Genomic DNA, 113,449 nt, shown 5'->3' with positions numbered 1-113,449 from the left:
ACCGTCGTGACGCCGACGATCTGCGAAATCTGCTTCAGGATCGAATCGCGCTGGTCGAGAGCATCGGGAAGCGCCGTGGATGTGGAACTGGGCGTCGCGGTCGCGCTCGTGACAGCGTCATTCGCCGTCTGGAACTGTTTCAGCAGACTGTTCAGCGTGTCGACATCCGACGCAATCTGCTTGTCCGCGCCGGCGCGGACGCTCTGAACCGCCGTGGTGGCATCGTTCAGCGAGGTCGCGAGGCTCTGTGCCGCATTGACGGCGGATTGCGCCGCCGTCGTGCTGGATGGCGAACTCGCATAGGTCTGCATCGCCGTCTGCAAATTGGACAGGTAGGTCGCCGGCGCAACCTCGTTGTCGTTGCCGCCGAGCGTTGCCGACTGGAGGCTGGTATAGGCCTTCAGGAGACTTTGCTGTGCCGCGTCGCCCGACGTGCTGGAGAGGAACGCCTTCTGCAGGGCCGGCTCGTTGGCGCGGGCGATCGTCACGACCTGCGCGCCAGACATGTCGGTCGTCAGCATCGCCTGGCGACGGGAATAATCCGTATTCCCGGCATTGGCGATATTGTTCGACACGACACTGCTTTGCGTGCCGCTATTGTTGAATATCGCTTGCGCGTTGTTGAGAGCTGTAGTGAGCGACATGACTGACCCGGTACCCTATCGTGTTTAACGCTGCAGGTTGACGAGAACGTCCAGAAGGTCGGAACCGGCCTGGAACACCTTGGAATTTGCGGTGTAGCTCTTCTGCGCAGTGATCATGTTCGTCAGCTCGGTGGCGAGGTCGACGTTGGATTCTTCCAGCGCGCCGGACTGAATGTAGCCCAAGCCTCCGCTCTGCGGCCAACCAGTGACCGTCACGCCAGACTCGCCATTGGCCGAGTAGACGTTGCCGCTTTCCAGCGTCAGGCTGTCGGGGCTTGCCACCGTGGCCAGCGGAACGCGATAGAGTTCCTTGTTGGAGCCGTCCTTGTAGATCGCGCTGACCGTGCCATCCTTGGCGATCGTCACGTTGGTCACCGGGTTCGGTGCCTGGCCATTCATCTTGCCCGTGGCGGTAAAGTCGGTCGCGACCTGGCTGAAGCCCGAGAAATCCATCGCAATGCTCTGTTGCGGCGTATCGGATCCAAACGGGACGTCGAGCGCTCCGGTGGACGTCATGGCGCCCTTCTGATCGAAAGTCAGGGTCGTGCTGCCGAGCAGACCGTCGCCACCATAGGGGAACGGCGTATCGCCCGATGCAGCGTCTGCATGATTGTAGACCGCGACTTCCCAGTTATCGTCCGAGGTTTTGGTGTAGTAGACGTCGAAGACAACCTTATTGCCCTGGTTGTCGTAGCCGGTAATCGAGCTCTTGCTGGTGTCGGTGGTCACCGGCGACTGATTATCCGAAGGCAGGAACCCGGTGCTGCTGCTTGTCACGGCAGTGGCATTGGAGTTGAGGTTACCAGACATGCTACCAGCCGACGTCGCGACGGTGTTCGTGCCGCTCGGTGTGACATTGACCGGCACCATGCCCTCAAAGCCGTTGACGACCACCGAAGGGGCGCCGGAAGCGCTGGAATAGCCCATCAGCGTGAAGCCGGCGGCATTGACGAGGTTGCCTGAAGAGTCGGCGGAGAAGTCGCCGGCACGGGTCAGAAACGTTTGTCCGGACGAGCTCTGAACGACGAAGAAGCCGTTGCCCTGAATTGCGAGGTCGGTGCTGGACGTGGTGGCGGTGACGTTGCCCTGCTGCGAGATCGCATAGCGAACCGTCGTCTCGACGCCACCGGAATTGTAGTTACCGCTGGAAGACGGCAGCACGAGGGACGAGAAGCTCGTCGACGCTTGCTTGTAGCCAGTCGTGCTGGAGTTGGCGATATTGTCAGAAACGGTCCCCAGACGGTTCGCCTGGGCATTCATCCCTGAGATCGCGGTTTTCATGCTGCCGAAAATGCTCATCTGGAATCCTCGTTATTCCTTATAGGGCTGAGAGTAGGGACCGGGCCTTGCGTGAAGCTGTCTGAAAAGAGGAAAAGCCAATCGTCGTGAAACAGCGTCTAAAATTTCGCCGTACGCGTCGCCGGAATGCTTGAAGAGTGCGGCAATGGTAAGCATTAACGCACATTCTGGCGGACGCGTTATGAGCGAAGCTCGAGGGCGTGAAAAAGCCCGAGAATCGGGAGATCCTCGGGCTCGTTAATTCGTTTCAAGGCGCCATCGCGCCAAGTCTCGGTGGACGCATCAAGTCCAATCGATGCAGTAGCCGAGGAAGCGCTTGGAATCGACCGGATCGAAACCGAGCCTCTTGCGCAGCTTCTTGCGCAGCTTGGAGATGTGGCTTTCGACGACGTTCTCTTCGACCTCTTCGTCGAAGATGCCGTAGATCGCATTGAAGATCTGCGTCTTGGTCACGCGCCGACCACGGTTGGAAATCAGATATTCCAGGATGCGCCGCTCGCGCCGCGGCAATGCGAAGACCTCGCCATTGACCTCCGGGTCGCGGCCATCCGAGAAGACCCTGATAGGACCGACATCGGTGTAGTTGGAGATTGCCTTCAGCCGGCGACGGATCGCAGCCGCACGGGCCAGGATCTCTCTTGGATGCACCGGCTTGCGCACGACATCGTCGACGCCGCAGTCAAAAAGTGCCAGCGTCGATTCAAGCGAGGGTTGATCGCTGACAGCGATGACCGGCGCGGCCGAACGGTCACGGATTGCCCGAGGCAAGTCGTGTACGTGCTGGCCTTGCCCGATCAGGAACGCTTCGACCGCGGCAATATCGCCATCCGCGGCCGTCACAACCCATTCGCCAAATTCCCGGGGATCAAACCCCGTCGACGGGATTCCTTCCCGCCCAAATAAAGAAGTATAGCCGTCCTTAACGAGCTCGCGCTCATCAACCACTACGATCATTCGTCCGCCTCCGAATCAGTGTGGTGTTTCGATGACCTATGGGTACGAATCGGGCGAATCACGAACAACTGTCGGAAATGAGTGACGGGAATTAATAATTGATTAAGATTTAGGGCGCGATTTGCACTAGATGTAGTGGGTAATTTCGATTTAACACCTAAAAAAATTTGTTAGTTAGTACATTATGAATATACGCTATTCATCTCATCCGGCCGCTGTCAACCATGGGAAGGCGGATAGCTGCGGCGACAGTATGGCCGGATGCAATCTATAGGTTGCTCAATCGTGACAAAAGTTTGCTGCGTTGGGTGTCCATTTTCCGTAACCGGTGGCCACCAGATTGGCGATGACGCGGCAAACATAGACCTTCTGGGCAGGGTTGTTATTCGGCCCGGCATGGTATCGTGCTACCGCCATCGTCCAGGTCTCATGCCGGTCGTGAAGGTCGCGGAGGAACTTCGCGGCGTATTCGACATTGCTATGCGGATCGAACATGGCGGCGACGGACGTGAAATTCTCTCCATGAAAATACTGATTGATCTGCATGCAGCCGATGTCGATCAGCTTTGCGCCGTTCTGTTTTGCCGCCGCGAAGGTCAGCAAGGCAGCATTTTGAGACGCCGGGAAATATGGCTTGCCTTCAATGTTGAGTGCGTAAGGATAGAGTGATCCCTTGCGCCCCGTCTCCGTCAGGCCGACCGAATAGAGGATCCCTTCCGGTATCCCATACTTTGCCGCCGCCGACTGGATCTCGCGTTCGCAGAGGCCGGCCGCGCCGTTGTCTGGGGATGCCACACTCCCAGACGCAAGGACATCAAAGGTAGACGTCGCCAGAGCGCAGACGCTGAGCGTAGCCAGCAGTACCGTCTTCCACGCTACGTTCACCCGAGCTGCGATTGCCGTCATTGCCATTTGCCTGCTGCCCCGAGTAATTCTGTCCCTTCGGCCGTGCGTCTCCACCCTGCCCCTGATTCATCAGGGACTGCTGTTGGGGCTGCCCCTGGGAGCCGGATTGCCTGCTGCCATCCGACGACTGGTCGCTGCTCGCGGCCATGCTGACAGTGATGCTGTCCACCTGATAGCCTTGGGCGCGCAAAGCATCGACCATGTGGCTCTGATCGGCGTGGAGTTGCCGATAGGCCTCGCCGGTCTGCACCTTCAGATCGACGCTCAACTGATCGCCCGAAAGCCGCATGGTCGCGGTGACTTGGCCAAGATTGTTGGGATTCAGCTGAATCTTCAGTGTGTTGACAACCTTGCCGGTGCTCGACAAGCTCGCCGCATTGGCGAGCGCCGAACCTGGCTGCATCGCCCCTGACCAATCCTTGTTTCCGCTAAGGACGGAGGTAACGAGCGCCGAATTGGAATTGGCCGCAAGACCAAGATATCGGCGGGAATCGAGTACCGTAACGGTCTGCGCATTGCCGCCGCCGCCGGATACCGTGATGTCGGCCTGTGCCGTATCATCGCTGCCCTTGCTCACCGACATGTCGAGCGAGCCGCCACGCCCATCGGCACGCACCAGTCGGAAGGTCTGTGCCGCCGCCGTGTCGTCGCTGGCGCGCGGAAGGGCCGGCATGGCATCCTCCGCGTCCACCGACGCATCCTTCGTGGCAACGTTGGCGATCTTCGACAAAGATTGATCCGGCGTCACTTGCGTTTTCACGCCGGTATCGGTGAAGACAGCCGCCGCGCTCTGCGGCGCGACCGCCGTCTGCGGCGCATTCAAAAGCGACAACACGTCCGATACAGCACTGCTCGCTTGAGCACTCTGCGTCGGCAATGACTTACCATCATCCGTAACCGGCGGAGTTTTGCCGGCCTTGACGGGCGTCGTCTTGCCGTCGCCGTCACTCCGTACCGGCTGATCGCCGACGATCACATTCGCCAATTGCTGGGCGATATCACCGAGTTGATCTGGGGCCTGAGGCTGAATTTGGATCTGGGTCTGAGGCGTATCCGCTTCGCCGATCGTCGTGGTCGTGTCGGCAGCCGTGGCATCGCTCGGAACTGCCTGTTGAAGATCCATCAGCGACTTCGAGAGATTTGCCGCACCTGTCTCCTGCGGAAACTTGGAGCCAACCGGCGGCTTGGCGCCCTTGGTCAATGTTGCGGGATCGGCGAGGTTCGCTGCGGACGGATCGATCATCCCGGCTCCGGCATCAAGGATATCACCCATGGCAGAGGTGATTGTCGCGAGACCACCAGCTTGGGCCTGGGGCCGAGCCGGGACCGAAACCGTCTCCCCATCCGCATTGATATCTGTCTCGATATCGGCGCCGGTGGCGCCCACATCACCGTTGGCGTTCGCGCTGGACTTGCTTCCGTTGCCGAGCGAGCTGGTCAGCGCATCCTGGAACCCCTTGCCGGCACCGTCATCCTGCTTCGCCGAACGTCCACCTTTGGCGGCAGCAATGAGATCGGCCCCGGATGAGGCACTGGAGATACCGATGTCCTGCATGATTAACTACTTTCCTGCTTTCAACAGGCCGTCGATGGCATCAAGCTTCGAGCGGCTCGTCGTGACGAACGCTTTGAACGAGGGATCGGCCTCCTGCCTTCCTTCGTCCGGGGTGTGAGCCGCATTCACCGCGGCTCCCGCCTCAACACCCGCCGTGCCAGGGGACTGGGCCCCGGGTTGGTTCGTCACAGCAGCATCGTGTTCAGTATGTTCTTGATTAGGCAGAGTAAGTGGTGAGCCTTGCTTCAGGCTTGCCGGGTCGGGCGCGCGCAGAATCTCGTCCGCCACCATCCTGGCTGCTTCACGCAAAGCGCGGTCCTGCTGGTTCAATTCACCAGCCGGCATCTGGTCCATCTTGCGGATCGCCGCTCCCATATCGGACGTCGATACCCCGGCCACGCCACCGTAAAAGCCCGCCAGCGCGCTGAACGCATCGCTGCCGTCATTGACGATGGCCTGGGCGCGGCCGGAGGCCAGTGCGGCAAGATCGGCCTTTCCGGCAATAGCGGCGCGGCGCGCCATGCGCAGATAGACTTCCCGCTGCCGGGGGGGGATCCATGAAGGACAGGATATCGATGATGTCCTGCTGCTTGACGTCCGCATCATGATCGACGACGAGCTGGACAAAGAGATCGGCGAATTGGCTGGCATAGGGCGAGTGCAGGAAGCGCCGCGTGTAGCGCGCCGCATAGCCAAGCCCCTGCGGCACCATGCCGGCATCGGCGCTCAGCGCCAGGGAGCGGCGCAGCGCCGATTCCTCGACAATGGTGCCCGGCGACGTCAGACGCGCCCAGTCGTAGAGCTTCAGGGCTTCCTTCGGATTCTTGGCAGACATGACATTGGCGGCGACCAGCGAGAGATAGGGACCGATCTTCTTGTCGCGATATTCCCTGGCGATATCGGCAAGTGTGTTGACCACGAGCAGTCCCTTGCCGTTCAGATATTTCCTGAGGACATCGGCGACACGATTGTCGAAATTGCCGTTGACGTCGCGCGACATCAGATATTCCAGCGTATCCGGATTGCCGCCGCTCATCGCATAGATCAGCGCGGCATCGACATTGCGGCTATCATCGAACACGGACTTATCTGCGTTGCGCAGGCGCTCGTCGATGGTCGACAGCATGAAACGCTGCATCTCACCGGCCGAACTATCGCCCGCCACCACGGAATCCTGGATGAATTCGAGCGAGCGCAATATCTTGTAGGGCGGCAGGCCATCCTGGTTCTCGGCGCGAAGCCCCCCGGCATGAGCATGCCGAGGGTGAACGCGAGCGCGAGGCGATGACGATGCTGAATGCGCGCCATGAACTATCCCTGTTTGCCCTGGGTTTGCTTGCCCTGGCCCGGCTTGCCGGCACCCGGCGTCGTCGGGGCCTGGCCACCTGACTGGTCCTTGGCGTCCTCGATCAGAATCTCGATGCGGCGGTTGGCGTCGTTGAAGGGATCGTTGGGCAGCTTCAGGCGGCGGTCCGCGAAGCCGGAAACCTGCTCGATCCGCTTCTCATCCAGCCCGGAACTGGTGAGCATGTAATAAGCGCTTTGGGCGCGATCGAGCGACAGGCGCCAATTGTCGTTGTGGCCGCCGACCATGTAGGGGCGGCCATCGGTATGGCCGCGGATCAGGATCACGCCCTTGCGGTCGGACAGGAGCTTGCCGATCTTTGCCATCGCCAGCACCATTTCCCGGCGCGGCACGGCCGATCCGATGTTGAACATCGGATCGTTGGACTGATCGGAAATCGTCACGAGAAGTCCGCCCTCGGCCGAGGCCACCTGAACGCCCTCGGCCAGTTGGCCGGCGACGCCGCCAATCTCAGCCTGGATCGCCTGCTGCAGTTCTTTGGCGCTCTGCTGCTGGTCCTTGATCGATGCGACATCCTTACCCGACGCGGCATCCTTGCCTTGCGTCGCCGAAGCGCTGGTTTCACCGGCACCCTGCCCACTCTGTCGCTGGTCGCTCAACGTCGGCTGGTCTTCCGGCGTCTGAGGCTTGTCGGTCGGTTGACCGGAATCGGCCGCAGTCGCCTTGGAGAGGGCGGCCACTTCACCCTTCGTCGACTGATCGGATTTGGCTGCCTGCGCTTCATTCGCCTTCTTCGAGGCGCTGGAAACCTGCACCTGCTTGGTCCAGAAATCGGGATCGAACGGATCGCGATAGGCCTGGCCGCCATCGGCGCCGGTGGCTGGACCCGACTGAGCGGCGCCGCCCTCGCCCTTGGCGCTGACATTGGCCTGCTGGCCGACCTGTTGGGCGATCTCGGCCAGGACCGAATAGGGATTTTCGAAGAAATCGGCTTCGGAATAGCTGGTCTGGTCGCCCGAGGTCGAGGTCTGATCCTCGCCGGTCTTGGCGGACTTGCCGTTGTTCGGATTGGTTTCCTCGTTCTGCGATTTCGCCTCGTTCTTTTTCCCGTCAGCCTGATCGACAGGCTTCTTCAGCCCCTTCTCGGTCGGCTTTTCGTCGGCAAGCTTGATCGGATTGAAATAGGAAGCGACCGAGGCCTTGGTCTCCTCGTTTGCGGCATTCACCAGCCACATCACAAGGAAGAAGGCCATCATCGCCGTCATGAAGTCGGCGTAGGCGATCTTCCAGGCCCCACCATGACCACCTTCATGCTCGTGGCCGCCATGGCGCTTGACGATGATGATCTCGTGCTTGCCTTGATTTTGATCACCGTCACTCATTTCAGAATCTCTCTCAGACTAGCGGCCCAGGCGGACATGCGGGTCACGAGGACGCTCTCGCCGATCGTCACCGTCAGATCGACATCGTCAGCTTCGACATGGCGCAACAAGGCGCCGTGATCGTCGAGACGGGCATGGAGGATATCGAAGAGATGACGAGGACCGCTGACGGTAATCGGGCCAACGGCGCCATCAAGAATGGAGGCTGCCACCAGCTCCGCAAGATCCGCTACAGCCTTGGCCGTCAGCGCTTCCGTCATGATCGGCGCGAGCACGGCTGCGGCTTCGATGCTGACCGTCTGTCCAAGCATGGTGGCGATCTGCGTCATATCGGCGGCGATTCTCTCCGCCGCCTGTTCCTCATATCGAGCACGGAGCGCGTCGATCTCGCCTCGGTGATCTGCGGCCATCGCCTCGAGCGCCTGCTGATGCTTCAACGACGATTCCTGCGTCGCAGCCTCATGGCCCTGCGCATAGGCGTCGCGGCGCTCGGCTTCGATATCGAGCGGCGGCTCCATTGGGCTGTCGAGAAAGGCAGGTGTCTCTTCGAAGAGCAAGTCCGGCAGAGCGGCGGACGGAGGCAATTCTGCACTGAAATCCTTGAGATAGCGGGATAGCGTTGGGCTCATGAGAACATTCCCTCGCCTTTGTCGGCAGAAGGCCGCGAGTGGATGCCTCGACAGGCCCGTTGAATTCCCATGCTCAAAACGTCGATCATCACGCTTCCGGTTTCCGTCCTGCGGCCGCACCCTCCCACCGTGACACCGAACGTCTCCGGGAAAGAATGCAACCCTGCCATTGCGAGGGACCGTAGGGGGTCAAACTTGTGCGAGGATGAATGCGGCAGGCGCGGCGACCCTGGCCGCGCCTCTCGCGGAAATCATTTTCCCTGAAGAAGAATCAGCACCTTGCTCGCCATGGTGTTGGCAATCGACAGCGACTGGATGCCCATCTGCTGCGCCGTCTGCAATGCGCTTTGGCGCGCCGACGCCTCTTCCATATTGGTATCGACAAGATCGCCGACGCTGGTCTTGATGCCATCGCTGAGCTTGGAGATGTAGTCCGACTGGTCGTCGACACGCGACTTCATCACGCCCAGCGTCGAATCAGCCGATGTCACCGACGTCAGAAGCGAATTGGTGACATTGATCATGTCGGTCAGCTCTGCATCCGTCGTGCTGTCGGAAATGGAGATTTCGGTGCCATCAGCCGGCGGCGTGCCGGAATCGGCAGCCAGGAGATAGTAGTTGCGGGCGGTGGAGGTGCCATCCGATGTGCCGAGCGTGTTGGCGTCGATATTCTTCGTCAGCAGTCCGCGGCTCGCATCGGCGGTGTCGATCATCAGGGTTTGCGAACTGTCGTAGTTGATCGACACCAGGCTGATCTGGCCGCTCGCGCCGCGCGTGAAATTGCTGATCACCGATTTCTGGGTATCGGCCTGCGTGCTGGTATTATAAAGCCAGTTCTCGCCGGAAAACGATGCGGATTGCGTCACCGATTGCAACTGATCCTTGAGTTGTTGAATATCGGTGTTGACCGCGCTCTTTTGCGTGCCGGATTCCTGTGCAGACACCAGCTTGGCGCGGATCTGGCTTACGATGCTGACAACCGTGTCCATGGCGGTCGAGGCCGTGTCGACCTTAGAGGCGCCAAGACCGAGCGCGTCGGTGATGGTGGAAAGGCTGCTCTGGTCCGACCGCATGGTTGTCGCCATCGACCAATAGGTCGGGTCGTCGCTTGCGCTTCCCACGCGAAGCCCGGATGTCACCTGCTGCTGCACGACGCCAAGATCTTGGTTGACTCCACGCAACACAGTCAGCGCTGCCGAGGTGGCGCGGTTCGTCGTCACATTGCTCATCTGAAAACCCGTAATTCCATTGGGACTGGCAAACCGGACCAAACCGGCAGCAACGATCGGCCTCATGCCCGCCAGCGGGAATGATCCCCACGCGGCCCGTCGCTCAAGCAGTGCCTTGAAACGGTTCCGACCAAATCGATCGGACACCAGGCTCTGCGTAAATATTTCAAATCAGTTGCCAGTAGGGTTAGCAAAAGCTTATGGGCGGCGGCAAGAAAGAAATGCCGCCGCCGGATCGCGACGTAAGCTTCGGTCAAGGCTTACTTAAAGAGCGCCAGAACGTTCTGTGCGCTGCTATTGGCGATCTGCAGCGACTGGATGGCCAATTGCTGCTGCGTTTGCAATGCTGTCAGTTTGCTCGATTCTTCTTCCATATTGGCATCGACAAGCTTGCCGACGCCGGAATCGATCGTATCGCTGAGCGCCGAGACGAAGCTCGTCTGCAGGTCGATGCGGGTCGACAGGGAGCCGAGCTGCGAAGCGGTGCTCGTCATGGTGTTGAGAGCCGATTGCACCAGGTTCATCGCCTGGGCGATATCGCCGCTCGTCATATCGGTGATGTCGAGGCTGAAGACGGAGTATGATGTGCCGTTGATGTCCTGCTTCGTGCCGAGGATGCCGGACGTCGTGTCGATCGTGCCGCTGGCGCCGGCACCGAACATGACGTTGCCCGCCGATCCCGTATCGAACGCGTAGCTGGTGCTGTTAACCGCGACCGAACCATCATTGTTGCGGACAAAGGACGATACGACCGACGCGGACGCGCCGTCGGCGGCGATCATCCAGTTCTGTCCGGAGAAGGATGCGGACTGCGCAATGCTCTCGAGCTGCTGCTGAAGCTGCGAGACTTCCTCCTGGACGTCGGCCTTGTCGACACTGTTTTCCGTCGCCGCGACAAGCTTGTCCTTGATCTGCTGGACGATGGTGATGGAATTGTCCATGGCCGTATAGGCGGTATCGACCTTGGCGGCGCCGAGACCCAGCGCGTCGGAGACGGCCGAGAGCGCGCTGTTGTCGGAGCGCATCGTGGTCGCGATCGACCAATAGGCGGCGTTGTCCGAGGCTTTGGCGACACGATAACCTGAGGAAACCCGGTTTTGGGTATCTTCCAGGTTGGTGCTGATCGAGCGCAGAGTCTGGAGGGCGGACATTGCCGCGTCATTGGTCAGGATGCTGGTCATCGAAGGGTGCCCCTTGTGGCTAAAATGGGAAGGGACATTCCGGTCTGCGGCCGGGAACGGCAATCAGCGTCATGCCTGTTAACCGGCTCTTAGGAGAGGTTAACCAACCGTTGCGTTAGTCGCAAATGACAGCATCAGGCTTAATAAAAAGTTAACAGCCGGCCGAAAAGTTAACAAAGCTTACCGCATATGCGCTTGCCGTCGGGAGGCCGTCCAGGGTCGGGCAAGCGGATTGCCGCCGGCGCAAGCCCTTCAGGTCAGCTTCGCGCCATCTTGGACGGCGTAAGATTACAGGCATAGTCAGTAAGGCGCGGAGTCGAAATGTTAGATTTGCAGGGCGGCGGATTGTCGGGGAATGAGCCTCGCCAACGAACCAGCCTCGACCCCGATGACTGGCAGGCCCTGCGCCGGCAAGGCCACCGGATGCTTGATGACATGCTCGACTATCTGGAAATGCTCCCTGAAAAGCCCGTCTGGCAACCGGCGCCACAGTCGGCGCGCGCACTCTTCGATGCGCCCCTGCCCATCGAGCCTACAGAACTCACCGATGTCCACGCCACATTCCGCGATAATGTCCTGCCCTATGGAAGCGGCAACATCCATTCGGGGTTCATGGGCTGGGTGCAGGGCGGCGGGACGGTTGCCGGCATGCTGGCGGAAATGCTGGCGGGGGGCCTGAACGCCAATCTCGGCGGACGCGACCACATGCCCATCGAGGTCGAGCGCCAGATCATCCGGTGGACACAGCAGATATTCTCGTTTCCGGACACCGCCGGCGGGGTGTTTTTGACCGGCGCCTCCCAGGCCAATTTTGTCGCCCTGCTGCTCGCAAAGACGAGAAAGCTCGGCACTGGCGTCCGCGCGACGGGGCTTCCCGGCGAACCGCGACTCACGGGCTACGCGTCGAGCGAAGTGCATGGCTGCGTGCCGCGCGCCTTCGAAATGTCGGGCATCGGCAGCGATCACCTCAGACGCATCCCGGTCAATGCCGCCGGTCAGATCGACATCGAAGCCCTCGAACGCACCATCATTCGCGACAAGCGGGACGGACATGCGCCCTTTTTGCTCGTCGGAACGGCGGGAACGGTGAATACCGGCGCTGTCGACGATCTTGTCGGCTTGCGGCGCATCGCCGACACCTATGATCTGCATTTCCACGTCGACGGCGCATTGGGGGCGCTGGGTATCCTCTGCGATGATCTCGCGCATCTGTTCACAGGCATCGAGTCCTGCGATTCGCTTGCATTCGATTTCCACAAATGGGGGCAGGTGCCCTACGACGCCGGCTTCCTTCTCGTGCGCGACAGCACTTGGCAGCGCCAGACATTCGCCTCGGAGGCTGCCTATCTCAGCCGCGCGGCCTCTGGCCTGGCGGGCGGCGACTGGTGGCCCTGTGACTATGGACCCGACCTGTCACGCGGTTTTCGCGCGCTCAAGACATGGTTCACCCTGAAGACCTACGGCATCAAGGCGCTGGGGGATTCTATGGCCGCCAACTGCGCCCTGGCGCGTGCTCTGGCGCATGAGGTCGAGCGGCAAGCTGCCCTACGGCTCCTCGCGCCCGTTGCCCTCAATATCGTCTGCTTCGCCTATGTGGGACCGACCGGCGATGCGTCTCCCGAGATCAACGCGCGGATCGTCGAACACCTCCACGCCGAAGGGCGCGTCGCACCATCGCTCACCCATATCAACGGACAACCGGCTATCCGCGCGGCAATCGTGAACCACCGCACGCGGCAGACGGATATCGACGCGCTGATCCAGGGCGTCTTGAAGCTCGGTTCCCGACAGGATTTATTCCCATGCTGATGACCCACGGCCTTGCTGCCGACCATGCCCCCGAGATCACCGAGACCTCCGACCGAATCATCGGGATGCAGAAGATCGTCTCGCTCATCTATGCCGCCGGCGACGTGGCGCCGCTGTGGAATGAACTGACGCAACGCATCCGCGCTGACGCCACCGATGCCGCTGCCTTGTTCGACCTGGCAACCATCCTGCAAACCATGGGCCGCGCCGATGAAGCGCGCCAGATGTTCCGGAGCGCGGTGGATGTGAGGCGGGATTTCTGCGTGGTCCATGGCAATGGACAGGGGCCGCGATTGCTGGCCTTTGTGACGCCGGGCGATTTCATGGCGAACACGCCGCTGGATTTCCTGCTGGTCGACAGCGACTGCGTTCTTTGGCTGCATTATGTGGATGCCGAGACGGCCGAGCTTGGGGATCTGCCGGCACACGATGTCGCCTTCATGGCGATTGGCGAATCCACCGAGAATGCCCCCGTGCTTGCGCGGATGCAGACGCTGCTGGCCGATTTCAACGGCCCGATCATGAACAACGATCCGGAACTTGTCAGCCGGCTGACGCGCGACGGCGTGAGCGCCATGCTGGCCGACGAGCCCTCCATTCTGTCGCCCAGCACCCATCGCGTGCCGCGCGAGGATCTTGTCGCCGTCGGCTCGGGCACGAAACAACTCTACAAATGTGCACCAGGACTTACCTTCCCGCTTGTCGTTCGGCCGATTAGCACCCATGCCGGCCATGGAATGGACCGCATTGCCGACCCTTCGGGATTGTCGGCCTGGCTCGAAACACAACAGGCTCCGGAGATCTACGTCGCGCCCTTCATCGATTTCCGCGGCGCGGACGGCTTGTACAACAAGCAGCGCATCGTGTTCATCCAGGGCAAAGCTTTCGCCAGCCACATGGCGCTGTCCGAGCATTGGATCGTGCACTATCTCAGCGCCGGCATGGCAGAGAGCCCGGCAAAGCGGGCGGTGGAGCAGGCGTGGATGGAGGATTTCGACACCGATTTCGCGATCCGCCACAAAGACAGTTTCGACGCGCTTTGCCGTCGCATAGGGCTCGATTATTTCGGCATCGACTGCGCGGAACTCCCCGACGGACGCCTGCTGGTGTTCGAACTGGACGTGGCGATGGTGGTGCACAACATGGATAGCCCCACCGTCTACCCCTACAAGCAGGTGGCCATGCGCAAGCTGTTCGACGCCTTCGTCGCCGCTCTGCGAAATACGGCCGCAGAATAAGCCTCTGCCAAAAAAAAAAAACCGCGCCTCCAGTGAAGGCGCGGTAAACTTTTGTTCGGCTGTTGCCACCGGCGCGGAGCGCCGGCTCTTCCTATTAACGGAAGAGCGACAGGATCGACTGGCTCGAAGAGTTAGCGATCGAGAGCGACTGGACGGCCAGCTGCTGCTGGGTCTGGAGAGCCGAAAGCTTGCTGGACTCTTCTTCCATGTTTGCATCGACCAGCTTGCCAACGCCCGATTCGATCGAGTCGGAGAGCGAGGAAGCAAAGGTCGTCTGCAGGTCGATACGGGTCGAAATCGAGCCAAGGCGCGAGCCCATGCTGGTCATGGAGTTCAGAGCAGTCTGAACCATGTCCAGGGCGCTGGAGATCTGGCCGCCGGTCATGCCGGTGATATCCAGGCTGAACACCGAGTAGGAACCGGTCTTGGTGCCGAGAATACCGGAAGCAGTATCGATCGTGCCGGAGTTCGAGCCGAACAGAACGTTGCCGGTTGCGGTGGCATCGAACTTGTAGGACGTGGTGCTGACCGAGACGGTGCCGTTGGTGCCGCGGATGAACGAGGAAACGACCGAAGCGGAGTCGCCGCTGGCAGCCATGACCCAGTTTTCGCCGTTGAACGAAGCGGACTGCGCAACGCTCTGCAGCTGTGCCTGGAGCTGGCCGATTTCTTCCTGAACCGAGCCCTTGTCGACCGAGCCTTCCATGGCGGTGACGAGTTTGGACTTGATCTGGCTGACGATATCGAGAGCGCTGGTGACGGCGGTGGTTGCCGTATCGACCTTGGCAGCGCCGAGGCCGAGGGCGTCGGAAACGGCGCCGATGGCGCTGTTGTCAGACTTCATCGAGGTAGAGATCGACCAATAGGCGGCGTTGTCGGAAGCCTTGGAGATACGCAGGCCGGACGAAACGGCGCTCTGCGTGTCCTGCAGGTTGCTGCTGATGCCACGCAACGTCTGGAGGGCGCCCATAGCGGCGTTGTTGGTAAGAATGCTCGTCATGATATTTTGCCCCTTTGGCAGTGGTTAAATAAGGGACATTCCGGGTCTAAAAACCGGAAACGGCATTCAGCATCATGCCTGTTAACCCCAGTTGGTTATGGTTAACTCGCCGTTTCAATGACCCTAGAAAACAACAATATAGTTAAGAAAATCTGAACCACGAAACAGCAAAAAATATAAAAAAAACCGCGCCTTAGAGAGGCGCGGTTAACTTATTGTTTAGGAATTTCGGCTGGCGCTAAACGCCAGTCCTGCTTCTTAACGGAAGAGCGACAGGATAGACTGTGTCGAAGAGTTGGCAATCGAGAGCGACTGGATGGCCAGCTGCTGCTGGGTCTGGAGAGCCGAAAGCTTGCTGGACTCTTCTTCCATGTTTGCATCGACCAGCTTGCCAACGCCCGACTGGATCGAGTCGGAGAGCGAGGAAGCAAACGTCGTCTGCAGGTCGATACGGCTGGAGATCGAGCCGAGCTTCGAACCCATGCTGGTCAACGAGTTCAGAGCGGTCTGAACCATGTTGAGGGCGCTGGAGATCTGGCCCGTGGTCATGCTCGAGATATCCAGGCTGAACACCGAGTAGGAACCGGTCTTGGTGCCGAGAATACCGGAAGCAGTATCGATCGTGCCGGAGTTCGAGCCGAACAGAACGTTGCCGGTTGCGGTGGCGTCGAACTTGTAGGACGTGGTGCTGACCGAGACGGTGCCGTTGGTGCCGCGGATGAACGAGGAAACGACCGAAGCGGAGTCGCCGCTGGCAGCCATGACCCAGTTTTCGCCGTTGAACGAAGCCGACTGAGCGACGCTCTGCAGCTGCTGCTGGAGCTGGCCGATTTCTTCCTGGACAGCGCCCTTGTCAACCGAGCCTTCCATGGCGGTGACGAGCTTGTCCTTGATCTGGCCGACGACGTCGATGGCGCTGCTGACAGCGGTGGATGCCGTATCGACCTTGGCAGCGCCGAGGCCGAGGGCGTCGGAAACGGCGCCAATGGCGCTGTTGTCAGACTTCATCGAGGTGGAAATCGACCAATAGGCGGCGTTGTCGGAAGCCTTGGAGATACGCAGGCCGGACGAAACGGCGCTCTGCGTGTCCTGCAGGCTGCTGCTGATGCCACGCAGCGTCTGCAGTGCGGCCATAGCGGAGTTATTGGTGTTAATGCTTGTCATGAGTGTGTCCCCGAAAACTGAATACAAAAAGGAGGACATACCGGACTTCAAATACCGGCGATGACGGAGCGGCTTCATGCTCCTCGGCCCATTTTCCTAGGGGGCCAAACCCGTCATGTGAGGAGCAAATTCGCATCCATTGCTTGCGAATTCCTTAAATTTGGGGGGCGCGGCAAGGGATGTCCTCAACGTAGCTAATAGTGCGTAAATGAGTGATTCAACCGCCGCTTCGGTTTCAGGCAAGCTACGCGCGCGATGATCCGGCGAATCCATGATGACGGTCCTCGGCCTCCAGCCGGTGCCTGTTCAACGTTTCGCTCGGAGTTCTCGCTCGTGACTATCAAAAACACCTTTGTGACAGCCTCCAATCTCTACCAGAAGGGGCAGTATACGCGCGCACTCGAAACATTGAACGAGCTGCTCAACAGCGATACATCACCGAAGACCTACGCGCTGCTGGCAAAGACGTTGCTCAAACTCGGCTTCAAATCGGATGCCGCGACGGCCTACGAACTGGCGGGCAGGCAAAAGCCGCATCGCGAGGACTATCTGCGCGAAGCCTTGCTGCTGCATGCCGATTGCGGCGATGAGGACAAGGCGCTATCGATCGGCAGCCTGATCCTGCCGTTGGCCTTCAAGGATCCGGAGTTGGCCTATGTCCTCGTCCGCATTTTCCTGGGCCGCCAGCAGAAGGAGCTTTTGACCGGCTTCAAGACCGTGCTGGTCGATGGACCGGAGCTCAGGCACCGGCTGCTGGCCGCGAAACTCCTGACCGACGACCTTTACGACGAAGGCAACCGGCATATCGTTGCCACGCTGTTCAAGAATCATCCCGACAACATCGTCTTCCGCACGCTTTACCTGATCTTCGCACGCGAAGTGTCGGATCTCGCGCTGGTCGACAAACATATGGCCCAGATCAAGACGGCGCTCGCCGCGGGCAATCTCGACTATGTCACGCCGGACAATCCCTTCTTCCATCTGCATTGGTGCGGCGACGAAGCGATCAACAAATTCGCCATCCACGACACGCTACCGCTGCCCGCCGGACATGCCGAGGCTCGCCGCAAGGCGCCGCATGCATGGGCAGACAAGATCCGCATCGGCTATCTCTCGGCGGACTTCTGGCCAGGCCACGCGACCATGAAGCTCCTGCAGCGGATATTGGAACTGCACGACCGGAACCGCTTCGAGATCACCCTCTTCGACCATTCGCCATTAGCGTCGCAGCGGGAGGAAGAGTTCGATTATTCGAGATGGGGGACCATGGTCGATATCCGCAGCCTCTCCGATCAGGCTGTGGCCGAGGTCATTCGCGCGCGGGGCATCGATATTCTCATCGACCTCAAGGGGCACACGAAGGATAGCCGCGCACGTATCCTCAACCATATGGCCGCGCCGATCCAGGCATCATGGCTCGGCTTCCCCGGTTCCACCGTCAATGTCGATCTCGACTACATCATCGGCGACCCCTACGTGCTGCCGGAACAGTCCAAGCCGCATTTTCACGAGAAGTTCTGCCGCTTGCCCGAAAGCTATCAGGCTAACGACCCGATCTATCGTCCGAAGCCGCAACCGACGACCCGCGCTCAGCATGGGCTGCCGGAAGACGCCTTCGTCTTTGCCTCCTTCAACGGCAACCGCAAGATCACCCCGCAGATGGTTGATGTCTGGTGCAACATCCTGAAGCGCACCAAGAACAGCGTGCTCTGGCTGCTGTGCAACGGCCCACGCGCCGAAGCCAATCTGTGGGCGCGACTCGAGGCGCGCGGCGTCAATCGCAAGCGCGTCGTCTTCACGACCCGTATTCGCTACGAGGACCATATCGATCGCCAGCAGCTTGCCGATCTCGGTCTCGACACCTTCCCGGTCAACGGCCATACGACGACCTCTGAGCAGCTCTGGGGCGGCCTGCCGGTGTTGACGATGAAGGGCACGAACTTCGCCTCGCGCGTCAGCGAAAGCCTGCTCAACGCCATCGGCGTACCGGAACTGGTCGCCGCCGATGTCCAGGCCTATGAGGACATGGCCGTGGAGTTTGCCGAGCAGCCCGAGCGCGCAGCTGGGCTCAAGGACGTGCTGGCCGCCAACCGCTATATCAAGCCGCTCTTCGACGCCGAACGCTTCACCAGTCACCTGGAGACGGCTTACGGGATGATGGTCGAGCGCGCCAGGCTGGGCCTTGCTCCGGATCACATGGATGTGCCGGCACTGCCCGTACGCACCGAACCGTTCCTGGTCGAAGACGGGAATGCGGCGGCAATCGCCGCCGAATAGAAATGTGAGGTCGTCGGGCATTGCCCGATGACCACTCCTGCGGCTTTAGGCTGTCAGTGGAAAGAGCGCACGAGACTGCCGACCAGCAGATTCCAGCCATCGATCAGCACGAAAAACAGAATCTTGAAGGGCAGTGAGATCGATGTCGGCGGCAGCATCATCATGCCCATCGCCATGACGATAGTCGAGACGATCAGGTCGATGACCAGAAACGGCAGCACGACCAAAAAGCCAATTTCAAAGCCGCGACGGATTTCCGAGATCATGAAGGCCGGGATCAGGACGCGATAGTCGATCTTGTTGTCGACCACCACCGTCTGCCCGCGCTCCCGCGCCAGATCGACAAAGAGCTTGATGTCCTTGTCGCGCGTGTTGTTCGCCATGAAGGTGCGGAAAGGCTCGGCGATGCGCATAACGGCATCCGCCTCCGAGATCTGATTGGCAAGCAGCGGCTGCGCCCCATCTTTCCAGGCCTGATCGAAGGTCGGCGACATGACGTAGAAAGTCATGAACAGCGCCAGGCTGAGCAGGATCATGTTCGAGGGGGTGGTTGCAAGACCCATGCCCGAACGCAGGATCGAAAACGCAATGATGAAGCGCGGAAAGCTCGTCACCATGATGAGGATGCCGGGCGCGATCGACAGGATGGTCAGCAGCCCGAAGGTGCGGATGATCCAGGCCGCGACCGACCCGTTCACCGGGGCGTTCAGAAGATCCGTCGGAATCTGTTGCGACAATTGCTGCGCCATCGCCAGTTCAGGCGACAATATAGCAAATACTAATGTAGATAAAATAAGTAATAATCGAATCATTCGATCACGAAAGTCCTGAACATGACTTTCGATACGCGTCCTTCGGAGCGCAGGTCAACACGTTCCTGAAGGTCATCCCGAAGATATTGCAGGCCACGCGGACCTTCGATCTGTTGCAGCGACACCGTGCGGACATAGGCCAGGATATCTTCATGGATGGATTGGGCGAGTTGTGGGTCCGGCTTGTCCTTGAACACGAGCGCGATTTCCAGCCTGATCCAGTTCTGCGAGGGATAGCCGAGATTGGTGATGATCGGATCGAGCTGGACGATATTGCTCGATTCCACGGGGGCTATCGCCTGCTTTTCGTCGCCGGTCGTCTGTGTGGCGGCCTGCACGGCTGATGTCGCCGCCTTGATCTTCGGCGCAACTATGGTGCCGAGGAACCACCCGCCGCCGCCGCCGAGGACGGTCAGGGCGAGCAGTCCGACGATGGTCATGACCAGCGGCGATCCCTTGCTGTTTGCCGATGCGTCTGCGGCTTCTGCCATGTCTGTTACTCGCCTGTTGCAAAAATGCCGTGTGCTGTCCGACCGTCAGAGCGGCGACAGCAGATCGACCGCCTGTTGACCGACCGGCGGCTGCTGAATTTCCGTCAGGCGACCACGGCCGCCATAGGAAATGCGCGCCTCGGCGATCTTGCTGTAGGAAATCGTATTATCCGCCATGACGTCCTGCGGCCGCACAATACCGGCGACATTGAGAATGCGGATTTCCTGGTTCATGCGAACTTCCTGCGAGCCACTGATCATCAGGTTGCCGTTCTCGAGAATGCCGGTAACGACGGCAGCCACAAGCAGGTTGATCTGCTCGGAGCGCTGCATCTTGCCCTTGCTGTCGGTGCTGGTATCGGAGCCCGAGGTCGCGTCTGCCCTGGTGGCAGGCGTCCAGCCGAAGATCTTGGCGGCAATGTCCCAGTTCATATCGCTTTTGTTCGTGCGATTGCGATTGGTCTCGTTGTCCCAGTTCGCCTTGTCGTTGATCTGGATCGTGACGGTCAGAATATCGCCGACGTTGAGCGCGCGGGCGTCCTTGAAAAGGGCCGCCTGCGAATCGTTCCAGAGCGAATAGCCTTGCGCGACCTGGTGCGGGCGCTTCGGATACTGCGACATCTGCGGTGTCTGCGCATATTGCAGGCCGCTGCCGATGGGGCTCATGGCGGGTGCCCTGCCGATTTCCTTCATAGCCTGCGGCGTCTGGCAGCCCGCGAGAAAGACGACAATTGCGCACGTGGCCGTAAGACGCATGTTCATGAAGGGTCCTTCGACTTCGATGTATTCGGATCAGACGCGCTGGCCATGATGTTGGTGACGGCTGCCGCCTTCTGCACATCCATCTCCGCCAAAACGAGACTCGCCTGGCGCGGCGAGAGTTTCATGATGATCGCCGCCGCTATGGTGACCTTGACGCCGTCAAGGCTCGCCGCCGCCGCATCGGGCTTCATGTTCTTGTAGACGTCGATCAGACCGGCATCGGCGCTTTTCAGAAAGTCGTCGCGGCGCTTCAGCCAGTCTTCATATTCCGCCTTGCGCTGATCCATGGTGGCGATGCGCTGATTGACGTCGGCCTGCAGCTTTTCAAGCTCCTGCTTTTGCAGAAGGTAGCGCTGGTCGCGGGCCGGATCGGCAATATTGGTGCAGAACTGCCTGATCTCGTCCTGGCTGGATGCCGGATCAACGACCGGTTTCGGCGCTTCCTGTGCCGCCGCAGCGCAGACGGACAGCAGCAGGGCGACCATGGCCGCAGAGCAGGAATTCAGAATTTTTCGGGCGATAGCGATCGAGATCATTGCAGCACGAGCTCCGCTTGCAGGGCGCCAGCCGATTTGATGCCTTGCAGGATGGCAATGATGCCGTCCGGCTTGACGCCGATATTGTTCAGGCCGGAGACGAGTGTCTTCAGGTCAGGCCCCTGGAGCATGGCGACGCCGCCGCCGCTCTTGGTCGCTGTGATATCCGTCTGGTCCTGGATGGCAGTCTGGCCGTCAGAGAAGGGTTCCGGCTGGATGACCTGCGGATTTTCGCTGACCTGAACCGTCAGGGTGCCGTAGCTGACGGCGACCGGCGAGACGCGGACGTCGGCGCCGATGACGATCGTTCCTGTGCGCTCGTTGATGACGACCTTGGCTGGCGTATCGGTCTGGACGGCAAGATTTTCGATGTCCGCCATTAGCCGCGTCAGGTCCGCCATCTTCGGCTTGCTGATCGCAACCTCCTGCGAATCCTTCGCCTCGGCGATCGGCGCGCCGAAGCGCGAGGTCGCCCAGGCATTGACCGTATCGGTAATACGAACCGAGGTGGAAAAGTCCGGATTACGCAACTGCAGGACGAGATTGACGGAGTCCTTGAAGCGCGACGGCAGCTCACGCTCGATGATGGCGCCGCCCGGCACGCGGCCGGCGGTCGTGGTGCCTTCGGTGACGCTGGCAGCGGCCCCTTGCGCCTGGAAACCCGAGACGATGACCGAGCCCTGCGCCACGGCATAGATCTGCCCGTCGGCGCCGCTGAGCGAGGTCATGATCAACGTGCCGCCGCGAAGCGAGGTCGCGTCGCCGAGCGAACTGACGGTGACGTCGATACGGCTGCCGGGACTGGCAAAGGGCGGCAGGTTGGCCGTCACCATCACGGCGGCGGTATTCTTGGCGGCGGACTGGCCGCCCTGCGTCGAAATGCCGAGATTCTGCAGCATCGCGCGCATGGACTGCTCAGTAAACGGCGAAGACCGCAAGCCGTCGCCTGATCCTTGCAGACCGACGATCAGGCCGTAGCCGATCAACTGGTTGTCACGGCCGGCCTGCAACGAGGCGATATCCTTGATGCGCGATTGTATCGCCAGCGCCGGATCGGAGACGATCAGGCTGGGCAATGCCATCAGAATCGCAAGAAAATAACGAAGGCTTCTCATTTCGAGACCACGCGAATCGTGCCGTTTTCGAGGACGGTACCGTTGACGATGATACCGGAATCCAGATTACGGGCCCGCACGCTGTCGCCGACAGCGCCGTCGTCCAGGGGCGTCCCGGCCGCGGTGATCGTCATGCTGCCCATACTCATTACCAATCGTGCGTTCGAACCGCGTATCACCGCAAAGGGCTGGCGCAAGGAGGAAATCGAGATTGTCCTGCCGGGCAGAAGCGTGCGCTTCGATACCCTGCCCGTCACGTCCCGGATCGCCCTGGCGTAGTCGCCGGTCAAGTTGGGATTGGTGACGTCAACCTCCTCGAGCTGGCCGCTGCCGATGATATCGCCGGGATAGATCACCTCGGTCGGTACCACGGCGGTGCCCATGCTGGTTCCGTCGACACCCGTTGCGCCGGCGGAAAAAACCGGCACGAACATGACGGATAGGCCTGCTGCGGCGAGCCAGGCCATTGCTAAGCTTTTCATCCGGCGAAACCTCATGTTCGGCCCGTCCCTCTGTTACTTCAGGTTTTTGCTGACGATCTGCGCCATGTCGTCGGCGGTGGTGATGACCTTGGAATTCATCTCGTAGGCACGCTGCGCCGTGATCAGGTCGGTGATTTCCTTGACCGGATCGACGTTCGACGATTCCAGATAGCCCTGCTTCATATAGGCGAAGCCGTTTTCGTTCGGGTCGGAGACGACGGGATCGCCGGATGCCGGCGTCTGGGTGAAGAGGTTACTGCCCATCGGCTGCAGACCGGCCTCGTTGACGAAGTTGGCGATCTGCAACTGACCGAGAACGGTCGGCGTGGTCGCCGTGCCGATTGTCGCCGAGACCTGGCCGGATTGGTTGATAACGACGTTGCTGGCATTGCTCGGGATGGTGATCCCAGGCTGCAGCACGTTGCCGTCGGGCGTGACCATCTGGCCGGTATCGCTCTTGTTGAAGGAGCCGGCGCGCGTATAGGCCGTCGTACCGTCAGGCATCTGGATCTGGAACCAGCCGCGGCCGACAAGTGCGACGTCGAGATCGTTCGACGTCTGCGACAGCTCGCCCTGGATCTGGATGTTGCGCACGGCCGTCGTCTGCACGCCGAGACCGATATTGGCGCCTTCCGGGACCACTGCCTGGTTCGGCCTGTTGGCGATGCCCTTGGCGCGCTCGGTCTGGTACAGAAGGTCCGAGAACTCGGCGCGGGAACGCTTGTAGCCCGTCGTGTTGATGTTCGCGATGTTGTTCGCGATCACTTCGAGATTGGTCTGCTGGGCGTCCATGCCCGTCGCGGCAATAGCGAGCGCTCTCATGTTTTAGTCCTTCGATCTGGAGCGCGATCCTGAAAGCCGCCAAGCGGCTTTGGAACAGGAACACGCCAAGTCACATAGTTTGAGCGGAGCAATCCGCCCTAGATCTGCATTTTCGTAATATCGAGGAAGGCGGAGACCATCTTGTCGCGCAGCGCGATCGCCGTCTGCAGCGTCTGATCCGCCTGCATGACCTTGTCGACCACTTCGCGGGTGCTCATCGTGCCCTTGATGCCGGCAAAGGAGGCATTTTCGGCGTCCTTCAGCGTGCTGACCGTATTCTTCGCCACATCGGACATGACCGAGGCGAAGCTGCCGACCGCGGAGCTTCCGATTGCCGTTTCCGGCGTCGATGCGATCGCGTTGGATGCGACGGAACTCAGATCCGTGGCGATGCTGCCGAGACCGCGGGTTGCCGAGAGGGAGGAGACATTCTTGATAGCGTCAATCATTATGAATTCTTCAACAGATCGATGGTGGAGGAGATGAGGTCGCGTGCCTGCCGGACCGTTTGCAGATTGGCCTCGTAGGAACGATTTGCCTCGCGCATGTCGGCCATTTCGACAAGGATGTTGACGTTGGGCATCTTGACGTAGCCCTTCTGGTCCGCCGCCGGATTGTCCGGGTCGTATTGCTCGACGAACTTGCCGGTGTCCTCGCCCATCTTCTTCACCCCGACCGTCGTCACACCGTTGGCTCTATCGAGCTCGGCACCGAAGGTCACCGTCTTGCGGCGATAGGGATCGGCACCGGGTGTGTCGCCTGTCGAACGGGCGTTGGCGATATTTTCGGAGACGACGCGCAGGCGGGTCGATTGAGCCTCCAGGCCGGAGCCCGCAATCTTCAATGCGGCAGATAAGGGATCCATGACATCTTCACTTCATCTATTGTTTTACGGTCATCAACATCATGCGATGAAAGGAGCTGACGAGTGCGGTGTTCAAGCTGTACTGCCGCTTGATCTCACCCGATTTGGCGAGCTCGTCTTCCAGGCCCACGGTATTACCCGACTCCTGGACACCAATTTCCTGGTTGAGCGACGCTTCCTCGACGTTGATGTCGCCGCTCTGACTGAATTCGCTGCCGGAGAGATGCGCCGGATTGGTCTTCGCCATGCCGACATTCTGGTTGTCGAGGACAGCCTGGAACGGCGTCACGTCCTTGGCGCGGAACTTCGGGGTATTGGCATTGGCGATGTTGCCGGCAACAACCTCCTGGCGCGTCTGAAGCCACTCGGCTTGCCGCGAGGCCAGGTCAAAGAGTTGAATGGGTTGCATGGGCTTCTCTCCGTTCTTACACCAGGGACATTAGAGGGATAATCTTGCGTGGGACTTGCGGGGAATGCGTTCTTGCGGAAGTCTTCAAAACGCCCGGTATGCGGACGATTTCGAGCATTTATTCATGGCCGTAGACATCGCCTGTGGAGGTGACGATCACCCATTTTCCGTCCCGTTGCTCGATGGTCGCCAGGCGGCTGTTATCAGGCAGGAGAGACCCGATGCGCACGACGAACATGCCGTTGTCATCCTCGATCAGCGCCCGGCCATTTGCGACATGCAGCAGATGGAAGGGCGACTTGCCGGGGAACGGCTGATCTTCCGCCGGCGGCCCCTTGTCGTCCTCGCGCCCGACATTGCTGATCGTCGCCGTCGTCAGAGGATCGGGAATGATATCCTTCGGTTCGCCCGGGTTCTTGTTGACCATGGCAAGCGGCGAGACGCTGACGATCTCGCGCCCCGGCCAGTTCGGCAGATCCCGCGACCGGTCGCCCTCGGCAACCTGAATGCCGAACTTGTCCGGGTTCAAAAACACGTACCACGGGAAGAAGGCCGAGATACCGGCCAGCACCAGGCCAGTGCAGGCCAATGCCCTGTCGGTGGCAGTCCGCCTTTTCGCCAGCTTGGGCGGAGCGACCGGCTCGTCTGCATCGGATTCTCTCACATCAGCCTCTCTTTGCCGGTATGTTTGCCGCCGAACCGTTCTTCAAGGCGGTCGCAAGGTCGGTGAAGGCGTCGACCGCAGGCCGTTCGCCGGGAGTCTGCTTCAGCACATCGTAGATGATCGGCACCTGGCGGACGGCTATGTCGAGATCTGCGTCGGCACCCTGGCGATATCCGCCGATCAGGCGCAGGTCGCGCGTTTCCTCGTAGCGGTGCACGAGCGCCTTCAGGCGCGACACCAGCTTTTCCTGATCCGGCGTCCAGGCCTTGCGCGCCAAGCGCGAGACCGAGGCCAGCGGATCGATCGGCGGATAACGGCCCTCCTCCGCAAGAGAGCGCTGCAGGACGATGTGGCCATCGAGAATGCCGCGGGTGGAATCGGCGATCGGGTCGTTGTGATTGTCACCATCGACAAGGATCGAAATGATCGCGGTGATCGTGCCCGTGCCTTCCGGTCCCGGCCCTGCCCGTTCCAGAAGACGCGGCAGCTCGGTGAAGACGGAAGCCGGATAACCGCGCGCGATCGGCGGCTCGCCGGACGCGGTCGCGACCTCGCGGATGGCGTGGGCGAAGCGGGTGACGCTATCGACGATCAAAAGCACATTGTCGCCCTGGTCGCGGAAATGCTCGGCGATGGTGATCGCCGACAGTGGCGCCATCTTGCGCAACATCGGGCTCTCGTCGCTGGTTGCAACCACGGCGACCGACTTCTGCATGTGCGAACCGAGCGTATCCTCGATGAATTCACGAACTTCGCGACCACGCTCGCCGACCAGCGCGATCACCACCTTGTCGAAGGCGCCGGCGCGGGCAAGCATCGACAGCAGCGTCGATTTGCCGACGCCGGAGCCGGCGAAGATGCCGAGACGCTGGCCGAGGCAGAGCGGTGAGAAAATATCGATGGCGCGCACGCCGGTCTTGAAGCCCGTCTCGACGCGTTTGCGCGTCATGGAGGGCGGCGCGGTGTTGGAGATCGATCGCGGCTGCGTGCCCGCCGTCAGCGGCCCCAGGCCGTCGATCGGTTCGCCCAGCGAGTTGATGGTGCGCCCGCACCAGCTTTCCGACGGCGCGATGCGAAAGGCGCCCTTGCGGATGACGGTGTCATGGATGCCGATCGGTTCGCCCGGCTCGATGGGACAAACATAGGTCAATTCCGGTTCGACGCGCACGACTTCACCGAGATGAATGCCGGTCGAGGAACGATGGGCGACGAACTCGCCGAGGCGCACATGCCTGGAGAGGCCCGCGACCGTGTAGTGCCCGGCCGCAATGGTCCGCACATGGCCGCCATGGGCGACCGCGTTTTCCGTCATCGCATATTGCTCCGCCAGCGCGGCCATATGCGGCAGCCTCGGAGAAAGTGCCCCCTCAGGCATCCGGTCCTCGAACATGATCCGCCCTTCTTACTGGCTGCCGCCGAGGGTCTTGATCGCTTCCGAGAGCGTGCTTTCGCTGCTGTTGGTGAGCGACGTGATATTGTCGAAAGCGCGGCTGACCTCAATCAGTTCGGTCATTTCCCGCAGGCCGTTGACGTTGGAATTTTCGAGATAGCCCTGGGCGACGCCAATATTGGAGCGGTCGATCACCGGTTGCGGCGTGTCAGTGGGCAGTACGCCGCTATTGCTGTAGCGCAGGAAGCCCTTGCTGACGTCGGAGGTATAAAGCCCGATCTGGCCGACCTGCTTGTCGTTCTGCGTGATCGTGCCATTCGAGGAGACGGTCGGCGCCCCACCGGTGGCATCGAGCTGGATTGGTGCACCGCCGGGATCGAGCACGGGATAGCCGCGTGCCGAGACCAGTGCGCCGCTGTCCGTCATCGTAAAGCGGCCGTCGCGCGTCAGCACCAGGCCGGCTGGCGTATTGAGGCCAAACCAGGCTTCGCCCTTGACGGCAAAATCGAGGAGATTGCCGGTGTTCTGCAATTCACCATTGTCGGTGGAGAGATAGTCATTGCCCTGCGAGACGAAGGCGACCTTGGTGTTGAGCTTGTTTTCGGTACTGCTGAGGACCTGATTGAACTTGACCTCGGTGCCGCGGAAACCCGTGGTGTTCACATTGGCCATGTTGTCGGCAACCGTCGTCAGACGCCGCTCGAGCGCCATCTGCGATGACAGCGCCACATAGATACCAGACTGCATTTTCAACGCCCTCCGGACATTGGAGAATAACGGGACAGGAAACGTCCGATGACGCGGCGTTCCAACATGTCGTTAGCCGGGCATAGATGCCCTTAGCTGTTACTGTGCCGACATTGGCTTGTGCGAGGCTGACACGACAAAAGGCCCGCTGACTGAGCGCGTCGAACAGCCTCACGCAAGGCAGGTCTCCTAGTTGATTTCAGGAAGCAATGTTCAGGTGTGGACCGGCGATGAATATTATTATCGGATTTGTAGTGACCTGCGGCTGCATCATTGGCAGCTTCATGGCGATGGGCGGGGATGTGAACGCGCTGTTCCAGCCCTTTGAATTTGTCATCATCGCGGGTGCCGGCATCGGCGGCTTCATCATGGCCAATCCGATGAAGGTCTTGAAGGATTCCGGCAAGGCGCTGGGCGAAGCCTTCAGGCATGCGGTTCCCAAGGAGCGTGATTATCTCGACACCCTCGGCGTGCTCTATGCACTGATGCGGGACCTGCGCACCAAGTCGCGCAACGAGATCGAAGCCCATATCGACAATCCCGACGAATCGGTGATCTTCCAGGCCGCCCCAACGGTGCTGAAGAACCGGGATCTGACGGCCTTCATCTGCGATTACGTCCGCCTCATCATCATCGGCAATGCCCGCTCGCACGAGATCGAGGCGCTGATGGACGAGGAAATCAACACGATCCAGCACGACAAGATGAAACCCTATCATGCCATCACGATCATGGGCGATTCCTTCCCGGCCATCGGCATCGTCGCGGCCGTCCTTGGTGTCATCAAGGCCATGAGCCATATCAACGAATCGCCTGAAGTGCTCGGACATCTCATCGGCTCGGCACTCGTCGGCACCTTCCTCGGCATCATCCTGTCCTACTCCGTCTGCGCACCGTTGGTGTCGCAGATCAAGGTCGTGCGCAACAAGCAGCATCGCCTCTACGTGATCGTGAAGCAGACGCTGCTCGCCTACATGAACGGCTCCGTGCCGCAAGTGGCGCTGGAATACGGCCGCAAGACGATCTCCTCCTATGAGCGGCCGTCCATCGACGCGGTCGAGCAGGAAATGATGAACCCCGGCGGTGAGAGCAAGGCGGCCTGATGATCATGAGCCAGCAATCCACGCACCCAAAACAGACGATGGATCCCGTCCTCTTCGCCAAGCTGACCGGTGGCCTTGGCGACCCGGCAACGCTTTCAAAGCTGGGCACGGCCTTTGGCCAGGTCTATGCCGAGTTCCTCCCCGACGTCATCAAGAGCGAAACCGGCCTTGATGTCTCCGTCGGTTATGCCGGCTGCCGGTCGGGCCTGATGAGCGAGCTTGTCGCCGGTATCGGCAGCAATTGCGCCCTAGTGAACGGCTCGCTTCGCAACTGGTCGCAGAACTTCCTGCTCGGCTGCGGCACGGGCTTCGTCATGACCTTGATGGAGCATCTGCTGGGCGCCCAGCCCGAGACGATCGACTCCCCCGCCGCGCGACCGCTTTCGGTAATCGAACTCGACCTGTCCATCATGGTGTTCGACAAGATCGCCAACGTGCTGCGCTCGGCCGTCAACGCGTCCGGCGGCTTCGAACCCTATCTGGATCCGCCCTACAATATCGAGGATCGTCCGAAGCCGGCTGCCGGCCAGGCCGATGATTTCGCCGCCGCCATCGCGATGACGATCTCGCTCGGCAAGACCGTTTCGGAAATCGTCGTGATCGTTCCGCAATACGAGCTGCTGCGCACCGTGGTCACCGCGCCGCGGGCAAAGAACCCATCATCCTCGACCGGCGCATGGGCGGAGCAACTCAACGAGCAGGTGCGCCGCTCGCAGGTGACGCTCGAAGCCCGCATCCGGCTGCAATCGCTGACGCTCGACACGATCTCCAGGCTCGCCGTCGGCGATGTCATTCCCTTCATGGATACGAGCGACGTCCAGGTCGAGGTCAGCGCCAACAGCAAGGACCTCTATGTCTGCGAATTCGGCCGCTCCGGCGAGAACTACACGGTGCGTGTCAAGGACACCGTGAACTCCGACGACGAGCTTCTTCGACACCTGATGAATTGACCGGCCGGAGGGCGGCCCGCGCCCACGGCAGCTTGAGGCAAGTTTCAACTGGAATAGTGATTTCATGGCTACGAAGACGACACAGAAAAGCGGCGAGGATTCGCTGGAAATCGCAAGCAGCGACGCCGCATTGGACGAGGCTATCGACGGCCTGCGCGGCGTCCTGAAGAAGGACACTGACGGCGTTGCCCCGGATTTCGATGCCGACGCGTTCGGTGCCGAGCAGACTGCCGGTCTTTCGGCCTTTGGCGGTGAATTCGGTGACGACGATGCCGGTTCCGCCTTCGGCGCCGGCGATTTCGGCGGCCCCTCCACATTTGCCGAAACGGCCGCTCCCGGCAGCGCGCTGAGCGCCAATCTCGACCTGATCATGGATATCCCGATCGACGTCCAGATCGTTCTCGGCAGCAGCCGCATGCAGGTTTCCGGCCTGATGAACCTGACCGAGGGCGCGATCATCGCGCTCGACAAGAGAATCGGCGAACCCGTCGAAATCACCGTCAACGGCCGCTGCATCGGCCGGGGCGAGATTACCGTACTGGAGCATGATGATACCCGGTTCGGCATCAAGCTGATCGAGCTGTCCAACAATAGGGCGAAATAAGTAGTTTCGCTCCATTTATTTGATTTTGCATACTATTTCCCGAAGATCATTTCGGGATCGGGCAATGAAAGCCTGATTTCTTTTCAGAATAAGCCCACTCCCTGTTCGGGACGGAGATGAAGACCATGATGGACTTTGACGATTTCAGCGGCGCCCTTGCCGAGAAACCGTTGTCTCAGGCCGAGAAGGCCGCAGCCGTTCTCCTTGCCATGGGAAAACAGGTGGCGGGACGGCTGCTGAAATATTTCACGCAGCATGAATTGCAGCTCATCATTGCCTCCGCGCAATCGCTGCGGCTCATTCCGCCCGACGAACTGGCGCAGCTCGTGGCGGAATTCGAAGATCTCTTCACCGAAGGCGCCGGTCTGATGGACAACGCCAAGGCGATCGAGAGCATTCTCGAAGAGGGCCTGACGCCCGACGAGGTCGACAGCCTACTCGGCCGGCGCACGGCCTTCCAGGCCTATGAGGCCTCGATCTGGGATCGCCTCGGCGAAGCGGATCCGGCCTTCGTCGCCAAGTTCTTCCTGCGCGAACATCCACAAACCATCGCCTATATGCTGTCGATGATGCCGTCCTCTTTCGGCGCCAAGATCCTCTTGCAACTGCCGGAGGCGCAGCGCGCCGACATCATGAACCGCACGGTCAATCTCAAGGATGTCAGCCCGAAAGCCGCGCAGATCATCGAGAACCGCGTCCAGGGGCTGATGACGGAGATCGAAGCCGAACGTAACGCCGCCGGCTCGACCAAGGTGGCGGAGCTGATGAACGAGCTCGACAAGCCGCAGGTCGATACGCTGCTGACGTCGCTGGAATCGCTGAGCAAGGAATCGGTCGACAAGGTCCGCCCGAAGATCTTCCTCTTCGACGACCTCATGCTCATGCCGCAACAAAGCCGCGTTCTGCTGCTCAACGACATCGCCTCGGATATCATCACCATGGCGCTGCGCGGCTCGACCATGGATATCCGCGAAATCGTGCTCGCTTCGATCAGTCCCCGCCAGCGCCGCATGATCGAATCCGATCTGCAGGTGCCCAGCAACGGCGTCAATGCGCGGGAAATTGCCGTCGCCCGGCGCGCCATCGCGCAGGAAGCGATCCGGCTTTCCAATTCCGGCCAGATCGAACTCAAGGCCAAGGACATGACACCTGTGGAGAAAGCCGCGTAACTTCGACGCGACTCACCTGAATCGTCCTAGACTGTTCAAAACAGGGCCGCGCATGCTGCGCGGCCTCTTTCCGTTTCGCGAAGGACGGCTGCTTTGGCTGACGAAGACAAGGACAGTAAAACAGAGAGACCGACGGAGAAAAAACTCCGCGACACGATGGAGAAGGGCAATGTGCCCCACTCCAGGGAAGCGACCATCTTTGCTTCCATGCTGGCGACCGTCATCTATGTCACCTTCTTCCTGCCGGAGCGCATGGGGCGCATGGGCGAGGTGCTGCGAGACCTTTTCGAGAAGCCGGATCAGTGGCACTTGGAAACGGGGCCGGACGCTCTTTCGTTATTTACCCGAATCGGCTGGGAAGTCGGTAACCTGCTGTTGCCCGCTATCGTTCTGTTTTTCATCTTCGGGATCGGCTCCTCGATGTTCCAGAACCTGCCGACGCCGGTTCTCGACCGCATTCAGCCGAAATTTTCGCGCATATCACCTGTTTCCGGTTGGAGCCGCATCTTCAGCACATCGGGCCTCGTGGAATTCGGCAAGTCGCTCGCCAAGATCGTGGTGGTCAGCATCATCATGTTCTTCGTGCTGCGCAGCCAGTTCTTCCACGCGATCGATTCGTTGGCTTCCGATCCTCAGACGATTTTCGTTCGGCTGTCGACCATCGTCGAGAGAATCCTGACGATCGTGCTGCTGGCGACCGCCGTTGTCGGCATCGCCGATGTGGCGTGGAGCCGCCACCATTGGTTCGATCAGCTGAAAATGACCAAGCAGGAGATCAAGGACGAGTACAAGCAGTCGCAGGGCGATCCGATCGTCAAGTCACGCCAGCGCTCGATTGCCCGCGACCGCGCCCGCCGGCGGATGATGAAGCAGGTGCCGCGCGCAACCCTGATCATCGCCAACCCGACCCATTTCGCCGTGGCGTTGCGCTATGTCCGCGAGGAAGGCGATGCGCCTGTCGTCGTTGCCAAGGGTCAGGACCTCATTGCGCTGAAAATCAGGGAGATCGCCGAGGCAAACGGCATCCCGGTTTTCGAGGATGCGCCGCTCGCGCGCTCCATGTTTGCGCAAGTCTCGGTCGATAGTGTCATCCCGTCAGTATTTTACAAGGCCGTCGCAGAGCTAATCCATCGGATCTACGCACAGTCGAATAGAACACGGGTACGATAAATCGAATGAAAAAATGCCCCTACTCTGCTCAACGTGAACGCATTCTCGCTGAGGCCATCAGCCCGGTCGCCAGCGAATTGCGGCTCCTCGACGCCGCCGATCTGATTTCGCTGCTGCGATTCGAACGCTACGGCAATCTTGCGGATCTCGTCGCTTCGGCCGCCGAGCTCTATTTCCTGCCCGGTATCGTCAATTTCGGGCTTGGCGGCGACTACAAGCTCGATTGGAGCGGCCCGGCCGAGGTCACAATCGACCTCGAAATCAAGCCGCGCGGCGTCACCATCTATGCCAAGCTCGCGCTTGCCGATCAACATGCCGGCATCGAGATCAACCATATCGCCTTCGAGAAAGCATCCGCCGACCCGGATGAAAATACGGCATTGCTCGCCCGCAGCCTTAAAGACGCCCGCTATGCGATCGGTGACGCGACGCAAGCGGCGTAGGTAAGACTCGAACGATGAAGATCCGCTGAGGAGCGTCGGCGTCAGCTGATGTAACCGAAGCGGATCGCTTTCGCGATCGCCTGGATACGGTTGACGCTGTCGAGCTTGATCGTCGCCGAACCAAGATAGGCGTTGACCGTATGCACGGACAAACCGAGCTTTTCGGCGATCTCCTCGCTGATTCGTCCGTCGCCGGCCAATTGCAGGCAAGCGATCTCGCGGTCGCTCAATGCTTCTGCGGCCGGCGTGCGGCGCTCGTCGAGCGACAGAAGCTCCATCATGATCTGGCAGCTGCGGCCATGCAGCTCGACGATCATGTCGCTCGCCACGTCCATGAACTTCGCGGTGAAGATGATATAGCCATTGCCGACCGAACCCAGACGCACTGGAAAGGCAACGCCTGCGAAAGGCAGGAGATGCGGTTTCAGGCGTTGGGTGAAAGCGGCAAAATCCGGCGTCTCGGCTGTGCTGTCGCTGTCGCGACCGTTCCACATCAGCGGCAGCAGCGACTTCTCGATATGCTCGATCATCGCCTCGCCATAAGCCTCGACGAAGGCCTTGTTCATGACGGGATTGGCCAAGCCCCAGTTCTCCAGCTCGCAGACCAGGCGCTGCTTGCTCGGCAGGCCGGAACCGTTGAGGCGGTAAACCGCGAAATTCTGCGCGTCGATCAATTTCTGCATCGACACCAGCTTCGGAAAGAGATCTGAGCGGCCGGAAATCCGATGCGACCGGCTAAGCTTCGTCTCGCCCGACATGTCCGTCGCCTTGCCCGGCTGATATCGCATTCAATAGGCCTTCAAACGAGGTTGTTTCTGACGGCAAAAGCGATGGCTTCCGATCGCGTTTTCGTCGCGGTCTTGCGCATGACGCTGGTGATGTAGTTGTTGATGGTATTGCGCGAGATGCCGAGGATCATGGCGATCTCGTCGCTGGTCTTGCCTTCGGCAATCCAGAACAGGCATTCCAGCTCGCGCTCGGTCAAATCGAAATCGCGCTCCAGCTTGCCTTCGACACTACGGGTGAAGCTGGCGAAATACCCTGCGAGCAGTCCGACATCGCGCAGCCGCTCCGTCGACAGCAACAGGCTGTCGCGGGCCAGAAGCATCAGCGAGAACCGTGTGCGCCCAACATTGAAGGTCAGCGCGCAATAGTGACGACTGACACCCTCCGGCAGCTCGACATCATCGGGCAGGAAGGCAAAATTCGGCTGGAACAGCGACATGGATTTTTCCAGCTCGCCGGCGCGGCCGTAACCGCTCGTGAGTTCGGAAGCCAGGCGCCGGACGAGATCGAAAGGCCAATCGGAGGACACGACGAAATCGAGCCCGCTCTCCTGGATGAGATCGCAGCGCGCCAGAAGGTAATAGGCAGCGCCGACATAATCCGTCAGCACGCGCAGGCCGGATTGGAGATAGGCTGGCCCGGCGACCGCAGTCAGTTGCAGAATGAGCTGATCGCGCGACATGGCGTTGGAAGGAGCAACTGCTCGCGCATCCTTATCGCCTTTGTTCGCCTGCGATATCTGCATGTCCATTTTCTGCGTTTCCTGCCACTGTCGGACGATCAGGCCTCAACGAGAGCATTGTTCGGTCTGGACTCAGGACATGCTCCCGAAAACCGATATCGATCTTCAAAAAAGGCGCCTGCGCCAACTTAAATTACGATTACGCCTCAAACGCATCCGGCGGAGGCACGGCGCGCAAGCGCTAACATGAATTCCACTTCGGCAATCGCATTGGCGCAGATCGCCGGAAACCCAATCAACAAACTATAAACTGGTTTCTCCGCGTCCCTGCGTCTTCAAACCCTGAATTCACTGGAAGCGGATTACCGCCCGATTCGCGCCGATTCGACGCTGTTACGCACAGATGAGCCAACTATAAGTCGATTCTTTCTACCCAGCAACGAAATTTGCCGCCTCTTCTTCACTTGCCAACATCTCATACAGCCTGATTTCGCGACATCGGCTTGCAACAAATATTCGTGAAATCCAGGATTGCAGCGGCTCGACCACATCCTATCCGTTCACGCGAAAAGACCGGGATCTCTCCCGGTCTTTTATAATCAGGCTGCCTTGTCGACGGCCCATTTTCTGAGGATCTTGGCGGCTCGCTCCTCGCTGATTTCCACCATGCGCGAGAGGCGACGCTCCGGCCCTTCCTTGACGCGGCGATTGAAGGTGCTGTTGTCCTCGCCCATCGTCAACAGGTCGTCGGTACTGTCGAAGCCGAAATCCGAACCGAAGCCGTCCATCAACGCGGCGCCAGGTCCACCGACCGCGCCGGGTGCGAAATCCGGCAATTCCAGGCCGGCCGCGTCCGGCAGGGCCGTGCCGTTGGCGCCGCCGCCAAGCGAGCGGATGAGCGGGCGGAAGCCCATCCAGATGATGAGGACGGCAACCGCGACGAAGGCGAGCGAATTGATGATGCCGGCCATGTTGCGGCTCAGCACATCCATGATGTTGAGACCGGAGGCGTTGTCGTCGAGCAGCTGGGTGTCGAGGAAATCCATCGCATTGACGGTCACCACGTCGCCGCGGCTTGGATCGAGGCCGGCAGCGGTTGCGACGATCTTCTGCATCTCGGCGATATAGGCATCGACCTTTGCCGGATCGGCCGGCTGACCGACCATCTGGGCGATACGGCCCCTGTTGACCACCACGGCGACCGACAGCTTCTCGATCCTGTAGCTGTTACGAACCGTTGCGGTGGTCTTGCTGTTGATTTCGTAGTTGGTCTGCTCTTCGCGCTTGTCGGTCTGGTCGTTCGATGTCGGCCCATTGCCGCCGGCCTGGGGTGCTGCCTGCGGAATGTTCTGCTCGACGGTTGCCGCCGTGTCCGACTGGCGCTGCTGCGACTTCTGCGCTTCCTTGGTGGTGCGCACCGAACGCTCGACCTTCGATTCCGGGTCGTAGGTTGTTTCCTGCACTTGCTGGCTGTCGGTGTTGAGCTGGGCCGTCACGCTGGAGCGAAAATTGTCCATGCCGAGGAAAGGTGCCAGCGCCTTGTCGATATTCGATGCGATTTCGCCCTGAACATTCTGCACGATGCCGAGATTGCGATTCAGCGCGCCATTGCTCTGATCGTCGCCAGAGGCAAGCAACTGCCCGGTGGAATCGAGGATGGTGACATCGTCGACCTCAAGACCGGGAACGGCGGAGGCGACGAGATGGCGGATGGCCTGGGCCGCCTTGCGCGCCGCTTCGGCGTTGGCCCGGATCATCACCGAGGCCGTCGGCTTCTGATCCGCCTTCCGGAAGTTGCCGACGTCCTGCATGACGATATGGACGCGCGCCGCGCTGATGCCCGAGATAGACGTGATCGTCCGGCCGATTTCGCCTTCCAGCGCACGGACGCGGGTCACTTCCTGCATGAAGGAGGTCAGGCCGAGCGATCCGACATTGTCGAAGAGCTCATAGCCGGCATTGGTGCTGTTGGGCAGGCCGCGCTCGGCGAGAAGCGCGCGGGCCTTGCCGGTCATGCCGGTCGGCACGGTCAGGCTGGTGCCATCCGTGCCCACCTGGAAATTGATCTTGGCTTCGGCAAGCGCAATGCTGATCTGGTTCAGATCGGTCGCATCCAGGCCGACATAAAGTGTCTCCTGGGCAGGCTTGTTGACGTAGAGGGCTGCAAACAGGACCAACGCCACGGACAAAATGCCCACGCCGGCGAGAGTCAGCAACCGCGTCCTCCCGAGATTCTGCAGATTCCTGAACAAGGGAACTAATTGATTTAACAGATTCATTCTGTTCTCGCACGATTCGTCAAAGACCTGATGGCTTTGTGCCCTGCAGCGAAGATAGGAATCGAAACTTGTGCGAGCGTTTCGTCCGGCAGGGAAAACAGGAGAAGCGGGAAGAAAACTATTTAAAAAAGTATAGGAAAAACAATATCGCGTACCGGCGGTTGCGGTCAGAAGAAATCGAAATCGCCGGCAGCCTTGGCAAGCGGCTGCGAATGGCCGTGACGTCCGCTGCCGCCAAGTGCCTTCTGCATCTCGGTGAGCTTCACCAGGCTTAACGCGGTCGCAACATCGACCATCCAGCCATCCGGCATGTCGCCGGTGATGGCGTCGATGAACTCGGCGATGCCGCGCGTCTTCTGCACGGCGAGATCGATACCCTGCATGACCTTCATCGCGTCAGGCGATTCCAGCACGTTGACGCCGCTGAGATCGAGCAATTGCGGCTCGATGCGCTCGATCAGGTAAGCGATATCGTGCAATTCCGCGACGATGCGCATCAGGATGGCGGGGAGCGTCTCCTGCATGGCGGTCGTATCGGCTCGCTGGATGTTGGTCATCGGGGTGTCCTCGCTGATCAGAAAAATTCGATCGCATTGTCGACGGGCTTCGGAGCTGCAACAGGGCGCTGTTCCAGGGCCACGGTCTTCTGCGTCTCGGCGCCGGTTAGCGGATATTGCCGTGCACGGCCGGAAACTGGCCAGTATTCCACCTTGCGTCCATGTTCGCCGCCCGTGCTTGAGCTGACGACCGGGATGCCTTCATCCCGCAGGAACTGCATGGCAAAGGCCGCGTTCTGTTCGCCGACATTGGAGAAGGTGGCAATCGTCTTCGCACCGCCGAAGACCTTCGCCTCCAGCCGGTCACGACGCGCGCCCTGCTTCAGGAGACCGTTGATCAGCAGTTCCATCAGGTGCACGCCGTAGCGCGTGGCATCGCCGCCGCTCGTTGGCGAAGACGCCATTCCCGGCAGCAGGAAATGGTTCATGCCGCCAACGCCAGCCACCGGATCGCGCAAACATGCCGCCACGCACGAGCCGAGAATGGTCGCCAGTACCACCTCGGGGTCACCGATGACCTTATACTCGCCCTGAATGATGTGCACACGACGGGCAGCGGCATCGAGAATCATTTCAGTGCTCCGAAAACGGCCTCGATCGCAGCCTTCATCTTTTCGATGGTGAAGGGCTTGGCGAGGACATTGTTGGCGCCAAGCGCGGCTGCTTTCTGCACCAGGGCACGATCGCCCTGCGCGGTCAGGATGATGAAGGCCGCCTTCTTCGTTGTCGGATTGGTGCGCACGGCCTGCAACAGGCCGAGACCATCCATCTTCGGCATGTTGAAGTCCGAGATCACCAGATGATGCGGCTGCTGCTGCATGATTTTCAGGCCCTGCTCGCCGTCGCCGGCGGACGTGATCTGCTTGAAGCCCAGTTGCGTTAGCGCGTCGCTGAGCAGCAGGCGGCTGGTGACCTGATCATCGACGATCAGAACTTTGATTTTTTCCGCTAGAGACATTATTCGCTCCCTTCCTTTCGGGCGGCTGTTACTTTCAATATTTCCTCGCCAATGGCGTTCAGCGGAAACTGCTGTTCGACTGCGCCGAGCTCGAATGCGACCCTCGGCATTCCATAGACCACGCAGGTCTTTTCGTTCTGGCCGATGGTGCGAGCGCCGGCATGGCGCATCTTGAGAAGACCGGCGGCACCGTCGCGCCCCATGCCGGTCAGGATCACGCCCACGGCGTTGCGGCCGGCAAGCTCGGCAACCGAATCAAACAGCGCATCGACGGAAGGGCGATGGCCGTTAATCGGCCCGCCCTCGACCAGCCGGCAATGCGGCGCCGAAGCACTGGCGACCTGCAGATGCCTCTCGCCACCGGGAGCCAGATAGATCTTGCCGATCTCCAGCCGCGCGCCGTCGGTCGCCTCCTGCACCACAGGGGCGCAGAGACGGTTGAGCCGTTCGGCGAAACTGCGGGTGAAACTCGGCGGCATATGCTGGGTGATGACCGTCGGCGGGCAATTGGCCGGGAATTTCTGCAAGACCGCAATCAACGCCTCGACACCACCGGTGGACGAGCCGATCGCGACGATCTTGCGGCCGACACGGAAATCCGCGACCGCGGGCGGCGGGACACGGATGGCGGCGGGCTTGACATATTGCCGCTGCGAACGGGCAGCCGCCTTCACCTTTTCCGCCAGATCGCCGAAGGGACGGGGCTCGCCCGGGACCGGCTTGCCGACGCAATCGAAAGCACCGATCTCAAGGGCGGCAAGCGTCGCCTCGGCGCCACGATGCGTCATGGTCGAGACCATGATGACCGGCATGGGCCTGAGCGTCATGATCTTTTCGAGAAAATCGAGGCCATTCATGTTCGGCATCTCGATATCGAGCGTCACGACATCGGGATTGAGCGCCTTAATCGCGGCGCGCGCTTCCAGCGCGTCCCCGGCCTGGCCGACGACGTCGACCTCCGGATCGGAGCGCAGGATGGCGGTAATCAGGCCGCGCATGGTGGGCGAGTCGTCGACGACGAGGACGCGGGCGGGAGCGCTCATGGTTTTCTCCCCGCATGCTTGCCGATATGGCGATAGGTGGTGATGCCGATATTGTCGAAGAGGTGCTTGGCGTCGCCGGCGACCCGCTCGGAATGGCCGATATAAAGATGGCCGTGGTCCTGCAATTGACCCGCGAAACGCGACCAGATCTTCGTTTGCGTCGGCTCATCGAAATAGATGACGACGTTGCGGCATAAGATGACGTCGAAGCTGCCCTTGAACGGCCACTGCGCCAGGAGGTTCAGCTCGTTGTAGGTGATCAGTCGCTTGACGCGATCGTCGATCTGGAACTTGCGGCGTCCCTGGATTTCCACCTCCTGAAACCATTGCTTGCGCATGGCGGGCGAAACGGTTTCGAGTGCGGCCTCATCATAGGCACCTATACGGGCAAGGCCCAGGATCTTCGGATCGATATCCGTCGCCAGGATCCTGAAATCCAGATCCGCAGCATTCGGCATCAATGACAGAACAGTGAGCGCGATGGAATAGGGCTCCTGTCCGTCGGAACAGGCCGCCGACCAGATGCGGACGCGACCGCCGGCCTTGGCGCGCGCCAGGAGGCCGGGCAGAACCTCGTCGCGCAGATGGTCGAAATGGTGGTTCTCGCGAAAGAAGCGGGTGAAATTGGTCGTCAGGTGCGATAGCATCTCGCGCCGTTGGACCGCTCCCGCCGGCGAGGAGACCAGCTGGCAATAGTCGCGAAAGCCCGGCAGGCCGAGTGCGCGGATATGCTTGGACAGCCGTGAATAGACCAGCGAGGCCTTGGTCTCGTTCAGAGAAATTCCGGCGTCCGAATAGATCATGGCGGCAATTTCGGAGAGATCGCGGCGGGTCAGCGGATATTCGCCGCTGGCCAGTACCTCGTCCGGGGATGCTCTTAGATCCGTTGCTCCCATCACACTCATGCGGCCTGGCTTTCGTGTTCGGGGAATAGGGTTTCGAGTTCGAGAAGACAGATCATCCGGCGGTCGATCGCCAGGACGCCGCGCGCGAACTGTCGCTCATAGTCGGAGGAGACTTCCGGCGTTGGCTGGATCGTGTCGTCGTTGACCGTGAGGATATCCGACACGGCGTCGACCAGAAGGCCGACGACCTTGCGCTTGACCTGCGCGACGATGATCACATGCCGCACGGTCGGCTCGGCGCGCTTCATGCCGAGCCGGGCCGAGAGGTCGACGATCGGCAACACCGCGCCGCGCAGATTGATCACGCCGAGCATATATGCCGGCGCATGCGGCATGGCGGTTACCGGCGTCCAACCGCGAATTTCGCGGACGGACATGATGTCGACGCAGAACTCCTGATCGCCGATTCGGAATGCGATCAGCTCTCGGGCACCCTGGGTCAGGCTCTTGATCGCGTAGGACATAGGCTCAACCCACCGCCGCGTACGACATTTCAGCCTTCAGCGACTGGCCGCGCGAGGCGCCGACCACGGCATCGACATCGAGGATGAGCGCGACGCGCCCATCACCGAGTATGGTCGCGGCGGCGATACCGGGGACGTGGGTGTAGTTCGCTTCGAGGCTCTTGATGACGACCTGGCGCTGGCCCTGAATGGCGTCGACCATAAGGGCGCGCTGTCCGCCGCCTTCCGACTCCACCAACAGTGCAACGCCTTCGACCGGATCAGCCTGGGTGGCGCGGAAATTCAGGATGCGTCCGACATCGACCAGCGGGCAGAAGCTGTTGCGGATCGAGATCAAACGATGGTTGGCGCCGAAGGAATGGATAGCGGCGGCTTCCGGCTGCAGGGTCTCGACGATCGCGGTCAGCGGCACGACCAGCGTCTGGCCGGCCACCGTCACCACCATGCCGTCAAGGACGGCAAGCGTCAGCGGCAGACTCATGGTGAAGACCGAGCCGTGTCCCGGCTTGGAGCTGATGTTGATGCGGCCACCGAGCGCCTGGATCGAGCGCTTGACCACGTCCATGCCGACGCCACGGCCGGAAATGTCGGAGATCTTGTCAGCGGTCGAGAAGCCCGGCAGGAAGATCAGATTGTCGATCTCCTCGTCGGAAAGATTGGCATCGGCGGCGATCAGGTCGTTGTCGATCGCCTTCTGGCGCACCTTCTCGCGATTGATACCGGCGCCGTCGTCGGCAAGTTCGATCAGGATGCGGCCGGAGCGATGCTTCGCCGTCAGGCGAACCGTGCCTTCCGGGTTCTTGCCGAGTGCCGCGCGCTTTTCCGGTGTCTCGACGCCATGGTCGACGGCGTTGCGGATCATGTGGGTCAGCGGCTCGGCCAGCTTGTCGATGACCGTCTTGTCGACTTCGGTGTTTTCACCCTCGGTGATCAGGCGGATCGACTTGCCGGTCATGTCGGCGATTTCGCGGACGATGCGCGACATGCGCTGGAAGACCGGCTTCACCGGCTGCGCGCGGATCGCCATGACGCTATCTTGGATCTCGCGGGTGAGCTGCTGCAGCTCCTCGAGGCCCATATTGATCGAGGAGGTGCCGTTGCTATCATTCTCGATGACACTCTGCGACAGCATCGCCTGGTTGATGACCAGTTCGCCGACGAGGTTGATCAGGCGATCGACACGGTCGAGATCGACGCGGATGGTCTGGCCGACGCCGGCAGCGGCGGCATTGTTCTGCGCGGCGACACTGGCAGCGGCGGCAGCGGCCGCAGCTTCCTTCTTTTCGACGCGGGCGGCGGCGAGTTGTGCGATGTTGCTTACCGTTTCGGCAGCAGCAACGGCGGCGGCTACGTCATCCGCAAGCTGCGACCCTTCCTCTGCGGTCTGTCCGCCACCATCATCATCGAGAGCGGATAGATCGAAGGGCACTGGCACCATTGGCAGCTCGTCGTCACCCTTGGAGGCGGCGGCATCCTCGATCCGCTGGACTTCGAGCTCGCAGTCCCATTCGGCGAATTCGAAGACCGTGCGGATGGCTTCTTCGCCCTTGTCGGTCTTGATGGAGATCGTCCAGGCGAGATAGGCGCCTTCTGCGTCGAGCTCGTCGAGGCCCGGCAGGGCGTCCATGTCGCAATGAACGCTCAGTTCGCCGATGCGCGCGAGATCGCGCAGCAACAGCGTCGCATCATTGCCCTTGGCGTAGAGATCGGCGCGCGGTTTGAAGCTGACCTGGTATTCCGGCATGTCCACAGACACGTCGTCAGCGCCGAAATCATCGTCGAAGCTGAAGGGGATCGGCTGGAAACCGCTATCATCCGTCGCAGCGGGCGCAGCACTGGCGCGGCTGCCGGCTTCACCTGCTTCGGTGCTGGCTCGCTGGCGGCGGACGCGGTCGGCAATTCGCCATGAGCCAGCGCCTCCAGTTCCTTGACCAGGCCCCTGCTGCGGACAGGATCGACGCTGCCGCCGTCGCGGGCCACATTGGTCAGATCCGCCAACACGTCGGCGGCCTTGAGCATGACCTTCAGGACATCCTGGGTCGGCTCCAGCTTGTTGGATCGAACGCAATCAAGCGTCGTCTCGAAGACATGGGCAAAGGAGACGAGGTCATCGAGACCGAAGGCCCCTGCCCCACCCTTGATGGAATGAACGGCGCGGAAGACGGCATTGACGGTTTCCGGATCGCGGTCGCCATCATTCAATTTCAGGAGACCGGATTCCAGTTCGGCGAGCTGCTCCTCGCACTCCTGGAAGAAAATCTCTTTGATTTCGTTCATATCCATGAGGGACGGATCCTGTTTAAGCGGTTACACGCTCGATGGCATCGATCAGCTTGGCGGGGTCGAAAGGCTTGACGATCCAGCCCGTCGCACCGGCCTGGCGGGCACGGTTCTTCTTTTCGGCATCGCTTTCGGTGGTCAGCACCAGGATCGGGATGGCGCGGTACTTGTCGTTGCGGCGTACGCCCTCGATAAAGCCGAAGCCGTCAAGGCGCGGCATGTTGATGTCGGTGACGATGACATCGGGATTGGCTTCTTCGAGGATCTCGAGACCTTCGACGCCATCTTCGGCCTGAATGGTCTCGAAGCCGGCATTGTTGAGGGTGACGAGAAGCATGTTTCGAATGGTCCGTGAATCGTCCACGGTCAGCACTTTTTTCTTCATTGCCGGATCTCCTTGGCAAGCAGGTGATCGATGTCGATACCGATCATCTGCATCGTTTTTTGAAATGCGTCCGACACCTTCGAAAAGGTGAAGGACAGCTTGTCTTCATCCCAAGTCTTGGCAGCGGCCATGAGGACCTGAATGCACAAGGCGCCGATCCTTTCGACGCCGGAGGCATCGATCGCGACGTTGCCGCCGCGCAACCCCATCAACTTGCCGCGAAGCGCCGAGGCCTCGTTGAGGTCCAGCACCGCGGCCAGACTGACTGTCTTTTCGCCTTTCCTGCTCGCCATCGCTTCAATCCTTGTTGCTTAAAATCGAGTTCAATCGCCCGCATGCGCATGAAATAGAGAGGTCAATAAGCATTCCGTTCGCCCCCGGCTGCTGCCCTGCGAGGCGGAAAGTCGAATTCGACAGCCTCGTCCTGCTCACGCCGGGCGAAGAATTCGTCCCGCCGAGGGGCTGGCAAACGTTGCGCATCGACCGCCGGGCGTGGTGCCACGGCATGGCGTCGTTCGCGCTCAAGGCGGAATTCGCGGATGGTGCGGCCGAGGTCGAGGATGGTGTCATGGAGGTGATCAGCGCCCTGTCCCGAACGATCGGCGAGGCTTCCGGCAGCGGAAGCGCGTTCGCTGAGGCTGCCGATTTCAACCGTCAGGCTGCGCAGGCCCGCGGCCTGTTCGTCGGTGGCGGCGGCAATGCCGGAGATGGCGTCGTTGATATCGGTCACCTGGCGGACGATGCTGCCGATCGCCTCCTGCGTGCGACCGACCATTCGCACACCGGCGTCAACCTGCGCCTTGGTGCCCGTCACCAGCACCTTGATCTCGCGGGCGGCATCGGCAGAGCGCTGGGCGAGAGCGCGAACTTCCTGTGCGACGACAGCGAAGCCACGACCGCTGTCACCAGCGCGCGCCGCTTCGATACCGGCGTTGAGCGCCAGCAGATTGGTCTGAAAAGCGATCTCGTCAATGACGCCGATGATCTGGCCGATCTTTTCGGCCGACGTCTCGATATCGGCCATGGCGGAGATGGCCTGGCCGACGACCTGACCGCTGTCTTCGACCGCAACGCGCGTGGAGGCGGCGGCGCGCTCGGCCGACCGGGTGCTTGTCGCATTGCCGCGAACCTGATCGGCGAGTTCGGCAAGCTGTCTCGCGGAGGTGGCAAGCCCCTTGGATTGCTCCGTGGAATCTTGAGCGAGGGATCGGGAATCGCGAGCGATGGCATTCGTCGCCGCTTCGGCCGCCTGTACGCCGCCGGACAGCGCCGTAAATTGCTGCTGGATATCACCCAATGCGGCGTTCAGCGCTTCCACCAATTCGGCGTAGGCCGGAGGGGCATCGGCCGGCATGCGGACGGTAAGATCGCGCTCGGCAAGGCCCTGGACGACATCGGCGAAGAGGCCGGCCACTTCTGCCTGATCGGCGGTCCGCTGATCGGCGAGCGCGCGTTGATGGTTGAGGCGTAACTCGTTGAAGCGCAGCGAGACCGCGATTTCGACATCGACCATGACAAGGCGGATGGCGGCCTTGACCAGCTCGCTCAGATCATGGGCGCGGCGCTTGGTTGCGGGCAGGATGGCCCGGCCACCCATCTCGTCGACGATGCCGGCCAGAATATGCTCCAGGACCACCCCATGGCCGGCGACATGCCAGCGCGGATCGAGCCCCATCTTGCTTTCGGTGTCAGAGAGAACCTTGACGCGCTCGGCATAGAGACTGTCGAAGCGGGCATCCGTCAGCACGTCCCAGTGCGAGGACTGCAAATCCTGCAGCCGTTCGAGCTGGCTTTCGCTGGCAAAATTGCGGGCGGCATCCGGAAAGGTCTGGAAACGGTGAAAGAGATCGCGCAGGCCCGCTTTTAAATGGGTCTCGAGCATGGGCCGATTGCGGCGCACGATCTCGCATTGCTCGGCGGCGAGCCCCGCAAAACGCAAGCGGTCGCGAAGGCTTCCCGCCTGCGCCCGCCCTGCCTGATCTGAAGGCGAATCCTGCGCCAAAATTGCCCCTGCCGAACTGCCGGGCGCAAAGAGCCCCGGCGAAACCGCTGATGATCGGGTTCAGACGCTATGAGAGGACGAGGAAAGACACACGTCGCCGCCGATCCGTTGATCGCGGCACACTGAAGCTCGCTCGTTCATCAAAGTCTGTTCCCGGACCTGTTTGATGAGATTGATACCGGATCTGGCCCGGTACGACGGGGCGGCTTCATGCCTGGTGAGAACGAGTAACAATTTTCCCATTCCGACGTGCAGCTTCCATGTTTATGGTTAATTCCTTGCTTGAAGGTTAATATGGGTCGCTGGCTTCTCCGTTTTAATCTGAACTGTTTCCGGTTCAATTTCCGTGGGTGGTCGATTGGAGTAAAACCCGGGCTGATCGCAAGTCACAGGCAAGCTTCATGCTTTAATCCTGCAAGTAGAGACACCTTCGATGTCGATGTGGAGAGAGCAATGATTGTTCTTGGTTTGACTGCCCTGTTGACCGCCGGCATGACGCTTGTCGCCTTCACATTTCTGAGCCGCCTCGAACAAGTGCGGGTGAAGAGCTCCCCACGGGTCCTCTGAAATTCCTCCCCAACGCCGATAAGCGACACAAATCCCTCATGAAAGGGTCCTATGAGCGCGGCATCACGCCGCGCTTTTCGCCGTCTTTCCCTCGTGTCGGGAGCTGGCGTCGAGCTCGATAGTTCCGTATGAAGCCTCACGACCCGGCACCGAGATCGACCTGTCAATGTCCGATACGACCTACTCCGAAACAAGCGACCAGAAGCTTTCACTGCGGCTTGGTCTCACCATCATCTTCGGTGTCACGCTTTGGCGCGTGATCATGCTCGTCTTCAACAGGACAGATTTGTTCGTCGACGAGGCCCAATACTGGTTCTGGGGACAGAACCTGGATTTCGGCTATTATTCCAAACCACCGATGATCGCCTGGGTGATCCGCGTCTTCAATGCGCTATCGGGATCGGACTCGACCTTCTGGATTCGCGTTTCCGCGCCGCTCTTTCATCTTGCCACCGCGCTGATGCTGATGCTGACGACGCGACGGCTGTTTGCCGGGGATACGGGAGAAGAGATCGCGCCATGGGTTGGCGTCATCTTCGTCACCCTGCCGGCCGCCTCGCTGTCGGCGGTGCTGGTATCGACCGATACGATCCAGATCCTGTTCGTCACCATCGCGATCTGGGCTTTTCTTGGCCTCACCCGGCGCTCGTCCGTCCTTGAGGCACTAATCCTCGGTGCCAGCCTCGGCATCGCCTTCCTGACGAAATATTCGGTACTTTTCCTGCTGCCGGGCGTCGGCATTGCCATGCTGACGCTGCGGTCGGTGCGCATTGCCTGGCGCGACGTAATCATCGCCGCCATCGTCGGCGCCATCGTCGTTTTCCCTAACCTCTGGTGGAACTTTGCCCATGACGCAGCGACGGTGCGTCATACCGAGAGCATCGCCCGTTGGAATGGCGAGGGCAATAGCGGCGGGCTGGTGCAGCACCTGCTCGGCGGTCTCGCCTTCCTCGGCGCGCAATTCGGCGTCGTTGGCCCCGTCATCTTCTATGCCATGCTCTGGGCCACCTGGCGGATGATCCGCGGGAAAAGCGACGACGGGGAAAAGCTGCTCATCTGGCTGTCAGTTCCGGTCGTCGCCATGATCACGCTACAGGCGCTGTTCGCCAAGGCCTATGCCAATTGGGCGGTCGCCGCCTATGCCGCCGGCACCATCCTCGCCGTCTGGATTCTCTATCGCCTGACGAAGAAGGGTCTCGTCGTTTCGCTGATCATCGGCGCCGTCATCGCCTTCCTGCTGCCGGTGCTCACCGTCCTTGCCTATGACATCAAGCTGCCAAACGGCGATCTGGTGATGAAGCGCTATGTCGGCCGCAGCGCCATCAGCCTGGAGGTCGCCGATATCGCCACCAAGGCGAACTTGCCCGACATCGTCTCCAGCGACCGGGATATTCTCGGTGACTTGTTCTATACGCTGAAGGGCCAGCCCTATCGCATCCATGCCCGCAACTTCGGCGGCTTCCCGAAGAGCTATTACGAGCAGAATTTCTCCCTGCCCGCGAATACGACCGCCGATGTGCTCTATGTCGACGACGCGCCGCTCGATTGCACGGCTGGTCAATCGGAACTGATCAAGAGCTGGTCGCCCGAGTTCGGCTACAAGAAGGGCAAGACGATCTACGCCTATCGCGTTTCGCCAGCCTGCCTGACGCCCAATCCCTAAGCCTGGCCTTACCCCTGATGCGAGGTGCGGCGCAGACAGACGCCCCAGCCAAGCTCCGGCATTTCCGCGAAGACGACGCCGCCCTCTTCGAAGGCGAGGCGCAATTGCGCTTCCGTTGCCCGGTGAATATCATGATGACCGCCCTCGTAGTCACGAATGGTGCTTCGTGACACGCCGGCCCGCTCAGCGATGTCCGACTGTGTCCAGTCCAGCAGCCCACGCGCCGCTCGGCAGAGAGCAGGAGTGAGAATCATTGGTTTATTGCCTTGATTCACAATCAAAAACCACCCATATTGGTCAACATAAGCCAAATATGTCATAAACTGCGCGGGATTTCCAGTATCGAGGAGATGGCTCATGCCACACGACACGCCTTTGATTTCGACCATCGTCATGGGCCTTGTGCTGGCATTCATTTTTGGCGCCATCGCCAATCGCTTTAAACTGCCGCCGCTTGTCGGTTATCTCATCGCCGGCGTGCTTGCAGGCCCGCATACGCCGGGCTTCGTCGCTGACCAGAGCCTTGCGCCGGAGCTGGCCGAGATCGGCGTCATTCTCCTGATGTTCGGCGTCGGCCTGCATTTCTCGCTGAAGGACCTGCTATCGGTGCGCGGCATCGCCGTTCCCGGCGCGATCGTCCAGATCGGCTTTGCCACCCTGCTCGGCTGGGGGCTCGGCGCGCTGATGGGCTGGCCGCTCGGCGGCAGCCTGGTCTTCGGCCTCGCGCTCTCCGTCGCTTCAACAGTCGTTCTCCTAAAAGCCCTGCAGGAACGGCGCCTGATCGAGACCGAGCGCGGCAAGATCGCTGTTGGATGGCTGATCGTCGAGGATCTGGCCATGGTGCTGGCCCTCGTCCTCATTCCCGCCGCCGCCAGCATTTCCGGCGACGGCCATGGCGCGGTCGAGCCGCTATCAGCCGGCATCAACCGGTTGTTCGGCCTCGATATGGGCCTCACCGGCATCATCGCCATGACGCTCTTCAAGGTCGCCGCCTTCGTCGGACTGATGCTGGTCGTCGGCCGGCGGGTCATTCCCTGGATCCTGCATCGCATCGCCCATACAGGTTCGCGCGAGCTCTTCCGTCTCGGCGTCCTTGCCATCGCACTTGGCGTTGCCTTCGGGGCTGCGAAACTCTTCGGCGTGTCGCTGGCGCTCGGCGCCTTCTTCGCCGGCATGATCCTGGCGGAAAGCGAGCTCAGCCACCGGGCGGCACAGGAGAGCCTACCGCTGCGCGATGCTTTCGCCGTGCTGTTCTTTGTCTCGGTTGGCATGCTGTTCGATCCCAACATCCTGATCGAAAACCCGCTGCCGCTGCTGGCGACCGTTTTCATCATCGTCATCGGCAAATCGGCCGCCGCCTTCTTCATAGTTCTGGCCTTCCGCAAGCCGATGAGTACGGCATTAATCATCTCGGCCAGTCTGGCGCAGATCGGCGAATTCTCCTTCATCCTCGCGGCCCTCGGCGTCGAGCTCGGCCTATTGCCGAGTGAAGGCCGTGACCTTATTCTCGGTGGCGCGATCATCTCGATCATTCTCAATCCGCTTGTCTTTTTCGGTTGCGACTGGCTGCGAAAGAGACTGGACGGCAAGCGCCCGAGCGAGGTGCCGGAGACCATCGAGTCCACCGCACAGGTCGATCAACCCACGACGGGCGAGACCCAGCCTGCTGCCGCCGAACAGCCGGCCCCCGTCATCGTCGACGAGGAGGAACGCACGGTTACGCTCACCGGCCATGCCATCCTGATCGGTTACGGCCGCGTCGGCAGCATCGTCGGGGAAAACCTGAAATCGTCCGGCACGCCCTTCGTGGTCATCGAGGATGCGGAGAAGCGCATCGCCGAACTCAAGCAGGCGGGGATCGAGACGATCTACGGCAATGCAGCCTCCGCGAAGACCCTCGGATATGCAAACATCGCCGAGGCCCGCAGCCTGGTCATCGCCATTCCGAACACCTTCGAAGCCTGCAGCGCGGCGGAACAGGCGCGCGCCATCAACCCGTCGATCCTGATCGTCGCCCGCGCCCATTCCGACGCCGAAATCGACGTGCTGAAGCAATATGGCGCCGATACCGTCATCATGGGAGAGCGGGAAATTGCACTGGGCATGGTTGACCGGCTGGCTCAAGTGCATCATGACAGGCCGCACTATGAAGACGCGGAGCGTCCTGATATCATGACCGAGCCGTCGGAATCTGCTCCGGCGAAGGAATGAAGGCCTTTATAACCGTTGAACCCGTTCGAATTCGGCGCCGCCGACAACGAAGAGAACGATGAGAGGAAACACCACGCCGGAACGCGCGTGATTGCCTCGCTGTTCGTCGCTTTCTTCGCCTATCTCGGACTGGCGCTTGGCGGTGGCATCAATCTCGCCGCGCGGGCGGATGCGGAAGCCTTTTCCTCCGGCAGGGACAGCCAGCCGCTTTATATCGCCCAGCGCGATCCGTTGCGCGGCATTGTGGTCTCCGACCGCACGGCCCTGCCGAAAGCCACCTGGCATGATATCGGGCCGGTAACGCTCGCGGCCATCCCATCTTTCGGACTTCTCGTCAGCACTTGGCAGCCGCGCGATCGCGGCGACGTCACGCGGCCGGAAATCTTTACATTTCGCGCCTATCTCGCCCGCGCGCCGCCGGCCAGCTTCGTCTGACCGGTTAACGCGCCCGTCGGCGCATCCCCGACATGACCTACGTCCTCCAGCGGCCCGGCCGCTGGCATCAGCGTATTTCCAAGGATTATAATACCCATGCGCACTTCACGATGGCTGGTGGCACTCTACTCGGTGATCATCGTGCTTGGCTTTCTCGTTGCCTTGCCGAACGTACTTCCGCAGTCGACCCTCAGCAAAATCCCAAACTGGCTGCCGCATAGCCAGGTACCGCTCGGCCTCGACCTTCGCGGCGGCTCCTATCTCGTCCTCGAAGTCGATGAGAAGGATCTGACCAATGGCCGGCTGCAATCCTTGCAGCAGGATTCGCGCCGCGTCCTGCGCGACAAGAACATCCTGACCCGCTCGATCGTCCGCAACGGCGACCAGATCGTGGTAACGCTCACCGATCCCACGCAGAGCGGCGATGCGGTGACCCAGTTGCAGACGCTTGCCAACACGATCACATCCGGTCTTTCGGCCGGTCAGTCCGACCTGACGATCGCTCCCAATGGCGGCGCGATCACCATGTCCTTCTCGAGGGCCGGCATCGCCGGCAACGTCGATTCCGCCGTCCAGCAGAGCCTGGAAGTCATCCGCAAGCGCGTCGACCAGGTGGGCGTCGCTGAACCGACCATCCAGCGTGTCGGCCCCAACCGCGTTCTCGTGCAGCTTCCGGGCGCGCAGGACCCGTCGCGCCTGCGCCAGCTTCTCGGCTCGACCGCGAAGATGTCCTTCCATCTGCTCGCCGACAATGTCGATCCGAACAATCCCGGCCCCGGCGTGACCATCCTCAAGGACGAACAGGGCCAGAGCTATCCAGTGCTCGATCGCATCGAGCTATCCGGCGACCGTCTGACCGACGCCCGCGTCAGCTTCGACCCAAATACGCATGAGCCGCTCGTCACCTTCCGCTTCGACAGCGCCGGCGCCAATCGTTTTGCGGAAATCACCCGCGAAAATGTCGGCAAGCCTTTCGCCATCGTGCTCGACAACAAGGTGCTGAGCGCGCCGAATATCCGTGAGCCGATCACCGGCGGTTCGGGCCAGATCTCCGGCAACTTCACCGCCGATAGCGCGACCACGCTCGCAGCCCTGCTGCGCGCCGGCGCGCTCCCTGCCAAGCTGACGGTCATCGAAGAACGCACCGTCGGCGCCGACCTCGGCGCCGATGCGATCCAGAAGGGCATCTACAGCGGCCTGGTGGGCTTCGTCCTGGTTGCCGCCTTCATCTTCGTGCTCTACGGCACCTGGGGGGTCCTCGCCAATGTTGCACTGCTCATCCACACGATCCTGACCTTCTCGGCCCTGACGCTGGTCGGCGCCACGCTGACGCTGCCCGGCATCGCCGGCATCGTCCTCGGTATCGGCCTTGCGGTTGATGCCAACGTTCTCATCAACGAGCGTATCCGCGAAGAAACCCGCAAGGGCCGCACCGCCTTCGCCGCCATCGATAATGGCTTCAGGAAGGCTTATTCGACGATTATCGACGGCAACATGACGGCCCTGATCGCGGCCGCCATCCTATTCTACTTTGGCTCCGGCCCGGTTCGCGGCTTTGCCGTCACCATGGGTCTCGGCCTCATTATCTCGATGTTCACCTCCGTCGCCTTCGTGCGCGTCGTGATGATCGCCATCACCCGTCGCCGCAAGCTGAAGGTGCTCAACATCAGGCCGCTGATCCCCTTCAGCCCCTATGACAAGCACATTCACTTCATGAAGGCCCGCTTCTTTGGCGTCACCGTCTCGGCGATCCTGTCGATCGCCTCGGTGGTACTGTTCATCCATCCGGGCCTCAACTACGGCGTCGATTTCCGCGGCGGCATCCAGATGTCGGTCAAGACCAAGGACGCGGCCGACTTGTCGACGTTCCGCGAGGGCCTGAACACGCTCGGCCTCGGCGAAATCGCACTGCAGTCCTTCGGCGACAACAACAGCATCCTTGTCCGCGCCCAGCGTCAGGACGGCGGCGAAGAGGCGCAGACAGCCGCGGTGACCAAGCTCAAGGCAGAAATCACCAAGATCGACCCGGCCGCGACCATTGAAGGCACCGATGTCATCGGTCCGAAGGTCTCGGGCGAGCTTGCCTGGGCGGGTATCCTGTCGGTCGTGATCGCCAGCCTGGCGATGCTCGCCTACATCTGGGTGCGGTTCGAATGGCCGTTCGCGGTCGGCGCCATCGTCACGCTGGTACTCGACGTCACCAAGGCGATCGGCTTCTTCGCGATCACCGGCCTCGATTTCAACCTGACGGCCATCGCCGCGATTCTGACGCTTGTGGGATATTCAGTGAACGACAAGGTCGTGGTCTATGACCGCATGCGTGAAAACATGCGGCTCTATAAATCCATGCCGCTGCGCGACATCATCGACAAGTCGATCAACGAGACCCTGGCGCGAAGCCTCTATACCAACGCCACCGCCTTCCTGGCGCTGGTGCCGATGGCGATCTGGGGCGGCAGCGCCGTCTCCAGCTTCGCGATCCCGATGGTGTTCGGCATACTTGTCGCCGGCGCCTCTTCGATCTTCATCGCAGCGCCGATCCTGCTGTTCCTCGGCGACTGGCGCCGTCGCCATGCCAAGCCCGCCGCTAACGACGCGGCACCGGCAGACGCCAAGGCCGGCAAGGACAACAAGCAGATCCCGGCCGCCAAATAAGCAGCGGAATCAATGAGGACATGCCCGGTTTCCGGGCATGTCCAATCAGCCTTGAGGCTGGAACGGCCCAAGATTTAGGTTCTCGGCAATTCTGGACGGAAAACCGCTAGATAGACGGCATATGCAACGGCAGCCCGGGACGCGGCGCCGTTATTTTCTCCAAAGCACCATTTTCATGCTCGCTAACGAGCATATATTTGCCGTCCGGGGTAAACGCGATTTTGCTCGGCCGCGTGCCGTCGGTGCGGATATGGCCGGCGACCTTGCCCGCGGGATCGACCATGCAAATCTCGCCATGCCCGTAGATTGCGCAATAGAGCACGCCGCTGCGGTCGAAGGCCATGCCGGCCGGCCCACGGAAGGCATCGACGGCGGGCACCGGCATCACCTGCGCGAATAATTCCGGTCGTCCTCCGACGATTTGCCGATGGATTTTTCCGGTCAATGTCTCGCTGTAATAGAGCAATCCATCCGGACCGAACGCTACGCCGTTGGCATAGAGCAAGCCGGCCGCAAGCACCCGCAAGACCCGACCGTCCGCCGGATCGATCTGGTAGACGCGACCATTATACGCAGCCCGGAAGAAATCGGAATGGACCTGGCCCCCTTCGAGCAGTTCGGTGATACGGATGCCGGAATCGATCATGTAGAGCAGACCGTCGGGACCGAAAGCAAGATCGTTTGGATGAAGAAACGGACCGTCAGCGCCGCCTTCGATAACCTGTAGCGTGCGGCCTTGGAAAGAGAGCCGGACAAGGGAGTTTTCCGGGCCGCCAGCCACCCAGAAACAGTCATCGCCATCGATCGCCAGCCCGGTCGGTCGGCCACCGAGCCGGTAGATCTCGCGACGCGCGACGCCTGCCTCGATCACCGTCAGGCTGCGGCGGCTATCGTCCATCTCCACAAGTGCGACACGCCCGTCGGGCAGGGCCACCGGCCCTTCAGGCAGACGCAGTCCAGTGGCGAACGTTTCGTTCATGCTCGGGAGCCCTCATTCAGCGCATTCCAAAACCCCAAAATCTTGCGTCATATTAGTAGGTAAGTACTCCAAAAGCCGTTTTCGAGGCGGAGTTCATTAAATCTACGCGGGATTCACACAGGCAAGATCACATCCCTGTGCAGATTCGGCCGATCTTGACAGTCTTCATCAATTTGGAACATTCGTCGAACATTCGGATATTATTGCGACCATGATTCGCTACCGATTCCGCATTCGTACGCCTGCCGTGCGAAGCCTTCAGGAGAGCCCATGAGCGCCGCATATCTGGAAAAGCTGAACCCGGAGCAACGGCTTGCAGTGGAGCACGGCACGACCGTCGAAGGCAGCCATATTGCCGGGCCGCTGCTGGTGATTGCCGGCGCCGGCTCCGGCAAGACCAATACGCTCGCCCACCGCGTCGCGCACCTGATCGTCAAGGGTGCCGATCCCCGCCGCATCCTGCTGATGACCTTTTCCCGCCGGGCTGCTGCCGAGATGGGCCGCCGCGTCGAGCGCATCTGCCGCGAGGTGCTGGGCGCCAATGCCGGCGTCATGGCTGACGCGCTCGCCTGGACCGGCACCTTCCACGGCATCGGCGCGCGGCTTCTCAGGGACTACGCAGAGCAGATCGGCCTCGACCCGGCCTTCACGATCCACGATCGCGAGGACAGCGCCGACCTGATGAACCTCATTCGGCACGATCTCGGCTTCTCCAAGCTGGAAAGCCGCTTCCCGACCAAGGGAACCTGCCTTGCCATCTATTCCCGCGCCGTCAATTCGGAAGCGCCGCTGGAAGAGATGCTGCGCGATTTCTTCCCCTGGTGCGCCAGCTGGGACAAGCAGCTGCGCGATCTCTTCGCCGCCTATGTCGAGGCCAAGCAGGTGCAGAACGTTCTCGATTACGACGACCTGCTGCTCTACTGGGCGCATATGCTGCACGAACCGTTGATCGCGGAGGATATCGGTGGCCGCTTCGACCATGTTCTGGTCGATGAATATCAGGATACCAACCGGCTGCAATCGTCGATCCTCCTGGCGCTGAAGCCCGATGGCCAGGGGCTGACGGTGGTCGGCGACGATGCGCAGTCGATCTATTCCTTCCGCGCCGCGACGGTGCGCAACATTCTCGACTTCCCCACTGCCTTCACGCCCGCCGCCAATATCGTCACGCTCGACCGCAATTACCGCTCGACGCAGCCGATCCTTGCCGCCGCCAATGCGGTGATCGACCTTGCCTCAGAGCGTTTCACCAAGAACCTGCGCACGGAGCGGCAGAGCGCCGAGCGCCCACGGCTGGTGACGGTGCGCGACGAGGCCGATCAGGCGCGTTTTGTCGCCGACCAGGTGCTGGAAAACCGCGAGAGCGGCGCGAAGCTAAAACAACAAGCCGTGCTGTTCCGCACCTCAAGTCATAGCGGACCTCTGGAAATCGAGCTGACCCGCCGCAACATCCCCTTCGTCAAATTCGGCGGGCTGAAGTTTCTCGACAGCGCCCATGTCAAGGATATGCTGGCCGCCCTTCGTTTTGCCCAGAACCCGCGCGACCGCGTCGCCGGCTTCCGGCTGATGCAGCTCCTTCCCGGTGTCGGCCCCTCGACCGCGCAGCGCGTGCTCGACCATATCGGCGAGGAACCCAGCCCGATCGCCGCCCTTGCCGAGTTTCCGCCACCGCCGCGCTCGGGCGAGGACTGGACGAACTTCGTTGCGACCATGCAGGAGCTGAAGAGTGGCAAGGCCGGATGGCCGGCGGAAATCGGTCTCGTACGCCAATGGTACGAGCCGCATCTGGAGCGGGCGCATGAGGATGCCTCGACGCGGCAGGCCGACCTGATCCAGCTCGAGCAGATCGCCGGCGGCTACGGCTCGCGCGAGCGCTTCCTCACCGAACTGACGCTCGATCCGCCGGATGCCACCAGCGACCAGGCCGGCGTGCCGCTGCTCGACGAAGACTATCTCATCCTCTCGACCATCCATTCCGCCAAGGGCCAGGAATGGACGAAGGTCTTCCTCCTCAATGCCGTAGACGGCTGCATCCCGGCCGACCTCGCTGTGGGATCATCCGCCGAAATCGAGGAAGAGCGGCGGCTGCTTTATGTCGCCATGACCCGCGCCAAGGACGGTCTTGATCTGGTCATCCCGCAACGCTTCTTCACCCACGGCCAGCATGCACAGGGCGACCGGCATGTCTTTGCCTCGCGCACCCGCTTCATTCCGGTGACACTCTTGCAATTCTTCGAGGTCTGCGGGTGGCCGCAGGCACGGTCAGACAGCCCCGCTGCGATCCAGGCGCGGCAGGTGCGCGTCGATGTCGGGGCACGGATGCGCGGCATGTGGCGCTAAAGCAATTGCAGGAAAAGTGTGTAGCGGTTTTCCGTCCGCAATTGCGTCACCGCTCCAAGGTCAGTTTAACTCTCGGAACATCTCGATGATCGCCGAGAAGTCACGGCCACCATTGCCCTGTTTTTCGAACAGCGCGAAGAGTTGCGCCGCCTCGGCTCCGAGCGGTGTCGATGCGCCGCTCGACAGGGCCGCTTCCTGCGCCAGCCGCAAATCCTTCAGCATCAGCGCTGCCGCAAAGCCCGGCTTGTAGTCGTTGTTGGCGGGCGACGTCGGCACCGGACCCGGCACCGGGCAATAGGTGTTGATCGACCAGCATTGGCCGGAAGATGTCGAGGCCACATCGAACAGCGCCTGATGCGAAAGCCCGAGCTTTTCGCCGAGCACAAAGGCCTCGCAGACGCCGATCATCGAGATGCCGAGGATCATGTTGTTACAGATCTTCGCCGCCTGCCCGGCCCCCGCCTCGCCGCAATGGACGATTTTCTTTCCCATGACCTCCAGAAGCGGCTTGGCAACCGCAAAGCTCTCCGACGAACCACCAGCCATGAAGGTCAGCGTCCCCGCAGCAGCCCCGCCCGTACCGCCCGAGACCGGCGCGTCAAGCGACAGGCAACCGACCTGGCCTGCCATGACGTGAGCCGTCCGGGCGCTATCGACATCGATGGTGGAACTGTCGATCAGCAGCGTCCCTTTCGGCACGGAGCGCAGGATATCGGTCCAGACGGTGAGGACATGCTGGCCCTTCGGCAACATGGTCACGACCACTTCGGCTTCCGCCAAGGCTTCCGTCAGCACATTTGCCGCCTTGACGCCCGTCGCCTCCGCCGCCTTCAACATGTCATGCGAGAGGTCGAAGCCGATGACGGTGTGGCCGGCCTTGACCAGATTGGCGGCCATGGGGCCACCCATATTGCCGAGGCCGATGAATGCGATCCGTGTCATGATGCTCTCCTCCCATTCTCTCTTACGTCGCGAAAAGCGGCGGTTGCGCCGGCACGAAGAAGCGTTCAATAGCGGTGTCTTCGACATCGGCAAGGCTAGCCGGCGACCATTTCGGATTGCGGTCCTTGTCGATGACGGCGGCGCGCACGCCTTCGTAGAAATCCGGATTATGCAATATGCCGAGGCAGGCGCCGAGTTCGCGGTTGAGGCATTCGGCAAGGCTTGCGCTCGTCTGCCCGGCGCGCAGCAATCGCAGGGTCAGTTTCAGACTGGTCGGCGAGCGGGTGGCGATCACCTCAGCGGTCTCAGCGGCGAAATCGCCGGGCTCTTGCGCTAGCGCCCGCAGAATGTCCTCGACGGTGTCATGGGCGAAGGCCCGGTCGATTGCATCACGGTTGGCGGCAAGGCGGCTTTCGCCAGCATCGATCGCCAGGCCCGCAATTGCCCTGTGCACATCGGTCGGCAATGCGGCGGAAGGCAGCGCAGCGATCGTCTCGATGAGGACGGATAAGTCCGAAGAGGCAATGGAATGATCGGCCAACTCCGCATGGATGGCGTCGGCGGCGTTGAAGACGAGACCGGTCAGGCCCATCCAGGTGCCGGTTTCGCCGGGCATGTGCGACAGTAGCCATGTGGCGCCGACGTCGGGGAAATAGCCGATACCGGTTTCCGGCATGGCGAGCCGGGTGCGCTCGGTGACGACACGGTGGCTACCATGTGCCGAGAGACCGACGCCGCCGCCCATGGTGATGCCATCCATCAGCGCCACATAGGGCTTGGGATAATGAGCAATGGCATGGTTGAGATGGAACTCCTCGCGCCAGAATGTCTCCGCACCATCCGATTTTTCCTTGCCGCTCTGGTGCAACAGGCGAATATCGCCGCCCGCGCAGAAAGCCCGCTCGCCCTCCCCCTTGATGATGACGCTGGCGACGGAAGGGTCGGTTGCGAAATCATCCAGCGCCGACGCGATTGCCCGGATCATCGGCAATGTCAGGCTGTTCAGCGCCTGCGGCCGGTTGAGGCGGATGAGACCGGCCGATCCCCGACGTTCGATGATGACTTCGTCTATGCTGCTCATTCGAAAACTCCATATCCTTGCCTATACAATCAATAGGCGCTCAACGGTTGTCGGCAAGGATCATCTCGGCGGCTTTCTCTGCAATCATGATGGTCGGCGAGTTGGTATTGCCCGAGGTGATCGATGGCATCACCGAGGCGTCGGCGATCCTGAGCCTTGCCAACGCCCGGAACCGCAAGCGCGGATCGACCACGCTTTGCGGATCGCTGCCCATGCGGCAGGTACCGACCGGATGAAAGATCGTCGTGCCGATATCGCCAGCGGCGCGATCGAGATCGGCATCGGTCTGGTAGGAAGGGCCGGGCTTGAACTCTTCCGGTCGGAACCTGGCGAAAGACGGCTGCGCCACGATCCGCCGCGTCAGGCGGATGGAGCGGACGGCGATTTCACGGTCGCGCGATGCCGAGAGATAATTCGGGCTGATCGCCGGCTGCATGGCGAAATCCGGGCTCCGGATGTGCACCGAGCCACGGCTCTCCGGCCTGAGATTGCAAACGCTGGCGGTGATCGCCGGAAAGGGGTGGACGGGATCGCCGAACTTGTCGAGCGAGACCGGCTGCACATGATATTGGAGGTCCGGCGTTTCCTTGTCGGGACCGGAGCGGGTGAAGATGCCGAGCTGGCTCGGCGCCATCGCCATCGGCCCGGAGCGACGAACGAGATATTCGAGGCCGATCGCCGCCTTGCCGAACATCGACGTCGCCTTCTCGTTCAAGGTCGGTACGCCCGTTACCTTGTAGGCCATGCGCAGTTGCAGGTGATCCTGCAGGTTTTCGCCGACTGCCTTGACCTCGCGCACCACCTCGATACCCGCCTCGCTCAATACCTCGCCACGGCCGATGCCGGAGAGCTCGAGGATCTGCGGCGAGCCGATGGAGCCGGCCGACAAGACCGTCTCCTTGGTCGCATAGGCGCGCTTCGCCACCCCGTCATGCTGGAATTCGACGCCGGTGACGGCGTCGCCTTCGATCAGCAGGCGGCGAACCTGCGCCTTGGTGAGGACGGTGAGATTGTCCTGTTTCAGCACCGGGCGCAGAAAGGCCTTGGCCGTGTTCCAGCGGATACCGGAACGCTGGTTGACGTCGAAATAGCCGGAGCCTTCATTATCGCCGCGATTGAAATCCGCCGTCTCGGGAATGCCGGCCTCCCGCGCGGCAGCCTTGAAGGCGTCGAGCACGGCCCAGCGCACGCGAGCCTTCTCGACCCGCCATTCGCCGCCGGCGCCATGCATCTCGTCTTTGCCCCTGTAGTGATCCTCGGACTTCACGAAATAGGGCAGTACCTCGTCCCAGCCCCAGCCGGCGCAACCGAGCTGCCGCCAGAGATCGTAGTCGCGTGCCTGGCCGCGCGTGTAGATCATGCCGTTGATCGAGGAACAGCCGCCGAGCACCTTGCCGCGCGGATAGTTCAGCGCACGCCCGTTCAACCCCGCTTCCGGCGTGGTGGTAAAACACCAGTCGGTGCGGGGATTGTTGATGCAATAGAGATAGCCGACCGGGATATGGATCCAGTGGTAATTGTCACTACCCCCCGCCTCCAGCAGCAGCACCCTGTTGTTGCGGTCCGCCGATAGCCGGTTGGCAAGCACGCAGCCGGCACTGCCGGCGCCGATAATGATGTAGTCGAAGCGATCCATGTCCTGCCAGCTTAACGTCGATATTCAAATCCAAGCTTCCGCCCCAGCCGCGATGCATAGAACTCGCCGATGACGCCACGGCGGAAGAGCAGGACGCAGACCATGAAGACGATGCCGGTGATGATCGTTACAGGGAATTCCGAGGTGGCGAGATAGTTTTCCAGCGTCGCCACCAGCCCGGCGCCGAACAGCGGGCCGATCAAGGTGCCGATGCCGCCAAGCAGGGTCATGAGGATCACCTCGCCGGACATCTGCCAGGCGACATCGGTGAGCGTCGCGAACTGGAAGACCAACGCCTTGACCGCGCCGGCAAGCCCAGCGAGCGCGGCTGACATGACAAAGGCACCGAGCTTATAGCGCGCCACGGAATAGCCGAGCGAAATCGCCCTTTGCTCATTTTCCCGGATCGATTTGAGGATCATGCCGAAGGGCGAATTGATGAAGCGCCAGATGATCACCACGCCGATGACGAACACGGCCAGCACGAAATAATACATGTTGAACGCGTTATTCAGATCGAGAAAGCCGAAGAGATAGCCGCGCGGCACCGACTGAATGCCATCCTCGCCCTGGGTGAACTCGGCCTGAAGACAGAAGAAATAGAACATGTAGGAGAGCGCCAGAGTGATCATGGCGAAATAGATGCCCTGACGTCGGATGGCAACGACACCCATCACCAGGCCGAGAAAGGCGGCACCGACGACGCCGATCAGAATGCCGACTTCCGGCGGCAGACCCCATTCCTTCACCGCATAGGCAGTGAAATAGGCTGCTCCACCGAAGAAGGTGGCATGGCCGAAGGACAGAAGACCAGCATAGCCGAGCAGCAGATTGAAGGCGCAGGCAAACAGCGCGAAGCAGAGCACCTTCATGACAAAGATGGGATAGATGAAGAATGGTGCCCAGATCAGCAGAATGAAGCCAGCAGCCAGCAGCGCCTTCTGCATCGACAGGGAGGGGCGGCTTCTGGATTTGAGCATATTGGTCACATCCGCCATATCATGCATCCCGTCCAAAGAGGCCCGCGGGCCTGAGAAGCAGCACGATCGCCATGATCACGAAGATGACGATGTTGGAGGCTTCCGGATAGAAGACCTTGGTCAGGCCCTCGGCAACACCGAGCATATAGCCGGTGACGATGGCGCCCATGATCGAGCCCATGCCGCCGACGACCACGACGGCAAAGACAATGATGATCATGTTCGATCCCATCAGTGGCGAGACCTGATAGATGGGCGCCGCCAGCACGCCGGCAAAAGCCGCGAGCGCAACGCCAAAACCATAGGTCAGCGTCAATAGCACCGGCACGTTGACGCCAAAGACCTGCACGAGCACGGAATTTTCCGTCGCGGCGCGCAGATAGGCACCGAGCTTGGTCTTCTCGATCAGCAGCCATGTGCCGATGCAGACTACAAGTGACGCGATGACCACCCAGCCGCGATAGATCGGCAGGAACATGAAACCGAGATTGACGCCGCCCGCCAGCGCCGCCGGCACAGCATAGGGCTGGCCCGACGAGCCATAGAGATAGCGGAACGTGCCTTCAATGGTCAGCGCCATGCCGAAGGTGAAGAGCAGGCCATAGAGCGGATCGATACCGTAGAGCCGACGCAGGCACAGCCGTTCGACCACGGCGCCCAAGAGGCCGACGATCAACGGCGCCAACAGCAGCGCTGGCCAGTAGCCGATGCCGCCATAGGCGAGCAGCAGATAGGCGGTGAAGGCGCCGAGCATGTAAAGCGCGCCATGGGCAAAATTGATCACCCGGAGCATGCCGAAGATGATTGCGAGCCCGAGGCTCAAAAGCGCGTAGAAGGAACCGTTGATCAGCCCGATCAGCAACTGGCCGAGAAGCGCCTGCAGCGGAATGCCGAATATCATGGTCATGGCGTCAAACCCCCAGAACCTTGTGCAGCATGTCCATCCGCTCCGGCAATTCACCGACCGGAAACTCCGCAACCATCTGGCCATGGTCCATCAGATAGAAGCGATCGGCAATGCGGCTGGCGAAGCGGAAATTCTGCTCGACCAGAAGTATGGTCATGCCGCGCTCCCTCAACGTCTTCAGCACTTCGCCGATGCGCTGGACGATGACCGGGGCCAGCCCCTCCGTCGGTTCATCAAGCAGCAGCATTCGGACGCCGGTGCGCAGGATGCGGGCCATGGCGAGCATCTGCTGCTCGCCGCCGGAAAGCTTGGTGCCGGGGCTGTTGCGGCGCTCGTGCAGATTGGGAAACAGCTCGAAAATCTCGTCGACGGTCATGCCGCCCGCAGCCACCACCGGCGGCAACATCAGGTTTTCATGGACGGTGAGCGTCGAGAAGATGCCGCGCTCCTCCGGCACGAAGCCGATGCCCTTGTGGGCAGTCTTGTGCAGCGGCACCTGCATCATGTCGGCGCCAGCAAAGGCGATCTTGCCTTTTCGCGCCCGGACGATGCCGACGATGGTGCGCAGCGTCGTCGTCTTGCCGACGCCATTGCGGCCGAGAATGGTGATCGTCTCGCCCTCGGCGACCTTCATATCGACGCCGTGCAATATGTGGCTTTCGCCATACCAGGCATTGAGGCCCTGGACTTCGAGCAGCGCCGCCATCGTCAGTCCTCCTCCGTGCCCATATAGGCCTCGCGGACGCGCGGGTCCTGGCTGACCGTGGCGTAATCGCCGGCGGCAAGGATCTCGCCGCGTTGAAGCACCGTGACATGGTGGCAGATGTCGGCGACGACGGAGAGATTGTGCTCGACCATCAGCACCGCGCGGGTGCGCGCCACCTCGCGGATGATGGCCGAGACGGTGTTGACGTCTTCCAACCCCATGCCGGCCATCGGTTCATCAAGCAGCAGCACCTTCGGATCGAGCGCAAGCGTCGTTGCGATCTCCAGCACACGCTTGCGGCCATAGGAGAGATCGGCGGCGATGGCGTCACGCTCCTTCGTCAAGCCGACCGACGCCAGCAGTTGCTCGGCGCGATCATCAAGGCTAGCCAGCGCTGAAACCGGCAGCCAGAATTGATGCGCCAGATTGTTCGGTCGCTGCAGGGCGACACGGACATTGTCGAGTACGGTCAGATGCGGAAAGACGGCAGAGATCTGGAAGGAGCGCACCAGTCCCATGCGCGCCACCTTGTCCGGCTTCGTTCGGCTGATATCGGTGCCGAGCAGGGTGATCGTGCCATGCGTCGGCTGCAGGAATTTGGTGAGCAGATTGAACACCGTCGTCTTGCCCGCGCCGTTCGGACCGATGAGGGCGTGGACGCTGGCGTCATGCACGTCGATATCGACATTCTTGACGGCGGTGAAGCCGCCGAAATCGCGGCGAAGGCCGCGGGCGGACAAGACCACCCGTGGCACTTGCTGTTGCTCTGTCGCAGGCATCGCCATCAGGTTGCCCGCGTGGTCATGGCTTGATCAGATCGCAGCCGCTCTTGGCCGGATCGATATAGGCTTCCTTGCCGGGAATGGTCGCCAGCACGTTGTAATAATCCCACGGCTCCTTGCTCTCCTCGGGCTTTTTGACCTGAAGGAGATACATGTCGTGGATCATGCGGCCGTTCGCGCCCACCGTGCCGCCACGGCCGAAGACATCGTCGACCGGCATTTCGTGCAGTTCCTTGGCGACCGCTTCAGTATCGTCAGTGCCAGCCTTCTGCACGGCCTTCAGATATTGCAACACGGCGGAATAGGTGCCGGCATGAATCATGTTCGGCATCTTGCCGGTGCGGGCGAAGAAGCGCTTGCCGAATTCGCGGCTCTTGTCGTCGAGGTTCCAGTAATAGCCCTCGGTCAGCGTCAGCCCCTGAGCCGCCTGCAATCCGAGACCATGGACTTCGGCGAGCGTGAAGAGCAGCGCCGCCAGATGCTGGCCGCCCTGAGTAATGCCGAATTCCGACGCCTGCTTGATGGCATTCGCTGTGTCGAGGCCGGCATTGGCGAGACCGATGACCTTGGCACCAGACGATTGCGCCTGCAGCAGGAAGGACGAGAAATCGTTGGACGACAGCGGATGACGCACAGAGCCGAGGATCTTGCCGCCACTTGCCTTGACGTAATCGCCCGTCTGCTGCTCCAGAGAATAGCCGAAAGCGTAGTCGGCGGTCAGAAAGAACCAGGTGTCGCCACCCTGCTTGACCAGCGCGCCGCCGGTGCCGACGGCCAGCGCATGCGTGTCATAGGCCCAGTGGAAGCCATAGGGCGAGCATTGCTTGCCGGTGAGATCGGTGGTCGCCGCCCCCGTGACGATGTCGATCTTCTTCTTTTCCTTGGCGACGGCCTGCACGGCCAGCGCCACCGACGAAGTCGTCAGCTCCATGATGGCATCGACCTTATCCTGGTCATACCATTGCCGGGCGATGTTCGAAGCGATATCCGGCTTGTTCTGGTGGTCGGCATTGATGATCTCGATCGGGACGCCCAGCACCTTGCCGCCGAAATCCTCCGCAGCCATCTTGGCTGCCTCCACCGAGGACTTGCCGCCGAAGTCGGCATAGACGCCCGACTGGTCGTTCAGGATACCGATCTTCACCACGCCGTCCGACGCGCCGGCGGCAAATGCCGCGGTGCTGGATGCAAGCAGAAGCGCCAGGGATGCAATGAGACTCTTTCGCATATCCTCTCCTCCCAGAGATTTGGCAAACATCAATCTGTTCAAATTTGGCGAGTCGTTCTCCTCAAAACGACTTTCCTGCCATTCAAGATCACGGAAATCGCGCGTTGACGCAAGCGGAGTTTGGAACTAATTCCAAACAAGGTCTGTTCATTTTTGAACAGAGGTAGAGATATGAAGAGCGCGCCGCATTTCACCTGGGACGACCTGCAGTTCTTCCTGGCCGTGGCGAGGACCGGGCAGCTTTCGACCGCTGCCCGACAATTGCGCAGCAGCCACGCCACCGTCTCGCGCCGCATCGACCGGCTGGAATTCGCCTTGAAGGTCAAGCTCTTCGAGCGCAATCCGCGCGGATACGTGCTGACCGGCATGGGCCAGCGCTTCATCGACACGGCCGAGCGGATGGAGCAGGAAACCGAGCGGCTGCGGGCGGACCTGACTGTCGGTTCGGCTGCGCAGCGCGGCGTCGTGCGTATCAGCGCGCCGGAAGGATTTTCCAACTTCTTCTTCACCACCATGCTGCCGGAGTTCACCGCGCGCTATCCGAACATCTCGCTGGAGCTGGTGACGATCCAGCAGATCATGTCGCTGTCGCGCAAGGAAGCCGATATCGTCGTCGTGCTCGACCCGCCGAAAGCCGGCCCCTACTTCACCGAGAAATTGACCGACTACCATTTGCAGGTCTATGGATCACGGGAATATCTTGCCAGCCACCCGCCAGTCGAGAGCCGCAACGATCTGCCGGACCATGACTTCATCGGCTATATCGAAGACATGATCTTCGCGCCCGGCCTCGATTATCTCGGCGAGATCCATCCCCGTATCAAACCGCAATTCCAGAGCTCCAGCATCTTTGCTCAGCTGACGGCGACGAAGAACGGACTTGGGCTCTGCGTTTTGCCGTTCTTCATTGCCTGCCGGCATCCGGATCTGCAGATGGTGCTGCCTGGGGACGTCGACCTGAAGCGTCACTACTGGATCACCTGTCACCGCGACCTGCGCCAGTCGCCGCGCGTGCGCACCGTCATCGATTTCCTGATGGAGGCGGTGCACCGCAATGCGCCGGCCTTTCTTGGCCACGGGTCGGCTTAAATATCCGGCGTCAGAGGCTCGGAGCCGCGAACACCTTGCGTAAGCCGCTGGCATCGAAGCTGGATCTATCCGCGAGCTGAAGTTCCCATTCCAGCGACGAGCGCACGATCGTCTCCATGCAATTATACCTAGGCGTCCAGCCCAGCTCGCGATGGGCGAGCGTGGCGTCGGCAACGACGCTGGCGGTATCGCCTGGCCGGCGCGGCGCCATGTGGATCCGGAAGGCTCGGCCATGAACACGCATGACCATGTTCAGCACATCCAGCACCGAATAGCCCACGCCATAGCCACAATTGGCAACAAGCGGCCGGCCACCGCTTCGCAGATGCCGCAGCGCCATCAGATGCGCGTCGACGAGATCGGAGACGTGGATATAGTCGCGCACGCCGGTGCCGTCATGCGTCGGATAGTCGGTGCCGTAGATCTCCACCTGGCGGCGGCGGCCGAGTGCGGCCTCGCAGGCAACCTTGACCAGATGCGTGGCGCCATCGGTCGACTGGCCGGCCCTGCCCTGCGGATCGGCGCCGGCGACGTTGAAATAGCGCAGCGCCACATAGCGGAAATCGTAAGCCGCGGCGGCATCGCGCAGCATCAGCTCCGACATTAGTTTGGACTGGCCGTAGGGCGTTTCCGGCAGCAAGGGCGCGCTTTCCTTCACCGGCTCATCGGCGGGTTGCGAGCCATAGACGGCGGCGGTGGACGAAAAGACGAAATGGCGAATGCCGGCCCTGATCGCCGCGCTCATCAGGGTGCGGGTCTTGCCGGTATTGTTCTCATAATAGCCAAGCGGGTCTTCGATCGAGGCTGGCACAATCGAGGATCCGGCAAAGTGAATGATGGCTTCGATATCGTTTTCGGCGAAGATCGTCTGCAATAGGGCTTCATCGGCGGCATCGCCGAGATAGAAGCGCGCGGCCGAAGGAATAGCCCAGCGAAAGCCGGTGGACAGGCGATCGACGACGACCACGTCCTCGCCGGCATCCAGCAATTTCCAGACCATATGGCTGCCGATATAACCGGCTCCGCCCGTCACCAACACCGTCATTCTTCGCGTCCCCGCCAAGTCTTATGCAGGGGATATATGAGGGTTTCATTCGTGCGATTTGATTAAAAACGCGCGCTGCGTGGGCCGCCGGTGAGCGAAGTTTGTTCCTATGGTTAGGAGGGGTTTTCCGGGATTGGTGGGATTTTAGTGATCTGGGCTGTAACGCGCGAATCCTATCGGGAGCTTGGAATTTGCGGAGAGTGCGCACCCCCCTCTGTCAGCTACGCTGACATCTCCCCCACAAGGGGGGAGATCGTTGGGAGCGTGCCGCCCATTTCTCCCAAAGCCATAAAACCAGTCTCAACAGATGAGATGTCGGTTTAGTACGATGGAGTGCTGCGTGTTACCAATCTCCCCCCTTGTGGGGGAGATGTCACGAAGTGACAGAGGGGGGTGGCGGAGGTCCGGCATATTCGGAGCTTCCCTCCGCCAAGAACCTCCTTCATCGTTGGGTCAAACCTTACTATCAAAGACTCAAAACATACTGGCTCAACCGCTCCGCCGCATCCTCCACCTGTGCCGGATCGCGCAGGAAGCAGGCGCGCAGGAAGAGTTCGCCGCCCTGGCCGAAGGCTGTTCCGGGTGCGAGGCCGACGCCGGTCTTGTCGACGATGTCGATTGCGGCCTTGCGGCTATCCGTAACGCCGTCGATCTTCAGGAAGGCATAAAGCGCACCGTCCGGCTTCAGCGTCTGGACACGGTTTGTGGCGAGCAGCGCGTCGCAGAGGATATCGCGCGAGCGGGTGGCCTTGGCGATATTGGCGCGGACGAAATCATCACCGTCGTTCAGCGCAGCGACTGCGCCCTTCTGCATGAATTGCGCCACGCCGGACGTCGAATACTGCACGAGGTTTTCCATCACCTGGCCAATCTCGGCGGGTGCCACGATCCAGCCGACGCGCCAGCCTGTCATCGACCAATTCTTCGAGAAGGAATTGACGAACATGATCTTGTCGTCGGCTTCCTTGACATCGAGGAAAGAAGGAGCCCGGCCACCGGCATAATAGTAAAGCGCGTAGATCTCGTCGGCCATGATCCAGAGGCCATGCTCTCGAGCGAGCGCCAGAATATCGGAGAGGTCCTTGTGCGTCGCCGTCCAGCCGGTCGGGTTCGACGGCGTGTTGATGAACAGGCCCTTGGTCCTTGGCGTGATCGCCGCCTTCAGGCGCTCGAGATCAAGCGTCCACTTACCATTCTCGAATTGCAGCGGCACGCCGACCGAGCGGGCGCCGGCGATCTCCAGTGCGGCGGCGATATTCGGCCAGGCGGGCGACAGGTAGATCATCTCGTCGCCGGGCGAGGTGATCGCCTGCACCGACAGCTGGATCGCCTGCATGCCGGAGCCCGTGACGTAAAAATGCTCCATCGGCAGGGAGACATTGAAGTGCCGGGCGTAATAGTCGGACAGGGCCTGGCGCAGTTCCGGAATGCCGCGTTGCCAGGTGTAGAAGGTTTCGCCGGCCTTGAGCGAGGCCATGGCGGCGCGATTGATGAAATCCGGCGTCGGCAGATCGCCCTCGCCGACCCAGAGCGGCAGCAGGCCGTCGCGGCCGCGCGCGTAATTCACGACTTCCACGATCCCGCTTTCGGGCGCCGCCAAGGCGCGCGGGCTGAGGCTATTCAATATCGACATGCAAAGTCTCCGGTTTTCGCTTTCATAAAGCAGAACGGCTGCGAAATCCTATGACTTTGCCTTAGCGACCGATCGATTTCCGTGATGAATAAAGCCCCAGCCTTTGCGGGCCGGGGCTTTTGAAGAACAGATCTATGGAAGCGGCTTAACGCTTGGCGAGAAGATCGCGAATTTCGGTGAGCAGCTGAACATCGGCTGCCGGCGGCGCTGCCTCGGCGACGGTTTCGTTCTTGCGCTCGACCTGCTTGCGCAGCGTGTTCACGCCCTTGACCATCAGGAAGATGATCCAGGCGAGGATCAGGAAGTTGATGAGAACGGTGATGAAGCTACCGTAAGCGAGAACCGCGCCTTGCGCACGGGCACCGGCCAGCGTCGGTGCATTGACCGCCGAGGAGAGGCCGACGAAGTAATTGGAGAAATCGAAGCCGCCGAAAATAGCGCCGACGATTGGCATGATGATATCGTCAACCAGAGATTTCACGATACCACCGAAGGCGCCGCCGATGATCACACCGACCGCGAGATCCATGACATTGCCTTTGGCGATAAATGCCTTGAATTCATTAAGCATTGAGTTGTCCCCTCTGCGTTGCAATTGAACTCATCATTAACTATTAGCACCATCTTTTGTATTATTTTTCAATAGTGAAATAACATGATGGTTAACGCGCGACCGCATATCCCACGGTAACTGCTTCAACGAAGCAATTTCCAAGTGCGATCGTCGACTTGCTTGTTCGTCAGTTGCGGGTAACACAACCGAAACGACGAAAAGGCGTCGGTACCAATGGCGAGTGATTCGCCTGGCTCGGGCCTCTGCTTCAGGATTTAACCACAGCCTCCGGCATCACCCGGGAGATCAGCCCGCGCACGCAATCGGCATTCGGTGGCTGCTCGAAGAGGATGCGGTACATGATCGGCGAGATGACGTAATCCATCAGTTCGGTAAGCGTCGGGAATGGCTCTCCCCGCTCTTGCGCCCGGGCGATGAGGACGCGCAATTGCTGCTGCGTGTAGCCGCTGCACTTTTCAGCGTTGGCCGTGTCGGGCACCGACAGGATATCGCGGATCATCTGCCGCCCAGCGCCGGAGGACATTTCGTCGGCATATTGCTCGGTCCATGCCTGCAGATCCGCACGAACGCTGCCGGTCTTCGCCGGTTCGGTCTCCGGCTGCAGGCGCGAGGCGGCGACATCGGCCAAGAGTTCCTGCAGATCGCCCCAGCGGCGATAGATCGTGGACGGCGTCACATTGGCGCGTTGGGCGATCAGCGGGATTGTCACCTCCGCACGGTCCATCGCGACCAGCATATCGTGAACTGCCTGATGCACCGAGGCCTGAACCCTGGCGCTGCGCCCACCCGGACGCGGATTTTCCCTGGAAACCATGATCTATGCCAATCTTTCCCTTTGCTGCTGGTGGCGCTCAAAAAAACAGGATGCGACACTAACGCAAATTATTTGCTTTTATCTACGGCAAGCACTACATGTTCTTAACGCAACGTTTTAGCTTTAAGGCAGGATATAGTCGATGACCACGATCGAATCCACCGCCAATTCACAGAGACCACCCGGCCAACAGCTGGCACCGCTCTTTTATGCTGCTACCAGCGCCACCTTCTTTGCCGCCTCCTCGGCGCCAACGCCGCTCTATCGCATCTATCAGCAGGCCTTCGCCTTTTCGCCGGTGCTGATCACGGTGATCTTCGCCGTCTATGCCTTCGCTCTGCTCGCTGCACTGCTGATCGTCGGCTCGATTTCCGATCATCTCGGACGCCGGCCGGTGATCTTTGCCTCGCTCCTCCTCAATATGGTGGCGATGGCACTGTTTTTAATGGCCGACGGTCCGAATTGGCTGATTGCCGCCCGCATCGTGCAAGGCTTTGCCACTGGAGCGGCGGCATGCTCGATCGGCGCCGCCCTCGTTGATCTCGATCCGGCCAAGGGGTCGGTGACCAACAGCATCGCGCCGCTGGCGGGCATGGCGATCGGCGCGCTCGGCACCAGCGCCCTGGTGCAATATGCACCGGCGCCGATGTTCCTCGTCTACGCCGTCGTACTCGTCCTTCTCGTTGCACAGGCCGCGCTCGTCTGGATGACGCCGGAGACAACCGCCCGCAGGGCCGGCCTGCTTGCCTCGCTGAAGCCCGAAGTGACCGTCCCACCGCAGGCCCGCCGGACGCTGCTGGCGCTGACGCCGATCAATATCGCCGTCTGGGCCCTGGCCGGCTTTTATCTCTCATTGGTTCCGTCACTGGTGAGCACCACGACAGGCAGCGCCGCGCCCCTCGTCGGCGGCTCGGTGGTTGCCGCGTTGACGGTCAGCGCTGCGACGACTTTATTCTTACTGCGCAAAAAACCTGCGGCAACGACGCTGACTTTCGGGATATCCACCATGACGCTCGGCATTCTCACCATCGTTGCCGGCGTGCATTTGGCTCAAGTGCCGATCCTTATCGCCGGCACGCTGATCGCCGGCGCCGGCCTTGGCGCCAATTTCCTCGCCGCTGTTCGCAGCATCATGCCGCTCGCCAAGCCTGACGAACGCGCCGGCCTGCTCTCGGCCTATTACATTCAGAGCTACCTCGCCTTCAGCCTCCCCGCCATCCTTGCCGGCTTCCTGTCGAAGTCCTTGGGGTATACGGAAACCACCGACATCTACGCGGTCGCCATCCTGCTTCTGGTCGGCAGCGGTGTGCTGGCTCTGTGGGTTGGGCGGGAGAAGGTGGTGGTTTCGGGATAAGGCGCGCCAACCTGCTACCATCCCTAGCGAAGCGGCGATCTTCCAGATCGCAGACAAACGAAAAGGGCCGCTCCTCACAGGAACGGCCCTTTCATTTTACGATTCAGAGAAATCGATCCTCAGGCAGCCGCTTTCACGCCGTACGGGTCAAACCGTCCGTAAAACGTCTCGCCCTTGGCTGCCATATCCTTGAGAAGTGCCGTCGGCGCGAAATGCGGGCCGTAGGTCTTGGCCAGCGTTTCACAAAGGCTCACGAAGGTCTTGACGCCCATGCCGTCGATGTAGGAGAGCGCGCCGCCGGTATAGGGGGCAAAGCCGAAACCGAGGATGGAGCCGACATCGGCTTCGCGCGGATCGGTGACGATGCCCTCTTCCATGGTGCGGGCGGCTTCCAGCGCGATGGTGGCGAGGAAACGCTGCTTCAACACGTTGACGTCGATCTCATCCGCCTTCTTCTGCGGATAGAGGTCCTTCAGGCCCGGCCACAGCGATTTCTTAGCCGGCTTCGGCGGATAGTCGTAGAAGCCCTTGGAGTTCTTGCGGCCCAGGCGCCCCTCGCCTTCCACAAGACCGCTGACCAGCTGCATATGGCGCGGATCGACTGCTTTCTCGCCAAGATCAGCGACGGTAGCCTTGAGGATCTTCAGCGACAGGTCGATGGCGACTTCGTCGTTGAGTGCCAGGGGGCCGACCGGCATGCCGGCCATCTTGGCGGCGTTTTCGATCATGGTCGCAGGCACACCCTCGATCAGCATATCATAGGCTTCATGGATATAGCGGAAGACGCAGCGATTGACGAAGAAGCCACGAGTGTCGTTGACGACGATCGGCGTCTTCTTGATCGCGGCGACGTAATCCAGCGCCACGGCAAGGGCACGGTCGCCCGTTTCCTTGCCGAGGATGACTTCGGTCAGCATCATCTTCTCGACCGGCGAGAAGAAATGGACGCCGATGAAATCGGCCGGACGCTTGGAGTTCTTCGCCAGGCCGGAGATCGGCAGCGTCGAGGTGTTGGAGGCAAAGATGGCGCCTTCCGGCAGCACGGCTTCGACTGCCTCGATCACCGCCTTCTTGACGTCGCGATCCTCGAACACCGCCTCGATGACGAGATCGGCATCGCTGAGATCGGCATAGGTGGCAGACGGCGTGATGCGGGAGAGTAGCGCTGCGCCATCTTCCTGCGTCAGTCTTCCCTTACCAATTGCATCCTTCACCAGACCTTCGCCAACGCTCTTGCCCTTGCCGGCCGCTTCCAGATCGCGGTCGATCAGCGTCACGGGCAAGCCGGCGGCGGCCGTGACATAGGCGATGGACGCGCCCATGAAGCCGGCACCGACAACACCGACTTTCTTCAGCACCGTCTTTGGCTGTCCAGCCGGGCGGCGGGCGCCCTTGCCGAGTTCCTGCAGGGAGATGAACAGCGAACGGATCATCGAATAGGCTTCGGTGGTCTGCAGCACCTGGGTGAAATAGCGCTGCTCGATCTTGAGGCCGGTATCGAAGGGGACTTGCAGTCCTTCATAGACGCATTTGAGGATAGCGAGTGCTGCGGGATAATTGCCAGAGGTTTCGCGACGAAGGATGGCGGGCGCCGCTGGCCAGAGCTGCGCGGCAGCCGGCGTCCAGATACCGCCGCCGGGCGCCTTGAAGCCCTTTTCGTCCCAGGGGGCGACCGGCTTCAGCCCGTCCTTGATCATCTGCTTGGCGGCCGGGATCAACTGATCCGGCTCGACCACCTGATGCACCAGGTTCATCGCCTTGGCGCGCACCGCCGTCAGCGATTGGCCGGTGGTCATCATTTGCAGCGCCGATTGCGCATCGGTCAGCCGCGACACACGTTGCGTGCCGCCGGCGCCGGGGAAGATGCCGACCTTGACTTCGGGCAGCGCGATCTTGACGCTTTTCGCGCTAGAGGCGACGCGGCCATGGCAGGCGAGCGACAGCTCGAAGGCGCCGCCCATGCAGGTGCCGTTGATCGCCGAGACCCAAGGCTTGCCGCAGGTTTCCAGCTTGCGGAACAGGCCTGTCATGCGTCCCACGAGATCGAAGAGTTTTTGCGCAGCACCTGCCGGCTCTTTCGCCTTCTCGTCCTGATAGAAGGAGAACATCGACTTGATCATCGAGAGATCAGCGCCGCCGGAGAAGGAGGATTTGCCGGAGGTAAAGACCACGCCCTTGACCGCCGCGTCGGCAACGGTCGCATCGATGATGGCGTTCAGCTCGTCCATCACCTCGCTGGTGAAGACGTTCATGGATTTGCCGGGCATGTCCCAGGTGACGAGTGCGATGCCGTCTGCGTCGGTCTCGATGGTGAAATTTGTGTAAGCCATTGGTTTCCCCTCCCTCAGACGCGTTCGACGATCGTGGCCGTGCCCATGCCGGCGCCGATGCAGAGCGTGACCAGTGCCACGTTCAGATCGCGGCGTTCAAGCTCATCCAGCACCGTGCCGAGGATCATCGCACCGGTGGCGCCCAGCGGATGGCCCATAGCGATGGCGCCGCCGTTGACGTTGATCTTGTCATGCGGAATCTCGAAAGCCTGCATGTAGCGCAGCACGACAGCGGCGAAGGCTTCGTTGAGCTCGAACAGATCGATATCGGCAAGCGACATCCCGGTGCGCTTCAACAGTTTCTCGGTGACGTCGACCGGGCCTGTCAGCATCAGCGCCGGGTCGGAGCCGATATTGGCGAAGGCCTTGATACGGCCGCGCGGCTTCAGCCCCATGCTCTCACCGCCGGCCTTGGAGCCGAGCAAGACGGCAGCCGCGCCATCGACGATGCCGGATGAATTGCCGGCGTGGTGGACGTAGTTGATGCGCTCGACTTCCGGATGCGCCTGGATGCCGACGGCTTCGAAGCCGCCCATCTCGCCGGGCATCTGGAAGGACGGGTTGAGCGAGGCCAGCGCCTGCATGTCCGTGCCGGGACGCATATGCTCGTCCCTGTCGAGGATCGTCAGGCCATTGATATCCTTCACCGGCACGACGGAATTCTTGAAGTAGCCCTTCTCCCAGGCATTGGCCGCCCGCTTCTGGCTCTCGACCGCATAGGCGTCGACGTCATCGCGGGAGAAGCCGTATTTGGTGGCGATCAGATCGGCGGAGACGCCCTGCGGCATGAAATAGGCCGGGAAATTCACGGAGGGGTCCATGAACCAGGCACCGCCGGACATGCCGAGACCGACGCGCGACATGCTCTCGACGCCGCCGGCGATGACGATATCGTCAGCCCCTTGCGCGATCTTGGCCGCGCCGAAATTCACGGCATCGAGGCCGGAGGCGCAGAAGCGCGAAATCTGCATGCCGGGCGCGGTGTTCGAATAACCCGCCTCGAAAGCGGCGGCCTTCGGGATGACGGCGCCGGCATCCATCACCGGATCGACGCAGCCCATGATGATGTCGTCCACCGTCTTGGTGTCGAGCCCGTTGCGATCGCGGATCGCCTCCAGCGTCTTGGCGGCCAGACGGACGGACGGCACTTCGTGCAGCGATCCATCCTTCTTGCCGCGCCCGCGCGGCGTGCGAACATGGTCGTAAATGAAAACCTCAGTCATGTCTCATCTCCCTGCGGCGGTAAGCCGCCGTTCTATTCAGAAGGCTTCCGCGGCCAATTCCATCATCGTGTCGGCGCCGGCCTCGATGCGGGCCTTGCGCAGTGCCGTTTCCGGCATGATGCGCTCCATGTAGAACCGCGCCGTGACAAGCTTGTTCTTCAGAAAATCCTCGCGGGCGGTGTCGCCGCTTGCAAGGCCGTCCTGTGCCGCCTTTGCCATCTTCGCCCACATGTAGCCGAGGACAACGAGGCCGAAGAGGTGCATGTAGTCGGTCGAGCCGGCACCGGCATTGTCGGGCTTGGCCATGGCATTCTGCATGAACCACATGGTCGCGGCCTGGGCGTCGTTCAAGCCCTTCTTCAGGTGCTTGGTGAAGAAACCCAGCTGCTCGTCTTTGCGGTTCTCCTCGCAGAAATCGCCGATTTCCTTGAACAGGGCCATGACGGCGCGGCCGCCGTTCAGCGCCAGCTTGCGGCCGACGAGATCGAGCGCCTGGATGCCATTGGCGCCCTCGTAGATCATGGTGATGCGGGCATCGCGAACATACTGGCTCATGCCATGCTCTTCGATATAGCCGTGGCCGCCGAAGACCTGTTGCGCCATGACGGCATGGTCGAAGCCCTTGTCGGTTAGGACGCCCTTGAGGATCGGCGTCGCGAGACCGAGAATATCGTCGGCCGCCTGCCTCTCCTTCTCGTCCTCAGAGCGATGAGCGATGTCGGACTTCAGCGCCGTCCAGAGCAGGAAGGCACGGCCAGCCTCGTTGAAGGCGCGGATAGTCATCAGCGTGCGGCGGATATCGGGATGGACGATAATCGGATCGGCCTTCTTGTCGGGCGCCTTCGGGCCGGACAGCGAGCGACCCTGGATGCGGTCGCGGGCATAGGCGGCGGCATTCTGGTAGGCGATCTCCGCAATCGAAAGCCCCTGCAGGCCGACGCCGAGGCGCGCCTCGTTCATCATCACGAACATGGCGTTGAGGCCCTTGTTCTCCGCACCGATGAGGAAGCCGGTCGCCTCGTCATAGTTCATGACGCAGGTCGCATTGCCGTGAATGCCCATCTTGTGCTCGATCGCGCCGCAGGAGACAGGATTGCGGGCACCGAGCGAGCCATCTTCTTTCACCATGAATTTCGGCACGATGAACAGCGAGATGCCCTTGGTGCCTTCCGGTGCGCCCTCGATGCGGGCAAGTACCAGATGGACGATATTACCGGTCATGTCGTGTTCACCGGCTGAGATGAAGATCTTCTGGCCGGAAATCTTGTAGCTGCCGTCGCCTTGAGGCACCGCCTTGGTGCGCAACAGACCGAGATCGGTACCGCAATGCGGCTCGGTGAGGTTCATGGTGCCGGACCATGTGCCCTCGACCATTTTCGGCAGATAGGTGCGCTTCTGTTCGTCGGAACCATGCACGAGGATCGCGGCGATCGCGCCCTGCGTCAGGCCAGGATACATCATCAGCGACATGTTAGCGGCGGAGGTATATTCGCCGACGGCGGCGTGCAACGTATAGGGAAGCCCCTGCCCGCCGAACTCTTCCGGCACGGCAAGGCCGATCCAGCCGCCTTGACAATACGCCTCATAAGCCTGCTTGAAACCCTTCGGCGTCGAGACCGTGGCGTCGTCGTGGCGCACGCAGCCTTCCTGATCGCCGGAATAATTCAGCGGGAAAAGTACCTCTTCCGCAAGCTTGGCCGCCTCGCCGACGATCGCCTCGATCATGTCAGGGCTGGCCTCGGCAAAGCCCGGCAGATTGTTATAGCGTTCCAGCCCGAGGACGTCGTTCAGGACGAAGAGCGTATCGGTCACCGGGGCCTTATAGACTGGCATTTTTCGAATTCCTCCAATTCGGTGCCGGACCTCGTATTCCGGCCTTTGAGCTAGTCTTACAAAATATTGACGTTTGCGTAAACGTCAAATTTGTGTGACGGCGCGATTTTTTAAACAGGTCAATGAAGCCACCGTCGATTTCGGACTGTTGAGAACAAAGGCAGGATCTGGCCGGTGTCGTACCCGTCATATTTATAAGAACATGAGCATATTCAATAACAAGGCCGAAATAAAAGGTTAAGATTTCGGCAAAACTTAACGGGTTGTTTACCACGTTTCATAGATTGTGAGGGATGAGCAGCGATGCTTCGCGCTTCCTTCATCAGTACGGTTCGGGGAAGCGCCGTTTCGCGGCTCGGTCTGAGGAAAGTTCAATAAACCATCCCTTTCCGAACGGTGGGATGCGATCTTGCGCTGAGAACGCCAAGTCGCCCTCCCGCACAGCAAGAAGGCCCAAGCGGGGTCGAGGCGAGCAAAAGATGAGCGGATCGCGATCAAATCCTACCGGTACGGGCGACTGGACGTCGCTGGATGCGCTAAGTCGCACCATCGAAGGGCTGGAAGCACGCATCGAGGGCCTGATGGGCACGGCTGCCGCGCAAGATACGCGCCAGCGTGTTGCGGGCGGCTATGGCGCAGTGCCGGAACGCCGAACCATACCGGAACGCGCGCCCCTCCCGGAGCGGGCACCGCGTATCGAACGCGAAGCCTATGCAAGCCGCCCCTATGAACGTCCTTTGCGTCCGGAGCGCGCCGAAGCCGAGCTGCGCTCCGATCCCCTCGCCGAAATCCGCCAGCGACAGCGTGTGCTGGAAGCCAGCCGCGAACGCATGCATCCCCGCCGCGAGGACAGCGCCGTGGCCGAGCAGCCGCTTGGCAGGCGCGTTGCCGACAATCACGCTCCCCGCCCGCCGCTGCCTTCGGCACTGCGGCCTGCGGCCGAAAGCTCGGTCGATATCGCCCAGGCGCTGGTCAACCTGCGCCAGGACCTGAAGCGGGATATCGCCGAAAGCGTCACCCGTGAGGTCAGCGCGCTCCGCGCAGAACTCCGCGACATTCGTGACAATACCGAAGACAAGCATTTTGCCGCCGATGTGCGTGAGGACATGGCGCGGCTTGCCGACAGCATCAGCCAGCTCGCAGTGCATCCGGGCCAGCCGGAAACCACCGGTCTGAAGGCGGAGTTCGACGAACTGCGCTCGCTGATGGATGGACTTGCCCGCGAAGAGTCCCTGCACCATGTCGAGCGCCAGGTTCAGGCGATCGATACCACCGGCCTGCAGGACGAAGTGGTGTCGCTCGCCTATCGCCTTGACGATATCAAGCAGCATCTCGGCAGCACAAGCGACAGTCCCGCCGTTAGGGCGCTGGAAAACAAGCTGCTGACGATCGCCACTGCCATGGAAAGCCTCGGCGGCATGATGAAACCGCAGGACCAGGCCATGCAGCGGCTTGAGGGCCGCATCAGCGGCATTGCCGACCAGATCGACACGATGAGTCGCGATACCACACGCCAGCAGCCGTCCGACGATCTCTCCAATCGCCTCGAAGCGCTGGCCATGCGTATCGACGACCTCGGCAACAGCAAGACCGTCGCCCGGCTGGAAGAACGCCTGGATCAGCTCTCCCAGCTGATGGAGCGCTCGCAGAGAGCCGTGCCGCAGCCGGAACTTGTCAACTACCTCGCCGATATCTCGCGCAAGATCGATGCGCTGGATCATGGATCAGTCGACCATGTGTTGGCCGAACGGCTGGACTATCTGGCGCGACGCATCGACGAGATGGAGTCTCAACCGGTACAGTCTGTGGCTAGCCTCGATGACGGCGCGGTTCGCCGGCTGGAAGGCCGCCTCTCCGATATCGCCGCGCGCCTGGAGGTCAGCACCGCCGCGCCGCCGACCGACACGGTGGCGCTGCGCCATCTCGAAGAGCAGATCGCCCATCTCTCGACATTGTTGATGAGCGAGCCCCGCGCCGACCACATGCCTGTCGATTTCGACCGCCGCATGAGCGCCATCGAAGAGTACATGACGACCAACGACGAATATGTCATCGAGGCGGCCCGCCACGCGGCGGAGGCGGTCGTCGAGGCCTATTCGCGCGAAGGCAACTTCGGCAACGGCGCGCATGCCTCCGACATGTCGGCGATGACGGCGCTTGCCGAGGATCTTCGCCATCTCGAAGACCTCAGCCGCAGCAGCGACGAGCGTACGCACCGCACCTTCGAGGCGCTGCATGACACATTGCTGCAGATTGCCGACCGGCTGGATCATATGGAGCATCGCCGGCCGGCGCCTGCCATGCCCGCTGCCAGCTTCGAAAACGACATTTTTGCCGAAGCCGAAGCGCCACCGATAAAGCCGCCTTTGGCTGCATCGCAGAATGCTGGCCCGATCATCCGCACCATCGCCCCGGCCGAGCCCCAGCCATCAGGGGAAATCGCCGTCGCACAGGCCATCGACGCCGCCACCAAGGCGGAGATCAAGGCCGCAGCGAAGAAGGACGGCGTCAAACCGGGCCTGCTCGCCAGCCTCGGCAAACGCTTTTTCACGCCCGAGAAGGCCGAGCCGATCTTCACACCCGACCGGCCGGTGATCGAGCAGGCGCCGTCGATTGATCCGATCGACGCGGTACAGGCCGAAGAGTCGAACGAACCGCTCGAGCCAGGTTCGGGCGCGCCCGACATCAAAAAGATCCTGGAGCGCGTGCGCGCCAGCCAGAATGCGGCACGCAGCGGCAATGCCAAGCAGCCGAGCGAGAACGAACGCGCCGACTATATCGCCGCCGCCCGCCGCGCCGCACAGGCCGCCGCGATGGAAGTGGACCAGACGCAACGCTCTACTCCCACAGCCAAGAGCGACGACAAGAAGCGCAGCGCATTCTCGCGCTTCCGCCGGCCAATCCTGCTTGCCGTCGGCGCAGCTCTGCTCGCGATCATGGCCTTCCCGCTGGTCAATACGCTGACGCGTGGCCAGAAGGCGCCGACCGAGATTTCCGTGCACACTTCGGCGACCGAAAATGCCGCGACGAACGGCATCGCCAGCGCTACTCAATCACCGGCGTCGAGCGCACCGGCCAGCCAGGCGCCGGCCACGCAAGCCTCGACCGGCGATGCTGCCGGAACGGCACAACCCTCCCCGGCGCTAGCCGCTCCGGCTACCGCACCGGTGAACGATCATCTGACCGCCGCCACCCCGCTTGACGGCAATCAGTCCAGCGAGCCGCTGACGCCAGCCGGCAGCGCAGCACCCGTCCAGCAGACCACAGCATTCGTACCCACCGATGCAGCGGCTACCACGGCTCCCGCATCCGCCGGGATCACCGTGCCCGACGGCATCCAGCCACCGACGCTCGCTGCCTCGGCCAAGTCCGGCGATCCAGCCGCTTTGTTCGAGATTGGCGCGCGCTATACGGATGGCCGGGGTGTTACGGCTGACCTCAAGCAAGCCGCAAGCTGGTATCAGCTTTCCGCCGACAAGGGTTACGCACCGGCGCAGTACCGGCTTGCCAGCATGTACGAGAAGGGCAACGGCCTCGACCGCGATCTTGCCAAGGCCAAGACCTATTACGAGCAAGCCGCCAATCAGGGCAATGCCAGCGCCATGCACAACCTCGCCGTCCTTGATGCCTCCGGCACGGCAGGCCCGCAGGATTATCCGACGGCGGCAAACTGGTTCATCAAGGCGGCCAATCTCGGCGTGTCTGACAGCCAGTTCAACCTCGCCATCCTCTATGCACGCGGCAACGGCGTGACGCAGGACCTGCAGGAATCCTACAAGTGGTTCGCAATCGCCGCCAAGGGTGGTGACAAGGACGCAGCACAGAAGCGTGACGAAGTGGCGAACGCCATGAAGCCGGACGCGCTTGAAGGCGCCCGCGCCAAGGTTGACCTCTGGAAGGTACAGCCGATGGACGCCGGAGCCAATGGCACCAACATCCCCGAGGAATGGACGACCGGCAAGGGTGTCAACACCGCCTCGGTCGACATGAAAAAGGCAATCCGTAACATCCAGGCGATCCTGAACAACAATGGCTTCGACGCCGGCGCACCGGATGGTTCCATGGGCGAGAAGACGGTCGCCGCGTTGAAGAGCTTCCAGAAATCAGTCGGCCTGCCGCAGGACGGAAGGGTGAGCGACAAGGTCGTCAAGGAACTGCTGGCGCGCAACAACTAGAGCGTCCGCGCACTCATCCGAGTGCGAGATGCTCCAGGCGGAAAGCCTTATTTCGGATCAAGGAAGCCCTTGAGCACGCTGTCGTTGCGATGCATGACCTCAAGCAGCGTCTTGCAGGCGAAAGCCTGCTTGCCCTTGCCGTCATTTTTCTTTCCGGCCGGCGATTGTCTGATCATATCGTCGGCGGATTTGATCGCCTCGGTGACGGCCTCGTGAAATGGCGCGCCCTCGACGCGGTCGACCCTGTGAATTCCCTCGGCATCCAGGAATGCATCCACCTTGCTCTCATTGAGGGTCAGGTTCGGGCAATTGGCGGCAAGGCCGGCTGCGACCCCATACTGCTTGGCGATCAGGACAGACCGATCCGCTTGCGCAGCGGCGACCGATGCGACACCCATGGCAACAACCAAGATCGAAATAGCAAGTTTTCGCAACCGAACCCCTCATATGTTAAACTTGTGCGTGTTCAGCCAATCCTAGCAACACGCCTGTGACGACAAAAAGGCCGATAGCGGCTTTGCGTCTTAATGGAAACCGTCACACAATTACGAAAAAAGCCACGTTAAGTTGGGATGAAGACTTCAAAAGCGGAGAGATGTCGGCGCTTTTCCTAAGGCTCTGGCAATCATTTCAGATTAGAATCCGCTGTTTAATGGGGAATTGTCCATAGGCGCCCGCTCGTTAGCGTTCGGATGTCTGCAACTGGGATCAGACCGTGACGATCTATCTGCCGATCGCAGAACTGTCCGTGAATATCTTCATTATTCTCGGCATGGGCGCAGCCGTTGGGTTTCTCTCCGGCATGTTCGGCGTTGGCGGCGGCTTTCTGATCACGCCGCTCCTGATCTTCTACAACATCCCGCCCGTCGTCGCCGTCGCCACCGGCGCCAACCAGGTCGTCGCCTCGTCGATCTCCGGTGCCATCACGCATTTTAGACGCGGCACGCTGGATATGAAGCTCGGTTCGGTGCTTCTGATCGGCGGTCTTTCGGGTGCCACCCTCGGCATCTGGATCTTCTCGCTGCTCCGGCGGATCGGCCAGCTCGATCTCATCATTTCGCTGCTCTACGTCGTCTTTCTCGGCACGATCGGCGGGTTAATGCTGTGGGAAAGCCTGAACGCGATACGACGTGCGGCGCGCAACGAGCCAGCGGCCCCCCGCAGACCGGGGCATCATAGCTGGGTGCACCGGCTGCCGCTGAAGATGCGTTTCAAGAAATCGAAGATCTATCTGAGCGTGATCCCGGTGATCGGTCTTGGCTTCGGCATCGGCATCCTGACATCGGTCATGGGTGTCGGCGGTGGCTTCATCATGGTGCCAGCGATGATCTATCTGCTGCGCATCCCGACCAATGTCGTGGTCGGCACCTCGCTGTTCCAGATCATTTTCGTCACCGCCTACACCACCATCGTCCAGGCAGCGACCAACTATTCTGTCGATATCGTGCTCGCCTTCTTGCTGATGGTGGCCGGCGTCATCGGCGCGCAATACGGCGTGCGGGTCGGCCAGAAGCTGCGCGGCGAACAGCTGCGCGCCCTGCTCGGCCTGCTGGTGCTCGCCGTTGGCCTGCGCCTGTTGATCGCTCTGGTGGTTACGCCGGCCGATATCTATTCCGTCGTGCTCGAGGGATCGGGCCGATGAGACATTACAGCCTGATCCTCGCAGCCGGCCTCCTGCTTGCGCCCTTCAGCGCCAAGGCGCAGGTGCTGCTCGACCAGCCGACCACCTCGACCACGGTGCGCGAGACGATGGAGATCGGTACCTCGACCAGCGAAATCGCCATCACCTCCGATTTCACCGGCGCGGATCTGACGATCTTCGGCGCACTCGGCAATACCGACCAGTTGCTTCTCGCGATCGGCCAATACGACATCGTCGTCGTGCTGGAGGGCCCGCGCGAAAATGCCACCGTACGCAAGAAGGAGCGGGTCTTCGGCATCTGGATCAACACCCGCTCGATGACCTTCGAGCATGTGCCGCAGGCCTATTCGCTGTCGAGCACGCGGGCCGTCGACAACATCACCGCGCCGCTCGAACTGAACGACCGCGGCATCGGCATGGATCATATTCCGCTCACCCCGATCGGCTTCGTCGGCAGTGGTGCCGATGTGCCGGAATTCCGGCAGGCCTTCCGGCGATTGCAGCAGTCCGGCGGCCTCTATGAAAGCGATCCGGCCGGCGTACGCTTCGTCAGCTCCAGCCTGTTCAAGGCAACGCTGAGGCTCCCGGCCAACGTACCGAACGGCGTGCATACGGTGCGCGCCTATCTCTTCAAGAGCGGCAAGTTCATCGGCGAAAAAGCCTTGCCGCTGCGCGTCATCAAGACCGGCATAGAGCAGACCATCACCGATGCGGCGCACGGACAACCGATCGCCTATGGCATGTTTTCTGTGTTGCTGGCGGTGATCACGGGATGGACGGCGAGTTTTGTGTTCCGGAAGCGCTGAGGTGCGGTTCTTCTATCAGATACATCTGCTATGCCGCACCGCTGATACCCCCCCTCTGTCACTTCGTGACATCTCCCCCACAAGGGGGGAGATCGTTTGGAGGATGTGGCTCGCTCTTTTCGAACCAATAAACTGCGACTTCAACAGGTTCGAAGTGTGCTTGAGGCAAGTGGTTTCCGCGAGTTACCAATCTCCCCGCTTGTGGGGGAGATGTCACGAAAGTGACAGAGGGGGGGTATGCACTCTCCGCGAATTCCTTAATCAGCATCAAGCACTTTTCTTCCGCGCCACCACCTCCAGATAGGCCTCCGTCAGTCGCCCAAGCACCGACGGCGTACCCGGTGGCAGCACCTTGCCCAGGTGCCTTGCCCTCAGCTCCTCCATGAAATCTTCCCAGAGCGCCGGCCCGCCATCCTCCAATAGCTCGGCGCGGATCGACAACTCTTCCGAGACCGGCAGGTGCTTGCGGCCCCAGGCGCCCATATGGGCAAAGAGCGGCACGAGGTCGATTGCCATTTCGGTGAGGCTGTAGATGGCTTTCTGCTTGTGGGTGGGATCGTCGTCACGGGTCAGAAGCCCGCGCTCCACCAACCGCTTCAGCCGGTCGGCGAGGATGTTGGAGGCGATGCCTTCCTGCGAATTCTGCAGAAGCTCGCGAAAGTGACGGCGATTGCCGAACATGATGTCGCGGATGATGATCAGGCTCCAGCGGTCGCCGAGGATTTCGAGCGTCAGATTGATCGGGCAGCCGGAGCGATGAGGTGCGTCCATAGAAATCTCCAAAAAACTGCTTGCATTTTGCCATCAGTCGATCTAGCTTTCAACTGCTTGCTTTTAGCAACCAGTTTTGATTACGATGCGGTTATTATCAAGGAGGAACCCGATGAGAAAGCTTGTTGTCTGGAACCTGATGACGCTCGACGGATATTTCGAGGGAACGAAGCCCTGGGATCTGGATTTCCACATGCTCGCCTGGGGAGACGAGCTGGAGCGCTACGCGACCGAACTCGGCCATGAGGGCGATCTCCTGATCTTCGGCCGCAAGACCTATGAGGGCATGGCCGCCTATTGGCCGAGCGCGACGGAAACGCCTGAGATCGCCGCCTATATGAACGGCATCGCCAAGATCGCCGCCTCGCGGACGATGGACAAGGCGGAGTGGAACAATACCCGCGTCGTTTCCGACATCGCCGCTGAAGTCAGAAAACTGAAGGCAGAACCGGGCAAGACCATATTCGTCTTCGGCAGCGCCGAGGTGACGGATGTGTTGCTGAAGGCGGGATTGGTGGACGAAATCCGCATCTGTCTCGTCCCCGTCGTTCTCGGGGCCGGCAATCCGCATTTCAAGCCGGCAGGAGAACAGCGGCCGATGAAGCTCATCGCCTCCACGCCTTTGAAGACCGGCGCGGTAATCCTGCGCTATGAGCCCACGAAGACGGCCTAAGCCGAGAGATTGCCGAAGCGTACCGAATAGATCCGGTCGCGGCCGAGTAGATGGGCAATGAGGCTTTCCCGATCGAACAGGCCGGTCATGGCCTTGTGGCGCAGGTCCAGCCCACCGGTCATGACGCCGAAAGCCGGCATCAGCAGGCGGGCGCCATCGGTGGCAAAGCACGGGCGGCGGATGGACTTTTCGCGACGGCGAACGGTGGCAGAGGGATGCAAGTGGCCGGCGATCTCGCCGGCTTGCCGTCCCAGCTTCGGCTCGTGACGGAAAGTCAGGCCGCCATAATGAATCTCATCGACAGACTGGCCGGGTAGGTCGACCGTGCCATCCGGATCGTGATTGCCGTTGATCCAGATCCATTCGCGGCCGCGCGCCATGGTGACGATCAGGCTGCGGAATTCCTCCGGCAGATGCACGGAGCCGACGCGGTCGTGGAAATTGTCGCCGAGCGAGATGACGAGTTTCGGGTCGTAGCGGGAGATGACGGCGGCAAGCACGGTCAGCGTCGCCAGCGTATCGTAAGGCGGCAGCAGCATGCCGCGCCGCGCGAAGGCAGCACCCTTTTCCAGATGCAGATCGGAAACGACGAGAATCCCGGCATCCGGCAGATAGAGCGCGCCGAGCGGATCGCAGACAGCGGCGACACCATGAACGGCCGTCTCCACGCCCGATGCGGGCGTCAGGCCATTTCTGAATTGGCCATTCATGTCTCGCGCTAGCGCCAGCCGGTTCATCACTTAATTTACCTTCATCGTCATTCCATGGCCTCGCGGATCAGATCATCCGCCGCTTCGGCCAGCAGGACATCATGCGCCTCGCCCGGCACCGGCACCTTGCCGATTTCCAGCATCACCGGCACGGCGAGCGGCGAGATGTGATCCAGCGCCCGGTGGGTGATGTGGCCCTTGATTCGCTTCAGCATATCCCCAAGACGGCCGATATCCAAAAGTCCCGTGGCCGCATCCTGCCGTGTCGCCTGCATCAGGATATGGTCGGGCTCATGGCTGCGTAGCACGTCATAGATCAAATCGGCGGACACCGTCACCTGCCGGCCGGTCTTTTCCTTGCCGGGATGGCGGCGCTCGATCAAGCCGGCAATCACGGCGCAATTGCGGAAGGTGCGCTTCAGCAGGAAGGATTCATCGAGCCACATCTCAAGATCATCGCCAAGCATGTCCTCGTCGAAGAGATCGGACAGGCTGAGATGGCCGTTGGCAATCATCACCCCTAGGTCCTCCAGCCCCCAGATGCCGAGTGAATAATCGGTGGCAACGAAACCCATCGGTCTTGCCCCTGCCCGCTCCAGCCTCCGCGTCAGCAACATGCCGAGCGTCTGGTGCGCCAGCCGTCCTTCGAAAGGATAGGCCACCATGTAGGCGCGGCTACCGCGCGGAAAGGTCTCGATCAGCAACTCGTCGCGCTTCGGCAGCATCGACTTCTCTTTTTGAATTTCTAGCCAGTCGCGAACCTGATCCGGCAGTTTGCGACGGCGATCTGGATCGGCGATCATCGAGCGCACCTGATCGGCGAGATAGGTCGACAGCGGAAACTTGCCGCCGGCGTAGGACGGGATTTTCGGGTCCATGGAGAAGGTCTGCGAGGCCAGGCATTCATTCTCGCGGATGCCTTCGAAACGCAGCACCTTGCCGGAAAACAGAAACGTGTCGCCGGGCGATAGCTGTTCGAGAAAATACTCCTCGACCTTGCCGAGCGAGGCCCCACCTCGACCGAGCGAACCCAGCGCATTGCGCTTCACCATGCGGATATTCAGCATCGCTTCTTCGACAATAGTGCCGAGGTTCAGCCGGTATTGCTGCGCCACCTGTGGATTCGAGACCCGCCAGCGACCCTCCGGCGTCTTGCGGATGCGGGCATAGCGCTCGTAGGTGCGTAGCGCATAGCCGCCGGTGGCGACGAAATCGACGATACGCTCGAAGGTCTCCCAGGAAAGATCGGCATAGGGTGAGGCGCTGCGAACCTCGTCATAGAGTTCCAGCATGTCGAAAGGCTCGGCGCAGGCCATGCCGAGAATATGCTGGGCCAGGACATCGAGCGCGCCGGCACCGACCGGCGGCGTATCCTGCGCGCCGACATAATTGGCGTCGAGGGCCGCCTGGCATTCCATCACCTCAAAACGGTTGGCCGGCACCAGGATCGCCTTCGACGGCTCGTCCATGCGATGATTGGCGCGGCCGATGCGCTGGGCAAGGCGGCTTGCACCCTTCGGCGCGCCGACATGGATGACGAGATCGACATCGCCCCAGTCGATGCCGAGATCGAGCGTCGAGGTGGCGACGACGGCGCGCAGCCTGTTGGCGGCCATGGCGGCCTCGACCTTGCGGCGCTGGCCGACATCGAGCGAGCCGTGATGCAGCGCGATCGGCAGATTGTCGTCATTGGCCGACCAAAGCTCCTGAAACAGCATTTCCGCCTGCGAGCGCGTGTTGACGAAGAGCAGCGTCGTTCGATGCTCCTTCAACTCGCGATAGATATCGGGGATGGCGTATTTGGCGGAATGGCCGGACCAGGGGATGCGTTCGTCGGTCGCAAGGATCGAAATATCAGGCTTGGCGCCGCCCTCGACCATCACCAGCCCGGCATGCCGCTCCACCCCCTCTTCCTGCGCCACCAGCCACTTCTGCAAGTCCATCGGCTCGGCGACGGTAGCGGAAAGACCGATGCTCTGCACATGCGGCGCAAGCTTGCGGATGCGGGCGAGACCCAGCGACAGCATGTGGCCGCGCTTCGACGTCACCAGCGAATGCAACTCGTCGAGGATGATGTATTTCAGGTCCTTGAAGAAGCGCTCCGCCTCGCGATTGGCAAGCAGCAGCGCCACCTGCTCCGGCGTCGTCAGCAGAATGTCAGGCGGATTGAGCTTCTGGCGCTGGCGCTTGCCGCTCGGCGTATCGCCGGTGCGGTTTTCAACGGAGACCGGCAGGCCCATTTCCGTGACCGGCTTCATCAGATTGCGCTCGATATCGACGGCCAGCGCCTTCAGCGGCGAGATGTAGAGCGTGTGAATGCCGGTAAAAGCGGAACCTGGCGGGATCTTGCCCCGGCGTGTCAGATCGGTGAGCGACGGCAGAAAACCGGCCAGCGTCTTGCCGGCCCCGGTCGGCGCGATCAGCAAGGTACTTTCTCCGGCCTCGGCGCGGGCCAGTAACTCCAACTGATGCGCGCGTGGCTGCCAGCCCTTTTCCGCGAACCAGCGGATGAAGGGGGCGGGTAAGGCAAGACGGCTCTCGGAATCGATCTGGTCCACGTTGCGAAAGTAGCGAGAAATCCACGAAAAAGAAGAGGTCTTGACTGTTCGCATAATCACGGATAAAAAATATCCACGATATAAAAGGACAAGTTGATGAAACTCGGTGAAGGCGTGGAACAGGCGATACACAGCGTTGCGGTGCTGGCCGGACTGTCCGAAGGCGGCGTGCTGTCGGCGGCGGCGATTGCCGAGTTTCATGGCGTGTCGGTGAGCTATCTCTTGAAGCATCTGCAGGCGCTCTCCGGCGCCGGCATCCTCGACACCGTCCCCGGCCCCAAGGGCGGCTACCGGCTGGCGCGGCTGCCGAAGGACATTAGCCTGCTCGATATCGTGCTGGCGGTCGAAGGATCGGCGCCCGCCTTTCGCTGTGCCGAGATCCGTCAGCGCGGACCGAACCCGTTGCCGGGCAAATATTTCACGAAACCCTGCGGCATCAGCGCGGCGATGCTGGCCGCCGAAAGGGTCTACCGCGCCGAACTGGCGAAAACCGCGATCGCCGACGTTCTGGCCGATCTCGCCGAAAGCGACGACGGCTCCATCGCGGCAAGAGGCTGCGCCTTCCTTGCCCTCAATGAACGCAGAACCAACCGATAGATCGAAAACCCAAGGAGAAAGCCATGCATCCCCGTCTCAACATCGCAAAAGCCTCGCCGGAAGCCTACAAGGCCGTCGTTGCTCTTGAAAACTATGTCCAGACCTCGGGCCTGGAACGCCGCTTCATCCATCTGATCAAGCTGCGCGCTTCGCAGATCAATGGCTGCGCCTATTGCGTCGACATGCATGTCAAGGAATCCCGGCATGACGGCCTCAGCGAACAATGGATCAACCTGACGTGTGTCTGGCGGGAATCGCCGGTTTATGACGCCCGCGAACGCGCCCTGCTCGGCTGGGTCGACGCGGTGACCAAGATCGCCGAAACCGGCGCGCCGGATGCGGATTTCGAAGTGCTGAAGCAGCATTTCGGCGAAGAGGAAATCGCCAAGATCACCGTGGCGATCAGCACGATCAACGTCTGGAACCGGCTCGCCGTCGGCTTCCGCTTGCAGCATCCGATCGACGCGGCAAGCAAGGCGGCCTGAAGCCAGCCTCTAAAAGCAAAAAAAGCGCGGGACCGAAATCCCGCGCTTTTTTATTTGTGTCGATCTCGGCGAACCGAGACCGGAAACACTTAGGCAGCAGCCGAAGCGAAGCCTTCTGTCGAGACTTCCGAGATGGTCTTCAGAACCTGCGAAGCGATCTGGTAGGGGTCGCCCTGCGAGTTCGGACGACGATCTTCGAGGTAGCCCTTGTAGTCGTTCTTCACGAAGGAATGCGGAACGCGGATCGAAGCACCGCGGTCGGCAACGCCGTAGCTGAACTTGTTCCACGGAGCGGTTTCGTGCTTGCCGGTCAAACGCTTGTCGTTGTCCGGGCCATAAACGGCGATATGATCGTCGAGGTTCTTGTCGAACTGAGCCATCAGCGCTTCGAAATAGGCCTTGCCGCCAACTTCGCGCATGAACGTCGTCGAGAAATTGCAGTGCATGCCAGAGCCGTTCCAGTCGGTATCGCCGAGCGGCTTGCAATGGAACTCAATGTCGATGCCGTACTTTTCCGTCAGGCGCTGCAGCAGGTAGCGGGCCATCCAGATCTGGTCGGCGGCGCGCTTGGAGCCCTTGCCGAAAATCTGGAATTCCCACTGGCCCTTAGCCACTTCGGCGTTGATGCCTTCGTGGTTGATGCCGGCTTCGAGGCAAAGGTCGAGATGCTCTTCAACGATCTCGCGAGCGATATCGCCGACATTGCTGTAGCCGACGCCGGTGTAGTACGGGCCCTGCGGAGCCGGGTAACCAGCTTCCGGGAAGCCGAGCGGACGGCCGTCCTTGTAGAAGAAGTATTCCTGCTCGAAGCCGAACCATGCGCCTTCATCGTCAAGGATGGTCGCGCGGCTGTTGGAAGCGTGCGGCGTGACGCCGTCCGGCATCATGACTTCGCACATGACGAGTGCGCCGTTGGTGCGAGCCGGGTCCGGGTAAATGGCAACAGGCTTCAGCACGCAATCCGAGCTGCGGCCTTCGGCCTGCAGCGTCGACGAACCGTCAAAGCCCCAGAGCGGGAGCTGCTCGAGGGTCGGGAAATCGGTAAATTCCTTGACCTGTGTCTTGCCACGCAGGTTCGGTACTGGGGTGTACCCGTCGAGCCAGATATACTCGAGCTTAAATTTAGTCATTACGCACCTCATAGAGTTAATCAGGCGAAGCAGAAAAATTCGAAGGCGCGCCCGCCCAAAAATTTTCACTACAAACGGCTGACCAACAACATGCATGTGACATGCCAGATTCCACCATCGCGGCGCTCAATTCGAGAAAAACGTGCAGTTCCGAGTCATATCGACCCGGCTTTCGACTGCCATTCGTCCGATTCTCTCAAAATCCTGAACCATTTGCGGGCAAATCGCTGACAACTTGTCGCACCGCACCCGATTCGAAGCAGCGCAGCAATTCACCGAGCAAAACCCACGATCCGCGGCCACAAAACCTCAAAATTGCCCATAATTTCAACGTTTTGCATTTTTTTATGCAAACACCTGAAAAATGGGCTGAAAGTCTGCTATATATAAGTTGTCTCTTGAAGCGCGCCCGCTTGAGCACCAAAAGGGAGAGACATCGTAATGGCCATCAGCCCAATACACGAAACGGCAAAGATTTTTCAGTTCCCGATCAAGGCTAGGGCCATTCCCGCCGGTCAGCGGAACGCTGTGAACCTTACTCCCGACATCGGCCCGCGCATCGCCACGGTCGATTTCGACAGCTGGTATCACGCTGCCGCCGTCGCAGAATCCGACACCCCCCGCAAGCAATAGGTCTCCGCCGATCTAAAAGGCGATGTAGCGATCCGACCGATGGTTGATCGCGACGAAGAGATTGAGCGCGACTGCGCCCAGCACAGAGCAGATGACCACGAAAGGCGTGGTCACCGTAAAAGCGACTGCGAGCACGCACATGTCGACCGCAAGCTGAACAAGCCCGGCGCGTATTCCAAAACGTTCCTGAAGATAGATGCCCAATATGCCGACGCCGCCCAAGCTGGCGCGGTGGCGATAGAGCGCGAGCAGCCCGAAGCCGAGCAGGACGCCGCCGAGCAGCGCCGACCAGAAGGCGTTGATATGGGCGATTTCGAACAGTCTCGGCTGCAGGTTTGTGAGCAACGAGGTCAGCGCGATGGCGATGAAGGTCTTGATGGTGAAGGCGCGGCCAAGCTGCTTCCAGGACAGATAGAAGAACGGCAGGTTGACGACAAAGAAGGCTAGGCCGAAATTCACGCCAATCGCGTAGTGCAACAGGAAGGCGACGCCCGCCGTGCTGCCTGTCAAGAGGCCGGCGCTCGACAGGCAAAAGAGCCCGAGCGACGATATCAGGCTGCCGGACAATATCCCCTGGACATCCTCGATGAGCGAATGCCGCGTAGCGGAGGTGTTCCAGACGCCGAAAGCGCTCTTCAGGCTCGCCATGATACTTTCCCTTTGTTTTCGGGATTCTGCCAAAAAATGGAAATGACAATCAAGCGGAATATGTAAGGAATACTGACCTATTGGAATTTTGCAAGATTCGATCCGTCAGGGGGATTTCCGCGTAACGAACAGAATGCCGTGCACCGGTTTTCCGCCATCCATGCGAATGGCGCTGCGGGCCAGATTGTGGACGACAAAGCCATGAGCGGCCAAAAGCGCCCTGACATAGGCTTCCGAATGGGCGAAGCGCAGCGAATCCCGCAAGAGATAGCCTTCCGCCTCCTGTGCATCCTCGACCGAAAAAGCGAACACGGCGCCGGGAGCGGCCAGCTCCGCGACGATTGCCATGACGCCCTGGAGATTGCCGAGATACATCAGCACATCGGCGGCGGTGATCAGGTCCGCGCGAGCCGGGGCGAGCCCGCCATCGAATGCGCCGGAAAGAGGCGGCGCCAGCGACAGGTCGGCCTGGGCGAGATGGTCATAGACACCCTTGTCCTCCGCCTTGGCAAGCATGCCCTTCGACAGATCGAACCCTTCGAGCCGGTCAACCCGCGCGCGGATTTCCGGGCCGAACAGGCCGGTGCCGCAACCGAGATCAACGGCAAGGTGGAAACGCGCCGGTATGTCAGCCGTTTCGGCAATCAGGGCACCAAGCTTTTGCGGCACGCTATAGCCAAGCTTTTCGACCAGAGACGTCTCAAACCGGTCGGCATAGTCGTCGAACAGCCGTTCAACATAGCGGCTCGGCGGCCGTTCCGGCAACTCGGCCGCACCCAGAACCGCGAGCTTCAGCCGCGCGCCGAAGACATCGCCTTCATCGAGCGCCAGGACCTCGTTCAGCGCCTCAATGGCGCCCTGCACGTTTCCCGCCTTTTCACGATAGGTCGCGAGGTTAAACCAACCAGCAGCCCAGGACGGCGCCAGCTCCAGCGCCTGCTCCATCAGCTCGGCAGCGCTTGCCGGCTCGCCGCTTTCGGCAAGCATCTTCGCATAGTCGGCACGACGGTCGGCAATGACATCGCCGGAGGAAAGCTGGCTCGGCAGCATGATCAGGGTCCTGTTTGACCTCCGCCTTTGGACGCGGCCACAAAAAAACTCAAGTCCTATTTCAGGCAGACACCTGTTTCAGGTGAGCGCTGAGGCAAAAGCGCTTGCGAGTCGCGGGTCGCAGCCCTATCTCAGGACCGCTCTACAGGCATTATGGAGACGTCAGCATGTCCGATCAGATGAACAAGTTCCTCGGCGACTCGCCCGGTCGCACGCTGGTGAAGCTTATCATCGTGTCGCTGATCGTCGGCTTCACCATGAAGTTCTTCGGCTGGCGGCCGCTCGACTTCCTTTATGGCGTTCGCCGCTTCCTGCTGGATCTCTGGCACAGCGGCTTTGCCGCACTCGGCGAGTTCGGCGATTATCTGATCCTCGGCGCCACGCTCGTCATTCCGCTCTTCATTCTCCTGCGCCTCTTTAATTACCGTCGTTGATATGATCTCCCAAAACACGTCTTTCGCGCGGCGCCATGCGCTGCGTCTCACCGGCCTTGCGCTCGCCGCCATCGTTGCGAGCTGCGCCACGGCGCCGAGCCATCTCTCCAATATACCGGCCAGCGACCAGACCGCCTCCGCGCTGCCGCTCGTCAATGCGTTGCGCGCCAAAAACGGATTGCCGCCGCTGAAGATCGATACCGCCGCCAGCACGGCCGCCATCTACCAGGCCCGGCGCATGGCCGACGCCGGCAAGATGGAGCATCTGATCGGCATCGGCGACAATTTCGGCACACGCGTCAAGGCGAGCGGCGTCAATCTGCCGGCCGCCGAGAATATCGCCGAAGGACAAAAGAGCGTCGACGCCGCAGTGACGGCCTGGATCAACTCTCCGAAGCATTTGCACAACATGCTCGGCAAATATGATGGTCTTGGCGTCGCTCTCGCCTATACCCCCTCTTCCGGTGGCAGGCCTTACTGGTCCATGGTGCTCTCCTCGAACTGAGGAGAGGCCGACCGGAGATGGATCAACAAGCACGCGGCGGCAAAGTCCTGCCCTTTGACGTGACGCACCGGCTCGTGCTGTCCATCGCCCTTCCGATGACGCTCGGCTTCATCACGACGCCATTGCTCGGCATTGTCGGCACGGCTGTCGTCGGGCAGCTCGGCCAGCCGGACGCGCTGGCCGGTCTGGCGATCGGCGCCATGCTCTTCGATCTTATCTTCTCAAGCTTCAACTTCCTGCGCGCCTCGACCACCGGCCTCACGGCGCAGGCCTATGGCCGCAGCGACCGGCATGAGCAGCAGGCGATTTTCTGGCGAGCGCTGCTCTCGGCGCTCGCGTGCGGCATCCTGATCGTCCTGTTGTCACCCGTCCTGCTCTGGCTCGGAATCAAGCTGATGGGGCCTGAGGGCGGCGTTGCCGAGGCGACGCGCACCTATTTCTCGATCCGCATGCTTGCCGGCCCGATGGCGCTCGCCAACTACGCCATTCTCGGTTTCGTACTCGGGCGCGGTCAGGGCCGCATCGGCCTGCTGCTGCAAACGGTGATCAACGGCGTCAACATCATCCTCGCCCTCACGCTCGGCCTCTGGCTTGGCTGGGGTGTGGCAGGCGTCGCCTGGGGCACGCTGATCGGCGAGGCGGCCGGCACGCTTACCGGCCTTGCGATCGTGCTCAAAAGCTTTTCCGGCGAGCCACGGCCTGCTCGCACGGAACTGCTGTCGCGCGCCAAGCTCACGCAGCTCTTCGCGCTCAACCGCGACATCCTCATCCGCACCTTCGTGCTGCTCGGCGCCTTCACGCTGATGACCCGCATCGGCAATAGTTTCGGCTCCATCACGCTTGCCGCCAATGCGGTCGTGATGAACTTCCTGTTGCTGTCCGCCTATTATCTTGATGGGCTGGCCAATGCCGCCGAGCAGATCACCGGGCGCGCGATCGGTGCCAATTACCGCCCGGCCTTCGAGCACGGGCTGAAGCTGACCGGCCTCTGGTCCTTCGGGCTGGCGCTTATTGCTGCCCTGTTCTTCTTTGCGGCCGGCCCGGCGCTGATCCGCCTGCTGACAACCTCCGAGGAGGTCCGCGCCGCCGCCGGAGCCTACATGCCCTGGGCCGCCATTTCGGGACTGACGGGTGCGCTCGCTTTCTTGATGGACGGCGTGTACATCGGAGCCACCTGGTCAAGCGCCATGCGCAACCGCATGCTGCTATCCTTTGTCGGCTATCTGGTTGCCCTTGCGATCCTCGTTCCGACGCTGGGCAATCACGGCCTGTGGCTCGCCATGAACGCCTTCCTGCTGTTCCGCGGCCTTTTCCTGATCATCGGCCTGAAAAAGCGGGTCGATCAGACGTTCCGATCGGCCCAGTAGTCAAGCTTGCTGTCACGCAGCTCACGGATCGAGGTGACGCGTTCGCGGTCGAGCAGCTTCGACAGGCCGGCAACGACGCGGCCGGGCAGGCCCGGCCCCTCATAGACCATGCAGGAATAGAGCTGCACCAGATCGGCCCCGGCCTTGATCTTCTCCAGTGCTGTCTCCGCCGAGGAAACCCCGCCGACGCCGATGATCGGCAGAGCCGCGCCGACACGGCGACGCATCTTTGCGAGCACGACCGTCGACCTTTCGAACATCGGCTTGCCGGAGAGGCCACCTGCTTCCTTCGCCCGCGCCTGATCCTTCAGGCCATCGCGCGAAAGCGTGGTGTTGGAAACGATCAGCCCGTCGAGCACATGCGCCAGAGCCTCGGCGGCGATGTCGTCCATGCCCTCTTCGGTCAGGTCCGGCGCGATCTTCAGGAAGACCGGGATCTTTTTGCCGGCCTTGACGGCTTCTTCGTCACGCGCGGCAAGCACGGCCGACAGCAGCGCGGACAGGCTTTCGCGCCCCTGAAGATCGCGCAGGCCCGGCGTGTTGGGCGAGGAGATATTGGCGGTGAAGTAGCGCGCCACCGAATAGAAACGGCGGATGCCGGCGACGTAATCGGCGATGCGGTCGGTGCTATCCTTGTTGGCGCCGATATTGACGCCGATAATGCCATTCCCGCGGATCGGCTGGAGGCGCCGGAGAGCGGCCTCATGCCCCTCATTGTTGAAGCCGAGGCGGTTGATGACGCCCTCATCCTCCACCAGCCGGAAGATGCGCGGGCGTGGATTGCCGGACTGCGCCTTCGGCGTCACCGTACCGATCTCCGTAAAGCCGAAGCCGAGCTTCAGCAGCGCCTCGGGCACCTCGGCATTCTTGTCGTACCCGGCGGCCATGCCAAGCGGATTGGCGAAATCGAGCCCGGCCACGGTCTGGCGCAGGCGGGGATCATTGCTCACCCGGCAAGCAGGCACCAGGCCGGATTTCAGGGCCGCAATGGACATGCCATGCGCCGTTTCCGGATCGAGCAGGAAGAGGCCACGCCGGCCAAGGTCACGAAAGGCGCCGATCATTCCGACATCTCCGGAAACACATGCGCGCCATCGGAACCAAGCGGCAGCGGCTTTGCCCAGAGCACGGCCGAAAGCGGCAGCGGTGCGTAGAGATGCGGGAAGAGAGCGCCGCCGCGCGAAGATTCGAACACCAGCTTGTCGCCGAAGGCGTCAGCATCGATCGCCACCAGCAGCAGGCCGTCCTGGCCAGCAAAATATCGCGCCGCCGTTTCTTTCGATTGCTCCGCCGTCGACAAATGGATGAAACCATCGGTCAGGTCGATCGACGCGCCATGAAAAACGCCGGTTTGTCTGGCTTGCTGCCAGAGCGTATCCGGCACGATCTTGTAAACCACTGGCATAGCGGTCATCATCCCCGTGTAAACATGTCCTGATAGGGCTTTGCACGAAAACCGCCGCCGATGTCCACGGTTTCCGTGGTGGATTTAGGGTTTTAACGCAGAAAATCCGGAGGATGACATGACGAAGGAAATCGTAACGGGCCTCGCAGCCCTGCTCCTGCCCGCCACTCTTCTTCTTGCCGTACCAAGCCAGGCGGCCGAGCCGGAAGCAACACGCTTCCAGCTCGAGCGCAGCGGCGATCACTTCATCCGCCTCGACAAGCAGACCGGCGCGATGTCGATCTGCCAGGATCAAAGCGGCAATCTGGTCTGCCGCATGGCGGCCGACGAGCGCGCCGCCTATGACGACGAACTCGACCGCCTCTCCGACCGCGTCACCAAGCTGGAAAAGACCGCGAGCGCCGGCGGTGGATCGACCCTGCCGAGCGACGCCGATGTCGACCGCACGCTCGGCATCATGCAGAAATTCATGCGCGGCTTCATGGGGATGGCCAAGGAATTCCAGAACGAGGAACCCGGCGATAAGGCGTTGCCGCAGAAAACCTGAAGTCTTGGGAACCAAGAGCGAAAGCAAGGGGATAAAGGACCTTATTCCTACCCCGCCCTTTACTCGTAAAAAAGCCTCGGTTAACCTTTCCTTAGAGGTCAAACGCCGGATATCCGGCTTCCGGGTGCTGAGCGGCGATGCTGTCACATGAGCAGATATGGAGCGCGATCGACAAGCTTGCCGAACGCTATGCCTTGACGCCATCGGGCCTTGCCCGGCGCGCCGGCCTCGACCCTACCTCCTTCAACAAGTCGAAGCGGTTGAGCCAGGACGGACGCCTGCGCTGGCCGTCGACGGAATCGATCGCCAAGGTGCTGGGCGCGACCGGGGCCAGCATGGAGCAGTTTCTCGGCATCCTGCGCCCAGTGGAAAGAGGCAATGACAGCGCCGATCATGCCTCTTCACCACCCGCAAGCTCCATTCCGCTGCTCGGCTTCGCGCAGGCTGGCGCCGGTGGCTTTTTCGACGATGGCGGCTTTCCGGCCGGCCAGGGCTGGGACATGGTGGAGTTTCCGGCAGCACCGGGACAGAAGGGTGGCGTCTATGCGCTCGAGGTTCAGGGCGAGAGCATGCTGCCGCTCTATCGTGACGGCGACGTGCTGATCGTCGAGCCGGGCGCGCAGATCAGGCGCAATGACCGCGTGGTGGTCAAAACCCGCGAGGGCGAGGTCATGGCCAAGGTGCTGGCGCGGCAAAGCGCAAAGTCGATCGAACTGCTGTCACTCAACCCCGAACACCCCAATCGCAGCTTCGATCTTGCGGATGTGGAATGGATCGCCCGGATCATCTGGGCCAGCCAATAGGAAAGTTTTCCCGCTATGCGTCGTGATATTTGGCTTGCAGGTGCGGCAGGTGCCGTGGTCGGTTCATGGCTGACCCTGGTTGTTGTGCAGGTGAACGAGCACGGTTTTCACCTGCCGGGTCTCGCAGCAAGCAAGGTCGAGGCGGAAACCCGCCCGGCCGCTGCGCCTGCGCTAACACCTGCGCCGGTCGAGATAGCGCAAGCCGATGTCACACCGGCGCAGACACTTACCGATACGGCTCCAAAAAAGATGTTGCCCATAACGGCTGGCACCGTCGTTCCCGCAGCGACTGTTGCGGCGGATAGCACCTCGTCACAGACAACGGCCCCGAGCGAGCCGCTCGCCGCAACCTCGATATCTGCGCCTGCGGTGACGCCGGCCGATCAGGACAAGTCGTCATCGACCAAGCCAGCACCAGAGCCGCAGGGCACGCCGCCGACCGATCTGACGCAATCCGAAGCGCCGCCGGCAAAGACGCCTGACGTTCAGCCAGTTCCGAAAGATGCGACTGGCGACGACACGATAAAGACCGAGGCCCCTGGGGCAGAGAAAGCTGAGCCGGAGCAATCCCCCTCGACACAAGCCCCTGCAGACCAGACGAAGGCAGAGCAAGCATTGCCGCCCCCGCCCCCTGCCGACCAGGCCGACAGGGCAGCGGCGGCAGCAGCCCGCCGGACCGTGCCCATGACGACGTCCTCACAGCAGGCGTCGCCCGGCGACAGCCAGACGCCAGGCGATGCCCAGAAGCAAGCCGGAGGGACGGAGCCCGTGGAGTTGACACGCCCGTCTTCCGACCGCGCCGGCATGCTGACCGTCGGCAACAGGAGCGTGCAGCTTTCCGGCATCATTCCAACCGATGTCGGCCGGATGTGCGCCGGGTCTAATGGCAAGAGCTGGCCCTGCGGGACAGCGGCGCGCACGGCTTTCCGCATGTATCTGCGCGGCCGTATCATCGATTGCGACCTGCCGAGCGCAACCTGGCAAGGCACGGTGACGGGACACTGCCGCTATGTTCGCATCGACCTCAGCGAGTGGCTCGTTCGTTTCGGCTGGGCGGAGCCGGAGGCCGGATCGCCGCTGGAGGCGGTTGCGGAACAGGCAAAGCAGCAGAAGCGCGGCATCTATGGCGACGACCCGCGCAAGGGCCGGAAATCGACGCTCGCGCCAGCTCCAGCCAAAGAAGATCCGCTTAATCCGATCTGACGCCACGCTTCCGCCACCGGCTCTTGTCATGAGAGACATGATTTTCTAGTCTGCCGCCAGTTTCAAAGGATTTTGTTTCGTTATGAATAAGCCGCTTTCCGCCCAAGAGGCCCTGATCTACGTCATGGTCATGGCATCCGCCGTCGACCGAACGATGAACGACCGGGAGATGACTCGGATCGGTGAGCTCATCCATGCGCTGCCGGTCTTCAAGGGCTTCGATGACGAAAAACTGATCGATGTTTCGCGCGACTGCGCCAGGCTTCTGGCCGGCACAGAAGGGCTCGACATCGTCCTGGAAACCGTGCGCGACACCCTGCCGCCACGGCTCTACGACACCGCTTACGCGCTTGCTGTCGAAGTCGCTTCCGCCGACTTGTCGGTCAAGGCCGAGGAACTGCGCCTGCTGAGCCTGCTGCGCGACCGCCTCGATCTCGGCAAGCTTACCTGCGCCGCCATTGAGCGCAGCGCCATTGCCCGCTACCGCAAGGGCTGAAAGGCTCGGTCAGTAGAGCCCGTAGGGGAAGTAACGCAGGTAGATTTCCTGCAGCCGGCCATTGCGCGATAGGGTCGCCAGGGCATGGTTGATCGCCGCCGTCAGATCGGCGTCCTCTTCGCGCAGCATGATAGTCATGCCCTCGCCAAGAAACTGCTGAGAGAGATAGGGACCGTCGAACAAAGCACAGCATTTTTCGGCTGATGGCGACGACACCCAGAAGGAGAGTTGCAATCCATCGGCAAAGCCGGCTTCAACCTTGCCATCCTTGATCGCAGCCAGAAGCGCGTCCTTGTCGTCGAAGGGCACCGGCTTGATCGCCGGAAAGAAGGCTGAGAGCATCGCTTCATGCGTCGTGCCCTTGACCACGCCGACCGAATGGCCGGCAAGGGCTGCCGCCGTCCGGCCGTCGATCGGCGCCTTGAGATTGCGGACAAACCGGGCGGGCAGCATCAGGAAGGGGCGCGAGAAGGCAAAACTCTTGCGAAGCTCCGGCGTGACCGCGACACCGGCAATCACGGCATCCCCCTGCGACGCCGAAAGCGCGCCCTGGAGCTCCTCGAAGGGCAGCGCCTGGATCTGGCATTTGTCCGATATGCCGAGTTCGTCGCAGATCTCGCGGGCGAGATCGACATGAAAGCCCGAGAGCTTGCCGTTCTGATCGGCAAAATTGAAGGGCGGGAAGTCAACGGAGGTCAGGAAGCGCAGTCTGACCAGCGTGGAAAGATCCGGTTTAGGCAGCCGTTCGCGCGCATCGAAGAGAACCGGCAAATTGGTCGACGGCGCCTGCTGCGCAGCGACGGGTATGGCGCAGGAGGCAGCCATCAGCACTGCGCCTGCCACGGATCTTGCCAAGGATATCAACGACGAAAGGCAAACGCGCATGACGATGACTAAGCCTCCGGGTCGGGTGTCCAGCTTTCCGATTTGAAGGCCGGTTTAGCAGAGTCATCCCGCAGGGGGAATATCGCGCCGTGCCACGAACCGGAAACTTCCGATAGGACAGGGCAAAATCATCGGCCGCAAAGGCAGTTTTGCCTAGCGATCCGCGATCCGTTTGAGGGGCGGAAGCAATTCGAGTTTTGCGGGCGTGGCCTTGCCTTTTTCCCCTCGCCGCCTGATCAATTTCGCGGGGGCGCCGACATAGATGCCATAGGGCACGGTCTTTCCCTTGACGACGGCATTCGCGCCGATGACACAGCCCCTGGTGATGTGCGAGCCGCCGAGAATCTTCGCTCCGGCGCCGATCCAGACATCGTCCTCGATGATAACGGGCTTCTTGGTCACACCCTGCATGCGGATGAGCTGTGTCGGATCATCGAAATTGTGATCGAACGACACGACCATCGCGTGGGCGGCAATCCGCACGTCGTTGCCGATGGTAATCCCACCGCGTCCCAGCAGAATGACGTAGTCATTGAGCGAGGCATGATCGCCGATCTCGATGCTGCCGCGCTGTGCGTCGATGACGACGCCATTGCGGATAAAAGCCTTTGCGCCGATGCGAACGCCGCCATCCTTCCAGATGATCGTCGTGCCGCGCGGGACCTTCGTGCGGCGGGAGATCCGCAGCACGCCGCGCATAAAAATCGCCTTCAGTCTGTAGAATGACGCAAAGTTGAGCATCTGGTCCGTTCCGGTTAGGGACGACCTTCTGTCATGGTTGTCTGTCAGCAACCTGAACAAACAAAGGTTTTATCGTGGCGACATTCGATCGTCGCGGTCGGCTCTAGTCGCCAAGCGTCTGAAGCCGGAAATTCCGCGTCTGTCGTGAACTTGGAGCGGGTGAAGGGAATCGAACCCTCGTATTCAGCTTGGGAAGCTGCTGCTCTACCATTGAGCTACACCCGCCTGATATCCGGAGATGTCCAACAGTTGCCGGCCTCTGTCAAGGCCGGCAACTGAGTGATCACAGCCGGAAATGCTTCGACAGCTTCAGGCCCTGTGCCTGATAGTTCGAGCCGAGGCCGGAGCCGTAGAGGCTTTCGGGCTGCTCCAGCATATGTTCATAGACCAGACGGCCGACGACCTGGCCGTCTTCCAGGATGAAGGGGACTTCGTGGCTGCGCACTTCCAGCACGGCGCGGCTGCCACGGCCGCCGGCGGGCGCATGGCCGAAGCCCGGATCGAAGAAGCCGGCATAATGGACGCGGAACTCGCCGACCAGGGGGTCGAAGGGCGTCATCTCGGCGGCATAATGCGGCGGCACATGCACGGCCTCGCGCGAAACGAGGATATAGAACTCGTCCGGATCGAGGATCAGTTCGGTGCGGCCACGGCTATAGAGCGGCTCCCAGAAATCGAAGATATCGTGCTGCGCCTTCTTGTCGACATCAACGACGGCGGTGTGGTGCTTGCCGCGATAGCCGATCAGGCCTTCCTTGTCGCCGGCAAGATCGATCGACAGCGCGATGCCGCCACCGGTAACGTTCGGCAGCTTGCTGGCAACCAGCGTTTCGCTCTCGTGCAGCGCTATCAGTTCGGCTTCGCTCAGCAGCGCCTTGCCGACCCGGAAACGGATCTGCGACAGGCGCGAGCCGCGACGCACGACGATCGGGAAGGTACGCGGGCTGATCTCCAGATAGAGCGGGCCGGAATAACCAGCCGGGATCTTGTCGAACTCCTGCGCCCGGTCTGTGATGACGCGGGTGAAGATGTCGAGGCGGCCGGTCGAGCTTTTCGGATTGGCCGATGCCGACATGTCGGCCGGCAGGTCGAGGCGTTCCATCAAGGGCACGATGTAGACGCAACCGGTTTCCAGGACAGCGCCTTCGGAAAGATCGATGACGTGGAGCTTCAGCCGGTCGAGCTTGTCGGCGACGAGATGCGATGGGCCGGGCATAAAGCTGGCGCGGACGCGGAAAGCATGCCCGCCGAGCCGCAGATCAAGGCTCGCCGGCTGGATCTGATCGACGTCCAGCTCCCGTTCGCTCGTCAGCCGTCCCGCCTCGTAAAGCGCGGCAATGGCGCGATCGGCTAAAATTCCAGTATTGCGAGCCATCATGCCTCATCCATAATTTGCGAGGGACAAAACCAAACTCAGGGAATTGACGCAAGCGGTCAACAGCAGTATTGCAACTTATCCCGTGGTGATTTGGCCGGTCGGCTTGCAGCCACGTTAAATAAGTGGCTAAAAAGACCGGGTTGAAAACCGGTCTGCAATTGCGGCCGGTTTTTTTGTTTTGAAAGTGGTGATGGCATGAGCAAGACTTGGCGCCCAGCAACCCAACTCGTTCACAGCGGAACGCTCCGCTCGCAATTCGGCGAAACATCCGAAGCGATCTATCTGACCCAGGGCTTTGTCTACGACACATCGGAAGCCGCCGAGGCGCGCTTCAAGGGCGAGACAGACGGTTTCATCTATGCCCGCTACGGCAGCCCCACCAATGACATGTTCGAAAAGCGCATGTGTGCGCTGGAAGGCGCGGAAGATGCTCGCGCCACCGCCTCCGGCATGGCCGCCGTTACCGCCGCCATTCTCTGCCAGCTGAAGGCCGGCGATCACATCGTCGCTGCCCGCGCCCTGTTCGGCTCCTGCCGCTGGGTCGTCGAGACGCTGGCACCGAAATACGGCATCGAGTGCACGCTGGTCGACGGCCGCTTCATCGAGAACTGGGAAAAGGCAATCCGTCCCACAACCAAGGTGTTCTTCCTGGAAAGCCCGACCAACCCGACACTGGAAGTGGTGGATATTGCCGCTGTTGCCAAGCTCGCCAACCAGATCGGCGCCAAGGTTGTGGTCGACAACGTCTTCGCGACGCCGCTATTCCAGAAGCCGCTGGAACTCGGCGCCCATATCGTCGTCTACTCCGCCACCAAGCATATCGACGGCCAGGGCCGCTCGCTCGGCGGCGTCATCCTCTCCGACAAGCAGTGGATCGACGAGAACTTGCAGGATTATTTCCGCCATACCGGTCCGGCCATGTCGCCGTTTACCGCCTGGACGCTGCTGAAGGGCATCGAGACGCTGCCGCTGCGGGTCGCACAACAGACTGCAAATGCCGCCAAGATCGCCGATTTCCTCGCCGATCAGGGCAAGGTTGCCAAGGTGATCTATCCCGGCCGCAAGGATCACCCGCAGGCCGATATCATCGCCAAGCAGATGACCGGCGGCTCGACGCTGGTGGCCTTCGAGCTGAAGGGCGGCAAGGAAGCAGCCTTCAAGCTGCAGAACGCGCTGGAGATTGTCAGGATCTCCAACAATCTCGGCGATAGCAAGAGCCTCATCACGCATCCGGCCACCACCACGCACAAGAACCTCAGCGACGAGGCCCGCGCAGAACTCGGCATCTCGCCGGGCACCGTGCGCTTCTCCGCCGGCATCGAGGATGGCGACGATCTGGTCGAGGATTTCGCCCGCGCGCTGGAGCAGGTTTCAGCCTGAGTTTTCCATCCCGGCCCGCCCGGATCTCGTTCGGACGGGCCGGCACGCCCTGCCAGCAGGCGTGCCTGACGGCTTCGGCTAAGGCCGATTGGCCTTGGAACTAGCCTTAGTCCCTGAAAAGCCGTATGATTTACCCGTTGTAGGGGTTTTGACCGATCCGTTCCTTGACGGGACAGGTTGTGTATAGGATACCGCTAGATGTCCCGCTTTCGTGGGATGATGGATAGCGGAGCAGATGCCCTAGACTTAAAATGCTGGAGCGTCCGATGTGCGTTTATTGGAACGCACGACGTTTCGGAGTAATGACCAAGGTGTCAGGCATGTATCGCGCTCTAACACGGGATATCGAAGTCGTCGTCGAACCGTTTTATCTGGAGGAGCAATCCGATCCGGATGACGACCGCTATGTCTGGGGTTATCGCATCGTCATTTCCAACCATTCCGCCCTCAATGTCCGGCTGGTGACACGCTATTGGCACATCACCGATCAGAACGGGCTGGTGGATGAGGTGACCGGGCCTGGCGTCGTCGGCGAGCAGCCCCGGCTTGGCCCCGGCGATACCTACGAATACTCGTCAGGCTGCCCGCTCGATACGCCATCGGGCATGATGTTCGGCCATTACCAGATGGAAACGGACGACGGGGAGCTCTTTCACGTCAAGATCCCCGCCTTTTCTCTGGATACGCCCAATCTGCTGCGGACGCTGAACTAAGCCCGATCAGGCTTGCCCTACCTCTGAGACGTCGAAGCGATAGGTGGTCGAGCAGAATTCGCAGGTAACGGCGATTTCGCCATTCTCCTGGCTCACCTCGATTTCCTCGGCGGAAAAGCCCTGCAACACGCCCTTCAGCTTGTCGCGCGAACAGGTGCAACGGTCGAAGACTGCCTTCGGTTCATAGACACGCACGCCGCGCTCGTGGAAGAGACGGAACAGCAGACGTTCCGTGCCGACCTGCGGGTCGGTCAGTTCATCGGCATCGATGGTTTCGACCAATGTCCGGGCTTCGTCCCAGGCATCGTCCTCGACGTGATAGCGCGGGTTGATGTCGCCGTCGCCACCGTGAAGATCCGGCTGGCGCATGCGCTCCGGCGCTTCGGGCAGGAACTGCGCGATAAGGCCGCCCGCCCGCCAGCGATGGCGCGGCTTGCCGGCCTCGTCGCGGTCGAACAGTTCAGCAGCGCCAAGGCGAACGCGGGTGGGGATCTGCTCCGACTGGCGGAAGTAGGTCCCGGCGATCTCCTCGAGCGAGGCGCCGTCAAGCGCCACGATCCCCTGATAGGGCTGGCTGTAGCGACCCTGATCGATGATGAAGGCGAGCACTCCCTTGCCGAGCAACTGTTCCGGTTCGGTTTCGCCGGCAGCCACGGCCTTTGCCAGCGCCTCTTCATCGAAGCGGGCATAGGCGCGGATATTTTCAGGCGTTGCGAAATCGGCGACCAGAAGATCGACCGGTCCGTCGCCCTTCGTCTGCACGGTGAACTTGCCTTCGAACTTCAGCGAGGTGCCGAGCAATACGGTCAGTGCAACGGCCTCGGCCAACAGCCGGGCAACGGGCGCCGGATAATCGTGCCGGGCAAGAATTGCGTCCAGCAGCGGTCCGAGCTGCACGGCGCGGCCACGCACATCAAGACCTTCCACCTGGAAGGGAACAACATGATCGTCGCCGGCAAAATCGAATTGACCCAGCGAGGCTGCACTTTCCGCCATTGCTCTACTCCTACTGCGCCCGCGGCATCAAACTCGCGGTTCTATATCCTCAGATCGCGCCCAGGCACCAAGCAAGAATCGACTTTTGCGCATGAAGGCGGTTTTCCGCCTCATCGAAAACAACGGATTGCGGACCATCGATCACTTCGTCCGTCACTTCCTCCCCGCGATGGGCGGGCAGGCAATGCATGAACAAGGCGTCCTTGCCGGCCTGTGCCATCAAAGCCGCGTTGACCTGATAGGGCTGGAAGACGTTGTGACCACGGGCCCGGTGTTCCTGATTCATGGAAACCCAGGTATCGGTTACCACGCAATCGACGCCAGCGACCGCACGGTCGACGTCATGCGAGAGCATGATTTCAGCGCCCTGGTTGCGGGCCCAGTTCAAATAGTGATCCTTTGGCTCGGAACCAAGGGGTACGGCCATGTTCATGCGATAGTCGAAGCGTGCAGCCCCCTCGATCAGCGAATGCAGCACATTGTTGCCGTCGCCGGTCCAGGCAACGGTCTTGCCCTTGATCGGGCCGCGATGCTCCTCGAAGGTCATGATGTCGGCCATGATCTGGCAGGGATGCGTGTCGTCGGTCAGCGCGTTGATGACCGGCACGGTCGCGTGTTCGGCAAGCTCCAGCAAGCGCGAGTGCTCGGTCGTGCGGATCATGATCGCATCGACATAGCGCGACAGTACTTTCGCCGTATCACCGATCGTCTCGGCGCGGCCGAGCTGCATCTCGGTGCCCGACAGGAACAGCGTCTCGCCACCGAGCTGGCGCATGCCGACGTCAAAGGAGACGCGGGTTCGGGTGGAGGGCTTCTCGAAGATCATTGCCAGCATCTTGCCGGCAAGCGGCTTGTCGGCCGTACCGGCCTTCAGCGCCCGCTTTCGCACGATGGCATCATCGATGATGCTGCGTAGATCGGCAGCCGCAACGGCCGAGAGATCGAGAAAGTGTTTCGGAGAAGCCATGGTCCTACCTGTACTCTAAAAAACAACAACGCCCGCGTGGGGCGCGCATAACCCCTTAAATCGGAACCGATTTAAGGAAAGGCTTATGCGCCATTCTAAGTGTTACTGCGTCCTTTGCGCGTCCGTATGGACGTGCGGCGCAGTAATCCGCCCCAATCAACGGGCGCTGGATTTAAGCCGACTTTTTGACGCGAGCAGCGCGCACGGATTCTGCAGCGCGTTCGATGCGGGCAATGCCTTCGCGCGCTTCCTCTGCGGTCACCACCAGTGGCGGCAGCAAACGGATAACGTTATCGCCAGCCGGCACGCCCAGCATATGCTCCGCGCGGATCGCCTGCAGCAGCTCCGCCTGCGGAATGGCGGCCTTGATACCCATCATCAGGCCCTCACCACGGATATCCTCAATGATATCGGGGAAACGATCCTGAAGCGAGGCGAGGCCCTGACGGAACACCAGGGTGATGTCGCGCACATGTTCGAGGAAGCCGTCTGCCAGCACGATATCGAGCACGGCATTGCCGACTGCCATGGCGAGCGGATTGCCGCCATAGGTCGAGCCGTGTGTGCCAGCCTTCATACCCGATGCCGCTTCGGCGGTTGCCAGGCACGCGCCGAGCGGAAAGCCGCCGCCGATGCCCTTGGCCACGGCCATGATGTCAGGCGTAATGCCAGCCCACTCATGGGCAAAGAGCTTGCCGGTACGGCCAACGCCGCACTGGACTTCGTCAAGGATCAGAAGCAGGCCATGCTCATCGCAGAGCTGGCGCAGGCCGCGCATGAATTCATTGGTCGCCGGGCGAATGCCGCCCTCGCCCTGCACGGGCTCGATGAGGATGGCGGCCGTCGCATCGGTGATGACAGCGCGCACGGCGTCAAGATCGCCGAAGGGCACCTGGTCAAAGCCCGGCGCCTTGGGGCCGAAGCCTTCGAGATACTTCTCCTGGCCGCCCGCGGCGATCGTCGCGATCGTGCGGCCATGGAACGCACCTTCGAATGTGATGATATGGAATTTCTCGGGATGACCCTTGGAGAACTGGTAACGCCGCGCCGTCTTGATTGCGCATTCCAGCGCCTCGGCACCGGAATTGGTGAAGAACACCTTGTCGGCGAAGGTGGCTTCCGTCAGGCGCTTCGACAGCTTCTCCTGGCCTGGCACCTCATAGAGGTTCGACAGATGCCAGACCTTGTCGGCCTGCGCCTTCAACTCCGCAACCAGATGGGGATGCGCATGGCCAAGCGAATTCACCGCGACGCCGGCGGCGAAATCGAGATAGCGCTCGCCGGTCTCCGTGAACAGCCATACACCCTCTCCTCGCTCAAACCGCAGCGGGGCGCGCATATAGGTGTCATAAAGCGGCGCGGTTTCAGCCATGGCGCATGTCTCCTCGATCACAACCTTTAGGGCCAATCGTTTCCTTCAAGTGAAACGGGCCCGGAAAAATCAAAAATGCCGCCTTGCGGCGGCGTGGGTACTATTGATGTTTTGCACCGCGATGTCAACAAAACAGGCAATTTCGCGGACGCAGCAGAGCGCCCCTCGGCGAGAGGTATGTCTCTAGTTGCTAATATTGCAAAAATGCCACGCTTGCACAAGCAAGTTGGGGAAAACCCCGAAATCGATTCCCCAGGAATCATGCGACTCTTGTCACGGAGTCAGCCTCACACTAGGTTAAATCTCAATTACTAGACTGCATGCGGCGGAACTAGTCACCACAATTTTTTAAGCGTTTCGTGCCTCGATCCCATCTGAGGCAATGGTGAAGGATTCTGCCATCGGAAACGCGACAGCGGAGACAGGGCATGAATTGGACAGACGAACGCGTCGAGAAGCTGAAGAAGCTGTGGTCCGAGGGTTTGAGCGCGAGCCAGATCGCGGCACAGCTCGGTGGTGTCAGCCGTAACGCCGTCATCGGCAAGGTACATCGCTTGAGCCTGCCGGGCCGAGCGAAGGCAGGCGGCACGGCAACTGCGGCCCGGGCACAGAAGCGCAACACTTCGGCGCCGCGCGCACCGAACTACGCCTCGCGCGTTGCAACCCGCACGGTTACCCGTCAGCAGGGCGCAACGATGCTCAAGGAAGAAGTCGAGATCGATACGGTCAACGAGATCGAATATCGTCCGGCCTCCAATGTGGTCGTTCCGATCTCGCGCCGCCTCGGTCTAACGGAACTTACCGAACGCACCTGCAAGTGGCCGGTCGGCGATCCGCTGAAGGATGATTTCCACTTCTGCGGCAATGATAGCCCGGATGCATCGCCCTATTGCGGCTACCATCAGCGCCTGGCCTACCAGCCGGTGCATGAACGGCGCCGGCCTGCGGCTCAACCGCGCGGCTGAGATGCCTTATAGCTGAATGAAAGAAACGGGCCGAAAGGCCCGTTTTCTGTTTCCGCCGCTATGTTGGATGGCTGACCGGTTTCCCGCTCAGGCTTCCATGGAATAACCCGCGCCGCGAACGGTGCGGATGACATCCTGCATATTGGAGAAGTTCAGCGCCTTGCGCAGGCGTCCGACATGGACGTCGACAGTGCGTTCGTCGACATAGATGTCATGTCCCCAGACACCGTCGAGGAGTTGCGACCGCGAGAAGACGCGGCTCGGCGAAGCCATCAGGAATTCCAGCAGGCGGAATTCCGTCGGCCCCAACCGCACTTCGCGGCTCTTGCGGTGGACGCGATGGGTCTCGCGGTCCAGTTCGATATCGCCACAGCGCAGAACCGTGGAGAGGACCTCCGGACGGGCACGGCGCAGCATCGCCTTGACGCGAGCCATCAGCTCCGGCGTCGAGAACGGCTTGACGACATAATCGTCGGCGCCGGTGGAAAGGCCGCGTACGCGCTCGCTTTCCTCGCCGCGGGCGGTGAGCATGATGATCGGCAGGCGCTCCGTTTCCGGCCGCATGCGCAGCCGGCGGCAGAGCTCGATACCCGACACGCCGGGGAGCATCCAGTCAAGGATCAGAAGATCGGGGATGCGCTCCTGGAGGCGAAGTTCGGCTTCGTCTCCTCTCAGAATGGTATCGACCTCGAAGCCTTCGGCCTCCAGATTGTAGCGCAGCAGAACGCTGAGCGCTTCTTCGTCTTCTACAACAGCAACTCTCGGAACCATGTGTCTCTGGTCTCCTTTCTTGGCGTCTTCGTTATTCCGTCAGCGCACCGACGGTGTTGGCGGTATCGTCTTTCGGGCGCTCGCCCTCGGGCTGGCTGCCGGTCGCCATGTAATAGATCGTCTCGGCGATGTTGGTGGCATGGTCGCCGATGCGCTCGATGTTCTTGGCGCAGAAGAGAAGATGCGTGCAGGTGGTGATGTTGCGCGGATCTTCCATCATGTAGGTCAGCATCTCGCGGAAGAGCGAGGTGTACATCGCGTCGATTTCCTCGTCGCGCTCACGGATCGACACGGCCTTGTCTGGCGAACGGGTCGTGTAGACGTCGAGTACTTCCTTGAGCTGGCTGAGCGCCAGTTCGGAAAGATGCTCAATACCCCGCGCCAGGCTGCGCGGAACGCCGGTGCCCTGCACGGCGATGACGCGCTTGGCGGTGTTCTTGCCGAGGTCGCCAACGCGCTCCAGATCGGCGGCGATGCGAATGGAGCCCATGATTTCGCGCAGGTCGGCGGCCATCGGCTGCCGGCGAGCAATGGTGACGATTGCCTTGTCGCCGACTTCGCGTTCGGCATGGTCGAGGACGACGTCGTCGGAGATGACCTTTTGCGCAAGAGCAACATCGCCGTGCACCAGCGCGCGGACGCTGTCGCTGACCATCTGCTCCGCCAGGCCGCCCATTTCGGCAATGCGGCGCGTCAGGAACTTCAGGTCTTCGTCGTAGGCAGAGAGAATGTGAGTAGAGACCATTTTTCTATCCTCAGGGTGAAACTTGTGATGGTAGCCGCGCGCGGGACATCATCAACCAAAACGGCCCATGATGTAATCCTGCGTGCGGAAATCGTCGGGATTAGTGAACATCTTATCGGTATCGTTCTCCTCGACCAAATGGCCGAGGTGAAACATTGCGGTGCGTTGCGAGACACGGGCTGCCTGCTGCATGGAATGCGTCACGATGACGATCGTGAAGTTTTCCCGCAGCTCGTGAATCAGTTCCTCGACCTTGGCCGTGGCGATGGGATCGAGCGCCGAGCACGGCTCGTCCATGAGAATGACTTCCGGGCTGACGGCGACGGCACGAGCGATGCAGAGGCGCTGTTGCTGGCCGCCGGACAGACTGGTTCCGGCTTCCTGCAGCCGATCCTTCACCTCGCCCCAGAGACCGGCCTTCTGCAGGCTGGTTTCGACGATATGATCGAGATCGGCCTTGGAGCGGTGAAGCCCGTGAATGCGCGGGCCATAAGCGACGTTCTCGTAGATCGACTTCGGGAAGGGATTGGGCTTCTGGAACACCATGCCGACGCGGGCGCGCAGCTCCACGACGTCGATGGCGCTGTCATAGACATCCTGATCGTCGAGCGTGATCTTGCCGGTGACGCGGCAGGTGTCGATCGTGTCATTCATGCGGTTCAAGCAGCGCAGGAAGGTGGACTTGCCGCAGCCGGACGGGCCGATCAGCGCGGTGACCGTATTGACGCGGATGTTCAGGTCCACACCGAACAGCGCGCGCTTGTCACCATAATAGACCGAGACATCGTGACCGATCATCTTGTAGGGGATCGTCGTCATCTTCCTGGCCAATGCCTTCTCGCCTGCGGCTTCCGTCATCATGTTCATTCCGTCTTCTCCCTCTACCAGCGCCGCTCGAAGCGACGACGCAGCAGGATGGCCCCGATGTTCATCGCAACAAGGAAGAAGAGCAGGACGATAATGGCCCCGGAGGTTCGCTCGACAAAGGCGCGTTCGGCTTCGCTCGCCCACATGTAGATCTGCACCGGCAGGGCCGTCGCCGGATCGAGCGGCGACGTCGGATAATTGGCGACAAAGGCGACCATGCCGATCAAGAGCAGCGGCGCGGTTTCGCCGAGCGCATGCGCCAGCCCGAGGATCGTGCCGGTCAGGATGCCGGGCATGGCCAGCGGCAGGACATGGTGGAACACCACCTGCATCCGCGAGGCGCCAAGGCCTAGCGCCGCACTTCGGATCGATGGCGGCACCGCCCGCAACGCCGAACGCGTGGCGATGATGATCATCGGCAGCGTCATCAGGCTGAGCACCAGTCCTCCAACCAGCGAGGCCGAACGCGGCAGGCCCATGACGTTGATGAACACCGAAAGGCCAAGCAGGCCGTAGACGATCGACGGCACGGCGGCGAGATTGTTGATGTTGACCTCGATCAGATCCGTCAGCCGGTTCTTCGGCGCGAATTCCTCGAGATAGATCGAGGCGGCGACGCCGACCGGCAATGCCAGCACCAGCACGGTCAGCATCAGATAGAGCGAACCGATCAGCGCGACGCCGAGGCCGGCGGCTTCCGGACGACTGGAATTGCCCGACAGGAAAAGGCCGCTATTGAACGCCTTATGGAGCGCGCCGCTGGCGGTAAGCTGCTTCATCCAGCCGAGCTGCCTGTCGGAGACCTTGCGATCCTTTTCATCCGCCGTCAGGTCGATCTGCCCCTTGTTGGCGGAATCGATGTTGGCGTCGACGAGGAAGGTCATCTTCACCGTTTTCCCGATGATGAACGGATCGGCCATAACCTCGTTGCGCAGCGCGATGCGCGCACTGTCCGACACCATCGCCGTCGCCTCGCGAACGAGCGCGCGATTGGCCGGATCGATGCCGAGCGTCTTCACGAGGGCATCGCGAACGAGAAGCGGATAATTGGCCGCGATCAGCACCTTCGGATCGCTGGCGCGCTTGCCGGCGGGATCGATCACCGTCTCGGTAAACTCGATCGGCAGGGTGATCGAGGTCTGCACGAAAGCGGTATAGCCATGGCGCACCACGGTCGAGACCAGGATGAGCAGGAAGACAAGGCCGAAGATGACGGCGGCGATGCCATAGGCGCGGAACCGGCGCTCGGCGGCATAACGGCGCTTGATGCTGATATCGCGCCGTGCCGGTGTGCCAGACGTCAGCCCGCGCGGGATCGGCAGCTTTGCTGAGGATACGAGATCGCTCATTCGTATTGCTCCCTGTAGCGGCGGACGATGTAGAGCGCGTAGACGTTCAGGCACAAGGTCAGACAGAAGAGCGTGATGCCGAGCGCAAAGGCGACCAATGTCTGCGGCGAGGTGAATTCGAGGTCGCCGGTCAGCTGGTTGACGATCTTCACGGTGACCGTCGTCATCGGCTCGAAGGGATCGAACTGCATGCGGGCGGCGACGCCAGCGGCGAGCACGACGATCATCGTCTCGCCAAGCGCGCGGGAAGCGGCCATCAGCAGGGCCCCGACGATGCCCGGAAGTGCTGCCGGCAGCAGGACGCGCTTGACCGTTTCCGATCGCGTCGCGCCGAGGCCGAGCGAGCCGTCGCGCAGCGCGCGCGGCACCGCCATGATGATGTCGTCGGAGAGCGAGGAGACGTAGGGGATCAGCATGACGCCCATGACGAAGCCGGCGGTCAGGACGCTCTGTGCCTCGATGAAGCTCGCATAATTGCCCGTCAGCAGACCGTTGATATCAGCGGAGATGTCGCGCAGGAAAGGCCCGACGGTCACCAGCGCGAAGAAGCCGTAAACGATGGTCGGAATGCCGGCCAGCACTTCAAGCATCGGCTTGGCAAGGGAGCGCACGCGGGCCGAGGCATATTCGGCCATGTAGATGGCGGCGAACAATCCGACGGGAACCGCGACCAGCATGGCAACGAGGCTGATATAGAGCGTGCCGGCGAGCAGCGGAACGAGGCCGAACGTGCCTGACGTCTGCGCACCGGCTCCGGTGAAGCGCGGGTCCCAGACGGTGCCGAAGAAGAATTCGGCGGCGGGCACCATGTTGAAGAAACGGGCCGTCTCCGACAGCATCGAAGCCGCGATGCCGAGCGTCGTCAGCACGGCTATCGACGAGGCGACGATCAGGCCGCCGAGAATGACCTGCTCCACCCGGTTGCGGGCACGAAAACGCGGCGCGATGGCGCGCAGGCCGTGAAGGGCGCAGAGAACGGAAAGAATGATGGCCGCGACCGACATAACGACGCGGCTTACATGGCGCATGCCATTATACTTGTTGGCGGCCTCTATCATGTACCCGGTCGGCCGAGCCGCGAGCGGCACGCCCTTCTGCGCCAGCATCAGCTGAAGATCGACTGAGCCGCCGGCAACGGTGGCGAGTTCCTGATTGTCGAGCAGGCGCATGCCGTGGGCGATGCTGCGCACCATGCCGTAGCTGAGATTGAGCTCAGCCTCCGGCAAG

Annotated in this window: 106 protein-coding genes, 1 tRNA gene, 2 pseudogenes and 1 riboswitch (2 of these 110 running past the window's edge); of the genes and pseudogenes, 33 read left to right on the top strand and 76 right to left on the bottom strand. The window is 61.1% G+C overall.

Annotation, left to right across the window (positions count from 1 at the left end):
• From flgK to HB780_RS28950, 10 genes and pseudogenes are all read right to left on the bottom strand, one after another.
• Positions 1–644 carry the 5' portion of a flagellar hook-associated protein FlgK gene (gene flgK / locus HB780_RS28995; RefSeq protein ID WP_183691380.1) on the bottom strand. It extends 832 nt beyond the left edge of the window, so 644 of the gene's 1,476 nt are visible here — the first part of the coding sequence; it begins with the start codon at positions 642–644; its stop codon lies off the left edge, out of view.
• A 24-nt stretch (positions 645–668) separates the two neighbouring features.
• Positions 669–1,943 carry a flagellar hook protein FlgE gene (locus HB780_RS28990; protein WP_183691378.1) on the bottom strand — a complete coding sequence of 425 codons (1,275 nt, stop codon included), beginning with the start codon at positions 1,941–1,943 and terminating at the stop codon, positions 669–671.
• A 282-nt stretch (positions 1,944–2,225) separates the two neighbouring features.
• Positions 2,226–2,897, bottom strand: coding sequence for a transcriptional activator Rem (gene rem / locus HB780_RS28985; protein WP_183691376.1), 672 nt, complete (start codon positions 2,895–2,897; stop codon positions 2,226–2,228).
• Between the two features lie 279 nt (positions 2,898–3,176).
• Positions 3,177–3,803 (bottom strand): lytic transglycosylase domain-containing protein, encoded by a 627-nt coding sequence (locus HB780_RS28980; protein WP_435693899.1) that lies wholly within the window; start codon positions 3,801–3,803, stop codon positions 3,177–3,179.
• Complete coding sequence (locus HB780_RS28975) at positions 3,712–5,358, bottom strand: flagellar hook-length control protein FliK (RefSeq protein ID WP_183691373.1); 1,647 nt, start codon at positions 5,356–5,358, stop codon at positions 3,712–3,714. The genes HB780_RS28980 and HB780_RS28975 overlap by 92 nt, the downstream gene beginning before the upstream one ends.
• Positions 5,359–5,364: 6 nt before the next feature.
• Positions 5,365–6,666 (bottom strand): annotated as a pseudogene (motC, locus tag HB780_RS28970) (chemotaxis protein MotC).
• A 3-nt stretch (positions 6,667–6,669) separates the two neighbouring features.
• The gene (locus HB780_RS28965; RefSeq protein WP_183691371.1) at positions 6,670–8,046 is read right to left on the bottom strand and encodes a MotB family protein; all 1,377 of its coding nucleotides are present in this window, start codon (positions 8,044–8,046) and stop codon (positions 6,670–6,672) included.
• Positions 8,043–8,675, bottom strand: coding sequence for a hypothetical protein (locus HB780_RS28960; RefSeq protein ID WP_183691369.1), 633 nt, complete (start codon positions 8,673–8,675; stop codon positions 8,043–8,045). The genes HB780_RS28965 and HB780_RS28960 overlap by 4 nt, the downstream gene beginning before the upstream one ends.
• Before the next feature lie 251 nt (positions 8,676–8,926).
• Positions 8,927–9,904 (bottom strand): flagellin N-terminal helical domain-containing protein, encoded by a 978-nt coding sequence (locus HB780_RS28955; RefSeq protein ID WP_183691368.1) that lies wholly within the window; start codon positions 9,902–9,904, stop codon positions 8,927–8,929.
• 260 nt (positions 9,905–10,164) lie between these two features.
• The gene (locus HB780_RS28950; protein WP_183691366.1) at positions 10,165–11,085 is read right to left on the bottom strand and encodes a flagellin N-terminal helical domain-containing protein; all 921 of its coding nucleotides are present in this window, start codon (positions 11,083–11,085) and stop codon (positions 10,165–10,167) included.
• A gap of 321 nt (positions 11,086–11,406) precedes the next feature.
• Between HB780_RS28950 and HB780_RS28945 the strand changes: the two genes are divergently transcribed.
• Both HB780_RS28945 and HB780_RS28940 read left to right on the top strand, forming a co-directional pair.
• Complete coding sequence (locus HB780_RS28945; RefSeq protein WP_183691364.1) at positions 11,407–12,894, top strand: pyridoxal phosphate-dependent decarboxylase family protein; 1,488 nt, start codon at positions 11,407–11,409, stop codon at positions 12,892–12,894.
• The gene (locus HB780_RS28940) at positions 12,888–14,132 is read left to right on the top strand and encodes an ATP-grasp domain-containing protein (RefSeq protein ID WP_183691362.1); all 1,245 of its coding nucleotides are present in this window, start codon (positions 12,888–12,890) and stop codon (positions 14,130–14,132) included. The genes HB780_RS28945 and HB780_RS28940 overlap by 7 nt, the downstream gene beginning before the upstream one ends.
• 94 nt (positions 14,133–14,226) lie before the next feature.
• On the opposite strand, the gene HB780_RS28935 is transcribed toward HB780_RS28940, so the two are convergent.
• A complete protein-coding gene (locus HB780_RS28935) occupies positions 14,227–15,132 on the bottom strand; it encodes a flagellin N-terminal helical domain-containing protein (protein ID WP_183691361.1) in 906 nt (301 codons plus the stop codon).
• 258 nt (positions 15,133–15,390) lie between these two features.
• Positions 15,391–16,296 carry a flagellin N-terminal helical domain-containing protein gene (locus HB780_RS28930; RefSeq protein WP_183691359.1) on the bottom strand — a complete coding sequence of 302 codons (906 nt, stop codon included), beginning with the start codon at positions 16,294–16,296 and terminating at the stop codon, positions 15,391–15,393.
• Positions 16,297–16,629: 333 nt separating this feature from the next.
• Between HB780_RS28930 and HB780_RS28925 the strand changes: the two genes are divergently transcribed.
• Positions 16,630–18,573 carry an O-linked N-acetylglucosamine transferase, SPINDLY family protein gene (locus HB780_RS28925; RefSeq protein WP_183691357.1) on the top strand — a complete coding sequence of 648 codons (1,944 nt, stop codon included), beginning with the start codon at positions 16,630–16,632 and terminating at the stop codon, positions 18,571–18,573.
• A gap of 53 nt (positions 18,574–18,626) precedes the next feature.
• Here the strand turns inward: HB780_RS28925 and fliP are convergent, their stop codons facing one another.
• From fliP to flgF, 13 genes are all read right to left on the bottom strand, one after another.
• A complete protein-coding gene (gene fliP, locus HB780_RS28920) occupies positions 18,627–19,385 on the bottom strand; it encodes a flagellar type III secretion system pore protein FliP (RefSeq protein ID WP_183691355.1) in 759 nt (252 codons plus the stop codon).
• The gene (locus HB780_RS28915) at positions 19,382–19,876 is read right to left on the bottom strand and encodes a flagellar basal body-associated FliL family protein (protein ID WP_183691353.1); all 495 of its coding nucleotides are present in this window, start codon (positions 19,874–19,876) and stop codon (positions 19,382–19,384) included. The genes fliP and HB780_RS28915 overlap by 4 nt, the downstream gene beginning before the upstream one ends.
• Positions 19,877–19,921: 45 nt before the next feature.
• Positions 19,922–20,638, bottom strand: a complete 717-nt coding sequence (gene flgH / locus HB780_RS28910; RefSeq protein ID WP_183691351.1) for a flagellar basal body L-ring protein FlgH — start codon at positions 20,636–20,638, stop codon at positions 19,922–19,924.
• A complete protein-coding gene (locus tag HB780_RS28905; RefSeq protein WP_183691349.1) occupies positions 20,635–21,174 on the bottom strand; it encodes a MotE family protein in 540 nt (179 codons plus the stop codon). Before HB780_RS28905 ends, flgH begins: the two co-directional genes overlap by 4 nt.
• Entirely contained in the window at positions 21,171–22,289 is a 1,119-nt protein-coding gene (locus HB780_RS28900; protein ID WP_183691347.1) for a flagellar basal body P-ring protein FlgI, read from the bottom strand. Before HB780_RS28900 ends, HB780_RS28905 begins: the two co-directional genes overlap by 4 nt.
• Positions 22,286–22,771, bottom strand: coding sequence for a flagellar basal body P-ring formation chaperone FlgA (flgA, locus tag HB780_RS28895; protein WP_435693898.1), 486 nt, complete (start codon positions 22,769–22,771; stop codon positions 22,286–22,288). Before flgA ends, HB780_RS28900 begins: the two co-directional genes overlap by 4 nt.
• 33 nt (positions 22,772–22,804) lie before the next feature.
• On the bottom strand, positions 22,805–23,593 hold the full coding sequence (gene flgG, locus HB780_RS28890; RefSeq protein ID WP_007695760.1) for a flagellar basal-body rod protein FlgG: 789 nt from the start codon (positions 23,591–23,593) through the stop codon (positions 22,805–22,807).
• A gap of 98 nt (positions 23,594–23,691) precedes the next feature.
• On the bottom strand, positions 23,692–24,042 hold the full coding sequence (locus HB780_RS28885; protein ID WP_183691342.1) for a flagellar hook-basal body complex protein FliE: 351 nt from the start codon (positions 24,040–24,042) through the stop codon (positions 23,692–23,694).
• Positions 24,042–24,458 (bottom strand): flagellar basal body rod protein FlgC, encoded by a 417-nt coding sequence (flgC, locus tag HB780_RS28880; RefSeq protein WP_007695748.1) that lies wholly within the window; start codon positions 24,456–24,458, stop codon positions 24,042–24,044. The genes HB780_RS28885 and flgC overlap by 1 nt, the downstream gene beginning before the upstream one ends.
• A gap of 16 nt (positions 24,459–24,474) precedes the next feature.
• Positions 24,475–24,867, bottom strand: coding sequence for a flagellar basal body rod protein FlgB (gene flgB, locus HB780_RS28875; protein ID WP_183691340.1), 393 nt, complete (start codon positions 24,865–24,867; stop codon positions 24,475–24,477).
• A gap of 118 nt (positions 24,868–24,985) precedes the next feature.
• A complete protein-coding gene (locus HB780_RS28870) occupies positions 24,986–25,531 on the bottom strand; it encodes a flagellar protein (protein ID WP_183691339.1) in 546 nt (181 codons plus the stop codon).
• Position 25,532: 1 nt separating this feature from the next.
• A complete protein-coding gene (gene fliI, locus HB780_RS28865) occupies positions 25,533–26,921 on the bottom strand; it encodes a flagellar protein export ATPase FliI (protein WP_183691337.1) in 1,389 nt (462 codons plus the stop codon).
• 12 nt (positions 26,922–26,933) lie between these two features.
• Positions 26,934–27,668, bottom strand: coding sequence for a flagellar basal-body rod protein FlgF (flgF, locus tag HB780_RS28860; protein ID WP_183691335.1), 735 nt, complete (start codon positions 27,666–27,668; stop codon positions 26,934–26,936).
• Positions 27,669–27,898: 230 nt separating this feature from the next.
• Between flgF and motA the strand changes: the two genes are divergently transcribed.
• The 6 genes from motA to HB780_RS28830 all read left to right on the top strand — a co-directional run bounded on the left by motA (position 27,899) and on the right by HB780_RS28830 (position 33,107).
• Positions 27,899–28,771 carry a flagellar motor stator protein MotA gene (gene motA, locus HB780_RS28855; RefSeq protein WP_183691333.1) on the top strand — a complete coding sequence of 291 codons (873 nt, stop codon included), beginning with the start codon at positions 27,899–27,901 and terminating at the stop codon, positions 28,769–28,771.
• Positions 28,771–29,721 (top strand): FliM/FliN family flagellar motor switch protein, encoded by a 951-nt coding sequence (locus tag HB780_RS28850; protein ID WP_183691331.1) that lies wholly within the window; start codon positions 28,771–28,773, stop codon positions 29,719–29,721. Before motA ends, HB780_RS28850 begins: the two co-directional genes overlap by 1 nt.
• Before the next feature lie 64 nt (positions 29,722–29,785).
• On the top strand, positions 29,786–30,325 hold the full coding sequence (fliN, locus tag HB780_RS28845; RefSeq protein WP_183691329.1) for a flagellar motor switch protein FliN: 540 nt from the start codon (positions 29,786–29,788) through the stop codon (positions 30,323–30,325).
• Between the two features lie 125 nt (positions 30,326–30,450).
• Entirely contained in the window at positions 30,451–31,494 is a 1,044-nt protein-coding gene (gene fliG / locus HB780_RS28840) for a flagellar motor switch protein FliG (protein WP_183691327.1), read from the top strand.
• Positions 31,495–31,587: 93 nt separating this feature from the next.
• On the top strand, positions 31,588–32,664 hold the full coding sequence (gene flhB, locus HB780_RS28835; RefSeq protein WP_183691325.1) for a flagellar biosynthesis protein FlhB: 1,077 nt from the start codon (positions 31,588–31,590) through the stop codon (positions 32,662–32,664).
• A gap of 5 nt (positions 32,665–32,669) precedes the next feature.
• The gene (locus HB780_RS28830) at positions 32,670–33,107 is read left to right on the top strand and encodes a hypothetical protein (protein ID WP_183691323.1); all 438 of its coding nucleotides are present in this window, start codon (positions 32,670–32,672) and stop codon (positions 33,105–33,107) included.
• A gap of 41 nt (positions 33,108–33,148) precedes the next feature.
• Here the strand turns inward: HB780_RS28830 and visR are convergent, their stop codons facing one another.
• The 13 genes and pseudogenes from visR to HB780_RS28765 all read right to left on the bottom strand — a co-directional run bounded on the left by visR (position 33,149) and on the right by HB780_RS28765 (position 45,448).
• The gene (visR, locus tag HB780_RS28825) at positions 33,149–33,895 is read right to left on the bottom strand and encodes a transcriptional regulator VisR (protein WP_435693897.1); all 747 of its coding nucleotides are present in this window, start codon (positions 33,893–33,895) and stop codon (positions 33,149–33,151) included.
• An 11-nt stretch (positions 33,896–33,906) separates the two neighbouring features.
• Positions 33,907–34,644: a transcriptional regulator VisN gene (gene visN / locus HB780_RS28820; RefSeq protein ID WP_183691321.1), complete on the bottom strand. Its 738-nt coding sequence runs from the start codon at positions 34,642–34,644 to the stop codon at positions 33,907–33,909.
• A gap of 530 nt (positions 34,645–35,174) precedes the next feature.
• Positions 35,175–36,854: a flagellar basal-body MS-ring/collar protein FliF gene (fliF, locus tag HB780_RS28815; protein ID WP_183691319.1), complete on the bottom strand. Its 1,680-nt coding sequence runs from the start codon at positions 36,852–36,854 to the stop codon at positions 35,175–35,177.
• Positions 36,855–37,021: 167 nt separating this feature from the next.
• The gene (gene cheT, locus HB780_RS28810; protein ID WP_183691317.1) at positions 37,022–37,411 is read right to left on the bottom strand and encodes a chemotaxis protein CheT; all 390 of its coding nucleotides are present in this window, start codon (positions 37,409–37,411) and stop codon (positions 37,022–37,024) included.
• Between the two features lie 17 nt (positions 37,412–37,428).
• A complete protein-coding gene (gene cheD / locus HB780_RS28805; protein WP_183691315.1) occupies positions 37,429–37,983 on the bottom strand; it encodes a chemoreceptor glutamine deamidase CheD in 555 nt (184 codons plus the stop codon).
• The gene (locus HB780_RS28800) at positions 37,980–38,369 is read right to left on the bottom strand and encodes a response regulator (RefSeq protein WP_183691313.1); all 390 of its coding nucleotides are present in this window, start codon (positions 38,367–38,369) and stop codon (positions 37,980–37,982) included. Before HB780_RS28800 ends, cheD begins: the two co-directional genes overlap by 4 nt.
• Complete coding sequence (cheB, locus tag HB780_RS28795) at positions 38,369–39,412, bottom strand: protein-glutamate O-methylesterase CheB (RefSeq protein WP_183691311.1); 1,044 nt, start codon at positions 39,410–39,412, stop codon at positions 38,369–38,371. Before cheB ends, HB780_RS28800 begins: the two co-directional genes overlap by 1 nt.
• Positions 39,409–40,317: a protein-glutamate O-methyltransferase CheR gene (gene cheR / locus HB780_RS28790; RefSeq protein ID WP_183691309.1), complete on the bottom strand. Its 909-nt coding sequence runs from the start codon at positions 40,315–40,317 to the stop codon at positions 39,409–39,411. Before cheR ends, cheB begins: the two co-directional genes overlap by 4 nt.
• Entirely contained in the window at positions 40,314–40,781 is a 468-nt protein-coding gene (locus HB780_RS28785) for a chemotaxis protein CheW (RefSeq protein WP_183691307.1), read from the bottom strand. Before HB780_RS28785 ends, cheR begins: the two co-directional genes overlap by 4 nt.
• 4 nt (positions 40,782–40,785) lie before the next feature.
• Positions 40,786–43,064, bottom strand: a pseudogene (locus HB780_RS28780) (chemotaxis protein CheA).
• 16 nt (positions 43,065–43,080) lie between these two features.
• Positions 43,081–43,446 carry a chemotaxis response regulator CheY1 gene (cheY1, locus tag HB780_RS28775; protein WP_047461659.1) on the bottom strand — a complete coding sequence of 122 codons (366 nt, stop codon included), beginning with the start codon at positions 43,444–43,446 and terminating at the stop codon, positions 43,081–43,083.
• On the bottom strand, positions 43,443–43,739 hold the full coding sequence (locus HB780_RS28770) for an STAS domain-containing protein (RefSeq protein WP_183691305.1): 297 nt from the start codon (positions 43,737–43,739) through the stop codon (positions 43,443–43,445). The genes cheY1 and HB780_RS28770 overlap by 4 nt, the downstream gene beginning before the upstream one ends.
• A gap of 62 nt (positions 43,740–43,801) precedes the next feature.
• Entirely contained in the window at positions 43,802–45,448 is a 1,647-nt protein-coding gene (locus HB780_RS28765; protein ID WP_183691303.1) for a globin-coupled sensor protein, read from the bottom strand.
• 733 nt (positions 45,449–46,181) lie between these two features.
• Between HB780_RS28765 and HB780_RS28760 the strand changes: the two genes are divergently transcribed.
• Positions 46,182–47,678 carry an ArnT family glycosyltransferase gene (locus tag HB780_RS28760; RefSeq protein WP_183691301.1) on the top strand — a complete coding sequence of 499 codons (1,497 nt, stop codon included), beginning with the start codon at positions 46,182–46,184 and terminating at the stop codon, positions 47,676–47,678.
• An 8-nt stretch (positions 47,679–47,686) separates the two neighbouring features.
• Here the strand turns inward: HB780_RS28760 and HB780_RS28755 are convergent, their stop codons facing one another.
• A complete protein-coding gene (locus HB780_RS28755) occupies positions 47,687–47,998 on the bottom strand; it encodes a helix-turn-helix domain-containing protein (protein ID WP_183697583.1) in 312 nt (103 codons plus the stop codon).
• Positions 47,999–48,035: 37 nt separating this feature from the next.
• Between HB780_RS28755 and ybaL the strand changes: the two genes are divergently transcribed.
• The 3 genes from ybaL to secD all read left to right on the top strand — a co-directional run bounded on the left by ybaL (position 48,036) and on the right by secD (position 52,979).
• Positions 48,036–49,889 (top strand): cation:proton antiporter domain-containing protein, encoded by a 1,854-nt coding sequence (gene ybaL / locus HB780_RS28750; RefSeq protein ID WP_183691299.1) that lies wholly within the window; start codon positions 48,036–48,038, stop codon positions 49,887–49,889.
• Positions 49,890–49,904: 15 nt separating this feature from the next.
• Positions 49,905–50,324 (top strand): hypothetical protein, encoded by a 420-nt coding sequence (locus HB780_RS28745; protein WP_183691297.1) that lies wholly within the window; start codon positions 49,905–49,907, stop codon positions 50,322–50,324.
• A gap of 96 nt (positions 50,325–50,420) precedes the next feature.
• A complete protein-coding gene (secD, locus tag HB780_RS28740; RefSeq protein ID WP_183691295.1) occupies positions 50,421–52,979 on the top strand; it encodes a protein translocase subunit SecD in 2,559 nt (852 codons plus the stop codon).
• Between the two features lie 106 nt (positions 52,980–53,085).
• On the opposite strand, the gene HB780_RS28735 is transcribed toward secD, so the two are convergent.
• Positions 53,086–53,958, bottom strand: a complete 873-nt coding sequence (locus tag HB780_RS28735; RefSeq protein WP_183691293.1) for an SMP-30/gluconolactonase/LRE family protein — start codon at positions 53,956–53,958, stop codon at positions 53,086–53,088.
• Positions 53,959–54,228: 270 nt separating this feature from the next.
• On the opposite strand from HB780_RS28735, the gene HB780_RS28730 reads away from it, so the two are divergent.
• Positions 54,229–56,298 carry an ATP-dependent helicase gene (locus HB780_RS28730; protein WP_183691291.1) on the top strand — a complete coding sequence of 690 codons (2,070 nt, stop codon included), beginning with the start codon at positions 54,229–54,231 and terminating at the stop codon, positions 56,296–56,298.
• Positions 56,299–56,358: 60 nt separating this feature from the next.
• Here the strand turns inward: HB780_RS28730 and mmsB are convergent, their stop codons facing one another.
• From mmsB to HB780_RS28690, 8 genes are read right to left on the bottom strand one after another with little or no spacing between them, the layout of a single operon-like run.
• A complete protein-coding gene (gene mmsB, locus HB780_RS28725; RefSeq protein WP_183691289.1) occupies positions 56,359–57,240 on the bottom strand; it encodes a 3-hydroxyisobutyrate dehydrogenase in 882 nt (293 codons plus the stop codon).
• 22 nt (positions 57,241–57,262) lie between these two features.
• The gene (locus tag HB780_RS28720) at positions 57,263–58,321 is read right to left on the bottom strand and encodes an enoyl-CoA hydratase/isomerase family protein (RefSeq protein WP_183691287.1); all 1,059 of its coding nucleotides are present in this window, start codon (positions 58,319–58,321) and stop codon (positions 57,263–57,265) included.
• A 40-nt stretch (positions 58,322–58,361) separates the two neighbouring features.
• Positions 58,362–59,957 carry a GMC family oxidoreductase gene (locus HB780_RS28715; protein ID WP_183691285.1) on the bottom strand — a complete coding sequence of 532 codons (1,596 nt, stop codon included), beginning with the start codon at positions 59,955–59,957 and terminating at the stop codon, positions 58,362–58,364.
• 11 nt (positions 59,958–59,968) lie between these two features.
• Positions 59,969–60,955, bottom strand: a complete 987-nt coding sequence (locus HB780_RS28710; protein ID WP_183691283.1) for a branched-chain amino acid ABC transporter permease — start codon at positions 60,953–60,955, stop codon at positions 59,969–59,971.
• 1 nt (position 60,956) lies between these two features.
• On the bottom strand, positions 60,957–61,844 hold the full coding sequence (locus tag HB780_RS28705; protein WP_183691282.1) for a branched-chain amino acid ABC transporter permease: 888 nt from the start codon (positions 61,842–61,844) through the stop codon (positions 60,957–60,959).
• 4 nt (positions 61,845–61,848) lie between these two features.
• Complete coding sequence (locus HB780_RS28700; protein ID WP_183691280.1) at positions 61,849–62,550, bottom strand: ABC transporter ATP-binding protein; 702 nt, start codon at positions 62,548–62,550, stop codon at positions 61,849–61,851.
• A gap of 2 nt (positions 62,551–62,552) precedes the next feature.
• Positions 62,553–63,335 carry an ABC transporter ATP-binding protein gene (locus tag HB780_RS28695; RefSeq protein ID WP_183691278.1) on the bottom strand — a complete coding sequence of 261 codons (783 nt, stop codon included), beginning with the start codon at positions 63,333–63,335 and terminating at the stop codon, positions 62,553–62,555.
• Between the two features lie 16 nt (positions 63,336–63,351).
• Entirely contained in the window at positions 63,352–64,560 is a 1,209-nt protein-coding gene (locus tag HB780_RS28690) for an ABC transporter substrate-binding protein (RefSeq protein ID WP_183691276.1), read from the bottom strand.
• A gap of 171 nt (positions 64,561–64,731) precedes the next feature.
• Here HB780_RS28690 and HB780_RS28685 point away from each other — a divergent pair, with 171 nt between their 5' ends.
• Positions 64,732–65,649: a LysR family transcriptional regulator gene (locus HB780_RS28685; protein WP_183691274.1), complete on the top strand. Its 918-nt coding sequence runs from the start codon at positions 64,732–64,734 to the stop codon at positions 65,647–65,649.
• A 10-nt stretch (positions 65,650–65,659) separates the two neighbouring features.
• Here the strand turns inward: HB780_RS28685 and galE are convergent, their stop codons facing one another.
• The 4 genes from galE to HB780_RS28665 form a co-directional block, all read right to left on the bottom strand.
• Entirely contained in the window at positions 65,660–66,694 is a 1,035-nt protein-coding gene (galE, locus tag HB780_RS28680; RefSeq protein WP_183691272.1) for a UDP-glucose 4-epimerase GalE, read from the bottom strand.
• Positions 66,695–67,160: 466 nt separating this feature from the next.
• The gene (locus HB780_RS28675) at positions 67,161–68,327 is read right to left on the bottom strand and encodes a pyridoxal phosphate-dependent aminotransferase (protein WP_183691270.1); all 1,167 of its coding nucleotides are present in this window, start codon (positions 68,325–68,327) and stop codon (positions 67,161–67,163) included.
• A gap of 145 nt (positions 68,328–68,472) precedes the next feature.
• Positions 68,473–68,898, bottom strand: a complete 426-nt coding sequence (mscL, locus tag HB780_RS28670) for a large conductance mechanosensitive channel protein MscL (protein ID WP_183691268.1) — start codon at positions 68,896–68,898, stop codon at positions 68,473–68,475.
• 250 nt (positions 68,899–69,148) lie between these two features.
• A complete protein-coding gene (locus HB780_RS28665) occupies positions 69,149–69,715 on the bottom strand; it encodes a TetR/AcrR family transcriptional regulator (RefSeq protein WP_183691266.1) in 567 nt (188 codons plus the stop codon).
• Positions 69,716–69,857: 142 nt separating this feature from the next.
• On the opposite strand from HB780_RS28665, the gene HB780_RS28660 reads away from it, so the two are divergent.
• Positions 69,858–71,069 carry an MFS transporter gene (locus HB780_RS28660; RefSeq protein WP_286203085.1) on the top strand — a complete coding sequence of 404 codons (1,212 nt, stop codon included), beginning with the start codon at positions 69,858–69,860 and terminating at the stop codon, positions 71,067–71,069.
• A gap of 119 nt (positions 71,070–71,188) precedes the next feature.
• Here HB780_RS28660 and HB780_RS28655 read toward each other — a convergent pair whose 3' ends face one another.
• Genes HB780_RS28655 through HB780_RS28645 form a run of 3 tightly spaced genes read right to left on the bottom strand, consistent with a single transcriptional unit; the run spans position 71,189 to position 76,455 of the window.
• Complete coding sequence (locus HB780_RS28655) at positions 71,189–73,399, bottom strand: 3-hydroxyacyl-CoA dehydrogenase NAD-binding domain-containing protein (RefSeq protein ID WP_183691263.1); 2,211 nt, start codon at positions 73,397–73,399, stop codon at positions 71,189–71,191.
• A 14-nt stretch (positions 73,400–73,413) separates the two neighbouring features.
• On the bottom strand, positions 73,414–74,622 hold the full coding sequence (locus tag HB780_RS28650; RefSeq protein ID WP_183691261.1) for an acetyl-CoA C-acetyltransferase: 1,209 nt from the start codon (positions 74,620–74,622) through the stop codon (positions 73,414–73,416).
• Positions 74,623–74,658: 36 nt separating this feature from the next.
• Positions 74,659–76,455, bottom strand: coding sequence for an acyl-CoA dehydrogenase C-terminal domain-containing protein (locus HB780_RS28645; protein ID WP_183691259.1), 1,797 nt, complete (start codon positions 76,453–76,455; stop codon positions 74,659–74,661).
• Positions 76,456–76,934: 479 nt separating this feature from the next.
• On the opposite strand from HB780_RS28645, the gene HB780_RS28640 reads away from it, so the two are divergent.
• Positions 76,935–80,630, top strand: coding sequence for a peptidoglycan-binding protein (locus HB780_RS28640; RefSeq protein WP_183691257.1), 3,696 nt, complete (start codon positions 76,935–76,937; stop codon positions 80,628–80,630).
• 47 nt (positions 80,631–80,677) lie between these two features.
• Here the strand turns inward: HB780_RS28640 and HB780_RS28635 are convergent, their stop codons facing one another.
• Positions 80,678–81,028 carry a hypothetical protein gene (locus tag HB780_RS28635; RefSeq protein ID WP_286203084.1) on the bottom strand — a complete coding sequence of 117 codons (351 nt, stop codon included), beginning with the start codon at positions 81,026–81,028 and terminating at the stop codon, positions 80,678–80,680.
• A gap of 317 nt (positions 81,029–81,345) precedes the next feature.
• Between HB780_RS28635 and HB780_RS28630 the strand changes: the two genes are divergently transcribed.
• Together HB780_RS28630 and HB780_RS28625 are read left to right on the top strand one after the other, a co-directional pair.
• Positions 81,346–82,272: a sulfite exporter TauE/SafE family protein gene (locus HB780_RS28630; protein WP_183691255.1), complete on the top strand. Its 927-nt coding sequence runs from the start codon at positions 81,346–81,348 to the stop codon at positions 82,270–82,272.
• A complete protein-coding gene (locus tag HB780_RS28625) occupies positions 82,269–83,078 on the top strand; it encodes a TIGR02186 family protein (protein ID WP_183691253.1) in 810 nt (269 codons plus the stop codon). Before HB780_RS28630 ends, HB780_RS28625 begins: the two co-directional genes overlap by 4 nt.
• A gap of 267 nt (positions 83,079–83,345) precedes the next feature.
• On the opposite strand, the gene HB780_RS28620 is transcribed toward HB780_RS28625, so the two are convergent.
• Positions 83,346–83,849: a winged helix-turn-helix transcriptional regulator gene (locus HB780_RS28620; protein WP_183691251.1), complete on the bottom strand. Its 504-nt coding sequence runs from the start codon at positions 83,847–83,849 to the stop codon at positions 83,346–83,348.
• Between the two features lie 112 nt (positions 83,850–83,961).
• Between HB780_RS28620 and HB780_RS28615 the strand changes: the two genes are divergently transcribed.
• Positions 83,962–84,522, top strand: coding sequence for a dihydrofolate reductase family protein (locus tag HB780_RS28615; RefSeq protein ID WP_183691249.1), 561 nt, complete (start codon positions 83,962–83,964; stop codon positions 84,520–84,522).
• Here the strand turns inward: HB780_RS28615 and pdeM are convergent.
• Together pdeM and HB780_RS28605 are read right to left on the bottom strand one after the other, a co-directional pair.
• Positions 84,519–85,259 carry a ligase-associated DNA damage response endonuclease PdeM gene (pdeM, locus tag HB780_RS28610; RefSeq protein WP_183697574.1) on the bottom strand — a complete coding sequence of 247 codons (741 nt, stop codon included), beginning with the start codon at positions 85,257–85,259 and terminating at the stop codon, positions 84,519–84,521. The two genes, HB780_RS28615 and pdeM, sit on opposite strands and share 4 nt — an antisense overlap.
• Before the next feature lie 20 nt (positions 85,260–85,279).
• On the bottom strand, positions 85,280–87,790 hold the full coding sequence (locus HB780_RS28605) for a ligase-associated DNA damage response DEXH box helicase (protein ID WP_183691247.1): 2,511 nt from the start codon (positions 87,788–87,790) through the stop codon (positions 85,280–85,282).
• Between the two features lie 96 nt (positions 87,791–87,886).
• On the opposite strand from HB780_RS28605, the gene HB780_RS28600 reads away from it, so the two are divergent.
• Both HB780_RS28600 and HB780_RS28595 read left to right on the top strand, forming a co-directional pair.
• Positions 87,887–88,387 carry an RrF2 family transcriptional regulator gene (locus HB780_RS28600; protein WP_183691245.1) on the top strand — a complete coding sequence of 167 codons (501 nt, stop codon included), beginning with the start codon at positions 87,887–87,889 and terminating at the stop codon, positions 88,385–88,387.
• Positions 88,388–88,410: 23 nt separating this feature from the next.
• A complete protein-coding gene (locus tag HB780_RS28595) occupies positions 88,411–88,872 on the top strand; it encodes a carboxymuconolactone decarboxylase family protein (RefSeq protein ID WP_183691243.1) in 462 nt (153 codons plus the stop codon).
• An 89-nt stretch (positions 88,873–88,961) separates the two neighbouring features.
• On the opposite strand, the gene HB780_RS28590 is transcribed toward HB780_RS28595, so the two are convergent.
• Complete coding sequence (locus HB780_RS28590) at positions 88,962–90,002, bottom strand: glutamine synthetase beta-grasp domain-containing protein (protein WP_183691241.1); 1,041 nt, start codon at positions 90,000–90,002, stop codon at positions 88,962–88,964.
• 441 nt (positions 90,003–90,443) lie between these two features.
• Here HB780_RS28590 and HB780_RS28585 point away from each other — a divergent pair, with 441 nt between their 5' ends.
• On the top strand, positions 90,444–90,635 hold the full coding sequence (locus HB780_RS28585; protein ID WP_183691239.1) for a DUF2735 domain-containing protein: 192 nt from the start codon (positions 90,444–90,446) through the stop codon (positions 90,633–90,635).
• Positions 90,636–90,647: 12 nt separating this feature from the next.
• Here the strand turns inward: HB780_RS28585 and HB780_RS28580 are convergent, their stop codons facing one another.
• Positions 90,648–91,283: a YitT family protein gene (locus tag HB780_RS28580; protein ID WP_183691237.1), complete on the bottom strand. Its 636-nt coding sequence runs from the start codon at positions 91,281–91,283 to the stop codon at positions 90,648–90,650.
• 105 nt (positions 91,284–91,388) lie between these two features.
• Complete coding sequence (locus HB780_RS28575) at positions 91,389–92,333, bottom strand: class I SAM-dependent DNA methyltransferase (RefSeq protein ID WP_183691235.1); 945 nt, start codon at positions 92,331–92,333, stop codon at positions 91,389–91,391.
• Positions 92,334–92,500: 167 nt separating this feature from the next.
• Here HB780_RS28575 and HB780_RS28570 point away from each other — a divergent pair, with 167 nt between their 5' ends.
• The 3 genes from HB780_RS28570 to HB780_RS28560 are packed head-to-tail and all read left to right on the top strand — an operon-like array spanning position 92,501 to position 94,639.
• Positions 92,501–92,767 (top strand): DUF6460 domain-containing protein, encoded by a 267-nt coding sequence (locus HB780_RS28570; protein WP_183691233.1) that lies wholly within the window; start codon positions 92,501–92,503, stop codon positions 92,765–92,767.
• Position 92,768: 1 nt separating this feature from the next.
• Positions 92,769–93,272, top strand: coding sequence for a CAP domain-containing protein (locus HB780_RS28565; protein WP_183691231.1), 504 nt, complete (start codon positions 92,769–92,771; stop codon positions 93,270–93,272).
• Between the two features lie 17 nt (positions 93,273–93,289).
• A complete protein-coding gene (locus tag HB780_RS28560) occupies positions 93,290–94,639 on the top strand; it encodes an MATE family efflux transporter (protein WP_183691229.1) in 1,350 nt (449 codons plus the stop codon).
• Here HB780_RS28560 and HB780_RS28555 read toward each other — a convergent pair.
• Positions 94,615–95,703, bottom strand: a complete 1,089-nt coding sequence (locus tag HB780_RS28555) for a quinone-dependent dihydroorotate dehydrogenase (RefSeq protein WP_183691227.1) — start codon at positions 95,701–95,703, stop codon at positions 94,615–94,617. The genes HB780_RS28560 and HB780_RS28555 overlap by 25 nt on opposite strands.
• Positions 95,700–96,056, bottom strand: coding sequence for a DUF952 domain-containing protein (locus tag HB780_RS28550; RefSeq protein WP_183691225.1), 357 nt, complete (start codon positions 96,054–96,056; stop codon positions 95,700–95,702). The genes HB780_RS28555 and HB780_RS28550 overlap by 4 nt, the downstream gene beginning before the upstream one ends.
• Positions 96,057–96,162: 106 nt before the next feature.
• Between HB780_RS28550 and HB780_RS28545 the strand changes: the two genes are divergently transcribed.
• From HB780_RS28545 to HB780_RS28530, 4 genes are all read left to right on the top strand, one after another.
• Positions 96,163–96,591, top strand: a complete 429-nt coding sequence (locus HB780_RS28545) for a hypothetical protein (RefSeq protein WP_183691223.1) — start codon at positions 96,163–96,165, stop codon at positions 96,589–96,591.
• 137 nt (positions 96,592–96,728) lie between these two features.
• On the top strand, positions 96,729–97,394 hold the full coding sequence (locus tag HB780_RS28540; RefSeq protein ID WP_183691221.1) for a S24 family peptidase: 666 nt from the start codon (positions 96,729–96,731) through the stop codon (positions 97,392–97,394).
• 15 nt (positions 97,395–97,409) lie between these two features.
• On the top strand, positions 97,410–98,597 hold the full coding sequence (locus tag HB780_RS28535; protein ID WP_183691219.1) for a thermonuclease family protein: 1,188 nt from the start codon (positions 97,410–97,412) through the stop codon (positions 98,595–98,597).
• A gap of 82 nt (positions 98,598–98,679) precedes the next feature.
• Complete coding sequence (locus HB780_RS28530) at positions 98,680–99,093, top strand: tellurite resistance TerB family protein (protein ID WP_183691217.1); 414 nt, start codon at positions 98,680–98,682, stop codon at positions 99,091–99,093.
• Positions 99,094–99,102: 9 nt separating this feature from the next.
• On the opposite strand, the gene HB780_RS28525 is transcribed toward HB780_RS28530, so the two are convergent.
• The 4 genes from HB780_RS28525 to HB780_RS28510 form a co-directional block, all read right to left on the bottom strand.
• Entirely contained in the window at positions 99,103–99,918 is an 816-nt protein-coding gene (locus tag HB780_RS28525; RefSeq protein ID WP_286203195.1) for a transporter substrate-binding domain-containing protein, read from the bottom strand.
• Positions 99,919–100,131: 213 nt separating this feature from the next.
• Positions 100,132–100,719, bottom strand: coding sequence for an acyltransferase (locus HB780_RS28520; protein ID WP_183691213.1), 588 nt, complete (start codon positions 100,717–100,719; stop codon positions 100,132–100,134).
• A 151-nt stretch (positions 100,720–100,870) separates the two neighbouring features.
• Positions 100,871–100,944: transfer RNA gene (locus HB780_RS28515), tRNA-Gly, on the bottom strand.
• A gap of 58 nt (positions 100,945–101,002) precedes the next feature.
• Positions 101,003–102,097, bottom strand: a complete 1,095-nt coding sequence (locus tag HB780_RS28510; protein WP_183691211.1) for a 2'-deoxycytidine 5'-triphosphate deaminase — start codon at positions 102,095–102,097, stop codon at positions 101,003–101,005.
• 72 nt (positions 102,098–102,169) lie between these two features.
• Positions 102,170–102,248, top strand: a riboswitch (SAM riboswitch).
• A 44-nt stretch (positions 102,249–102,292) separates the two neighbouring features.
• Here HB780_RS28510 and HB780_RS28505 point away from each other — a divergent pair.
• Together HB780_RS28505 and apaG are read left to right on the top strand one after the other, a co-directional pair.
• On the top strand, positions 102,293–103,477 hold the full coding sequence (locus tag HB780_RS28505) for an O-succinylhomoserine sulfhydrylase (RefSeq protein ID WP_183691210.1): 1,185 nt from the start codon (positions 102,293–102,295) through the stop codon (positions 103,475–103,477).
• Positions 103,478–103,797: 320 nt separating this feature from the next.
• Entirely contained in the window at positions 103,798–104,190 is a 393-nt protein-coding gene (gene apaG, locus HB780_RS28500; RefSeq protein ID WP_183691208.1) for a Co2+/Mg2+ efflux protein ApaG, read from the top strand.
• A 6-nt stretch (positions 104,191–104,196) separates the two neighbouring features.
• On the opposite strand, the gene HB780_RS28495 is transcribed toward apaG, so the two are convergent.
• From HB780_RS28495 to HB780_RS28485, 3 genes are all read right to left on the bottom strand, one after another.
• Positions 104,197–105,186 (bottom strand): Hsp33 family molecular chaperone, encoded by a 990-nt coding sequence (locus tag HB780_RS28495; protein WP_183691206.1) that lies wholly within the window; start codon positions 105,184–105,186, stop codon positions 104,197–104,199.
• 49 nt (positions 105,187–105,235) lie between these two features.
• Positions 105,236–106,153 (bottom strand): ornithine carbamoyltransferase, encoded by a 918-nt coding sequence (gene argF / locus HB780_RS28490; RefSeq protein ID WP_183691204.1) that lies wholly within the window; start codon positions 106,151–106,153, stop codon positions 105,236–105,238.
• Between the two features lie 172 nt (positions 106,154–106,325).
• Positions 106,326–107,525, bottom strand: a complete 1,200-nt coding sequence (locus tag HB780_RS28485; RefSeq protein ID WP_183691202.1) for an aspartate aminotransferase family protein — start codon at positions 107,523–107,525, stop codon at positions 106,326–106,328.
• A gap of 428 nt (positions 107,526–107,953) precedes the next feature.
• On the opposite strand from HB780_RS28485, the gene HB780_RS28480 reads away from it, so the two are divergent.
• Complete coding sequence (locus HB780_RS28480; RefSeq protein WP_183691200.1) at positions 107,954–108,490, top strand: GcrA family cell cycle regulator; 537 nt, start codon at positions 107,954–107,956, stop codon at positions 108,488–108,490.
• Between the two features lie 87 nt (positions 108,491–108,577).
• On the opposite strand, the gene phoB is transcribed toward HB780_RS28480, so the two are convergent.
• The 5 genes in view from phoB to pstC are tightly spaced (at most 51 nt apart) and all read right to left on the bottom strand, a layout consistent with a single transcriptional unit that may run on beyond the window.
• Positions 108,578–109,261 carry a phosphate regulon transcriptional regulator PhoB gene (phoB, locus tag HB780_RS28475; protein WP_007695571.1) on the bottom strand — a complete coding sequence of 228 codons (684 nt, stop codon included), beginning with the start codon at positions 109,259–109,261 and terminating at the stop codon, positions 108,578–108,580.
• A 31-nt stretch (positions 109,262–109,292) separates the two neighbouring features.
• Positions 109,293–110,006, bottom strand: a complete 714-nt coding sequence (gene phoU, locus HB780_RS28470) for a phosphate signaling complex protein PhoU (RefSeq protein ID WP_183691198.1) — start codon at positions 110,004–110,006, stop codon at positions 109,293–109,295.
• A gap of 51 nt (positions 110,007–110,057) precedes the next feature.
• Positions 110,058–110,873, bottom strand: coding sequence for a phosphate ABC transporter ATP-binding protein PstB (pstB, locus tag HB780_RS28465; protein WP_183691196.1), 816 nt, complete (start codon positions 110,871–110,873; stop codon positions 110,058–110,060).
• A 14-nt stretch (positions 110,874–110,887) separates the two neighbouring features.
• Positions 110,888–112,222 (bottom strand): phosphate ABC transporter permease PstA, encoded by a 1,335-nt coding sequence (pstA, locus tag HB780_RS28460; protein ID WP_183691194.1) that lies wholly within the window; start codon positions 112,220–112,222, stop codon positions 110,888–110,890.
• Positions 112,219–113,449: the 3' portion of a phosphate ABC transporter permease subunit PstC gene (gene pstC / locus HB780_RS28455; protein WP_183691192.1), read on the bottom strand. Its footprint extends 251 nt past the window's final position; only the last 1,231 of its 1,482 coding nucleotides appear in the window; its start codon lies off the right edge, out of view; it ends in the stop codon at positions 112,219–112,221. The genes pstA and pstC overlap by 4 nt, the downstream gene beginning before the upstream one ends.

It is taken from the genome of Rhizobium lusitanum, assembly GCF_014189535.1.
Taxonomy (GTDB): domain Bacteria; phylum Pseudomonadota; class Alphaproteobacteria; order Rhizobiales; family Rhizobiaceae; genus Rhizobium; species Rhizobium lusitanum_C.
This window is presented reverse-complemented; position numbering and strand designations above follow the sequence as displayed.

Excerpts from the sequence above, each read along its gene's own strand:
- HB780_RS28830 (WP_183691323.1), top strand. The coding sequence starts at position 32,670 with ATGAAAAAATGCCCCTACTCTGCTCAACGTGAACGCATTCTCGCTGAG.
- HB780_RS28635 (WP_286203084.1), bottom strand. The coding sequence starts at position 81,028 with ATGGGTGTCGCATCGGTCGCCGCTGCGCAAGCGGATCGGTCTGTCCTG.
- HB780_RS28595 (WP_183691243.1), top strand. The coding sequence starts at position 88,411 with ATGCATCCCCGTCTCAACATCGCAAAAGCCTCGCCGGAAGCCTACAAG.
- HB780_RS28625 (WP_183691253.1), top strand. The coding sequence starts at position 82,269 with ATGAGACATTACAGCCTGATCCTCGCAGCCGGCCTCCTGCTTGCGCCC.
- HB780_RS28730 (WP_183691291.1), top strand. The coding sequence starts at position 54,229 with ATGAGCGCCGCATATCTGGAAAAGCTGAACCCGGAGCAACGGCTTGCA.
- HB780_RS28660 (WP_286203085.1), top strand. The coding sequence starts at position 69,858 with ATGACCACGATCGAATCCACCGCCAATTCACAGAGACCACCCGGCCAA.
- HB780_RS28990 (WP_183691378.1), bottom strand. The coding sequence starts at position 1,943 with ATGAGCATTTTCGGCAGCATGAAAACCGCGATCTCAGGGATGAATGCC.
- HB780_RS28695 (WP_183691278.1), bottom strand. The coding sequence starts at position 63,335 with ATGGCGATGCCTGCGACAGAGCAACAGCAAGTGCCACGGGTGGTCTTG.
- HB780_RS28545 (WP_183691223.1), top strand. The coding sequence starts at position 96,163 with ATGACGAAGGAAATCGTAACGGGCCTCGCAGCCCTGCTCCTGCCCGCC.
- HB780_RS28690 (WP_183691276.1), bottom strand. The coding sequence starts at position 64,560 with ATGCGAAAGAGTCTCATTGCATCCCTGGCGCTTCTGCTTGCATCCAGC.
- HB780_RS28485 (WP_183691202.1), bottom strand. The coding sequence starts at position 107,525 with ATGGCTGAAACCGCGCCGCTTTATGACACCTATATGCGCGCCCCGCTG.
- flgH (WP_183691351.1), bottom strand. The coding sequence starts at position 20,638 with ATGAACATGCGTCTTACGGCCACGTGCGCAATTGTCGTCTTTCTCGCG.
- fliF (WP_183691319.1), bottom strand. The coding sequence starts at position 36,854 with ATGAATCTGTTAAATCAATTAGTTCCCTTGTTCAGGAATCTGCAGAAT.
- pstA (WP_183691194.1), bottom strand. The coding sequence starts at position 112,222 with ATGAGCGATCTCGTATCCTCAGCAAAGCTGCCGATCCCGCGCGGGCTG.
- pdeM (WP_183697574.1), bottom strand. The coding sequence starts at position 85,259 with ATGAACCGGCTGGCGCTAGCGCGAGACATGAATGGCCAATTCAGAAAT.
- HB780_RS28755 (WP_183697583.1), bottom strand. The coding sequence starts at position 47,998 with ATGACATATTTGGCTTATGTTGACCAATATGGGTGGTTTTTGATTGTG.
- HB780_RS28510 (WP_183691211.1), bottom strand. The coding sequence starts at position 102,097 with ATGATGGCTCGCAATACTGGAATTTTAGCCGATCGCGCCATTGCCGCG.
- HB780_RS28760 (WP_183691301.1), top strand. The coding sequence starts at position 46,182 with ATGTCCGATACGACCTACTCCGAAACAAGCGACCAGAAGCTTTCACTG.
- HB780_RS28770 (WP_183691305.1), bottom strand. The coding sequence starts at position 43,739 with ATGGCGAGCAGGAAAGGCGAAAAGACAGTCAGTCTGGCCGCGGTGCTG.
- HB780_RS28650 (WP_183691261.1), bottom strand. The coding sequence starts at position 74,622 with ATGACTGAGGTTTTCATTTACGACCATGTTCGCACGCCGCGCGGGCGC.
- HB780_RS28785 (WP_183691307.1), bottom strand. The coding sequence starts at position 40,781 with ATGTCCTACGCGATCAAGAGCCTGACCCAGGGTGCCCGAGAGCTGATC.
- HB780_RS28960 (WP_183691369.1), bottom strand. The coding sequence starts at position 8,675 with ATGAGCCCAACGCTATCCCGCTATCTCAAGGATTTCAGTGCAGAATTG.
- HB780_RS28525 (WP_286203195.1), bottom strand. The coding sequence starts at position 99,918 with ATGGCTGCCTCCTGCGCCATACCCGTCGCTGCGCAGCAGGCGCCGTCG.
- HB780_RS28710 (WP_183691283.1), bottom strand. The coding sequence starts at position 60,955 with ATGGCGGATGTGACCAATATGCTCAAATCCAGAAGCCGCCCCTCCCTG.
- ybaL (WP_183691299.1), top strand. The coding sequence starts at position 48,036 with ATGCCACACGACACGCCTTTGATTTCGACCATCGTCATGGGCCTTGTG.
- flgC (WP_007695748.1), bottom strand. The coding sequence starts at position 24,458 with ATGGATCCCTTATCTGCCGCATTGAAGATTGCGGGCTCCGGCCTGGAG.
- flgF (WP_183691335.1), bottom strand. The coding sequence starts at position 27,668 with ATGCAGTCTGGTATCTATGTGGCGCTGTCATCGCAGATGGCGCTCGAG.
- cheR (WP_183691309.1), bottom strand. The coding sequence starts at position 40,317 with ATGAGTGTGATGGGAGCAACGGATCTAAGAGCATCCCCGGACGAGGTA.
- HB780_RS28590 (WP_183691241.1), bottom strand. The coding sequence starts at position 90,002 with ATGACTAAATTTAAGCTCGAGTATATCTGGCTCGACGGGTACACCCCA.
- HB780_RS28600 (WP_183691245.1), top strand. The coding sequence starts at position 87,887 with ATGAAACTCGGTGAAGGCGTGGAACAGGCGATACACAGCGTTGCGGTG.
- HB780_RS28560 (WP_183691229.1), top strand. The coding sequence starts at position 93,290 with ATGGATCAACAAGCACGCGGCGGCAAAGTCCTGCCCTTTGACGTGACG.
- fliG (WP_183691327.1), top strand. The coding sequence starts at position 30,451 with ATGATGGACTTTGACGATTTCAGCGGCGCCCTTGCCGAGAAACCGTTG.
- cheT (WP_183691317.1), bottom strand. The coding sequence starts at position 37,411 with ATGACCAACATCCAGCGAGCCGATACGACCGCCATGCAGGAGACGCTC.
- HB780_RS28580 (WP_183691237.1), bottom strand. The coding sequence starts at position 91,283 with ATGGCGAGCCTGAAGAGCGCTTTCGGCGTCTGGAACACCTCCGCTACG.
- HB780_RS28940 (WP_183691362.1), top strand. The coding sequence starts at position 12,888 with ATGCTGATGACCCACGGCCTTGCTGCCGACCATGCCCCCGAGATCACC.
- HB780_RS28495 (WP_183691206.1), bottom strand. The coding sequence starts at position 105,186 with ATGGCGGAAAGTGCAGCCTCGCTGGGTCAATTCGATTTTGCCGGCGAC.
- HB780_RS28665 (WP_183691266.1), bottom strand. The coding sequence starts at position 69,715 with ATGGTTTCCAGGGAAAATCCGCGTCCGGGTGGGCGCAGCGCCAGGGTT.
- HB780_RS28705 (WP_183691282.1), bottom strand. The coding sequence starts at position 61,844 with ATGACCATGATATTCGGCATTCCGCTGCAGGCGCTTCTCGGCCAGTTG.
- cheD (WP_183691315.1), bottom strand. The coding sequence starts at position 37,983 with ATGATTCTCGATGCCGCTGCCCGTCGTGTGCACATCATTCAGGGCGAG.
- HB780_RS28930 (WP_183691359.1), bottom strand. The coding sequence starts at position 16,296 with ATGACAAGCATTAACACCAATAACTCCGCTATGGCCGCACTGCAGACG.
- HB780_RS28850 (WP_183691331.1), top strand. The coding sequence starts at position 28,771 with ATGATCATGAGCCAGCAATCCACGCACCCAAAACAGACGATGGATCCC.
- fliN (WP_183691329.1), top strand. The coding sequence starts at position 29,786 with ATGGCTACGAAGACGACACAGAAAAGCGGCGAGGATTCGCTGGAAATC.
- phoB (WP_007695571.1), bottom strand. The coding sequence starts at position 109,261 with ATGGTTCCGAGAGTTGCTGTTGTAGAAGACGAAGAAGCGCTCAGCGTT.
- motA (WP_183691333.1), top strand. The coding sequence starts at position 27,899 with ATGAATATTATTATCGGATTTGTAGTGACCTGCGGCTGCATCATTGGC.
- HB780_RS28980 (WP_435693899.1), bottom strand. The coding sequence starts at position 3,803 with ATGACGGCAATCGCAGCTCGGGTGAACGTAGCGTGGAAGACGGTACTG.
- galE (WP_183691272.1), bottom strand. The coding sequence starts at position 66,694 with ATGACGGTGTTGGTGACGGGCGGAGCCGGTTATATCGGCAGCCATATG.
- HB780_RS28530 (WP_183691217.1), top strand. The coding sequence starts at position 98,680 with ATGAATAAGCCGCTTTCCGCCCAAGAGGCCCTGATCTACGTCATGGTC.
- HB780_RS28565 (WP_183691231.1), top strand. The coding sequence starts at position 92,769 with ATGATCTCCCAAAACACGTCTTTCGCGCGGCGCCATGCGCTGCGTCTC.
- HB780_RS28535 (WP_183691219.1), top strand. The coding sequence starts at position 97,410 with ATGCGTCGTGATATTTGGCTTGCAGGTGCGGCAGGTGCCGTGGTCGGT.
- HB780_RS28975 (WP_183691373.1), bottom strand. The coding sequence starts at position 5,358 with ATGCAGGACATCGGTATCTCCAGTGCCTCATCCGGGGCCGATCTCATT.
- HB780_RS28715 (WP_183691285.1), bottom strand. The coding sequence starts at position 59,957 with ATGGATCGCTTCGACTACATCATTATCGGCGCCGGCAGTGCCGGCTGC.
- HB780_RS28685 (WP_183691274.1), top strand. The coding sequence starts at position 64,732 with ATGAAGAGCGCGCCGCATTTCACCTGGGACGACCTGCAGTTCTTCCTG.
- mscL (WP_183691268.1), bottom strand. The coding sequence starts at position 68,898 with ATGCTTAATGAATTCAAGGCATTTATCGCCAAAGGCAATGTCATGGAT.
- mmsB (WP_183691289.1), bottom strand. The coding sequence starts at position 57,240 with ATGACACGGATCGCATTCATCGGCCTCGGCAATATGGGTGGCCCCATG.
- secD (WP_183691295.1), top strand. The coding sequence starts at position 50,421 with ATGCGCACTTCACGATGGCTGGTGGCACTCTACTCGGTGATCATCGTG.
- cheB (WP_183691311.1), bottom strand. The coding sequence starts at position 39,412 with ATGAGCGCTCCCGCCCGCGTCCTCGTCGTCGACGACTCGCCCACCATG.
- HB780_RS28620 (WP_183691251.1), bottom strand. The coding sequence starts at position 83,849 with ATGGACGCACCTCATCGCTCCGGCTGCCCGATCAATCTGACGCTCGAA.
- flgB (WP_183691340.1), bottom strand. The coding sequence starts at position 24,867 with ATGCAACCCATTCAACTCTTTGACCTGGCCTCGCGGCAAGCCGAGTGG.
- phoU (WP_183691198.1), bottom strand. The coding sequence starts at position 110,006 with ATGGTCTCTACTCACATTCTCTCTGCCTACGACGAAGACCTGAAGTTC.
- visN (WP_183691321.1), bottom strand. The coding sequence starts at position 34,644 with ATGGACATGCAGATATCGCAGGCGAACAAAGGCGATAAGGATGCGCGA.
- HB780_RS28915 (WP_183691353.1), bottom strand. The coding sequence starts at position 19,876 with ATGGCAGAAGCCGCAGACGCATCGGCAAACAGCAAGGGATCGCCGCTG.
- HB780_RS28905 (WP_183691349.1), bottom strand. The coding sequence starts at position 21,174 with ATGATCTCGATCGCTATCGCCCGAAAAATTCTGAATTCCTGCTCTGCG.
- HB780_RS28505 (WP_183691210.1), top strand. The coding sequence starts at position 102,293 with ATGAGCAAGACTTGGCGCCCAGCAACCCAACTCGTTCACAGCGGAACG.
- HB780_RS28585 (WP_183691239.1), top strand. The coding sequence starts at position 90,444 with ATGGCCATCAGCCCAATACACGAAACGGCAAAGATTTTTCAGTTCCCG.
- HB780_RS28720 (WP_183691287.1), bottom strand. The coding sequence starts at position 58,321 with ATGAGCAGCATAGACGAAGTCATCATCGAACGTCGGGGATCGGCCGGT.
- HB780_RS28615 (WP_183691249.1), top strand. The coding sequence starts at position 83,962 with ATGAGAAAGCTTGTTGTCTGGAACCTGATGACGCTCGACGGATATTTC.
- HB780_RS28575 (WP_183691235.1), bottom strand. The coding sequence starts at position 92,333 with ATGCTGCCGAGCCAGCTTTCCTCCGGCGATGTCATTGCCGACCGTCGT.
- HB780_RS28655 (WP_183691263.1), bottom strand. The coding sequence starts at position 73,399 with ATGGCTTACACAAATTTCACCATCGAGACCGACGCAGACGGCATCGCA.
- HB780_RS28555 (WP_183691227.1), bottom strand. The coding sequence starts at position 95,703 with ATGATCGGCGCCTTTCGTGACCTTGGCCGGCGTGGCCTCTTCCTGCTC.
- HB780_RS28675 (WP_183691270.1), bottom strand. The coding sequence starts at position 68,327 with ATGTCGATATTGAATAGCCTCAGCCCGCGCGCCTTGGCGGCGCCCGAA.
- argF (WP_183691204.1), bottom strand. The coding sequence starts at position 106,153 with ATGGCTTCTCCGAAACACTTTCTCGATCTCTCGGCCGTTGCGGCTGCC.
- HB780_RS28965 (WP_183691371.1), bottom strand. The coding sequence starts at position 8,046 with ATGAGTGACGGTGATCAAAATCAAGGCAAGCACGAGATCATCATCGTC.
- fliI (WP_183691337.1), bottom strand. The coding sequence starts at position 26,921 with ATGTTCGAGGACCGGATGCCTGAGGGGGCACTTTCTCCGAGGCTGCCG.
- HB780_RS28900 (WP_183691347.1), bottom strand. The coding sequence starts at position 22,289 with ATGAGAAGCCTTCGTTATTTTCTTGCGATTCTGATGGCATTGCCCAGC.
- HB780_RS28540 (WP_183691221.1), top strand. The coding sequence starts at position 96,729 with ATGCTGTCACATGAGCAGATATGGAGCGCGATCGACAAGCTTGCCGAA.
- flgG (WP_007695760.1), bottom strand. The coding sequence starts at position 23,593 with ATGAGAGCGCTCGCTATTGCCGCGACGGGCATGGACGCCCAGCAGACC.
- HB780_RS28735 (WP_183691293.1), bottom strand. The coding sequence starts at position 53,958 with ATGAACGAAACGTTCGCCACTGGACTGCGTCTGCCTGAAGGGCCGGTG.
- fliP (WP_183691355.1), bottom strand. The coding sequence starts at position 19,385 with ATGATTCGATTATTACTTATTTTATCTACATTAGTATTTGCTATATTG.
- HB780_RS28480 (WP_183691200.1), top strand. The coding sequence starts at position 107,954 with ATGAATTGGACAGACGAACGCGTCGAGAAGCTGAAGAAGCTGTGGTCC.
- cheY1 (WP_047461659.1), bottom strand. The coding sequence starts at position 43,446 with ATGAAGAAAAAAGTGCTGACCGTGGACGATTCACGGACCATTCGAAAC.
- HB780_RS28800 (WP_183691313.1), bottom strand. The coding sequence starts at position 38,369 with ATGTCTCTAGCGGAAAAAATCAAAGTTCTGATCGTCGATGATCAGGTC.
- HB780_RS28935 (WP_183691361.1), bottom strand. The coding sequence starts at position 15,132 with ATGACGAGCATTCTTACCAACAACGCCGCTATGGGCGCCCTCCAGACG.
- rem (WP_183691376.1), bottom strand. The coding sequence starts at position 2,897 with ATGATCGTAGTGGTTGATGAGCGCGAGCTCGTTAAGGACGGCTATACT.
- HB780_RS28955 (WP_183691368.1), bottom strand. The coding sequence starts at position 9,904 with ATGAGCAATGTGACGACGAACCGCGCCACCTCGGCAGCGCTGACTGTG.
- HB780_RS28885 (WP_183691342.1), bottom strand. The coding sequence starts at position 24,042 with ATGATTGACGCTATCAAGAATGTCTCCTCCCTCTCGGCAACCCGCGGT.
- HB780_RS28645 (WP_183691259.1), bottom strand. The coding sequence starts at position 76,455 with ATGCCAGTCTATAAGGCCCCGGTGACCGATACGCTCTTCGTCCTGAAC.
- HB780_RS28570 (WP_183691233.1), top strand. The coding sequence starts at position 92,501 with ATGTCCGATCAGATGAACAAGTTCCTCGGCGACTCGCCCGGTCGCACG.
- HB780_RS28700 (WP_183691280.1), bottom strand. The coding sequence starts at position 62,550 with ATGGCGGCGCTGCTCGAAGTCCAGGGCCTCAATGCCTGGTATGGCGAA.
- HB780_RS28520 (WP_183691213.1), bottom strand. The coding sequence starts at position 100,719 with ATGCTCAACTTTGCGTCATTCTACAGACTGAAGGCGATTTTTATGCGC.
- HB780_RS28550 (WP_183691225.1), bottom strand. The coding sequence starts at position 96,056 with ATGATGACCGCTATGCCAGTGGTTTACAAGATCGTGCCGGATACGCTC.
- HB780_RS28945 (WP_183691364.1), top strand. The coding sequence starts at position 11,407 with ATGTTAGATTTGCAGGGCGGCGGATTGTCGGGGAATGAGCCTCGCCAA.
- flgA (WP_435693898.1), bottom strand. The coding sequence starts at position 22,771 with ATGAAAAGCTTAGCAATGGCCTGGCTCGCCGCAGCAGGCCTATCCGTC.
- visR (WP_435693897.1), bottom strand. The coding sequence starts at position 33,895 with ATGCGATATCAGCCGGGCAAGGCGACGGACATGTCGGGCGAGACGAAG.
- pstB (WP_183691196.1), bottom strand. The coding sequence starts at position 110,873 with ATGAACATGATGACGGAAGCCGCAGGCGAGAAGGCATTGGCCAGGAAG.
- HB780_RS28950 (WP_183691366.1), bottom strand. The coding sequence starts at position 11,085 with ATGACCAGCATCCTGACCAATGACGCGGCAATGTCCGCCCTCCAGACT.
- apaG (WP_183691208.1), top strand. The coding sequence starts at position 103,798 with ATGTATCGCGCTCTAACACGGGATATCGAAGTCGTCGTCGAACCGTTT.
- HB780_RS28640 (WP_183691257.1), top strand. The coding sequence starts at position 76,935 with ATGAGCGGATCGCGATCAAATCCTACCGGTACGGGCGACTGGACGTCG.